Below are 115343 nucleotides of genomic sequence, written 5' to 3' on the forward strand. Positions count from 1 at the left end.
AGACTCTGGTGATTGAACACATAGATCACGGGCCCGGACTGCCGCAGGTGTTCCGGACCGTTGATGTCCAGCTCCAGACCCGCGAAACCGCAGCCGAGATCCCCCAGCAACTGGGTGATGCGATTGGCATTGCTTCGTGGCGATCCCCCCAGTCGCGCGCCAAGCATGCCCAGCAGCGAGGTGGCGGCAACGGCCTGGCCAGTGAGTACTGTACGCAATACTGATTCAAGATCCGGCAGGGTGGGATAGTCTGCGGGGTGCCTCTGCTGTTCTTCCAGGACCTGTGTCTGCATCATCCAGCATCTCCCGTGGTGAACCGATCGTTGCGGCTGGCGGAGGCCCGCCGGGTGTCCGGGTTTCTTGCAGCAATAACCCTGCCACCTGTGTGCAATCCTGCGCGTGCAGCGTGACAGCCGCGTGACAACAGCCCGCAGCAGTCCCGCCCACTGCCTCGGACGGCAAGTTCCGGTCCCCTGCAGGCCCCGGCTTGCACCAATGCTGTGCGTGGCTTCATCGCGGCGCACCAACATTGGCCCACCCCGCGCTCTCCGCTACCATGGCCGCATGCCGTCAGAGTTGCCCTCATTGCCCGTTACCGACGTACTGCCAGCGCTGCGTGAGGCGCTGGCCGCGGGTCGTGATGTGGTACTGGAGGCCCCTCCCGGTGCGGGGAAGACCACGCTGGTGCCGCTGGCACTCCTCGCCGAGGCATGGCTGGCGGGGCGATCGATTCTGCTGGTGCAGCCGCGCCGGGTAGCCACACGGGCGGCAGCGGCGCGCATGGCAGATCTGCTGGGAGAAGCAGTAGGCCTACAGGTGGGGTATCGCATGCGCCTCGAGAGTCGGGTCAGCGCCCGCACCCGTATCGAAGTGGTGACCGAGGGTGTGCTCGCCCGACGGTTACAGGGCGACCCGGGGCTGACCGGTGTGGGTCTGCTGATCTTCGATGAGTTTCATGAGCGTAATCTCGACGCGGAACTGGGCCTGGCCCTCGCGTTGCAGAGTCGCGAGCTGTTTCGCGAGGACGATCTGCTGCGAATCGCGGTGATGTCTGCCACCCTGCAAGGCGTGCCGGTGGCAGACTTGCTGCGGAATCCCTGTGTGTTGCAATCGCGGGGTCGACAGTATCCGGTCGAGATCGAATACGGGCCCGGTCTTTCCCTCGCCGAGCCGATCGACAACGCTGTGGCAAGCGCCGTACAGCACGCGCTGGCGAAGCGGGATGGCAGCGTGCTGGTGTTTCTCCCCGGGCAGGCGGAAATCCAGCGGGTGCACCGCCGGCTTGCGGACACCGCGGCGGATACGCGCATTCTGCCCCTCTACGGCAGTCTTTCGCTGGCGCAGCAGCAGGCCGCCATTGCACCTTGCGAGCGGGGGCAGCGCAAGGTGGTGCTGGCAACCAATATCGCAGAAACCAGCCTGACCATAGAGGGTGTCACGACTGTCATCGACACTGGCCTGGAACGCCAGGCGCTGTTCGATGCTGCCAGTGGCACCACCCGCCTGACCACGCGGCGCATTTCTCAGGCCTCCGCTGCGCAGCGAGCCGGACGGGCCGGGCGCCTGGCGCCGGGCTATTGCTATCGGCTGTACAGTCCGGCGCAGCACGCTGCCCTGCAGGAGCAGCGTGTGCCGGAGTTGCTGCAGTCGGATCTGGCACCGCTCGCGCTGCAACTGCTGGCCTGGGGGGTTGCATCTCCGGAGGAACTGGCCTGGCTTGAGGTGCCCCCCGCGGCACACTGGCAACAGGCGCTGGATGTGTTGCAGCGCTGCGAGGCGGCATTTCCCCGTACATCGGGTCAGTGGCAGCTGACCCAACACGGTGTGCAACTCGCCAGTCTGCCTCTGCACCCGCGGCTGGGACATATGTTGTTGCGTGGCCTGACGATGGGCGCGGGCGAGACAGCGGCGTTGCTTGCAGCGCTGCTCGCCGAACGCAACCCTTTCTCTGGTGACGGGGTGGATCTGGGGCCGGCGCTCGCCTGCCTGCAGGGTGAAACCCCGGGGCGGGGCCCACTGTGCGAGTGGCACCGGCGCACCTGGCAGCAGGCCCGGCGTTACAGCGACCTGGCAAACACGTTGCTGAAGGCGCCGCCTGGGGGCCTGTCAGCCGAAGGCGAGTGGCCGCTGCCCGTAGAGGAGCAGTTGGCGGTACTCATTGCGCTGGCCTGGCCGGAACGTGTGGCCTGTGCCCGTGAGGGCGTCGGCCCGGGGCGGTTTCAACTGGCCAACGGTCGCAGCGCCAGTCTGGCAGATGACGATCCACTGGCAGGTTCCCGGTGGCTGGCAGTGGCGGACCTCGGGGGTGTCAAGGGGCAGTCCGACGACCGTATTTACGCAGCGGCGGCACTCAATGCTGCGCGATTTGACGACGTGCTGGCCCCTCTGGCACGTGAGCTGGATCGCGCAGAATGGGATGAGCGTCGCGACCGGTTTGTCGCCGAGCGCAGGCGGCAAGTGGGTCGATTGCTGCTGTCGCGACAGCCGCTCGCCAGCGTGCCGCAGGGTGCTCGCAACGCGGCGCTGCTCGCGCTGCTGCGCAGGCGCGGGCTGGGCGTATTGCCCTGGACACCCTGGTTGCAACAATGGCGCGCCCGGATCAATCTGTTGCGACGGTTGCTGCCTCATGGCCCGGATGCGTCGTGGCCCGCCCTGGATGACGCTGCACTTCTGGCGACGCTGGAGACGTGGCTGCTGCCGCACCTGGGGAGCATCACGCGGGCAACCGATTTCGCCCGGCTCGACCTGCGCAGCATCCTCGCCGCGCTGTTGCCCTGGCCCCTGCCACGGGAACTGGAGCGTCTGGCACCTGAGCAGATCGAAGTGCCCTCGGGGTGCCACGTACGGATTGATTACACCGGCGACACCCCGGTGTTGGCCGTGAAATTGCAGGAGATGTTCGGCTGTGAGGAAACCCCCCGGATCGCCAATGGGCTGCAACCGCTGCAGCTGCAGCTGTTGTCGCCGGCCCGGCGCCCACTACAGGTGACTCAGGACCTCGCCACCTTCTGGCGCAATGTCTATCCGGAGGTGAGGAAAGAGATGAAGGGGCGCTATCCCAAGCACCCCTGGCCTGATGACCCATTGACCGCGGTTGCCACCCGGCAGACACGCAATCGCGCGCCGGGCGGGTAAATGCCGGCGGGTTCAGTGAACCGCGCTGCTCTCCAGGTCGGCGGTCAGGGAGTCGCGTATTACGCTGTCGATTTCAAAAGCCCCGACCGGGTAGGCAGGGTGATCAATGCCGGCCTGGATCGGTTCTCCCTGCTTGGCGGCTGTGATCATGTCCGGGGTCAACTCAAAGCGCATGAAATGCACCGAGGAGGTCTTTACCTCATTGCTGCGATCGAGGTCCTCATCGGCAATCGCATACACGCGTTCTCCGTTGCCCACCTGCAACCATACCTTGTCCTCAATCCCGATCATTTCGGCGAGACGCCGGGCTCGCTCCGCTGGGTCGCTGTATTCGATCATGAAGGTCGCTTTCCAGTTGTGCCCGTCGGGAATCAACGGATTATAGGCGTCCAGTTCTTCATTGATGCCTGCCGCCTCGAAGACTTTTTCGATGCGCAGCATTTCCTGGATCTGGTATTTGATGGTCAGTGCATCCTCGAAATAGAGGCGGGCGTGCTCTCCGAGTGCCAGCTGACGCTTTTTCTTGTGCTCCAGCACCTGGCTGCGAAAACGGGGGCGCTCCTCTGCGTACTGCTCCAGCGACCAGAGGTCGGCGCGGGTTAAATGGCTCATGGGGGGCTCCTTGTGATTACAGGCCGTAGGCCATGCGCAACAGCGTCATGGGGTGTTCCGCCCTGTCGACTTTTTCCGACAGGTTGGCAATGTGCGTGGCCGCCATCGGGCAATCGCTCATGAAGTGGTCGGGGTCCTGCTGGTCCACCTTGCGCACTACGGGCCGCGCAATTTTAACCGACTTGTCGCGGGTTTCCTGTTTGATGGCATAGGTGCCGTCATGACCGGAGCAGCGCTCCTGGGCGGTGACGGCGGTGCCGGGGACCAGCTGCAGGACATCGCGGGTTTTCAGGCCGATGTTCTGCACACGCTGGTGGCAGGCCACCTGGTAGGCGATATCACCCATTGCGTTGGGGAATTCAGTCTGCAGGGCGCCGCCTTTGTGGCGCAGCCAAAGGTATTCGAAGGGGTCGTAGAACGCCTCCCTGACCTTCTGCACATCGGGATCCTCGGGGAACAGCAGGGGTAGCTCCTGTTTGTACATCAGGACGCAGGAGGGAATCGGTGCGATCAGGTCGTAGCCTTCATCAACCAGTTTTGCCAACACCGGTATATTGGCCTTCTTCAGCGTCTCGACCGCATCCAGGTCGCCGAGCTCCAGCTTGGGCATGCCGCAGCACTTTTCCTTGGGCACGATATCGATGTGAATGCCATTGTGCTGGAAGACCTTGACGAAATCCTCGCCGATTTCCGGACTGTTGTAATTGCCGTAGCAGGTGGCGTAGAGCGCGACCTTGCCGGTGGTTTCCCCCACGGCTTTGGGCTCGAGGTTGCGCACCAGCGGCTTGACCCGCTTGCGCAGTGTATTGCTACTGAAGGTCGGTACCGGTGCCTCGTGGTGAATGCCAAAACCCGATTCAAGTGCCTTGCGGAAGGTACCGTTCCTGTTCAGCGCATTCACCGTGATGTCGACCAGCGGAATTGTCGCCAGGCCAAAGGTGCGGTCGGTACTGGTCAGAACCCGGTCCCGCAGACGCGCGCCCTCCTTGCGGAAATGCACCGCTTTCGCACGCAGCATGAGGTGCGGGAAGTCTACCGCCCACTCGTGCGGCGGCACGTAGGGGCACTTGGTCATGTAGCAGAGGTCACAGAGGTAACACTGCTCGACCACGTTGTGATAATCGGACTTCGCAACGCCGTCCACTTCCATGGTTTCCGATTCGTCGACAAGATCGAACAGGGTAGGGAAGCTGTCGCAGAGGCTGACACAGCGCCGGCAGCCGTGGCAAATGTCATACACACGCTCGAGTTCGGCGTCGAGTTTCTCCTGATCCCAGAAATCATCTGAGCGCCATTCAACCGGGTGTCGTGTTGGGGCTTCCAGGCTTCCTTCTCTCACGGCGAGTTCCTCATGTGCGGGCTATCAAAAAAAACGGGTTCGCAGGGGAGCCACGAACCCGTTTTCAGGTACAGCTACGGTGGTGCCGGCAGTAGCCGGCGACCGGTTCAGGCGTCCAGCGAATCCAGCGCTTTCTGGAAACGGTTGGCGTGGCTGCGTTCGGCCTTGGCCAGGGTTTCCATCCAGTCTGCAATTTCATCAAAGCCTTCATCACGCGCCGTTTTGGCCATGCCCGGGTACATATCGGTGTACTCGTGCGTTTCGCCGGCAATGGCTGCCTTGAGGTTGTCGGCGGTGGCGCCAATCGGCAGGCCAGTCGCCGGGTCACCGGTTTCTTCGAGGTACTCGAGGTGGCCGTGGGCGTGGCCGGTTTCACCCTCTGCGGTGGAGCGGAATACCGCAGCCACATCGTTGTAGCCTTCTACGTCCGCTTTGGCCGCAAAGTACAGATAACGGCGATTGGCCTGGGATTCACCTGCAAACGCATCTTTAAGGTTTTGTTCTGTTTGACTGCCTTTCAAGGACATGGTGTTTCTCCTGTTGACGATTATGTGCCGGCACAGAGGTGCGGTAGGGTTAAGCTAAGCGATCGGGTGCTATTCGTCTAGTTGAAAAAATGGTTAAATCTGATCGATAAAAACGATTGAGGAGTTATGAGCAGACAACCTACATTGAAGCAACTGCGCTATTTGTGTGCAGTTGCGGAACACGCCCATTTCGGCCATGCCGCCAAGGCCTGCCATGTCAGCCAGTCCACGCTCAGTGCCGGCATTCTCGAGCTGGAGGATACGCTGGGCGTCTCTCTGGTAGAGCGCAACAACAGGCAGGTGTTGCTGACTGCGCTGGGCGAAGACGTGGTGCGCCGCAGTCAGGATCTGCTGCGTGAAGTCGAGGACCTTGTCACCTTGTGCGATGCGGCGTCGGAGCCCTTCTCCGGCAAGATGCGCCTGGGGGTTATTCCCACGGTAGCGCCGTTTATCCTGCCTCGCCTGCTGAACCGGTTACGCGAGCAGTACCCGGCCTTTCAGCTGTTCATTCGTGAGGATCTCAGCCAGCACCTGCTGACGGCGCTGCACCACGGGGAGCTTGATGTACTGCTGTTGGCGTTGCCGTTTCCGGCAGACGGGGTGGAAACCATGACACTGTTCAGCGACGAGTTTCTGCTGGCCAGCCCGCCCAGCCACGAACTGGCCAGTCAGCCTGTCGTGCGCACCGCGCAATTAAAGGGGGAGGGCCTGTTGCTGCTGGAAGATGGCCACTGCCTGCGCGAGCATGCGCTGGAGGCCTGCAAGCTGCGCGATTCTGATGTGTCCGTGCCGTACCAGGCAACCAGCCTCAACACCATCGTGCAAATGGTCGCCAATGGCATCGGTATCACGCTGTTGCCGCGGATGGCGCTGGATGCGCACATCCTGTCGGGGACCAATGTGTGTATCAGTGAATTCAGCGAGCGCAACGTGGCGCGCAGCATTGGCCTCATGTGGCGGCGCAAGACGCCCCGACGGGCAGAGTTCAGGATGCTGGGGGATTTTGTACAGAGTTGCCATGCCGTCTAGCCGGCAGCCCTGCAGTCCCGCTCGTGCGGGTTGTCTCCTGGCAATCTGGCGCCAGCGCAATCTGTGCCGATTCCGGAGTGGTCAATGATGCCATTGCGAAAACATCGCTACCGGTTGTTGGCGTCATATGCAATCGCCTGCCTGTCTGTGTGCACCAGCCTGTCTGTGGCGAACGCTGCAGGGCCGCAACGCACGGAGGTCCGTGAACCCTGCCTGCATGTTGTGCCGGAACGGCAGGCACTGTTCGGCGACCTGCATGTGCACACCAGCTACTCCTTCGACTCCTATCTCTCCAGCCAGCGCCGTGATCCCTGGGACGCCTATGGCTACGCCAAGGGTGAACCGATCACGCTGCCCGACGCCGCGGGTGAACAGGCGGTGGTTGCCCGTATCGGACGGCCGCTGGACTTTGCAGCCGTCACGGACCACGCCGAATTTCTCGGGCAGATTGATGTGTGCACCATGGACGCGACGAAACCCGGTTACTGGTGGCCGCACTGTGTGATGACACGTGCACAGGGACTCTGGCCCCAGTTGCTGGCGGCACACTGGTGGACCCGGCTTGGCGGGCAGTTGGACGTACCACCGCAACAGTCCTTTGCCTGCAGGCTGTCTGACTGCGACGCCGCAGAACTCAATGCCTGGGGCAGTATCCAGCAGGCCGCGGAGGCGCACTACGACCGCAGTGCGGAGTGTGCCTTCACCACCTTTGTCGGCTACGAGTACACCGAGGCCTTTGACCAGAAAAACATGCACCGCAACGTGATTTTTCGCAATGACAAGGTTCCCGAGCGGCCGGTTTCGGTCTACGACACCTTCGAAAAAGGATTCCCCGACCTCTGGCAGAAATTGCGCGAGGGCTGCATCAACGCAGGCACCGGCTGTGACGTACTGTCCATTCCACACAATCCAAACCTCTCGGGAGGATTGATGTTTCGCGACCCACGCACGGTGCAGGAGTTGGAGGACCGATTGTTTTTCGAGCCGGTTGTTGAGCTGATACAGCACAAAGGCGCTTCGGAATGCCGCTTTGACAGGCTAAGGGGGCTGGGTCTTGATACGGTGGATGAGGCCTGCGATTTCGAGCAGATTCCCGCGGACAACCTGAACATGATGGGCACGATTCAGGGTGAGGTCCTGACCGAGAGAGCACGGGAGGTGCCGCTGGAGGTTTTCGCGCCCCGCAATATGGTGCGCAATGCATTGAAAGCCGGTCTCCAACTGGAGGATACCCTGGGCAGCAACCCGTTCAGGCTGGGCTTTATTGGCAGTACAGACACTCACAGTGCCGCTCCGGGCGGCGCGGAGGAAAACAACTACCCCGGTCACCTCGGACGTCGCGACGCCGAGTACGCCAACGTGCAGGACCATTTCTATTCCAACCCCGGCGGTCTGGCCGTGGTGTGGGCCGAGGAGAACTCCCGGGACAGTGTGTTCGAGGCAATACGGCGCAGGGAAACCTACGCAACCAGCGGCACGCGCCCACTGTTGCGCTTCTTTGCCGGCAATTACCCGGCCGATATGTGTGAAGACCCGGACATGCTGCGCAATGCATACGCGGAGGGTGTTCCCATGGGTGGCCAGTTGCAGCCGTCCGCCGGGGGTTTGCGCTTTCTGGTGGTCGCTGGCAAGGACACCGGGACCGATCGTTATCCCGGAACTGACCTGCAAAGGGTGCAGGTGGTGAAGGGCTGGGTTGACCGCGATGGTGCGGCGCGCGAACGCGTGTTCGACATTGCCGGCAGTGCCGACAACGGCGCCACGGTGGATCCACACAGCTGCGCGCCGATTGGCGAGGGTCTCAAACAGAGTTGTGTGGTCTGGCAGGATCCCGATTTCAATCCCGATGAGGACGCCTTCTACTACGTGCGCGTGCTGGAGAATCCCACTTGCCGTTGGAGCACGCTACAGTGCCAGGCGGCGGGGGTGAACCCGCTGTCAACGGCTTGTGCTGTACAGGCCGAGGTCGCCACGGCGCGGGCGCAGGCGCAGGGCGCGTCGGGTGATGTCTATGGTCGATGTTGCCTGGCGGCGGAGGAGGAGCCGTTCTATTCACCGGTCATTCAGGAACGTGCCTGGTCCTCGCCGATCTGGGTGTCGCGGCGTTCCGGGTTCTAGGGCTGCACGCGCAGGATGCGCGCGCGGAAGTTGCGGCCCTTCATCCTGCCCTGCTGGAGGGTGTGCAGTGCATCACCGGCCAGGGCGCGACGTACGGCCACAAAAGCACAGCGGTCCTGAACGCTGATCTTGCCGACTGCAGAACCCTCGATGCCGCCGTCGCCGGTGAGTGCGCCGAGAATATCCCCGGGGCGCAGTTTCTGCTTTTTACCACCGTCGATTTGCAGTGTGACCATCGGTGGCTTGTATCCCGGCGTTTGCAGCAGCGTGGCGGGGGGCAGGGCTGAGGCTTCAATATGGCCGTCAAGCAGGGTCTCCAGACGCGCCAGCTTGTGACGTTCCTGCTGGCTGAACAGGGTGCAGGCCAGGCCACTGCCTCCAGCACGTCCGGTGCGGCCGATGCGATGGACATACACATCGAGATCTCGCGGAATCTGAAAGTTGATCACGGCGTCCAGCGCGTCGATATCCAGACCCCGTGCAGCGACATCGGTGGCGACCAGCACAGAGAGGCTCTTGTTGGCAAACTGTATCAGCGTGTGCTCTCGCTCGCGCTGTTCCAACTCGCCGTGCAGGGCTGCCACACTGAAACCTTCGCGCCCCAATGCGCTGGCGACCCGCGCGCAGTCCTCCCGCGTATTGCAGAAAACCACGGCCGACTCGGGACGCTGCTCCAGCAGCAACAGGCGCAGGGCGGTCATGCGCTCGGTATCATCGACAGGGTAAAACAGCTGGGTGATGGTATCGCTGTCGTGGGTGGCGGCCACCTGTACCTGTTGCGGTTCGCGCATGACGCGTTGAGCCATCGCCGCAATACCGGGTGGAAAAGTGGCGCTGAACAGCAGGGTCTGCCGCTCTCCGGGCACGTGTTCCAGGATGGCATCCAGCGCCGGTTGAAACCCCATATCGAGCATACGGTCGGCCTCGTCCAGCACCAGGGTGCGCAGCTGGTCCAGTTTCAGCGTGCCTTTGCGCAGGTGTTCTTCGACGCGGCCCGGTGTACCCACGATGACATGTGCGCCGTGAGCCAGTGAGCCTATTTGCGGGCCGATCGGCGTGCCGCCGCAGAGGGTGAGCACCTTGACGTTGTCGATGGCGCGGGCGAGCCGGCGCAGTTCCCCTGCCACCTGGTCTGCGAGTTCGCGGGTCGGGCAAAGCACCAGTGCCTGCACGGTGTAGTGCTTTTCGGCCAGTGTATGCAGCAGGCCAAGGCCGAAGGCGGCGGTTTTCCCCGACCCCGTCTTGCCCTGGCCGATGACGTCTCGTCCCGCAAGTATCGGTGGCAGGCTGCCTGCCTGGATGGGCGTCATCGACAGGTAATTCAGTGACGCCAGATTGGCGAGCAGAGCCGGGCGCAGGGCCAGCGATGCAAAGGATTCAGTGTTCAAGGCGTGTCCTTCTGGGGCGTCTGGCGCCGTCGGTTGCAGCGTGCGCGGCTAGCGCTGGCGCTTGCGTGCGGGGTTGCGTGGCAGCCCATTGTGTTGGGTGGCGAACGTCCGGGTGCCGGCCGGTACTTTGGCATGGCGTTTGGCAGGCTGCCGCGGGGGAACCAGATGCAGCTTGCCGTTGCCGATCAGGTCAGCGCGTCCCATTTTTTTCAGTGCCGTGCGCAGCTCCGGCCAGTTTTCCGGGTCATGGTAGCGCAGGAACGCTTTGTGCAGGCGTCGCTGCGACAGTTTGCGCACCGTGGGCATGGTGTCGCTGTGGCGGGTGACGCGCTTCAGCGGGTTCTTGCCGCTGTGGTACATGGCCGTGGCCGTGGCCATGGGCGACGGGTAAAAGGTTTGTACCTGGTCGGCGCGAAACTTGTTGCGTTTCAGCCACAGTGCCAGGTTCATCATGTCCTCATCGCGGGTGCCGGGGTGGGCGGCAATAAAGTAGGGAATGAGGTACTGCTGCTTGCCGGCTTCCTGTGAGTACTTTTCGAACATGGCCTTGAACCGGTCGTAAGTGCCCATGCCGGGTTTCATCATTTTCGACAGCGGACCCTCTTCCGTGTGTTCCGGAGCGATTTTCAAGTAGCCGCCCACATGATGTTTCACCAGTTCCTCGACGTATGCCGGCGTTTCCACGGCGAGGTCGTAGCGCAGTCCCGAAGCAATCAGCACTTTTTTCACGCCACTCACCGCGCGGGCCCGGCGATAGAGGCTGATCAACGGTGTCTGGTCGGTATTCAGGTTTTTGCAGATGCCAGGGTACACGCAGCTCGGTTTGCGGCAGGCTGCTTCGATAGTCTTGCTCTTGCAGGCTACGCGCCACATGTTGGCGGTCGGGCCGCCGAGATCGGAGATCACACCGGTAAAGGCCTTGGAAGTATCCCGGATACGCTCCACCTCGCGGATGATCGAGTCCTCCGAACGGTTCTGGATAATGCGCCCTTCGTGCTCGGTGATTGAGCAGAAGGTACAGCCACCGAAACAGCCGCGCATGATGTTGACGGAATGCCGGATCATCTCGTAGGCCGGGATGCGCGCGTCGCCATAGCTGGAGTGGGGCAGGCGTGTGTAGGGCTGCTCGAACACCAGGTCCAGTTCGTCGGTTTCCAGGGGAATCGGCGGAGGATTCAGCCATACATCCCGATCGCCGTGTGCCTGAACCAGCGGGCGCGCATTGTAGGGATTGGTCTCCTTGTGCAGGATGCGCGAGGCGTGGGCGTACAGGGCGGGGTCGTCGCGCACCTGCTCGTAGGCGGGCAGGCGGATCACACCTGGCTGGTCGCTCTCGGGTCGGTCGAGGAGGCGCACGGCAGCCACCTCCTGAACAGCGCCGGCGGCGGCCTCGGAGGTTTCTGCACAGGCGGGGCCGCTGGTGTCAATATAGGGATTGATGGGCGGGTCGACAGGGCCCACGACATCGATATGGGTAGAGTCTATGACGCGGTATTCTGCCGGCAGTCTCTTGCAGACGAACGCTGTGCCGCGTACATCGCGGATCTGCTGCACCGGCTCGCCGGCGGCGAGCCGGTGCGCCACTTCGACCAATGCCCGCTCGGCATTGCCGTAGAGCAGCAGGTCGGCCTGGGCGTCGAGCAGGATGGAGCGGCGCACCTTGTCGCTCCAGTAGTCGTAATGGGCGATCCGCCGCAGGCTCGCCTCGATACTGCCGATGACCAGTGGCACATCCCTGTAGGCTTCACGCACACGCTGGCTGTAAACAATGACCGCACGATCAGGGCGCTTGCCACCGACGTTGCCGGGCGTGTAGGCATCGTCATTGCGTCGTTTTCGATCCGCCGTATAGCGGTTGATCATGGAGTCCATGTTGCCCGCGGAGACGCCGAAGAACAGATTGGGACGGCCCAGAGCCTTGAACGCGTCGGCGCTGGTCCAGTCGGGCTGGGCGATGATGCCCACGCGGAAGCCCTGGGCCTCCAGCGTGCGACCGACCACAGCCATGCCGAAGCTTGGGTGATCCACGTAGGCGTCGCCGGTGACGATAATGATGTCGCAGCTATCCCAGCCCAGTGCGTCCATTTCCGCGCGGGACATGGGCAGCTCAGGCGCGGGGCCGAAGCATTCCGCCCAGTACTTGCGGTAGGAAAACAGGTGCTTGACGTCAGGGTTATTGGACATGGGTGCGAGGCGGACATCGGTGGCAGGGTGATAGCGTATTATACGTGATTGGGGCGGGTTCTGCCGCGCAGCGACGGCGGACCGGCGGTATTATTCCGCAACTCCGCCATGGCGCGGCCGTCTCTGGTAGAATTCCGCGCTTGTTTTCCCAGCCAGATGTTGCCGCTATGTCCACTGACCTTACGCCGCCGCCAGTCCCCAGCTCCCAGCCCCTGGTGGCCTTTGCCAACTGTGAGCTTGTTCGCATGAGTGACACGGCGGTGCTGGTGATCAATCGCGACAACAATCGCCAGCAGATGATGGCGCCTCAGGTAGTGCAGGGGCTTACCGGCTGTACCACGTTCCGTGCGATCGCCGAGCATGCCAACCTGCTGGCGGCGAGCCGGCCCGAGCTGCAGGGGCGTCCCGAGCTTGCTGTGCAGGCACTTGAGGGCCTGCTCGCCAACGGCATGCTGTTGCGTGCCAGCGACGCGGCGGAACGGCTCTCGGGCGACACAGGTCCGGAGCCGGCAGCCACCCGCGTTTTTCTCATTACCTGTGATCGTCCCGCCGCCGTGGAGCGCCTGCTGGAGTCCCTGCTGCGCAATGGCAAGCTGTCACGGCACGAAGCGCTCTATCTCATCGACGACTCGCGCCAGGCAGAATCGCGGGCCGCCAATCGCGAGCTGGTGGCGGGCTTCAACACCCGCAGTCCCGTCGACATGCGTTACATCGGCGAGGCTGCGCAGCAGGCGCTGCTTGAGGGACTGATCGCCAGCGCGCCGGATGCTGAGGCAGGTCTGCGCTTCCTGCTCGACCCTGCCCGGTGGTCCGGGCAGAAAACCTACGGCCGCGCCCGCACGCTGTGCCTGCTGCTATCGGTCGGTTGCCGCGCTATCGTCATGGACGATGATGTGCTGTGTCAGGCACTGCTGCCGCCCGTGACCGAGCCAGGTCTCGCCATCGCCGGTTCGGCGTCGCGCCAGGCGGCTTTTTTCGCCGACCGCGACGCACTGATGCAGGCCGCGGTGCCAGCTGACTTCGACCCGTTGAGCGGTCACGCCAGCCTGCTGGGGCGCACAGTCGGCGCAACAGTGGCGGCGGCCTGTCCCGATGGGCTTTCCGAGCAGCAGCTCCATGGTGTGAATGCTTCCCTTGTCAGCGTACTGGAGGCGTCGGCGCCCATTCTGGTTACCCAGTCAGGTTCCTGGGGGGATCCGGGCACGGCATCAGTGCACTGGGTATTGTCCCTGCAGGACGCTTCCCTGACTCGCCTCCTCGGCCAGGAGGCATCGCTGGTTGATATTATCGAGAACCGCTGCACCTGGTTGGGAAGCCCGCGACTGTCGCTGATCAAGATGGCCTCCATGTCCCAGGTGACGGGGCTGGACAACACAGCCTTGCTGCCGCCGTATTTTCCCGCGTTCCGGGGTGAGGACCGCCTGTTCGGTGCCATGGTCGAAGCCATTCATCCCCGCGCTTCAGCCCTGGAATATCCGTGGTGTGTCCCCCACCTGCCCGTCGAGGGGCGGCATTTCAGCATCCGCGAGCCCATCGCTGCTACTGGCGGCGTGTCCCTGTTCGCCCGTTATCTCACAGACCATATCGATTACAAGGATGCCTCGGGTCCGCTGCTGCGCCTGCGGCACGTCGCCGAGGATGCGCGGCGCCTGGCGGCGCGCTCGGATCGCGACCTGCTGCTGGATTTTCGCACAGAGGTGGCCCGGGGCCACGCCAACCAGTTGGGCATGGTGATCGATCAGCGCCAGAAGGCTGCGAAAATCGGCTCCGAAGCCTGGTTGGCCTACCTGCAGCGCGCGCTGGACGAAACCCAGGCGCTGATTGCGCAGCCGCAGTCGCCGGCCATGCTGCACGGTGTCCCCGAGGGCAGCCGTGAAGACCAGTTACTGGAGAAGTTTCGCCACTACGCCTGCGGCTTTGCGGATGCGCTGGACCACTGGGCTGCGGTACGGGAGGCCAGTGTCGGGGTCGCCGCCCGGCTGGATCAGGCTGGGGAGTTCATGGCCTGAGGGTCAGCTGGCCGCGCAGACTTCAGCGACGGTATCCACCATGGCTGTGGTGAGCGTGGCCAGGTCTGTCTCGTTCATGATGTACGGCGGCATGCAGTACACCAGACGACCGAAGGGGCGTACCCACACACCCCGCTGTACGAACAGCGGCTGTATCTGGCGCATATCCACCGGCTCGGCAAGCTCGATAACGCCGATCGCGCCGAGGGTACGCACATCGCTGACGCCGCGGATCTCCCGCGCCGGCGCCAGCCCTGCCTCGAGGCCGCTCTGTACACGCTGAACACAGCGCTGCCAGGGCTGTGAGAGCAGCAGCTCCACACTGGCTACCGCGGTCGCGCAGGCGAGTGGGTTGCCCATGAACGTTGGCCCGTGCATGAACGCACCGGCCTCGCCGTTGCTGATGCCATCGCTGATGCGCCGGGTGCAGAGGGTCGCCGCCAGCGTCATGTAACCTCCGGTCAGGGCCTTGCCCAGGCATAGTATGTCGGGTTCGACGCCGGCGTGCTCCAGTGCAAACAGCTTGCCCGTGCGGCCAAATCCGGTGGCGATTTCGTCATATACCAGCAGCACGTCGAAGGCATCGCAGAGCGCGCGCAGTCGCACCAGATAGTCGGCCGAATAGAAACGCATGCCACCCGCGCCCTGGACAATCGGCTCCACGATCACGGCGGCCAGTTCCCGGTGATGGCTGGCCAGCAGTTCTTCCATAGCCGCCATGGCACTGTCGTCGCAGGCCTCACCGAAAGGGGTTTCCGGGGCGGGCGCAAAATGGTGTTTCGGCAGTACGTCACCGAACAGGTGATGCATGCCGGTGACCGGGTCGCAGACCGACATCGCGCCGAAGGTGTCACCGTGATAACCGTTGCGCAGGGCGAGGAATTTCTGCTTGCCGGGTTGGCCTACTGAGTACCAGTACTGAATGGCCATTTTCAGTGCGACTTCAACGGCCACTGAGCCGGAATCGCTGAAAAAGACCCGCTCCAGTGCCGGCGGCGTGATGTCGGAAAGCAGCTGCGCAAGGCGCACTGCCGGTGCGTGTGTCAGGCCGCCGAACATCACGTGTGACATCGACTCCAGCTGTGCCTGCACAGCACGGTTGAGCACCGGGTGGTTGTAGCCGTGTATCGCGCACCACCAGGAGGCCATGCCGTCAATGAGTTCGCGACCGTCGCTCAACGTCAGCCGAACGCCGCGCGCACTGCGCACGGGATACACTTCCGGCGGGTTGGTGGCCGAGGCGTAAGGATGCCAGATATGCGCCGCGTCAGCGGTTTGCAGCTGAGTCCATTCGGGTGCGTTTGCTGTCACAGAATCTCCAGCAGACTGTCGATGATGTTGTCCAGCAGGCGCTGTTGCGCGGCTGCCGTGGGGTGGATGCCGTCATCCTGCATCAGACTCGCATCCGTGGCGATGCCGTCGAGGATAAACGGCCCCAGCTGCGCGCCGGTGCGGCCGGCCACGATGCGGAAACTGTCGCGGAAGGCATCGGTGTAGCGCGCGCCGTAGTTCGGCGGGATCTCCATGGGCAACAGCAGCACGCGGGCTCCGGCCCCCTGGGCCAGCTCCGTCATGCGCTGCAGGTTGCTGCGTATCTTCATGGGCGGGTGGCCGCGCAGGCCGTCATTGCCGCCCAGCTCCAGCAGCAACACCTCAGGGTTGTACTGCTCGAGCAGGCCCGGCAGCCGGCGCAGCCCGCCCCCGGTGGTTTCGCCGCTGATGCTGGCGTTGACCACGGTATAGTCGGGGTGACTGCTGCGCAGACGTTCTGCCAGCAGGCTCACCCAGCCCTGTTCGAGAGACATGCCGTAGGCAGCGCTGATACTATCCCCCAGCACCAGCAGGGTTCTGTCTGCCTGCGCCATGCCCGGCCATGCCAGGAACAGGCACAATCCGGCGGCGCGTGTGCTACGTATCAGTGCGAAAAGGAATCGCGACATGATCAAGGCTGAAAATCTCCAGAAGCGAGTGCCGATGGCCGGCAGCGAGCTGGAGATACTGAAAGGGATCACTCTGGAAATCAAGTCGGGGGAGTCTGTGGCTATCATTGGCGCCTCCGGATCAGGCAAATCCACCCTGCTCGGCCTGCTTGCGGGGCTGGATGAAGCGAGCGCCGGACGCGTGATCATCAACGGCACGGACATCAGCGCACTCGATGAAGACCAGCGCGCAGTGTTTCGTGGCCAGCATGTGGGCTTTGTGTTCCAGTCTTTCCAACTGCTGCCTGCGCTGACGGCGCTGGAAAACGTGATGCTGCCGCTGGAGCTGCAGGGGCAGGGCGATGCGCTGGCTCAGGCACAGGCGTTCCTGGAGCGCGTCGGCCTGGGGGGGCGCATCCAGCACTACCCGCGGCAGATGTCGGGCGGGGAGCAGCAGCGGGTGGCCATCGCCCGCGCCTTTGCCAACAACCCCTCGATTCTGTTTGCTGATGAGCCGACCGGCAATCTGGACACTGCAACGGGCGGCCACATCATAGATCTGCTGTTTGAGCTCAACCGGGAGCAGAACACCACACTGGTACTGGTGACCCACGACCTGAGCCTTGCTGAGCGCTGTCAGCATCGGTTCCGCCTGGCGGCCGGCGCACTCGTTGGCGGAGGCTAGGCCGTGTCCATGACCGCAACCCGTATGCTGGCACGGGACTGGCGCGGCGGCGAACTGGGTGTGCTGGTGGCGGCCCTGGTGTTGGCGGTGGCCGTCGTCTCCGGGATCAGTGCCTTCACCACGCGCCTGCAGAGCGCACTGGCGCAAGAGAGCCACCGTTTTCTAGCAGCTGACCGCGTCGTCCGTAGCGGCAGCGAGGCACCGGCGGCATGGCTGGAGGAGGCCAGGGGTCGTGGTCTGGGCACGGCGCAGGTACTGACGTTTCCCTCCATGTTGTATGCCGGGGAGGAGGGCATGGTACTGGCGTCGGTGAAGGCGGTGAGTAGCGGCTACCCGTTGCGGGGGGAGCTGCGCTACAGCGAGCAACCCTTCGGCGAGGTACAGGTTGCCACCGGTGGCCCGGCCGCAGGCACAGTGTGGCTGGACTCACGGCTGTTCCCGCTACTCGGCGTCTCCATCGGGGATACAGTCAGCGTCGGTGAAGCGTCGTTCCGGATTGCGGCTGCGGCGCGCACAGAACCGGATCAGGGCGGCTCCTTTCTCGGCCTGGGGCCGCGTGTGTTGATGCACTACGACGACATCGCAGCGACCGCTGTGGTGCAGCCCGGTAGCCGGGTAGAGTATCGGCAGCTGTTCGCCGGCGAGCCCTCGGCGATGGAGCGCTTCGAGCGCTGGCTGGCCCCGCAGCTGGAAGAGGGGCAGCGCTTACTGGACGTCAACGAGGGGCAGCCCGGGCTGGGTCAGGCCTTGCAACGTGCCGAAAGTTTTCTGCTGCTTGCCGGCAGCCTGGGTGTCGTGCTCGCGGGCGTGGCGATAGCGCTTGCCGCGCGGCGTTTCAGTGAGCGTCACAACGACTACGTGGCGATCATGAAAAGCCTGGGGGCGACGTCTGCAAACATCACGCGTCTGTACGGGCGCAGCCTGTTGCTGTTGGGCGTGGGTGCCACTTTGTTGGGTTGTGGCTTGGGTTGGGCCCTGCAGTCCGCTTTTTTCACCCTGTTCGGGGAGCAGTTGCCGGTGACCCCGGGCCCCGCGGGCGTGCGCCCCTACGCCATTGGCGCGGCGACCGCGCTGGTATGCCTGCTGTGCTTTGCGTGGCCGCCCTTGCGCCGGCTGAGCCAGGCGAGTCCGCTGCGCGTGCTGCGGCGTGATATGCCCCAGGAACAGCGCCGCACACTTCTGGATTACGCCGTGGGGCTCAGCGCGGTGTCGGGCCTCATGTGGTGGTACAGCGGCGACTGGAAAATCACCCTGGCGGTCCTGAGCGGCCTGGCGGTTACCGTGCTGCTTGGCCTCGGTCTGGCGCTGACCCTGCTGCGGGGCGGACGGCTGGTTGGAATGAGCGCTGGCAGCATCTGGCGCCTGGCGCTGGCGGGTCTGCAGCGACGCGGCACCGCCAATGCGCTGCAGGTGGTCATCTTCGCCATGGCGATCATGTTGCTGCTGGTGCTCCTGTTGGTGCGCACCTCCCTGATCGACGCCTGGCAGACCCAACTGCCAGAGAATACCCCCAACCACTTTGCCCTGAACATCGCGCCGGAAGATGTGCAGGGTGTGGAGCAAATGCTGCGCAGCCGGGAGATACCCGGCGCGCCGCTGTACCCTATGATTCGTGGTCGTATCCTCAGCGTCAACGGCGAAGACCTGCCGCAGACCGACGACCGCGAGGAAGGGCGCCGGCAGCGCGAAGCAAACTTTACCTGGGCCGATACGCTGCCCCCTGACAACCGCCTGCTTGAGGGGCGTTGGTGGGCGCCCCACAGCGACGCTGCCGAGGTGTCGCTGGAGGTTGAATTTGCCGAGCGTTTCGCTGTGGGGCTGGGCGATCGGATCGGCTTCCAGGTGGGCTCCGAGGCCTTCGAGGCCACCGTCACCAGTATTCGCGAGCTGGACTGGCAATCCTTCAATCCCAACTTCTGGCTGGTGTTTCCGCCGCGCCTGCTGGCGCCGTATCCAGCCACCTTCATGACCAGTTTCTACCTGCAGCCGGAGCAGAAGCCTTTCCTCAATGGCTTCATTCGCCAGTTCCCTACGGTCACCGTGGTGGAAATGGATGTGGTGGTGGAGCAGGTGCGCGGGATCGTCAGCCAGGTGTCCGCAGCGGTGGAACTGGTGTTGGCAGTGATTATGGCCGCCGGTGCCCTGGTGCTGGTCGCAGGGGTTCAGGCCAGCGTAGACGCCCGCATGCATGAGAGTTCCATACTGCGTGCGCTGGGGGCCCGTCGCCGGCTGGTGCTGGGCGGGCTCTGGATCGAATTTGCTGCGCTCGGCGTGTTCGCGGGTCTGCTTGCCACGGTTGGCGCGGAGCTTTCGGTCTACATACTGCAGGCACAGGTCATGGGCATGGCCTATGCGCCCTCGCCCTGGATGTGGCCTCTGGGCATCGGTGGTGGCGCAGCGCTGATTGCAGGGCTGGGCGTGTTCAGTTGTCGGCGGGTTGTGTCCAGCCCGCCGCTGGCGGTGCTGCGCGAGCTCTGACCGGAGCGACGGGTCAGCGCGTACTGATACCGTCGATGAAGGTTTGCACGCTGAGCTGGATCTGGCGAGGCAGGTCAATGTGCCGCTGGAACAGCTGGGGTGCGTCGACCAGCAGTGTGGCAAGGCCGTGAATGCCTGCCCAGGCAGCGTTGGTGAGGTAGGCGATGTCGAGCTCGCGAAACCTGCCGCGGGCAATACCGTGATGAAGGATGGAGCGCACCTGCTGGAAGGTGTCGCGGCTAGCTTCACGCAACTCGGGATAGGCGTCCGCCGGTTGCACAGCAGGGCCGAACATGAGCTTGAACATCTGAGGGTAGCGCTCGGCGTAGGCGATGTAGCTGCGCGCCAGGGCGTGCAATTGTTCTTCGGGGCAGTCGCCGGTGTCCTCCGCCGCTTTGCGCAGGTCGTTCAGCAGACGCCGATAGCCGACTGCTGCAAGCGCCGCCAGTAGATCGCCCTTGTCGTTGAAGTGCCGGTAGGGCGCGGTTTGCGAGACGCCGACGCCGCGGGCCAGGGCCCGCAGGCTCAACGCATCAGCGCCCGCAGCCTCAAGCTGCTCCAACGCTGAGTCCAGCAGCTCTGCCCGCAGGTTGCCATGGTGGTAGCTCCGCTGGCGGGCAGAGGGTGTTCCAGTCGCTGCCATTCAGGGCAGCAGATGCTTAACGGCGTCTCGCTCTTCGGCCAGTTCCTGCTCCGTGGCCTGCATCTTGCCGCGGCTGAACTCGCCGACGTCAACGCCCTGCACGATTTCCCAGTCGCCGTTGCTGCAGCGGCAGGGGAACGAGTAGATCAGACCCTCGGCAATGCCGTAGGAGCCATCGGAATACACGCCCATGGAAACCCAGTCGTCACCGTCCGTGCCCAGTGCCCAGCTGCGCATGTGGTCGATGGCAGCGTTGGCTGCGGAGGCTGCAGAGGAGGCGCCGCGCGCCTTGATGATGGCCGCTCCGCGCTGCTGCACCGTGGGAATGAAGTCGTTCTCGTACCAGGCCTGGTCGATCAGGGAGATGGCCTTCTCGCCCGCCACTTCGGCATTGAACAGGTCGGGATACTGGGTGGCCGAGTGATTGCCCCAGATGGTCATTTTCTTTACATCATTGACCGTCTTGCCGGTTTTCTGTGCGATCTGCGTCATCGCGCGGTTGTGGTCCAGGCGGGTCATCGCGGTGAAGTTGCGCGGGTTGATGTCCGGCGCATTGCGCTGGGTGATCAGCGCGTTGGTGTTTGCCGGGTTGCCCACGACCAGTACTTTGATGTTGCGGCTGGCATGGGCATCAATCGCTTTGCCCTGCACGGAGAAGATGGCCGCATTGGCTTCCAGCAGGTCCTTGCGCTCCATGCCGGGGCCGCGCGGACGGGCGCCGACCAGCAGGGCGTAGTCGGTATCCTTGAAGGCCACGGCAGGGTCGTCGGTGCAAATGATATTGGTCAGCAGCGGAAACGCGCAATCGTCGAGTTCCATGCGCACGCCGTTAAGGGCTTCCATGGCCGGCGTGATATCCAGGAGCTGCAGAATCACGGGCTGATCGTCGCCCAGCATGGCGCCGGAGGCGATACGGAACAGCAGCGCGTAGCCAATCTGGCCAGCGGCGCCGGTAACGGTCACTCGAACGGGTGCTTTCATGGGAAGAGAGTCCTCAAGGGTCGGGTGGTTGGCAAACAAGGGGGCGTCATTGTCGAGTGAAACGGGTGAAAAAACAAGCCACTGCCTGTAAAATGGCGCCCCTCTCAGGCATTGGCGGCAGGCGGTTGTGCGCGAGCTCAGCAGAAAAGAACGAACAGAATTCAACAAGTTGCAGAAGCGTTTGCGGCGCAATGTCGGCAATGCAATTGCCGACTACGGCATGATTGAAGCGGGCGACCGTGTGATGGTGTGCCTGTCTGGCGGCAAGGATTCCTATGCCATGCTCGACGTGCTGTTGGCCTTGCGCAGCAGTGCGCCGGTGGACTTCGAGCTGATAGCCGTAAACCTTGACCAGAAACAGCCCGGCTTTCCCGAGCACGTATTGCCAGCGTACCTCGATCAGTTGGATGTACCGTATTACATTCTCGAAAAGGACACTTACAGCATCGTGCGCTCGGTGATACCTGAGGGCAAGACCACCTGTGGCCTGTGTTCGCGTTTGCGTCGCGGCAGCCTCTACGGTTTCGCCGCGGATATCGGTGCCACCAAGATTGCGCTGGGACATCACCGCGATGATATTGTCGAAACCCTGTTCCTGAACCTGTTCTTCGGCGGCAGCCTGAAGGCCATGCCGCCGAAACTGCTCAGCGATGACCGCCGCAATGTGGTGATACGCCCCATGGCCTACTGCAAGGAGAAGGATCTCGCCGCCTACGCGGATTACAAGGCCTTCCCCATCATTCCCTGCAACCTCTGTGGCTCCCAGGAGAACCTGCAGCGGGTCCAGATCAAACAGATGCTGGCGGACTGGGAGCGACAGTATCCCGGGCGCACCGAAACCATCTTCCGGGGTATCTGTAACGTGGCACCCTCGCAGCTGGCAGATACGGCGCTGTTCGATTTCACCAGCCTGCGCGCGGAGGTCGACCGCGACCTGCACCTGCCCGCGATCCGCGTCGTCAACCTCTAGGTGGCGAGCGAGAGCGCGGCAGGGGGCGTGTTGCTCAGGGCCCGGGAGCTGGGTCTGGAGCGGGGCGGGCGGCAACTGTTCAGTGGTATTGAGCTGGAGCTGGAACGCGGCCAGCTGGTGCAGGTGGAAGGTGCCAACGGTGCCGGCAAGACCAGCCTGCTGCGTATTCTTGCGGGGCTCTCCCGCTACGGTTTCAGCGGCAGCGTGGAGCGGTTTACGCCCCAGCTATTCCTCGGCCACCAGAGTGCAGTCAAGGGTTTGCTGACGCCGCGCGAAAACCTGGCCTGGCACGTAGCGGGGGAGGCGGGCTTCAGCGCAGAGGCCATCGACGCAGCGCTGGCAGCGGTGAATCTGTATGGTTACGAGGATGTACCCAGTCATGCGCTGTCGGCGGGTCAGCACCGGCGCGTCAATCTGGCGCGGCTGTTCCTGACCCGGGCGCCGCTGTGGTTGTTGGACGAGCCTTTTACCGCCATAGATCGCACAGGTGTCGCCGTACTCGAAGCGCGGCTGCTGGCGCATCTGCAGCAGGGGGGTGGCGTGTTGCTGACCTCACACCAGCCGGTTGCCGTGGCGTACCCGCTGCTGCGCCTGGACCTTGCGACGGGAGCCCTGCAGTGACGTCTGCCTCTGCCGCCGGGTTCTGTTTCCGTTTAGTGCGTCGGCAACTGGTGCTCGGGTTGCGGCGCCCGGTAGACCTTGGCAACCCGCTGCTCTTTTTTGCCATGGTGGTGGCCCTGTTCCCACTCGGCTTGGGGCCCGCACCCGACACGCTGGCGGACTTTGCCCCCGGCATTCTGTGGATCGTGGCGCTGCTCTCGAATCTGCTGACCTCGGACGCGGTATTTCGCAGTGACCTCGAGGACGGCAGTCTGGAACAACTGCTGTTGGCACCGCAGCCACTGTATTTTTCCGCCCTGGCCTATGTGCTGGCGCACTGGTTGCTGACCGGGCTGCTGCTCGGGCTGGCGTCGCCGGTGTTTGCGCTGATGCTTGGCCTGGCGCCGGCGGCCATTCCCGCGCTGGCTTTCAGCCTGTTGCTCGGCACTGCGGTGCTCAGCCTGATTGGCGGCATTGGCGGTGCGCTCACCGTGGGGTTGAAGCGAGGCGGTATGCTGATTTCCCTGCTGATCCTGCCGTTTTACATGCCGGTGCTGATCTTTGGCAGCAGCGCGGTGCAGGCCGCCCTGAACGGCACCCCGGCGGGACCGTACCTGGCGATTCTGGGTGCGTTGCTGTGCATCTCCATCGCGCTGGCCCCGATGGCCATCGCCGCGGGTCTGCGCATCAGCGTCGATACCTGAGTAATTTCCTCTGATTTGGATTGTTCGCCGCCTTGGTCACTGTATAATCCCGCGCCATGTGGACGCTCTTCCATAAATTCGGTTCCCCGCCCTGGCTGTATCGCCTCTCCGGGTCCATTCTTCGCTGGTTGCTGCCGATCACGGTGGTGGCGCTGGTGGCCGGGTCTGTTTGGGGGCTGCTGTTCACAGCGCCGGACTTCCGGCAGGGCAACAGCTACCGCATCATCTACATCCACGTACCTGCTGCAGTGGTGGCACTGGCCGGTTACTATGTGATGGCCATCGCCGGTGCGGTGAGCCTGATCTGGCGCATGAAAATGGCCGATATCGCGATGCGCGCCTGCGCCCCGATCGGCGCGGCACTGACCTTCATCGCCCTGGTCACCGGCAGCATATGGGGCAAGCCCACCTGGGGTACCTGGTGGGTGTGGGACGCCCGTATCACCTCCATGCTCATACTGCTGTTCCTGTACCTGGGCGTCGTGGCGCTGTACGAGGCCTACGAGAACAAGGCACTGGCTGCCAAGGCCTGTGCCGTACTGAGTCTGGTGGGTACCGTTAACATCCCGATCATCTACAAGTCGGTGGATTGGTGGTACAGCCTGCACCAGCCTGCGTCGATCAAGTTCACCGGCGGCAGCACCATCGATCCCAGCATGCTGTATCCGCTGCTGTTCATGATCCTCGCATTCTACGCGCTGTTTACCTGCGCACTGCTGCTCAATATGCGTGTGGAGATACTGCAGCGCGAGCAACGGACCGCGTGGGTCAGGGCGCTGGCCGGCGAGCGGGAGGGCAGCTGATGTATTTCGAGTCGCTGGCAGCGGTTGTGCAGATGGAGGGCCATGGTGCGTTTGTCTGGTCCGCCTACTTCATTACAATTGGGGTGATCGTATTCATGGTCTACGCGCCCCGGCGGCGGGAAAAGCGTTTCCTGCGGCAGCTTGAGGGGCAAATCCGGCGCGCGGGGGGCGGTAGCCCGCCCAGCGCCAGCAAGGAGGTGTGATGCACCCGGTTCGCAAGCAACGTTTGTGGTTGGTGTTGTTTCTCGTTGTCTTCTCCAGCTCCGCGATAGGCCTGATGGCCTATGCCCTGCGTGGCAATATCAATCTGTTTTACCCACCGGTTGACGTGGCAGCTGGCCTGGCGCCGGTGGGTCAGAATATCCGGGTGGGTGGCATGGTGGTCGACGGCAGCGTGCAGCGCAGCGACAACAGCCTGGAAGTGCGCTTTGCGGTCACCGATTACGAGGCCGTGGTACCCGTGGTCTACACGGGTATCCTGCCGGACCTGTTTGACGAGGGGCAGGGAGCGGTTGCCGCCGGCAAGCTGGATGAAAACGGCGTGCTGCAGGCATCGGAAGTGCTGGCGAAGCACGACGAGAACTACATGCCGCCAGAGGTGGCCGAGGCGCTGGAGGCGTCAAAGTCGCGCATGGCTGAACAGGCTGCCGGGCAGGGGTACGGACAATGATCCCCGAGCTGGGTCACTTTGCGCTGATCCTGGCCCTGTGTCTGTCGGTGTTGCTTTGCACCGTCCCCCTGTGGGGCAGCTGGCGCCGCAACGTTACCGCCATGGCACTGGCGCCGAACCTGGCGATTGGCGTGCTGGTGTTTACGTCGCTGAGTTTTGCCTGCCTGACCTGGGCATTCCTGCAGGATGACTTCTCGGTAGAAGTCGTTGCCAACAACAGCAACAGCCTGCTGCCCTGGTACTACAAGTTCTCCGCCGTGTGGGGCAATCATGAAGGTTCTCTTCTCCTGTGGGTGTGGATCCTCGCCCTCTGGACCTTCGCCGTGGCCGTGTTCAGCCCCCAGCTGCCGCTGGTGATGCTGTCCCGGGTGCTCGCGGTCATGGGCTTTGTCGGTGTTGGTTTTCTGGCGTTCTCGCTACTGACGTCCAACCCCTTTGCGCGCCTGCTACCCGGCACGCCCGCCGATGGCCAGGATCTGAATCCGCTGCTGCAGGACTTCGGGCTGATTATTCACCCACCGCTGCTGTACATGGGCTACGTGGGCTTCTCGGTTGCTTTCGCGTTTGCCATTGCCGCGCTGCTCGGCGGCCGGCTGGACGCCGCATGGGCGCGCTGGTCGCGGCCCTGGACCAATGTCGCCTGGGCCTTTCTCACGCTGGGCATCATGCTCGGCAGCTGGTGGGCTTATTACGAACTGGGTTGGGGCGGCTGGTGGTTCTGGGATCCGGTTGAAAATGCCTCGTTCATGCCCTGGCTGGCGGGTACCGCGCTGGTGCATTCGCTGGCGGCCACCGAGAAACGCGGCCTGTTCAAGAGCTGGACAGTGTTGCTCGCCATTTTTGCCTTCTCACTGAGCCTGTTGGGGACCTTCCTGGTGCGTTCGGGTGTGTTGACCTCGGTGCACGCCTTCGCCACGGATCCCGCACGTGGCATGTTCATTCTGGTTTTTCTGGGCATCGTCACCGGCGGTTCGCTGGTGCTCTACGCTCTGCGCGCCCCGGCCGTGGCGAGCCGGGTGAGTTTCGCCTGGATTTCCCGTGAATCCCTGCTGCTGGTGAACAACGTGGTGTTTCTGGTGGCCACGCTGACCGTCCTCTTCGGCACGCTGTTTCCGCTGCTCATGGACGCCCTCGGGCAGGGTAAGTACTCCGTCGGCCCGCCGTACTTCAATGCCGTATTCATTCCCTTGATGGCCTTGCTGGTACCCTTCATGACGGTTGGGCCGTTATCGCGCTGGAAGCGTGACAGTACCCGTCGCTGGAAGGCGGAGCTGCTGGTGCCCGCGCTGGTCACCCTGGGTTGCGCGCTCACGCTGCCGCTTCTGCACGCGGGTGATTACAACGTCTGGGTGGCTCTGGCGGTGCTGTTTGCCGGCTGGCTGGTGGTGGGCCTGCTCCGCGATATCGCCAACCGGGTGCGCCACAGTGCCTCCCTCGCGGCAGGTCTGGCCCGTCTTACGCCCAGTTACTGGGGTATGGTGGTGGCGCACGTTGGCTTCGCCGCCACGATTATCGGTGTCGTACTCACCAGCCAGTACAACATCGAACACGACCTCAAGATGAGTCCTGGCGATAGCGATACCCTGGCCGGTTACGAATTCCGCTTTATCGATGTGCGCACGGTACAGGGACCCAATTTCGTCGCTGATGAGGCGCGCTTTGTGGTGTATCGGGATGGCCGCGAGGTGGTTCGCCTGGCCCCGCAGAAACGTCGTTATCTGGCCAGTGGCAGTGTCATGACGGAGGCCTCGATCGACGCCGGTATATTCCGTGACCTGTTTGTCGCCATGGGCGAACCGGTGGGTACGGCGGGCGCGTGGGCGATCCGCCTGCACTACAAGCCTTTTGTGCGCTGGATGTGGGCCGGGGCCCTGTTGATGGCCGTGGGCGGCTTCCTGACGGTTGCCGACAAGCGCTATCGTCGCCAGCGCAGCGCGGCGCGAGACAGTCTGCGGCAAGGGGGTGTGCGTGGCGCCCAGGCTTAAGCTGTTCCTGCCCCTGTTGATTTTTGTTGTGCTTGCAGGCTTCCTGTACCGCGGGCTGTCGCTGGATCCGATGGCGCTACCCTCCGCGCTTATCGACAAGCCCCTGCCCGCGTTTACCCTCACCGCTCTGGCGGACGGTCGCGAGCTCTCCCGCGAGGACGTGATTGGTGAGCCCGCGCTGTTCAACGTCTGGGCGACCTGGTGTATTTCCTGTCGCGCCGAGCACCCCTATCTACAGCGGTTGGCCGACAGCGGCGTGCCGATATACGGTATCAACTACAAGGACGAGGACGAGGCCGCACGCCGCTGGCTGCGTGAGCTGGGCGACCCCTACCGAGCCAATATTGTCGATCGCGAGGGCACGCTGGGGGTGGATCTTGGCGTCTATGGCGCACCCGAGACCTATCTGGTCGATGCCGCCGGTGTGATTCGCTACCGCCATGTTGGCGTGGTAGATGACCGGGTCTGGCGCGACACCCTCGAGCCGATCTGGCGCGAAGTGCTGGCCATGGGGCAGCAGCCGTGAAGGTGAGATTGCTGTCACTGTGCGCCCTGTTGCTACTGACTGTACACTCAGGCGCGGTCATTGAGACCTACGAGTTCAGCACCCCGGCGCTGGAGGCGCGCTATCAGCTGCTCAGTGAGGAGTTGCGTTGTCCCAAGTGCCAGAACCAGAATATTGCCGACTCCAATGCGCCGATCTCCCAGGACCTGCGTCGCCTGCTGCACCAGCAACTGGAGGCCGGCGCCAGCGATGAAGAAATCCTTGAGTTCATGGTCGCGCGCTATGGCGAATTCGTGCGTTACCGGCCCGCTTTCAATGCCGCTACCGCGGTGCTGTGGCTGGCACCGCTGATCCTGCTGCTCGCGGGGGTGGCTGGCCTGCTGTTGATTCTGCGCGGTCGGCGCGACGGCGCGGCCTCACTGACCGAGGATGATCAGGCACAGCTCGCCGCCTTGCTGCAGACACCGGAGAAAGACGCTTGACAACATTCCTGTTCGCCTGCGCCGGCCTGGTCGTGCTCAGTGGCCTGTTTCTGCTGTTCCCGGGTTGGGCGGCGAAGCGACCGATCGACGATGGTGCACAGGCCAATCTCGACTGGTACCGGCTGCGCCGCGCCGAACTGGCAGAGGCCGGTGAGACCGACCTGGAAACCGACACGCAACTGCGGTTGCTGGAAGACCAGCAGGGACAGGAGGGAGCGGCGCCAGCGCAGCCTGCGCGCCATGCCTTTCCACTGTGGGCGCTGCTGCCGCTGGTCGGGTTGATGTCGGCGTGGCTCTACCATGAACTGGGGGCCGTCACCGATGTCCAGATTGCCCGCCAACTCGGCGCCCTGGGTGAGGCGCCCAGCGAGGCGCAGCTGCTGCAGCTGATGGACGCGATCGAAGCGCGCGCCGTACAGCGTCCGGACAATCTGCACTACCTTGCGCTGCTGGGGCGTTACCAGATGGGGCAGGGGGAGTTCGCGCTTGCCGCGGAAACCTACGACAGGATGGTGCAGGCGGCACCGGAGGACCCGCAGGGACTCGCCTACGCCGCCCAGGCGCGTTATCTGGCGGATGGTCGTACCCTGAATGCCACTGCACAGGCCCGTGCCGAGCAGGCTCTGGCCATCGACCCGCAGCAGCGGACTGCGCTGGGTTTGCTGGGTATGGCGGCGTTTGAGCGAGGGCAGTTCCGCGCCGCCATTCAGTACTGGGAGCGTCTCATCGTGATGGAAGCACCCGGTAGTGAGGGGCAGCAGCTGATCGCCGGCGTAATCGCCGAGGCACGCCAGCGTCTGGGCGAGGAACCGGTCGAGTCGCCCACGGACATCAGTCCCGGCGTCACGGTGCGGGTCGCCTTGCCTGAAGGCGCTGAGCTGGCCGAGTCCGACACGGTATTCGTGCTTGCCCGTGCCGCCGCCAGCGAAAGCCGGATGCCGATCGCGGTGCAGCGGCTGGCGGCCAGCCAGCTCCCGGCGACCCTGCGTCTGGACGACAGCAGCTCCATGGCCGGCCAGAAGCTGTCGGAGGCGGGCGAGATTCTGGTCCTGGTGCAGGTGTCGCCCGCGGGCACCCCCGGCGAGGAAAACGCCACCTGGCTGGGGCGCATCGGCCCCTTGCAGCCTTCATTGTCAGATGAGCCCCGTCTGATCACGCTCGCACCCCGGCAGGGGTGATGTCACATTCGCCCCCCTCAGGCATAGTGTTGCCGGAGGAAGTTGGGTACACTACATCTAGTATTCGCGGGGTGGCAGAGAAGCCGGCTTTTTGGGTTTAAATGCTATATAAAACAGAAAGTTACAAAACAAACTTAAAGTGATATGCGACTAAAATCCATCAAGCTGGCCGGCTTCAAGTCGTTTGTCGATCCCACCACTGTCAACTTCCCCAGTAACATGTGTGCCGTGGTAGGCCCCAATGGCTGCGGCAAATCCAACGTTATCGATGCCGTGCGCTGGGTGATGGGTGAGAGTTCCGCCAAGAACCTGCGCGGGGAATCGATGACCGATGTCATTTTCAATGGCTCGATCAATCGCCAGCCGGTGGGACAGGCCTCTATCGAGCTGGTATTCGACAACAGCGACGGCGGTGTCGGCGGTGAGTACGCCAGTTACGCTGAAATCTCCATCAAGCGTCTGGTCACTCGGGAGGCGCAGTCTGAATATTTCCTGAATGGCGCACGCTGTCGACGCCGGGACATTACCGACATCTTCCTGGGTACCGGGCTCGGCCCGCGCAGCTATGCGATCATCGAGCAGGGCATGATCTCGCGCCTCATCGAATCGCGTCCCGAAGACCTGCGCGTGTTTATCGAGGAGGCGGCGGGTATCTCCAAGTACAAGGAGCGGCGCAAGGAAACCGAGAACCGCATGCGTCGCACCATGGAAAACCTGGAGCGTCTCACCGACCTGCGCGACGAGTTGCAGCGCCAGTTGCAGCATCTGCAGCGGCAGGCCCAGGCGGCTGAGAAATACAGCGAACTCAAGGCGGAAGAGCGCACCCTGAAAGCCCAGCTTTACGCGCTGCAGTGGCAGCAGCTGGATGGCCAGGCGCGTCAGTGTGGCCAGGCGATCGGTGAACTGGAGGTGCGGCTGGAGGCGGTGAACGCCGAGCACCAGCAGGTGGATACCGGCATCGAGCAGCATCGCCAGGATTACACCGAGCGCACAGACAGCTTCAATGCGGTGCAGGCGACCTACTACGCGCTGGGTGCCGAGGTGGCGCGGCTGGAGCAGGCCATCAAGTTCCAGAAAGAGCGCGCGCAGCAACTGCATGCCGATCTTCGTCAGGCGCTGAGCAGTCTCGACGAGGCGCAGGCACATCTGCAGCAGGATCAGGACAAGCTGAGAGCCTGGGAGCAGGAGCTGGAGACGCTGGAGCCGGAGCTGGAGCTGCTGCAGGCGGCGGAGGAAGAGTCCGCCAATGCGCTGCAGGAAGCCGAAGAGGCCATGCTGCACTGGCAGCAACAGTGGGATGAATTCAATCACCAGGCAGCGGCGCCACGACAGCAGGCGGAGGTGCAGCAGTCGCGTATCCAGCACCTGGAACAGGCTCAGCAGCGTTTGCAGCGACGGGTACAGCAGCTGGAGGAAGAGCGTGCTGGTCTGGTGGTCGGTGACGATGACGCCGATCTGGAGGCGGTGGCCGAAGACATCGCCCTGCTGGAGGAGCAGATGGCTGCCGCCGAGCTGCGCAGCGATGAGCGGGTCGAGGCGCTGGCGGCGGCGCGCGAGGAAGAGACTCACCTGTCCGCGCAGCTGAACGAGAGTCGCTCACGCCTGCAGCAGCTGCGCGGCCGGCAGGCCTCGCTGGAGGCATTGCAGCAGGCGGCGACGGAAGATCGAGACCAGGGTGTCAGCCAGTGGCTGGCGGCGCAGGGGCTGCAGGCGCAGCCTCGACTGTTGGAACAGCTGCAGGTTGAGGACGGCTGGCAACAGGCGGTTGAAACAGCGCTGGGTGATTATCTGCAGGCGGTCTGCGTAGAGCAATTGGGAGACCTGGCCGATTCCCTGCAGGCGCTGGAGCAGGGACAGGTCAGCCTGGTCCAGCGCGGCGTCGCAGAGGCTCCGTCGAGCTCCGACCATCTTGCATCTCGCGTGCAGGGGCCTGCGGCGGTCGCAAGCCTGCTGGCGGGTGTCCGTGTGGCACCCGACCTGCCCTCCGCGCTGCAGCTGCGCAACCAGCTGGCGGCCGGTGAATCGGTGATTACCGCGGACGGTATCTGGCTGGGTCGCGATTGGCTGCGGGTGGCCCGTCCCGGTCAGCAGGCGGGGGGCGTCATCCAGCGCCAGCAGGAGCTGGAGCGTCTGGTGCAGGAGGTCGATGTCACTGCGCAGCAGGTCTCTGAGCTCGAGGAATCCCAGGCCGAGCTTCGCGAACGGCAACAGGGCCTGGAGAACCAGCGCCAGGACAGCCAGCGTGAGCAGCAGCAGCTGGCGCGGCAGCATGCTGAGCTGCGGGCTGCCCTGTCGGCGCAGCAGGCGCGTATGGAGCAAATCGGTGCTCGTCGCGAGCGCCTGGCCTCGGATATCGCCGATACCCGCGGTCAGTTTACGCAGGAGCAGGAGTCAGTTGCGGAAGCCCGGCTGCTGCTTGCGGAGGCCATCGAGCGGATGGAGACTGACTCCCGCCAGCGCGAGGAACTGCTGGCACGTCGGGATGCAGCGCGCAACCAGCTCGATACTGTGCGGCAGAAGGCGCGTCACGACAAGGATGCGGCGCACCAGTCCGCAATGCGTCACCAGTCACTGCAAACACAGCTGCGTGGCGTGACGGAAACCATGGAACGTGCGCGCTCCCAGGTGACCCAACTGGAGGAGCGGCGGGAGTCCCTGCAGGGCAGCCTGATGGAGAGTGACGATCCGGTGGTCGCTTTACAGCAGGAGCTCGAGGAACAGCTGGCGCTGCGGCTCGCCTCTGAAGCAGAGCTGACCCAGGCGCGGCAGGCGGTGGCGGAGGTGGAGCACGCGCTGCGCCAGGCAGAACAGCAGCGGGCGGCGATTGAGCAGCGCGCCCAGTCGGTGCGCGCCGACCTGGAGCAACAGCGTTTGCAACAGCAGGGCCTGCAGGTGCAGCGAGATAACGTGCTGCGCCAGCTGCGGGAGCTGGACCAAGAGGTCGACACCGTGCTGGCCGGGATGCCCGAGGGCGCCAACGAGGCGGAGTGGCAGAGTGCTCTCGAGCGGGTGGCGGCCCGTGTGGCCAGGCTGGGCCCCATCAACCTCGCGGCGATAGACGAATATGCCCTGCAGTCTGAGCGCAAGCAGTACCTGGATGCCCAGAACGAGGATCTGGAAACCGCGCTGGAAACCCTCGCCTCGGCGATCCGCAAGATCGACAAGGAGACACGCAGCCGATTCCGCGACACCTTCGACAAGGTGAACTCAGGGCTGCAGGACCTGTTTCCGCGCGTGTTCGGTGGCGGCAACGCGTATCTGGAGATGACCGGCGACGACCTCCTGGATACGGGCATCACCATCATGGCCCGCCCCCCCGGCAAGAAGAACAGCACTATCCACCTGCTGTCGGGTGGCGAGAAGGCGCTGACCGCGATCGCCCTGGTGTTTTCGATTTTCCAGCTTAATCCCGCCCCGTTCTGTATGCTTGACGAAGTGGACGCGCCGCTGGACGATGCCAACGTGGGCAGGTATGCACGCATGGTCAAGGAAATGTCCGAGAAAGTGCAGTTCATCTACATTACCCACAACAAGATATCCATGGAATTGGCGGACCAGTTGATGGGTGTCACCATGCACGAACCCGGTGTGTCCCGTCTGGTGACGGTGGACGTCGAAGAGGCAGCGGAACTGGCGGCGAGTTAGGACAAGCGGAGGAAGCGGGCGCAGCTGTGATGGACTTGACGATACGCGATTGGATGGTAATTGCCGGTGTACTGCTGATTCTGGCGGTTTTGCTGGATGCCTGGCGCCGGGTACGTAACGATCGGCGCGCTGCTGTGCGCATCAAACTGGTGGGCGAGGAGGGCAGTGAAGGCGGAGACCTCGACATTGCCGTGTACCGGGAGTTGCCCAATGGGGGGGCACGGGTGGTGCACCGCGGCGACCTGCTTGACGCCCGAGCCCAGCACAAGGCCGATGGCGCTGAAGCCGCAGCGGCGAAAGGTCGTGACAGCGAGGCGACGGAGCGTCCTGCGGCGACCGCGGCGCAGCAGGACGACAACGATGCCGCACGTGCCGGCAAGAGCCGCGCTTCCCGCAAACGCGCAGCCAAAACCGGCCCCGCTGATGATGACCTGGTCAGTGGGTTGAGTACCCGTGACGAGCCTGAGAACCTCGACTGGCTGGACGCGCTGGAAGCCGAAGAGCGGCAGGTCGATGAACCCGGCCTCCTGCCTCGTGACGTAGAGCCTGAGGTTTTCATGTTGAATGTGGTGGCACGCGATGCCGAGGGCTTCCGCGGGGACGACATCCTGCACATCCTGCTCGCCTGCGATCTCCGTTTTGGCGACATGAGTTTTTTTCACCGTCATGAGCAAGAAGCCGGGCGCGGCCCGATACAGTTCAGCGTAGCCAACATGATGCAGCCCGGTGTGTTCGACATCGATAACATGTCCGATTTCAGTACACCGGGGCTGGTGTTTTTTGTCACCTTGCCCGGGCCCGCCGACATGATGCAGGCCTTCGACTACATGTTGGAAACAGCGCAGACCGTGGCGCGTAACCTGAAGGGCGACGTCCTCGACGAGACCCGCAGCGCGCTGACCCGCCAGACCCTGGAGCATTCGCGGCAGCAGATCCGCGATCTCGAGCGGCGCATGCTCGCCCGGTCGCATTAGGGCGTAGACACATGGCGAACGCCCTGGCAGCGGCAGACGAGGCGGCCCGCTTGCGTGAGCAACTCGACAGCTGGAATTATCAGTACCATGTGCTGGACAACCCCAGTGTGCCGGATGCTGAATACGACCGCTGCATGCAGCGCCTGCGTGCGCTTGAGGCGCAGTATCCCGCCTTGTGTACACCGGATTCACCCACCCAGCGGGTAGGTGCAACGCCCGTTTCCCAGTTTGCCCAGGTGCAGCATGAAATGCCCATGCTGTCGCTGGACAATGCGTTCAGTGCTGAGGACCTGCGCGACTTCAACCGACGCCTCCTGGACCGGCTTGGCTGGGCGCCCGATGATGCGCTGGAGTTCGCCTGTGAGCCGAAACTCGACGGTATAGCGGTCAGCCTGCTGTACCGCGACGGGCAACTGCAGCGGGGTGCGACCCGCGGTGACGGCACAACCGGTGAGGACATCACGCACAATGTGCGCACTGTGGCGTCCGTGCCACTGCGACTTCGCGGCGGCGGCTTTCCTCACCTGCTCGAAGTGCGCGGCGAAATCTACCTGCCGCGTGCGGGCTTTGAGCAGTTGAACGAGGAAGCGCGTGAGCGCGGCGAAAAAACCTTTGTGAACCCGCGCAATGCCGCGGCCGGCAGCCTGCGTCAGCTGGATGCGCGCATCACCGCGCGGCGCCCGCTGCAGATGTGCTGCTACAGCGTCGGTCTGTACGAGGGCGGAGAGATGCCCGCCCGTCACTCAGACATCCTGCAGCGGTTGCATACCTGGGGTCTGAGGATCAATGCCGAATCCCGGGTGGTCAAGGGTATTGATGCCTGCGAGGACTACTATGAGGCGCTGGCAGAGCGCCGGGCGACGCTCCCCTATGACATTGACGGCATTGTGTACAAGGTCAACGATCTGCAGCTGCAGCAGCGCCTCGGCTTCGTCTCCCGCGCCCCGCGCTGGGCCATTGCGCGCAAGTTTCCGGCACAGGAGGAGATGACGCGGTTGTTGGCCGTGGAATTCCAGGTGGGGCGCACCGGAGCCATTACCCCGGTGGCACGTCTTGAGCCTGTGTTTGTCGGCGGGGTGACGGTCAGCAATGCGACACTGCACAATGCCGATGAGGTGGAGCGACTGGATGTGCGCATCGGTGACACGGTGATCGTGCGCCGCGCGGGCGATGTGATTCCGCAGGTGGTGGCTGTTGTACCGGAGCAACGTCCGGAGAACGCGCAGCCGGTGTGTTTTCCCGACAGCTGCCCGGTTTGCGGTTCCGTTGTGGAGCGTGCCGCGGACGAGGCAGTCTTGCGCTGCATGGGAGGACTGGTGTGTCAGGCGCAACAGAAAGCGGCGATTCGCCATTTTGTGTCGCGCCGGGCAATGGATGTGGAAGGCCTGGGCGACAAGCTGGTTGACCAGCTGGTCGATCAGGGTCTGGTGCGTACCGTCGCCGACCTCTACACCCTGCCGCGCGAGGCCTGGTTGGGGCTGGAGCGCATGGGAGCGAAGTCGGTCGATAATGTGCTCGCAGCGCTGGAGAAAAGCAAGGCGACGACGCTGCAGCGGTTCATCTACGCGCTGGGTATTCGCGAAGTGGGTGAATCCACGGCGGGAAATCTCGCGCGCCACTTCGGCTCCTGGGAGGCGCTTGCCGCAGCCAGTGAAGAAGCCCTGCTGGCGGTTCCCGATGTGGGGCCCGTTGTAGCCGACCACCTGCGACAGTTCCTGGATTCTGCCGACAGCCTGTCGGTGGTGCAGGCGCTGCGCGACGCCGGCGTGCATTGGCCGGACCTGGAAGTGCGTCCGGCAGAGGCGTTACCGCTGGCGGGCGAAACCTGGGTGGTTACCGGCAAGCTGGAGTCCCTGGGGCGCAGCGAGGCCAAAACCCTGCTGGAGTCTCTCGGTGCACGTGTGGCAGGCAGTGTTTCGGCAAAAACCACGATGGTGGTGGCGGGGCCGGGTGCCGGTTCCAAGTTGGGTAAGGCAACGGAACTGAATGTTCCCGTGATGGATGAGGCAGCATTGCTCACCCTGCTGCGCAGGCACGGTGCAATGTCATGAGGGGCTTGCTGCCGGCGCTACTGATCCTGCTGCTGTCTGCCTGTGCGACGACGCCACCGAGCAATGTGGACAACGCCTGCAATATCTTCCGCGAGAAGGACGACTGGTACGGTGACGCGCTGGACGCGGAGAAAGCCTGGGGTAGTCCGGTGCCGGTCATGCTGGCCATCATGCACCAGGAGTCGCGCTTCGTAGCGCAGGCCAAACCGCCGCGTACGCGTATCTTCGGCATCATACCCGGCTTGCGACCCTCCAACTCTTACGGCTACAGCCAGGCGATCAAATCCACCTGGAAAGCCTATCAGCGCAGCACAGGGAACTACGGGGCGGATCGCGATGACTTTGGCGACTCGATGGATTTCATCGGCTGGTATAACAACGAGTCACTGCACCGCAGCGGTATTGCAAAGAACGACGCCTACCGCCTTTACCTCGCCTACCACGAGGGACATGGCGGCTATAACCGTGGCAGCTATCGCAACAAGGCGTGGTTGCTGAATGTTGCCGCCAAAGTGCGTGATCGCGCTGCGCTGTATACGGTGCAACTCAACGGCTGCGCGGACTCCCTGCCCCGTGGCGGCGGACTGTTCGGCTGGTTCTAGGGTGGTTCAATAATCCTGCCAGCGCCGCAGTAAACAGCTCCTGGTGCACGTCGGGAGCGCGAATTGGCCCTGCGTGTAGATGCAAACCACCGGGCTTTGTGACACACTTTCAAGGTGTGCCATCATGGTCGCGAGCCCGCTACATAACGTTCAAAACAGGTCTTCGCTGTGAACCCAACTGATATCAAGAACCCCGAGTACTTCCACAAAGTCGTGGACTGCCAGTATGCCTGCCCGGCGCATACACCGGTCCCGGAATACATTCGGCTGATTGCCGCAGGCCGCTACGACGATGCCTACATGGTGAACTGGGAATCCAACGTGTTCCCGGGCATTCTCGGTCGCACCTGCGACCGGCCCTGCGAGCCCGCCTGTCGGCGCGGCCGCATCGCCAAGGGTGAGGAGCCGGTGGCCATCTGTCGCCTGAAGCGTGTTGCGGCCGACAACAAGACCGATATCAGCGAGCGGCTGCCGCGCATCCCGGAGCAGAAGAACGGCAAGCGTATCGCACTCATCGGTGCCGGGCCGGCATCGCTGACGGTAGCGCGTGACCTCATGCCACTGGGGTACGACATCGACATCTACGACAACCAGTTTGCCGGTGGCGGTATGATGCGCAGCCAGATTCCGTCCTTCCGGCTGCCGGCCTCGGTGCTGGATGAGGAGGTCGGATACATCCTCGACATGGGCGTGGTGACACATTTCAATACCGAAGTTACCAGCCTGAAAAGCGTACTCGAAAAGGACTACGATGCGGTGTTTGTGGGCACCGGTGCGCCCCGCGGACGGGGCCTGAATCTGCCCGGTCTCGAGGAGGCCGGGAAGCGCGTGCACATCGGTATCGACTGGCTGGCCAGCGTTGCGTTCGAGCACACCAGCAGTATCGGCAAGCGCGTACTGGTACTGGGTGGCGGGAATACCGCGATGGACTGCTGCCGCACCTCGCGCCGTCTCGGCGGTGAAGATGTGCGGGTTGTGGTGCGCAGCCCGTTTGCCGACATGAAGGCGTCGCCGTGGGAAAAAGAGGATGCCATGCACGAGGGCATTCCGATTTACGACAACCACGTGCCCAAGGAATTCGTGGTCGAGAATGGCGAGCTGAAAGGTATGCTCTTCGAGAAAGTCGAGGCGCAGTACGACGAGAACGGCAAGCGCAGCCTGGTGCCCACGGGTGAGGACCTTGTGTTCATGGAAGCCGACGATGTGCTGATGGCCATCGGCCAGGATAACGCCTTTCCCTGGGTGGAGCGCGATCTCGGCATTGAGTTTGACAACTGGGACATGCCGGTCGTCGACAAGGTGACTTTCCAGTCGACCAACCCGCGGGTGTTCTTCGGCGGTGATGCCGCATTCGGGCCAGAAAACGTCATCACCGCGGTGGCCCACGGTCACCAGGCCGCCATCAGTATCGACCTGTTCTGTCGTGCCGAGCCCGTCACCAACCGCCCGGCGCCGATGACCAACCTGGTCAGCCAGAAAATGGGTATCCACGAGTGGAGCTACGACAACCAGGTGGAGAACGACAAGCGTTTCGTGGTGCCCATGGCGCCGCTCGAGGAAACGCTGCGCAACCGCAAGCTCGAGGTGGAACTCGGCTTCGACCTGAGCACGGGGTTCAAGGAGGCCGAGCGCTGTCTCAATTGCGACGTGCAAACCGTGTTCGACACCCCGCGCTGCATCGAATGTGATGCCTGCGTCGATATCTGTCCGACGGACTGCATTTCCTTTGTCGAGAATGCGGAGGAATCGGAACTGCGCACGCGCCTCAGCGCAGCGGCGGGCAATCTGGCACAGGACCTCTACGTCTCCACGGAGCTGCCCACGCAGCGCGTGATGGTCAAGGACGAGAACGTCTGCCTGCACTGCGGGCTCTGTGCCGAGCGCTGCCCCACATCAGCCTGGGACATGCAGAAATTTCTCTACAGCGTTACCAAAGCGGGGCAATAAACCATGCAAGCGCTGCAATCCGTCAATGAGTTCGTCATCAAGTTCGCCAACGTCAATGGCACTGGCAGCGCCAGTGCCAACAACCTGTTCGCCAAGGCAATCTTCCGCATGGGACTGCCCGTGTGCCCGAAAAACATATTCCCGTCCAATATCCAGGGGCTGCCCACCTGGTACGAGGTGCGCGTCAGCGAGCGCGGTTACCTGGGCCGTCGCGGTGGCGTGGATATTATGCTCTCGGTCAATCCACAGAGCATGCCGCAGGACATCAGGGAAGTGGAGCCGGGCGGCTACTTCATTTATGACAATACCAAGCCGCTGGACCTGCGCCTGATGCGCAACGACGTCAATATCTTTGGTATTCCACTGACGCGCATTTGCAATGAGGAATACCAGGATCCAAGGCAACGCCAGCTGTTCCGCAACGTCATCTATGTGGGGGCACTGGCGGCGCTGCTGGACATCGATTTCGCTGTGCTCACCGGTTTGGTGGAAGACCAGTTCAAGGGCAAGGACAAACTCATCCTGCCCAACATTCATGCGCTGGAGCTCGGGTATCAATACGCCCAGGAGCACTTCGAGTGCCCGATTGGTATTCGCGTTCGCGCTTCCGACAAGGTCGGTGACAACATCCTGCTGGATGGCAACACGGCGCTGGGCCTGGGAGCAATTTACGGCGGCGCTACGGTAGCGGCCTGGTATCCCATTACCCCGTCTACCTCCGTCGTCGATGCCTTCGAGCGCTATGCCAAGCGGCTGCGCATTGACCCGGGTACCGGGCGCAAGAACTACGCGATTCTGCAAGCGGAAGACGAGCTTGCAGCGATCGGCATGGTGGTCGGCGCGAGCTGGAACGGCGCCCGGGCATTCACCGCGACCAGCGGCCCGGGCCTGTCGCTCATGAGTGAGTTTCTGGGCCTGGCCTACTTCGCTGAAATACCCACGGTGCTGTTCGATGTGCAGCGTGCTGGCCCGTCCACGGGCATGCCGACCCGTACCCAGCAGTCCGATGTGCTGTCGGCGGCCTACGCCTCCCACGGCGACACCAAGCAGGTCCTGCTGTTCCCGTCCACGCCGAAAGAGTGCTTTGACTTTGGCGCACTGTCCTTCGATCTGGCGGAGCGCTTACAGACCCCCATTATCCTGATGACCGACCTCGACCTGGGGATGAACGACAACATGTCGCCGCCACTGACCTGGGATGACGCGCGCCGCTACGACCGCGGCAAGGTCCTGAACGCGGAGCAACTGGAGCAGATGGAACGCTACGGACGTTATCTCGACGTCGATGGCGACGGCATCTGTTACCGCACCATACCTGGCACGCACCCGGAAAAAGGAGCGTTCTTCACACGCGGAACCTCGCGTGACGAATATGCCGTGTACACGGAAAAGGGCGAAGAGTACGAGAAGAACATGCACCGCCTGATGGCCAAATGGGAAACCATCAAGGCGTGGGTGCCGCGCCCGCTGGAAACGCAGAGCGAGCAGGAAACAGATACCGCCATTCTCTTTTATGGCACCAGCGAAGAGTCCTCCATGGAGGCCCGCGACTACCTCGCGGAGGACGGTGTGCCGCTGAATGCCATGCGCGTTCGCGCCTTTCCGTTCAATCAGGAGGTGGCGGATTTTATCGCCCGGCACGAGCGGGTGTTTGTGATCGAGCAGAACCGCGATGCCCAGCTGCGTACGCTGCTCATGGCTGAATTCGAACTGGGCCCGGATAAACTGAAGTCGGTACTCTGTTTTGATGGTACCCCGATCAGTGCCCGGAACATCCGCAAACAGATTCTGCAGCAGATGCCCGGCTACAACGTCACCCCCTTGCGTCGCGAACGTATGGTCGCCGGCGCGGAGAACAGGTCATGAGTTATCAGCTTCCCAAATTCCGTCATCCCGACCTCCCGGTCAACGCGCTGGGCTACACCCGTACCGACTACGAAGGTTCGATCTCCACGCTGTGTGCGGGCTGCGGTCACGACTCCATTTCCGGTGCCATTGTGCGCGCCTGCCATGAGTTGGCCCTGGAGCCACACAAGATCGCGAAGCTGTCAGGTATCGGCTGTTCCTCGAAGTCGCCGACCTATTTCCTCGGCAAATCCCACGGTTTCAACTCGGTGCACGGGCGCATGCCCTCGGTCGTCAGCGGCGCCAATATGGCCAACCGAGACCTGTTATACCTCGGCGTCTCGGGTGATGGTGATACAGCGTCCATCGGTATGGGGCAGTTTGCCCACGCGGTGCGGCGCAACCTCAATATGGTCTATATCGTCATGAACAATGGCTGCTATGGCCTGACCAAAGGGCAGGATTCGGCGACGGCGGACGCCGGGTCGGCAAGCAAGAAGGGTGACCCGAACCCCTTTTCTGCGATTGATCTTCCCGGCCTTGCCCTGCAGCTCGGTGCGACCTTCGTGGCGCGCAGCTTTTCCGGTGACAAGGGCCAGCTGGTGCCATTGATCAAGGCGGCCATTTCCCATCGCGGATTCGCGCTGATTGACGTCATCTCCCCCTGCGTCACCTTCAATAACAACCCGGGGTCTACCAAGAGCTATGATTTCGTGCGTGAGCACGCCGAGGCCACCGGGACCGTGGACTTCGTGCCCATGCGCGAGGAAATCACCACCAGTTACCCGGCGGGCCGCAGCCAGGAAGTGACCCTGCACGACGGCTCCGTGCTCCACCTGGAAAAACTCGCGCCCGACCTGGACCCTTTCGACAGGGTTTCGGCCATGGTGGCATTGCAGAGGCACAGCGCCGAGGGGCAGATCCTGACCGGACTCATCTACATGGACAAGGACTCCCGGGACCTGCATGACATTATGGAGACCTCGCGTCGCCCGCTGAACAGCCTGGTCGAGGAAGATCTGTGCCCGGGCGACAAGGTGCTGGCCAACATCAACGCCAGTCTGCGTTAGGCCCGGAGGGCCTCTTCCATGCAGTCACACCCTGTCGCTGTGGCAGAAATGCAGCAGCGCAGGGTGGCTTGTCATTTAATTGTCACAATTTCCTCATCTAATACGTGGATACAGCGCGAAAAAGAGGACAATGTGACCAATGAATGAACGTCAGGTATTGATTGTTGATGATGAGTTTGCCATCCGCGATATGTTGCGCATGGCGCTGGAGATTGCGGGCTTCCGTTGCCTTGAGGCGGAGAACATCCAGGATGCCTTTACTCTGATCGTTGACGAACGCCCGGACATGGTTCTGTTGGACTGGATGCTGCCCGGCGGCAGTGGCCTCGAGCTGCTGCGCCGGCTCAAGCGCACTGATACCACCCGTGACGTGCCCGTCATCATGCTCACAGCGAAGACCGCGGAGGACAACGTGATCCAGGGGCTGGATGTGGGCGCTGACGATTACATCACGAAACCGTTTGCGCCGCGCGAGCTGATCGCCCGCATCAAGGCGCTGCTGCGACGCTCCGCTGGCGGGGATGAACAGGACCGTATCCAGGTTGCCCAGCTGGTCCTGGATGGCGAGAGTCGGCGCATCTTCCTCTGCGACGAGCCGGTTGAAATGGGGCCCACCGAATTCAACCTGCTGCAATTTTTCATGTCGCACCCGGAGCGGGCCTATACACGCAGCCAGCTACTGGACCAGGTCTGGGGGGCCAACGTGTACGTGGAGGAGCGCACGGTGGACGTGCATATTCGGCGCCTGCGTAAGGCGCTGCAGACCCCACAGGCTGACTACAGCGACCTCGTGCAGACGGTGCGCGGTACCGGCTACCGGTTCTCTGCCCGCGGAGTTCCCGCGCGGTGAGTCCACAGGCCGCTTGGCTGGCGGAACTGCGCCGGCTGCTGGCACTGGTAGCGGTAGCGCTCACCGCCGGTTGGCTCATCGGCTGGCCCTGGCTGTTGCTCTCGGCGGCGCTGCTGGCGCTGACGGTGCGCTGGGCGTGGCAGATGCGCCGCCTTCTGCGCTGGCTTCAGGACCCGTCCCTAGAGCCACCGGAAGCCCTGGGCTTCTGGGGCGAACTGTATGACCGCCTTTACCAGCTGCAGCGCAAGGCCAGCATGCGTGAGATGGAACTGCGCTCGCGACTCGATTACCTGCAGGACTCGCTTTCCTCCATGCACGACGGCGCTGTCATGGTCAGCGCCGGTGGCGCCATCGAGTGGAGTAATGACGCGGCGCAGCGGCTGCTGGGGCTGCGCTATCCTGCTGACCGCGGCCAGGCGCTGCTCAACCTGGTGCGCTTGCCGGCCTTCCATCGCTACTACATCGCAGGCGCCTTTGAAGACCCCCTCCAGCTGCGCATGCAGGGCGATCGGGAGCAGACGCTGCAGTTTGCCATCACCCTGTTTGGCAACGGCGATCGTCTGGTGTTCGTGCGTGATATCACCAAGGAAGCTCATCTTGAGCAGATGCGGCGCGACTTTGTGGGCAACGTGTCCCATGAACTACGCACTCCGCTCACGGTGATCAAGGGCTATCTGGAGATGATTCTGGCGAATGCGGAGCAACTGGAGCCGCGGTTTCAACGGCCGTTGGAGCAGATGTCCCAGCAGACCGACCGCATGGAGAATCTGCTGAAGGACCTGCTCTGGCTGTCGCGTCTGGAAAGCGTTCGCACCCAGACCCGCCGCGAGCAGGTTGATATCGCGGCATTGCTCCAGGAGCTTGTCGACGAATTGCACACGCTGTATCCCGAACGCGCGTTGACCCTGCAGTCAGACACCCGGGTAAAGATACCCGGTGACTACCGGGAGTTGCACAGCGCGGTGTCCAATCTGATCCTGAATGCGTTCAAATACAGCAAAGATGACAGTTTGGTGACAGTTTCGTGGCGGCAGCAGGGGGGTGAGCTGTTGCTGTCGGTGCAGGACCAGGGTATCGGTATTGATGCGGTGCATATACCCCGCCTGACGGAGCGTTTTTACCGCGTGGATGACAGCCGCTCGTCGGCCACGGGGGGGACCGGCCTCGGCCTTGCCATCGTCAAGCATGTGGCAGCAGGCCACCGCGCAGAGCTGCGGATAGCGAGCCTGCCGGGCAAGGGCAGCACGTTTACCCTGGCGTTCCGGTGCTGATGCCCCGGGGAGACACAGGCTTGTCATAATACTGTCATATATTGGCGCTAGTGTAGGCGCGTTACTGATATCCGCTGGAAACTGGAGTGCTCTATGTCGATCAAGCAATGGTTGAGAAAAACGGTAGCGGCTGCGGGTGCAGGCGCATTTGCGGTGGGCATGGCGCCGATGTCCTGGGCGGAACTCGACCCCGGGCTCAAGGATTATGAGGTGTCCAGCGGCGTGTCGGGAAACCTTTCCAGCATTGGCTCCGATACGCTGGCGAACCTGATGACGCTGTGGGCTGAGGATTTCAAACGTGCCTACCCCAATGTCAACATCCAGATCCAGGCGGCGGGTTCCTCTACGGCACCGCCTGCACTGACTGAAGGCACTGCCAACATCGGCCCGATGAGCCGCGATATGCGTGACAAGGAGATCGAGGCCTTCGAAACACGCTACGGCTACAAGCCCACCGCTGTGCCGGTGGCGATCGACGCCCTCGCCGTGTATGTGCACAAGGACAACCCCATCGAGGGCATGTCCATTGCCGAACTGGATGCCATTTTCTCCTCAACGCGCAAGTGCGGCGCACCACAGGACATCGGCCAGTGGGGACAGCTTGGGCTCACCGGTGCCTGGGAGGGCCGTGACATGCAGCTGTTCGGGCGCAACTCGGTGTCCGGTACCTACGGCTTCTTCAAGACCGTTGGCCTGTGCAAAGGCGACTTCAAAAACAGCGTCAATGAGCAGCCCGGGTCCGCCTCGGTAGTGCAGTCGGTCTCCACCTCTATCAACGGCATTGGCTACTCGGGGATTGGCTATCGCACCTCCAGCGTGCGCACCGTACCGATCAGCAAGGGTGAAGGCCTTCCCTACGTGGAGGCGGACGCTGAAAACTCCATCAACGGCCGCTACCCGCTGGCTCGCTTCCTCTACGTCTACGTGAACAAGGATCCGAACAAGCCGTTGTCACCGCTGGAACGGGAATTCTTCAAGCTGGTGTTTTCCCGCCAGGGCCAGGATGTCGTGCTCAAGGATGGCTACATTCCCCTTCCCGCAGCGGTGGTGGAGCGCTACAGTCGCCAGCTCGGCCTGTAAGGTCTGATGATAATCGCCGGGTCGGTTCCTTGTGGCCTGCCCGGTGCCGGCAATCGCTGACCGAGTGATTCTGTCTTGACGAAAATGAGTGAACACGTGTCTCCCTTCACGCCCCGCTGGAGGCACTTCAAGGATCGCGCTGCCACGGTGTCCGTCACCGCCGGCGGTGCCGGCGTACTGGTCGCCATCCTGCTGATATTTTTCTATCTGCTGTATGAGGTCCTGCCGCTGTTTGGCAATGCCTCAATCGAACCCCGCGCTGAGGTCGCTTCGCCCTTTGCAGCGGCTCCGCTCTATCTGGCGGTGGAGGAACAGACGGAAATCGGCTTTGCGGTCTTTGCCGACGCCCGCGGCAGTTTTTTTCAGCTGGACAGCGGTGCCATCGTGCTCGAATCCGAGCTTGCAGCCGATCTGGGCCCGGTCTCTGCGGTCGCCGAGGAGAGTGCGGGCAAGCGCCTGCTGGCACTGGCCCATGAGTCCGGTGCAGTGTCCCTGCACACCCACGAGTATCGTCTGAGCTACCCCGACGGTAACCGCGTGATAACGCCGCGTGTCGAGCGACGCTACCCTGAACTCGACATTCGCGTTGCTGAAGGTCCTGTGCAGAAGCTGGCACTGGGCGATAACGACGATGGCATGGTGATCATTGCCCTGGATGCCGCGGGTACGCTGCGGGCCCAGCGTTACAACTGGTCAGAAAACTTCCTCACGGGCGAGATCAGTTTTGACCGGGAAGCGCTGTCACTGCCAGCGCTGGCGGGGGAGACGGCGGATTTCCATATCGATGAAAATCTCCAGTGGCTGTACCACATCGACAGTAAAGGCGGCTACGCAGTGATCAATCTGCGGCAGCGCGATGCTGCTGGCAAATTGCTGGTGGCGAGCCGGGGTGAGCTGTTTACCCGGGGCGGCCAGTTGACTGAAAGCGCGATGCTGCTGGGTGGTATCTCATTGCTGGCGGCGTCCGATCGCGGCGAGCTGGTGCAGTATTTCATGGTGCGGGACGGCGAGGGTGGTCATCGCCTGCAGCGTATCCGAGAATTTGACACCGACGGCATCAACGTCACGACGCTGCTGCCGGAGCATCGCCGCAAGGGTTTCGTCGCCCTTGGCAGGCAGGGTGAAGTGCAGATTTACCACACAACGTCGCACCGCCGGTTGTTGAGCGAGGCCGCGTTGCCCCTGGGAGCCGGGGCGGCCGCCATATCCCCGCGTGCGGATGCGTTGTTGCTGGTGGATGCGGACGGCAGTCTGCGCAGTTGGCACATCGATAACGAACACCCGGATGTATCCTGGTCGGCGCTGTGGAGTGAAGTCTGGTACGAGAGCTACGATGAGCCTGAGCACGTCTGGCAATCGTCCGCATCCGACAACGATTTTGAGCCCAAATACAGTTTTGCGCCGCTCGCTTTCGGCACCTTGAAGGCTGCGTTCTACACCATGATGATCGCCGCGCCGCTGGCGATCTGCGGCGCCATCTACACCGCCTATTTCATGGCGCCATCGCTGCGGCGCAAGGTCAAACCAATGATCGAGCTGATGGAGGCCCTGCCCACGGTGATCCTCGGCTTTCTCGCCGGACTGTGGTTGGCGCCGCTGATCGAAGATCAGTTGACCGCGGTAGTCACGTTGATGCTGACGCTGCCCGTTGGCGTCATCCTGTTCGCCTTTCTCTGGTCGCGCCTGCCGCTCGCCATTCGCGCCCGCCTGCCCGAGGGCTGGCACGCGGCAGTGCTGATTCCTGTGGTGCTGTTCATCGGCTACGCCAGCTTTGCCAGCGGCGATACGCTGGAGCTGGTGTTCTTCTCGGGCGACATGCGCGGCTGGATCACGACCGAACTGGGTATCTCCTTCGATCAGCGCAATGCGCTGGTGGTGGGCATCGCCATGGGCATGGCGGTCATCCCCACCATCTTCTCCATCGCCGAGGATGCCATTTTCTCTGTGCCCAAACATTTGAGCTACGGCAGCCTCGCGCTGGGCGCAACCCCGTGGCAGACGCTGGTCGGTGTGGTGATTCCCACGGCAAGCCCGGGCATCTTCTCCGGCTTGATGATCGGGCTGGGCCGCGCGGTGGGCGAGACCATGATCGTTCTGATGGCAACGGGCAATACACCGATCATGGACGTCAATATCTTTGAGGGCATGCGTACGCTGTCGGCCAACATCGCGGTGGAAGTGCCCGAAGCGGAAGTCGACAGTACACACTACCGTGTGCTGTTCCTCGCTGCCTTTGTGCTCTTCATGTTTACCTTCATGGTCAACACCGTCGCCGAGCTGGTGCGGCAGCGGTTGCGCATCAAGTACGGGTCACTGTGATGAACAAGATGATCAACGAACAGGATCTGCACAACGAGCGGGCACCCGCGGTGGGTGCCTGGATACGCAGCGGTGACCCACTGATCTGGCTCAATGGCGCCGCCGTGAGCGTGAGTGTGATTGCCGTGGTCGGTTTGCTGTTGCTGCTCGCGGTGCGTGGCCTGAGCCATTTCTGGCCCTCGGATGTGCTGTCGGTCTCGGTAACCTACCAGGGACAGACGCGTGAGCTGCTGGGCGAGGTGGTGGAACAGGTTGAGGTACCCGGCGCCCAGTTGCGTGAAGCGGGGTTCGAGCTGCAGGGTCCTGGCCCGTTTTACCAGCGGACGCTGCTGAAGCAGGGCAACCGCGATTTCCTGGGTACAGACTTTACCTGGCTGATCGATGAGCAATTCGGAGAGCGTCGCTATCCGCTGGACCTGCTGGTGGTGGAACGCCTTGAATGGGGCAATTTCTACGGCTACCTGCGCGCGGTGAGCCGCTTTGGTGCTGAACCGGTCACGGTTGCCGACCACGGAGAAGCAGCGGCGCTGGAGGCTCTGCAGGCGCTGATCGTGGATACCGTCGCTGTACGCAGGGAGATCCACCGCATCGAGCAGGGTGATATCGGTGCCATCAACTATGAGCTGGAACGTCTGCGTCTGCGCGAGCGGGAACTGGAGCTGGAAGGCCGTCTTGACGCGTCAGCTCAAGCCGACCTGGCCAGTCAGCGTGCCGAGCAGGAAGCGCTGTTCCGCGCTCTGCAGGAGCAGCTGTATGTGCTGTACGAAAGCATAAAGGATCACAGCTATAGTGCGGAGCTCGCTGACGGGCGCGTGGTTACTCTACCCATCGCCAAGGTGGTGCGAGCGTACCAACCCAACGCGATGAATGTGTTCGCCAAGATGCAGATGTACGTCGAGCGCCTGTGGGAGTTCCTCTCTGAGCCGCCGCGCGAGGCGAACACCGAAGGCGGCGTGTTCCCGGCCATGTTCGGCACGGTGCTGATGGTGATCCTCATGTCGATCATCGTTACTCCCTTTGGCGTGGTCGCTGCGGTCTATCTGCGTGAGTACGCCAGCCAGGGCTTTGTCACGCGAACCATACGCGTTGCAGTGAACAACCTCGCCGGCGTGCCCTCTATCGTCTACGGTGTTTTTGGCCTGGGGTTCTTTGTCTATTTTGTGGGAGGTGAGCTGGATCAGCTGTTCTTCCCTGCCTCACTGCCGCGGCCCACCTTTGGCACGCCGGGGCTGATGTGGGCATCGCTCACGTTGGCGCTGCTGACTCTGCCAGTGGTGATTGTTGCAACCGAGGAAGGTCTGGCGCGTATTCCATCGGCGGTACGTGAAGGTTCACTCGCGCTGGGCGCCACGCGAGCAGAAACCCTCTGGCGGGTGGTTCTGCCCATGGCCAGCCCGGCGATGATGACCGGACTGATCCTCGCCGTGGCCAGGGCAGCTGGGGAAGTCGCCCCGTTGATGCTGGTTGGGGTGGTGAAACTTGCGCCTACGCTGCCGCTGGACGGCAACTATCCCTACCTGCACCTGGACCAGAAGTTCATGCACCTCGGTTTCCATATTTATGACGTCGGCTTCCAGAGCCCTAACGTCGAGGCAGCCCGGCCACTGGTTTACGCCACCGCCCTGTTGCTGGTACTGATTATCGCGCTGCTCAATCTGGCTGCGGTCAGCTTGCGTAACCGGTTGCGCGAACGTTACAAATCACTCGAACACTAACAGGACCCTGTCATGCAAAGCCACGCATTGGATATCCAGGCACTGAAACGCGACAAGGTGCCCGCCGCCAGCCCGGCAGGACCTGTAGAAACCAGCCTGCGCATGGAAAACCTCAACCTGTTCTACAACCAGAATGCGCAGGCGCTGTTCGATATCAATCTCGAAATTCCGAAGCAACGGGTCACCGCATTCATTGGTCCCAGCGGCTGCGGCAAGTCCAGCCTCCTGCGCTGTATCAATCGCATGAATGATCTTGTGGATGGCTGTCGGGTGCAGGGGCGTCTTTTACTGGATAACGAGGATGTCTACGACCGCCGAGTGGACGTCGCGGCCCTCAGGCGCCGGGTGGGCATGGTGTTCCAGAAGCCCAACCCGTTTCCGAAGAGCATTTACGAGAATGTCGCCTACGGTCTGCGCATTCAGGGTATCAACAAGAAGCGCGTGCTCGACGAGGTGGTGGAGAAATCCCTGCGCGCCGCGGCGCTTTGGGACGAAGTGAAGGACCGTCTGCACGAGAGCGCTCTCGGTATGTCCGGCGGCCAGCAGCAGCGTCTGGTCATTGCGCGCACGATTGCCGTTGAGCCTGAGGTTCTGCTGCTGGACGAACCCGCATCGGCGCTGGACCCCATTTCGACCCTGAAAATCGAGGAGCTGATCTACGAGCTCAAGTCGCGTTACACCATCGTCATTGTCACGCACAATATGCAGCAGGCCGCCCGTGTTTCAGACATGACCGCCTTCATGTACATGGGCAAATTGATTGAGTACGACGATACGGATACTCTGTTTACCAACCCGGAACAGAAGCAGACCGAGGATTACATCACCGGCCGCTACGGCTGAGGACAACGCCATGCTCCACAAGGACAGCTACAAACAACATATCTCTGCCCAGTTCAACGCCGAGTTGGAATCGGTCAAGAACCACCTGCTGGAGATGGGTGGTCTGGTCGAACAGCAGATTGGCAAGGCCGTTGAATCGCTGCTCAGCCGCGATAGCGGGCTCGCGGAAGAGGTGATCGCGGGCGACGAGCAGGTCAATGAACTGGAAATCAATATCGACGAGGAGTGCTCTCGCATCCTCGCCCGGCGACAGCCCGCGGCCAGCGATCTGCGGCTGGTATTGGCAATATCCAAAGTCACCACCGATCTCGAACGTATCGGTGACGAGGCCAGCAAGATTGCCCGTCAGGCCGTGAAGTCTGTGGAAGAGGGCGGTTCCAGTGCGGGTAGCAGCTTTGTTGAAATACGCCATATCGGCAATCACGTAAGCGATATGCTGCGCCGCTCGCTGGATGCGTTTGCACGTCTGGATGTGGATATGGCGGTGCAGACTGTCATCGCGGACCGGGAAGTGGATTCCGAGTACGCGAGTGCCATGCGCAGCCTGGTCACGTTCATGATGGAGGACCCGCGCACTATCGGACCGGTGCTGGGCCAGATGTGGTCATTGCGCAGTCTGGAGCGGGTCGGCGATCATGCGAGCAACATCGCGGAGCATGTCATCTATCTCGTACGAGGGCTTGACGTGCGTCACGTAGAGCCGGATGACCTGGTCGCACAGGTGGAAGAGCACCCTTAGCCGGCGCAACGCGCTCCCTCTGTCATGAAAGTGTCATGAAAATAGCATAAAATTGACATTTTAGTGTCATGCGCGGCGGCGCGTGTACAGGCAGATGAGGAAAATCCATGAACAGACTCTCCCTGGGGGTGGCAGTCGCCGCCGCATCCATCACCCTATATTCACCTGTCAGTGCGCTGGCAGCCGTCAGCGAAGCCGAGTTCGCGCAACTGCAGGCGCAGATGGCCGGCCTGATGGCGCGCGTTGCGGCGCTGGAAGAAGAGAATGCCACACTGCGCGAGAACACCGCCAACGCCGTGTCGGAAATACGTCTCACCCGTGAGGCAGTCGCCGCTGCGCCATCGCGCGCAGCAACAGGGTTGAACTCGGAGACCTTTAAATTCTCCGGAGATTTCCGCTACCGGTACGAGGAAATTGACATCGGCCAGCGCGTGGTGCGAACACGGCATCGCGTGCGTGCGCGGGCCGGTTTCGTCGCCCAACTGCCCCGGGACGTGCAGGTGGGGTTGAAAGTGGCGGCCGGTAACGATTCACCGGTCTCCGGCAATGCCACGTTGGGCGGCGGCGGGACCAGTAAAGAACTGTATCTTGACCAGGCCTGGGCTACCTGGCAGCCGTTTGATGGCGCTTATGCCACCATCGGCAAGATGAAGAACCCGATGTACCGTCCCGAGGGCTCCGGTCTGCTTTGGGACTCGGATTACACCCCTGAGGGCATAGCCCTCGGCTGGGCCAACGAGCACCTGTTTGTGAACGCCGTGGCGCACGCATTGGAGAGCGACAGCGCACGTGCCAACAACGTTTTTTACTACGGCGTACAGTCGGGCTTCACGCTGGCTCTTGGTGACAACCTGGGGCTGACCGCCGGCGGTGGCTACATCGATATGCCGGTGAAGGGCAAGAATACCTATTTCGGTGCCTTCGACGTCTTCTTTGGCAACAGCTTCAGCTGTGACACCATCCTGTTGACCTTCTGCACCTACGACAATAACTACGAGGAGCTCGAGCTCTTCGCCACGCTGGACATTGACGGTCTGGGGCTGCCGGCGGCGGTGTACGGCCACTTCGCACAAAACCTGGATGCCGACGACGAGGACACCGCCTGGTCCGCTGGCGCCCGGCTCGGCAAGGCCAGCGGTGCGGGAAGCTGGCAGGTCAGCTATGAATTTGCCTCCATCGAGGCCGACTCGCTGCTGGCCCTCCTCAGCGACTCCAACATCGGCGGTGGTGGCACAGACGTGCGTGGCCACAAACTCGGCGCAGTGTTTGCCGTCGACAAGCAATGGCACGTTGGTCTGACGTTGTTTGTCGACAACGAAACGCTGGGCAGCCGATTTGATGACCCGATTGATTATGACCGGGTGATCTTCGATACCTCCTTCAAGTACTGACCCTGACTGCGAGGATGGGGCAGCCCGCTTCCCGGCGGGGCCTGCCCTGATGACCGCCGCGAGTAACGCGGTGCGAGTCGCTTTCCGCGTGTAGCCCGTCATCTGTACCCCACCGCGTTGCTTTGTGTGGTGTGGCTTGAGTACAATATGCGGCTCGGCATTTCGGCCGATGCGTCTGTGTCCCCTTCGTCTAGTGGTCCAGGACACCGCCCTTTCACGGCGGGAACAGGGGTTCGAACCCCCTAGGGGACGCCATTTATCGGAACTGCTCATGAGTCGTTACTGGAGTGACGTGGTGCGGCGTCTCACGCCCTATGTGCCCGGTGAACAACCGCGGCACCCCCGTCTGGTCAAGCTCAACACCAACGAAAGCCCCTATCCGCCGTCACCGCGCGTGCTGGACGCTATTCACCGTATCGACGGTGACGACCTGCGCCGCTATCCGGATCCCGAGTCCACTGCGCTGCGCCTGGCATTTGCGGAAAGGGCGGGGCTGTTGCCCGAGCAGGTTTTCCTTGGCAACGGCTCTGATGAGGTGCTGGCGCACGTGTTCATGGGGCTGCTGCGACAGGCTGCCCCGCTACTGTTCCCGGACATCAGTTACAGTTTTTACCCGGTCTGGTGTGATCTCTACGGCATTGTTGGCGAGCCGGTGGCGCTGCGGGAGAATTTCAGCATTGATGTCGCCGACTATGCGCGCCCCAATGGCGGCATTATCCTGCCCAATCCCAACGCGCCTACGGGGATGTTGCTGGCCCTCGAGGATATTCGCCGTCTGCTGGAGACGAACCGGGACAGCGTGGTGGTGATTGATGAGGCCTATATCGATTTCGGTGGAGCATCAGCGGTTACCCTGGTGAACACCTATGACAACCTGCTGGTGGTGCAAACCCTGTCAAAATCCCGTGCCCTGGCGGGGCTCCGCGTGGGGGTGGCCTACGGCCACGTTGATCTGATTGACGGCCTGCAGCGCGTGAAAAACTCCTTCAACTCCTATCCACTGGATGCCGTGGCCCAGCACGCGGTGCTCGCGTCGCTGGAGGATGAGGCCTGGTTTGAAGCATCCTGCGCCAAGGTGATTGCCAGCCGGTCGCGGCTCACACAGGGCCTGCAGATGCTCGGTTTCACCGTATTGCCGTCCAGCGCCAATTTTGTGTTTGCCTCACCCGGCGCGGGACGCGACGCCCGGGCGCTGTTTCTGGCCCTGCGCGAGCGCGGCATCATCGTGCGGCACTTCAATAAAGCGCGTATCGCCGATTTTCTGCGAATCAGCGTGGGGACCGATGAGCAGTGTGAGGCATTGCTGACCGCGCTGTCGGACCTGATGGCGGCCGGCACGGGCGCCGCTGGGCACTGAGGCGGATAGCCCGGCGGTGCAGCCCCTTCAGCGCCGCTGTAGAATGACGCTGCCGATGCTGTAGCCGGCACCGAAGGAGCAGAGCACGCCGAGGTCGCCGCTGGCAAAATCGGCGCGATGCTTGTGAAAGGCGATGATGGAACCGGCGGAACTTGTGTTGGCGTACTCGTCCAGAATGGTCGGGGCCTCATCGGCGGTGGCATCACGGCCCAGGACCTTGCGCGAGATCAGCTGGTTCATGCTCAGGTTTGCCTGGTGCAGCCACAGGCGTTTGAGCTGCTCGGGAGCAATGTCCTGTCCCTGCAGTTGATCGCTGATCTGTTTGGCAACGGCGGGACAGACTTCCTTGAATACCTTGCGTCCTTCCTGCACAAACAGTTTGTCGGGCTTGCCGACGCCTTCCTCGGCGGCCCTGTTGAGGAAGCCGAAGTTATTGCGGATGTTGTTGGAAAACAGGGTTTGCAGCCTGCTGTCCACGATCCGGTAGGTGTCGCTCGCAGTGGCGTCCTCGCCCCGCTCGACGATAATTGCGGTGCAGACATCGCCGAAAATGAAGTGTGAGTCGCGGTCGCGGAAGTTCAGGTGCCCACTGCAGATTTCCGGATTGAGTATCAGCACGCAGCGCGCGCTGCCCGAGCGAATGCTGTCCCGCGCCTGTTGGATGCCGAAGGTGGCTGATGAGCAGGCGACATTCATGTCAAAGCCAAAACCCTCGATCCCCAAGGCGTCCTGTACTTCCACCGCAATGGCCGGGTAGGCACGCTGCAGGTTGGAGCAGGCCACGATTACGGCGTGGATGTCAGAGGCCTGCTTGCCGGCCTGCGCCATGGCCTCACGGGCCGCCGCAACGGCAATTTCACACTGGATGGAGGGGCTGCTGTCGGGGCGTTCGGGAATCCGCGGCACCATGCGCTGTGGGTCGAGGATACCGGTCTTGTCGATAACATAGCGAGACTTGATACCCGACGCCTTCTCGACAAACTCGGCGGATGACGGCTGCAGGGCGGCGATATCACCGGCGGCAATCGCGGCGGCATTTTCCGCGTTGAACTGCTCCACCCAGGTGTTGAATGACTCGACCAGTTCTGCGTTGCTGATGGACTGTGCGGGTGTGAACAACCCGGTGCCGCTGATGACAACCTCGCTCATGACGTACGGATTTCCTGTGGCGTAGAATTAATGGGGAGTGTAACCAAAAAAGGCCGCGGCAGGGCGGCCTTTTTCGGGCGGCGGGACAGGCTAGCCGCGCTTGTCCAGCGCGACAAAATCCCGCTGGGTGTGGCCGGTATAGAGCTGGCGCGGCCGTCCGATGCGGTAGCTGCCGCTGATCATCTCGTGCCAGTGCGCAATCCAGCCTACCGTGCGGCCCACCGCAAAGATCACCGTGAACATGCTCGTGGGGATACCGATGGCCTTGAGGATGATGCCTGAATAGAAGTCTACGTTGGGGTACAGCTTGCGCTCGATGAAGTAGGGGTCCTCCAGGGCGATCTGCTCCAGTCGCTTGGCGATGGCGAGCAACGGATCGTTTTCGATGCCCAGCTCCGCCAGCACGTCATCGGCGGCCTCCTTCATCACCTTCGCCCGTGGGTCGAAGTTCTTGTAAACACGGTGCCCGAAGCCCATCAGGCGGAAGGGATCGTCCTTGTCCTTGGCGCGGGAGACGAACTCGTCGATGCGCGATACGTCGCCGATTTCCTCGAGCATTTCCAGTACGGCCTCATTGGCGCCCCCGTGCGAGGGCCCCCAGAGTGCCGCGATGCCTGCCGCGATGCAGGCAAACGGGTTGGCCCCGGATGAACCCGCCAGGCGCACTGTCGAGGTGGAGGCGTTTTGCTCATGGTCCGCGTGGAGCAGGAAGATGCGATCCATGGCGCGAGCCAGTACGGGGCTCACATTGCTGGGCTCGCAGGGGTTGCCGAACATCATGTGCAGGAAGTTTTCGGCGTAACCCATGTTGTTGTCGGGGTACATGAAGGGTTGCCCGATGGAGAACTTGTAGCTCATAGCCGCCAGCGTAGGCATTTTGGCGATCAGTCGGAACGCGGCGACCTGGCGGTGATGTTCATCGGAGATATCCAGCGAGTCGTGATAAAATGCGGACAAAGCGCCGACAACACCGCACATGACTGCCATTGGGTGCGCGTCGCGCCGGAAGCCGTTGAAGAACGTACGGATCTGCTCGTGGACCATGGTGTGGCGCTTGACGGTGCTGACGAAGGTCTCTTTCTGTTCAGCGGTGGGCAGCTCTCCGTACAGCAGCAGGTAGCAGGTTTCGAGGTAATCACTGTGCTCGGCCAGCTGGTCGATGGGGTAGCCGCGGTGCAGCAGAATGCCCTTGCCGCCGTCGATATAGGTGATTTTCGACTCGCAGGCCGCAGTAGAGACGAACCCCGGATCGTAGGTGAACATGTCCCTGGAGGTGAGGGCACCCACGTCGATCACGTCCGGACCGAGTGTGCCGGAGTACACGGGAAGTTCGATGGTTTCGTCCAGCCCGTCTACTTTCAGGGTTGCTTTTTTGTCGCTCATGAAAGGTCCTGCGATGTGGTTCCGTGGGGTGCCCAACTATAAAGTCTCGGCAGCTTTTGTCAATTGATCTGGCTCTATTTGCCAGCATCCTGAGCCTTTTGGCGGCGAAAGTCCCGGATCGCGAACGCCGACGTTCGGCGACGTTCGCGACATCATGGGTGCCCGCCCCCCGCGCAGGTGGAGGTTTGTAATTAGAAGCGCATCCCCCTATAATTCTGCGCGCTTTCTCTGCACGATCTTTGCGAAAAGCGACAGCGCCTGGCCACGTGGCCGGCCCCCTTTAATCGCCTTTGTGGCGTCCTTAACGGTGGAAACTGAACTGTGAAAGACAAACGTCCCGTGAACCTGGACATCGGCAGCATGCGGCTCCCCATAACCGCATGGGCATCGATCACCCATCGCGCCTCCGGTGTTTTTCTCTTTTTCGCTATGGTCTTCCTGGTGTGGGCGCTCGACATGAGCCTGCGCAGCCCCGAGGACTTCGCCATGCTGCAGGAGGCCCTCACCGGCCCGCTGGCCAAGTTGATCCTCTGGGCGATATCCGCAGGGCTGATCTATCACGCCCTGGCGGGCATCAAGCACATCATCATGGATTTCGGTATCGGTGAAAGCTTCGAGGGCGGCGCCCTGGGCGCGCGCCTGGTGATCGGTCTGTCCGTGGTCCTGATTCTGCTGGCGGGGGTTTTGATATGGTAACTGCAGTCACAAGTTTCGGCCGTTCTGGCACATCCGACTGGCTGGTACAGCGCGTCAGTGGTGTGATTCTGCTGGCCTATTTCCTGTTCATCGCCTGGGTCGTACTCAGTGGCGTGGACTATGTGAGCTGGAAAGCCCTGTTTGCCCAGACCTGGGTGCGCGTGTTCAGCCTGATGGCGCTGCTGTCGCTGGCAGCACACGCCTGGATCGGTCTGTGGGCGGTGGTGACCGACTACCTCACCGAACGCATGATGGGGACAACGGGCAATGTCTTGCGTATATCGTCACAGCTGGCGATTGCGCTGGTGCTTTTTGTGTATGTGGTCTGGGGCGTGCAAGTCCTCTGGGGATATTGAGATATGACAGCATTGCGAACGATTTCTTTTGATGGCGTGATTGTCGGCGGTGGCGGAGCAGGCATGCGCGCAGCGCTGCAGCTGGCGCAGTCCGGTTACAAGACGGCGGTAATTTCCAAAGTCTTCCCCACGCGCTCACACACCGTGTCTGCGCAGGGCGGCATCACCTGCGCCATTGCCAGCGCAGACCCCAATGATGATTGGCGCTGGCATATGTATGACACGGTCAAGGGCTCCGATTATATCGGCGACCAGGACGCCATTGAGTACATGTGCAGCGTCGGCCCGGAAGCGGTGTTCGAGCTGGAGCATATGGGTCTGCCGTTTTCCCGCACCGAGGAGGGGCGTATCTACCAGCGTCCGTTCGGCGGCCAGTCCAAGGGTCCCGACGACCCCACACAGGCCGCCCGGACCTGTGCAGCGGCGGACCGCACGGGGCATGCCCTGCTGCACACCCTGTACCAGGGCAACATCAAGAACAACACCGTCTTCTTCAACGAGTGGTACGCCACCGACCTGGTCAAGAACCAGGATGGCGCGGTGGTGGGCGTGATCGCCATCTGCATGGAAACCGGTGAAACCGTCTACGTGAAGTCCAAGGCCACTGTGTTCGCCACGGGCGGAGCAGGGCGGATCTACGCTTCGACCACCAACGCCCACATCAACACCGGTGACGGTATCGGCATGGCGCTGCGTGCCGGATTCCCGGTGCAGGACATCGAAATGTGGCAGTTCCACCCGACCGGCATCTACGGTGCCGGCACCCTGGTCACCGAGGGTTGCCGCGGCGAGGGTGGCTACCTCATCAACAAGGACGGTGAGCGTTTCATGGAGCGCTACGCGCCCAACGCCAAGGACCTCGCTGGTCGCGACGTGGTCGCGCGCTCGATGATCCTGGAAATCATCGAAGGCCGTGGCTGCGGTCCCGAGGGTGACCACGTGTTCCTGAAGTTGGATCACCTTGGCGAGGAAGTGCTGGAATCACGCCTGCCGGGTATCTGTGAGCTGTCGCGGACCTTCGCCCATGTAGACCCGGTCAAGGCCCCGATTCCCGTTGTGCCGACCTGCCACTACATGATGGGCGGAATCCCGACCAACGTGCATGGCCAGGCGCTGACCGTGGACGCCCAGGGCAACGACCAGATCATTCCCGGTCTTTATGCCTGCGGTGAGGTTGCCTGCGTCTCGGTGCACGGTGCCAACCGGCTCGGCGGCAACTCGCTCCTCGACCTCGTTGTGTTCGGACGCGCCTCGGGTCTGTTTATCGAGAACGCGCTGCGCGAGGGTATCGACATGCGCGATGCCTCACAGACCGATATCGAGCAGGGCATGTCCCGCCTGCGCCGGCTGGATGAGGCCAAGGGTACGGAGAAGTTCCCCGACCTGCGCAAGGAGCTGCAAAACGTCATGCAGAACCACTTTGGCGTGTTCCGCAAGGGCGAGTTCATGCAGGAAGGCATCCGCAAGCTGGCGGACCTGCGCGGCCGCATCGAGGGCGCGGCGCTGACCGATCGCAGCAACACCTTCAACACGGCGCGCATTGAGGCGCTGGAATTGCAGAACCTGCTTGAAGTCGCGGAAGCGACGGCCATCACTGCCGAGGAGCGCAAGGAGAGTCGCGGTGCCCATGCCCGTGATGATTTCCAGGAGCGCGACGACGAGAACTGGCTGTGCCATTCCATGTACTACCCGGAAGGCAAGCGGGTCGGCAAGCGTGCGGTCAATTTCAAGCCGCGCACGGTACCCACCTTCGAGCCGAAAGCCCGTACGTATTAAGACTGTGTAGCTACCCAGAGGTCACCAAACATGCTGCAAGTAAGCATTTATCGTTACAACCCGGAAACCGACCAGCAGCCCTACATGCAGGAGTTTCAGTTCGACACCGAGGGCAAGGACCTGATGGTGCTGGACGTGTTGGAGCAGATCAAGGCACAGGACAGCTCCGTCACCTACCGGCGCTCCTGCCGCGAGGGTGTCTGTGGCTCCGACGGTCTCAACATCAACGGCAAGAATGGCCTCGCCTGCATCACGCCGCTGTCTGCCACTGTGAAGAACAACAAGCTGGTCGTGCGCCCGTTGCCCGGTCTGCCAGTGATCCGCGACCTGGTGGTGGATATGAGCATGTTCTACGCCCAGTACGAGAAGATTCAGCCCTACCTGCAGAACAACACGCCGGCACCGGCCATTGAGCGCCTGCAGTCGCCGGAGGACCGCGCCAAGCTGGACGGCCTTTACGAGTGCATCCTCTGCGCGTGCTGCTCAACCAGCTGCCCCTCTTTCTGGTGGAACCCGGATCGCTTTATCGGCCCGGCCGGGCTGTTGCAGGCCTACCGGTTCCTGGCTGACAGCCGGGATACGGCAACCGATGAGCGGCTGTCCCGACTCGACGACCCGTTCAGCGTTTTCCGTTGTCATGGTATCCAGAACTGTGTCAATGTGTGCCCCAAGGGCTTGAACCCGACGCGGGCAATTGGCCACATTCGTACTATGCTGTTGACTCGGGCAACCTGATTACGAAAACGGTGTTACCCGCCGGAACACCACCGGCATCATCCAATCCCGGAAGGGCATAATGCAAGAGAGTCCGATGGAGCTCCTGAGAAGGAGCTCACATATTGCCGGCGGCAACGCCACCTATGTCGAGGATTTGTACGAATCCTACCTCCGGGATCCCAACGGGGTGCCGGAACAGTGGCGGGATTATTTCGACAAGCTGCCCCGCGTGTCCTCGTCTGCCGTGCAGATGAACGATATTCCGCATTCGACCATCCGCGACCGGTTCGCGCAGATCAGCAAGATGCGTGTGCGCACCGAGGCCACGGTCGCCCACGACTCCCAGGCAACTGAATACGAGCGCAAGCAGGTCAAGGTCGTCCAGCTGGTGTCCGCCTACCGGCAGCGCGGCCACCAGAAGGCGAGCCTTGACCCGCTCGCCCTGCATGTGCGGGAACCGGTCCCCGATCTGGATCTGGCCTTCCACCAGCTCTCTGCAGCAGACCTCGATACCGTGTTCCAGACCGGGAGCATGTACATCGGCAAGGCAGACGCGACGTTGGGCGAGATTGTCGACTCCCTCGAGGCCACCTATTGCAACACCATTGGCGCCGAGTTCATGCATATCGTGGACACCGAGCAGCGCCACTGGATCATGAAACGTATGGAGTCGGTGCGGTCGGCCCCAGTCTTCTCCGACGATGTACGCAAGCAGATTCTGCGCCGTCTGATCAAGGCCGAAGGCCTCGAGAAGTCGCTGGGCTCCAAGTATCCCGGTACCAAGCGCTTTGGCCTCGAAGGTGGTGAGTCGCTTATTCCCATGCTGTCGGAAATGGTGCAGCGCATCGGGTCTTACGGTGCCAAGGAAATTGTTATCGGCATGGCGCACCGCGGCCGACTCAACGTACTGATCAATATCTTCGGCAAGAAGCCCTCGGACCTGTTTGCAGAGTTTGAGGGGCGGGTGGTGTACGACAAGTCCGGTGACGTGAAGTATCACCAGGGCTTTTCCTCAAACCTGATGACCTCAGGGGGTGAGGTGCACCTGGCGCTGGCGTTCAACCCCTCCCACCTGGAAATTGTTTCACCGGTGGTCGAGGGCTCTGTGCGCGCCCGGCAGGATCGTCGCAAGGATCCTTCGGGGGATACGGTCGTGCCGGTGGTCATTCACGGCGATGCCGCCTTCGCCGGGCAGGGCGTGGTGATGGAGACATTCCAGATGTCCCAGACACGGGCCTACAAGACGGGCGGTACGCTGCATATCGTGCTCAACAACCAGGTGGGTTTCACCACCAGCGACCGAGAGGATGCCCGCTCAACGGAATACTGCACTGATGTAGCCAAAATGGTGCAGGCCCCCATCTTTCACGTCAATGCGGATGACCCCGAGGCGGTGCACTTTGTCACCCAGCTGGCGGTCGACTTCCGTAACACCTTCAAGCGGGACGTGGTCGTTGACCTCGTCTGCTACCGGCGTCGCGGCCACAACGAAGCCGATGAGCCCTCGGTGACCCAGCCCCGCATGTACGAGCGCATTCGCAAGCAGCCCACGACGCGCGACCTGTACGCGGCCAAGCTGGTGGAGCAGGGTGTTCTGACGGCCGAGGAAGACGAGTTTCTGGTCAATGAGTACCGCGAGTCCCTCGACCGCGGTGAGCCACTGGTCAGCGGTCTGGTCTCCGAGCCCAACGCCAGCCTGTTCGTCGACTGGACGCCGTACCTCGGGCACGAGTGGACACTGCACTGCGACACCCGTATCGACATGCAGGCGCTGCAGCATCTCGCCCAGGTGACCAACACGCCGCCGCCGAGCTTCCCGCTGCAGCGTCAGGTCAGCAAGATTCTCGAGGATCGTCGGAAGATGGCAGCCGGGGCCATGCCGCTGAACTGGGGGGCCGCAGAGACCCTGGCCTATGCGAGTCTGCTGGATGCCGGCTACCCGGTGCGCCTGACCGGGCAGGACGTGGGGCGCGGCACGTTCTCGCACCGCCACGCCGTGTTGCATAACCAGAAAGACGGCTCCCGCTACATACCCTTGCAGCACATCGATGAGAACCAGGCCCCCTTCGCCATTTACGATTCCCTGCTCTCGGAGGAGGCGGTGCTGGCCTTTGAATACGGCTACGCCACGACCTCGCCGACGGGTCTGGTGATCTGGGAGGCGCAGTTTGGTGACTTCGCCAACGGAGCCCAGGTCGTCATCGACCAGTTCATCACCAGCGGTGAACATAAATGGTCGCGGCTCTGCGGCCTGACCATGCTGCTGCCCCACGGGTACGAGGGGCAGGGCCCCGAGCACTCCTCGGCGCGCCTTGAGCGATTCCTGCAACTCTGTGCAGAGCACAATATCCAGGTGTGCGTGCCGACCACGCCCGCCCAGGTGTTCCACATGCTGCGGCGGCAGGCGATCCGACCTCTGCGCAAGCCGCTGGTAGTGATGTCTCCGAAGAGCCTGCTGCGCCACAAGGAAGCGGTGTCGTCGCTGGAAGATCTCGCCAATGGGCATTTCCACAACGTGCTGGATGATTCCGACGAGCTCGATAAAGCGGCGGTGACCCGCCTTATCCTCTGCAGCGGCAAGGTCTACTACGACCTGCTGGCGGCCCGTCGTGAGCGTGGCCTGAACAACGTGGCGCTGATCCGCCTCGAACAGCTGTATCCCTTCCCCGAAGCGGAGCTCTTGCAGGTCCTGGGGAACTACCCGAACGTCACCGATGCCGCCTGGTGTCAGGAGGAGCCCCAGAACCAGGGCGCCTGGTACTCCAGCCAGCATCACATGCGGCGCGTCATGTATGCCCACAACCCCGACGTGTATCTGCGATACGCTGGTCGGGAACCTTCTGCCGCGCCCGCCGCGGGCTATATGGCCCTGCACCTGGCGCAGCTGGAGACGTTTATTAACGATGCCCTGGAACCGACTTGGTTCGGCCAGAACTAGCACTTTCCAAAGGAACCGAAATGGCTATCGAAATCAAGGCCCCATCTTTTCCCGAGTCCGTTGCCGACGGGGAAATCGCGACCTGGCACAAGCAGGAGGGGGAGTCAGTCTCTCGCGATGAGCTCATCGTTGAAATCGAGACCGACAAGGTGGTGATGGAGGTGGTGGCGCCCGAGGACGGGGTGATCAGCAAAATCCACGCTGCTGAGGGCGAAACCATCCAGAGCGAGCAGCTGCTCGCGCTGCTTGAGCCCGGTGCTGCAGCCAGTGTTCAACCGGCGTCCGAGCCGGCGCCTGCCCAGGGCGCTGACACGGCAGGCGCGAAAGACGCTGAGGATGCGGAAGGCCTGATGGGCCCTGCGGCGCGCCAGCTGGTCGAGGAGCACAAGCTGGACGCAGCGAGTATCAGCGGGACCGGCAAGGGGGGGCGCATCACCAAGGAAGATGTGCTCGCGCATCTCAAGAACAAGCCCGCGGCAGCCCCTGCAGCCGCTCCGGCGGCCCCGGCCAAGCCCAGCGTCAGCGAAGACACGATGCCGCAGGTGCCTGCCGGCCCCACCGGCGAGCGCATCGAAAAGCGCGTCCCCATGACACGTATGCGCGCCCGGATCGCCGAGCGTCTGCTTGAGGCGACGCATGGCACGGCTATGTTGACGACCTTTAACGAGGTCAACATGGCGCCGGTGATGGCGCTGCGCGAGAAGTACAAGGAACAGTTCGAGAAGGTGCACAACGGCACCCGTCTCGGCTTCATGGGCTTTTTTGTCAAAGCCTGCTGCGAGGCGCTGAAGCGCTTCCCCGAAGTGAATGCCTCCATCGACGGCACTGATGTGGTCTACCACGGCTACCAGGATATCGGCGTTGCCGTGTCCGCACCGGGTGGGCTGGTGGTGCCGGTGCTGCGCGACGCCGATTTCATGAGCCTCGCGGATGTGGAAGCAGCCATACGCGATCTCAGCCTGCGCGCGCGTGACAGCAAGCTGACCATCGACGACATGACCGGTGGCACCTTCACGGTGACCAACGGCGGCGTCTTTGGGTCACTCATGTCGACTCCCATCCTGAACCCGCCACAGACCGGCATCCTGGGCATGCACAAGATCCAGGAGCGACCGATGGCGGTCGATGGCGAAGTGGTCATCCTCCCCATGATGTACCTTGCGCTGTCCTACGATCACCGCCTTATTGATGGCAAGACGGCGGTGCAGTTCCTGGTGGCAGTAAAAGACCTGATCGAAGATCCGGCGCGCATTCTGCTGCAGTTGTAAGCACTCGACGGGAATAGGGAAGACAATGGCTGACAAATACGATGTAGTGGTGATTGGTGCGGGCCCCGGTGGCTACGTAGCCGCAATCAAGGCGGCCCAGCTGGGCCTGTCGACGGCCTGTGTGGAGCAGTGGGTGGACGCCGAGGGTAAAACGCGCCTTGGTGGTACCTGTCTCAACGTAGGGTGTATCCCTTCCAAGGCACTGCTCGACAGCAGCCAGAAATTCGTCGAGGCGCGGGACCATTTCAGCCTGCACGGCATCTCCATTGACACGCCTCGTATGGATATCGCGGCGATGATGGCCCGCAAGAACAAGATCGTCGACCAGCTCACCGGCGGCATCACCGGGCTGTTCAAGCACAATGGCGTGACCAGCATCCAGGGTCGGGGCAAGGTGCTGGCCGGCTGCAAGGTAGAGGTCACTGACAAGGATGGCAAGGTCAGCGTCATCGAAGCCGGCAACATTATTATCGCCGCAGGTTCCAGCCCCATCGCCATCCCGCCGGCGCCCGTGGACAATGAATACATCGTCGACTCCACCGGTGCCCTGGAGTTCAGCGAGGTGCCGCAGCGACTCGGCGTCATCGGCGCCGGCGTCATCGGCCTGGAACTTGGCAGTGTCTGGGCGCGTCTGGGCGCCGAGGTGGTGATGCTGGAGGCGCTGGATGAACTGCTGCCGATGATGGATACGCAGATCGCCAAGGAGGCTGGCAAGATTTTCCGCAAGCAGGGCCTGGATATCCGCCTCAGCACCCGGGTAACCGGCGCTGTCGTGAAGGATGGCAAGGTGGAGGTGACCTTCACCAATGCCGACGGCGAACACCGTGAAGTCTTCGACAAGCTGATTGTTTCGGTGGGGCGACGCCCGCGCACCGAGGACCTGCTGGCCACCGATTGCGGCGTGAACCTCGACGAGCGCGGCTTCATCTACGTCAACGACCACTGTGCCACCGAGGCGCCGCACGTTTTTGCTGTGGGTGATGTGGTGCGTGGCCCGATGCTCGCGCACAAGGGTTCGGAAGAGGGCGTGATGGTGGCAGAGCGCATTGCCGGCAAGAAGGTGCAGCTGAATTACGATTGCATCCCCTCGGTAATCTATACCCACCCCGAAGTTGCTGCGGTCGGTCGCACAGAGCAGGAGTTGAAGTCCGACGGCGTAGACTACAAGGTGGGCGTATTCCCGTTCGCGGCCAGCGGCCGCGCTTTGGCGGCGAATGATACCGATGGCATGGTCAAGATTATTGCCGACGCAGAGACCGATCGCGTGCTCGGCTGTCATATTGTGGGCCCGTCTGCTGCCGATCTTGTGCAGCAGGTGGTGATCGCAATGGAGTTCGGTTCCAGTTCGGAAGATCTGGCACTGACCGTTTTTGGACATCCGACCCTGTCGGAAGCAGTACACGAGGCCGCTCTGGCCGTGCATGGCCATGCCATTCACATTGCCAATCGCAAGCCTCGGAAATGAACTTTGCCCGGTCGCGCGCGCATAAAACCTATTCTGGCGCAGACGAGGCACTGGGGGGTATGGGCCGTTAGGGCGCATTCCAGGACACTACGTAACACACAGGACAAAGCATGAACCTTCACGAGTATCAGGGCAAACAGCTGTTTGCTGAGTACGGCTTGCCCGTATCCAAGGGCTATGCTGTCGACTCGCCGGAAGAGGCGGTCAAGGCAGCGGAGACCATCGGTGGTGACATGTGGGTCGTCAAGGCTCAGGTGCACGCGGGCGGCCGCGGTAAAGCGGGTGGCGTCAAGCTGGTGAAAACCACCGACGAAGTACGCGATTTCGCTGCCAAGTGGCTGGGCCAGAACCTGGTGACCTACCAGACTGACGAAAATGGCCAGCCGGTCAGCAAGATTCTGGTCGAGACCTGCACCGATATCGCCGAGGAGCTTTACCTCGGCGCGGTGGTTGACCGCGCAACCCGCCGCATCGTTTTTATGGCCTCTACCGAGGGCGGTGTGGAAATCGAGAAGGTCGCCGAGGAAACCCCGGAGAAAATCCTGCGCGCGGTTATCGACCCGCTGGTCGGTGCACAGCCGTACCAGGGCCGTGAGCTGGCGTTCCAGCTGGGTCTGGAAGGCGACCAGATCAAGCAGTTTGTGAAAATCTTCATGGGGCTGGCGCAGCTGTTCAAGGAAAAGGACCTGGCGCTGATTGAGGTCAACCCGCTGGTGATTACCGACCAGGGCAACCTGCACTGCCTGGATGCCAAGCTGGGTGTGGACGGCAACGCGCTGTATCGCCAACCGGCCTTGCGTGAGATGCACGATCCCTCCCAGGAAGATGCCCGTGAGGCGCACGCCGCCAAGTGGGAGCTGAACTACGTGGCCCTGGACGGCAATATCGGCTGCATGGTGAATGGCGCTGGTCTGGCCATGGGCACCATGGATATCGTCAAGCTGCACGGTGGTGCCCCGGCGAACTTCCTGGACGTCGGCGGTGGTGCAACCAAGGAGCGCGTATCCGAAGCGTTCAAGATCATCCTCTCCGACGATAAGGTCAAGGCGGTCCTGATCAACATCTTCGGCGGTATCGTGCGCTGTGACCTCATTGCAGAAGGCGTGATCGGCGCTGTGCAGGAAATCGGTGTACAGGTGCCGGTTGTTGTGCGTCTTGAAGGCAACAACGCGGAGCTGGGCCGTCAGGTCCTGGCCGACAGTGGCCTGAACATCATTGCCGCAACCAGCCTCACCGATGCTGCCCAACAGGCAGTCAAAGCAGCTGAAGGAGCCGCCTGAAATGAGTATTCTGATCGACAAGAACACCAAGGTGATCTGCCAGGGCTTCACCGGCTCCCAGGGCACCTTCCACTCCGAGCAGGCGATTGCCTATGGCACCCAGATGGTGGGTGGTGTGACGCCCGGCAAGGGCGGCCAGACCCATCTTGGACTGCCCGTGTTCAACACTGTGGCGGAAGCCGTAGCAGCCACCGGCGCCGATGCGTCAGTGATCTACGTGCCTGCGCCGTTCTGCAAGGACTCCATCCTCGAAGCGGCCAACGGTGGCGTCAAGCTCATCGTATGCATCACCGAGGGTATCCCGACCCTCGACATGCTGGACTGCAAGGTCAAGTGTGATGAGCTCGGTGTGCGCCTGATTGGCCCCAACTGCCCTGGCGTGATCACGCCCGGCGAGTGCAAGATCGGCATTATGCCGGGTCACATTCACCTGCCCGGTAAAGTCGGGATCGTTTCGCGCTCCGGCACCCTGACCTATGAAGCGGTCAAGCAGACCACGGATGCGGGCTTTGGCCAATCGACCTGCGTCGGCATCGGCGGCGACCCGATTCCGGGGTCCAACTTTATCGACATCCTGGCGATGTTTGAAAAAGATCCGGCGACCGAAGCCATTGTCATGATCGGTGAAATTGGTGGCACCGCCGAAGAAGAGGCTGCGGCCTTTATCAAGGCCAACGTCACCAAGCCTGTGGTTTCCTATATTGCCGGCGTGACTGCGCCGAAGGGCAAGCGGATGGGCCACGCCGGTGCCATCATCTCCGGCGGCAAAGGCACGGCGGACGAAAAGTTTGCTGCGTTGGAAGATGCCGGTGTGAAAACCGTGCGCAGCCTTGCTGACATCGGCAAGGCGCTGGCGGAAGTCACTGGCTGGAAGTAAGCAGTCAGGGTCGCGGCAGGCAGTGCACGTGCTGCCTGTTCCCGTCACAAAAAAAGCCCGCTTGATGCGGGCTTTTTTTGTGGCTGAATACCTGCCGGCCTATTCGCCGGGCACCTGTGATTGCCACTGCAGGGGAGCGACGGCGCGGATGCGCTCCGCATCCTCTGGCAGCAGGAAGCCTCCCTCCAGCGCGCGGTCCAATGCGTCCGCGACGGCGGCTTCGTAACCAGCCTGGTCTACGTACAGGGACGCCATTTGCGCGGCGTCGAACAGTACCGTGGTGCCAAACAGGAAGCACAGACGGTCACCTTCCTGGCCCTCTCCGGAGAGAACGGCGACGGGCGCATCCACCCAGGGCGTGCGTACACCACCCAGCACATTGCCCTGGGTGTCCTTCAGGAACGCTGTGCCGCTATCGTCCACGCTCAGCAGTTCTGCCGTCGGGGGTGCGGTGCCGTCGCGCACCCAGGTGTCCAGCGCGCGCAGGGCTGCTCCGAAGACCCAGGCCATGGGCCCCGCGTTCACGGGCCGCGCGCAGTTCAGAAAGCCGGGTATGCCGTTGGCTTCCTCTACCAGCAGAAAGCGCGGGTCGACCCCGGTGTCCTGACGGCCGATGATGAAAGAGTAATAATCACCGTGCGCCGTTCCCGCAACCTCCCAGAGGCGGAAGCGGTCGGTGTCCGGCTGGCGGTCATTGATGGACCCCAGGAGCAGAACATCGGTTTCCGTCTGGAAGTTGAACACGGGCACGTTCAGGTCCTCGCGAAAGAGGACACTTTCCGGTGTCGGTATCTCGGTTTCAGGCTCCTGTGACAGGGGCGAGCTGCCATCGCCCCTGCTGTGCACCATGTAACCATCGAAGGTGTTGTACAGCGGATGAATGGCGTTGATATAGGTCGCCAGACGGCCGGCCGACTGTGACTCCCCAAGGGCGATCATCTGCTCCACCTGCAGGCCTTCCAGGAGGTCGACGTCGGCGGGCTCACGCAGGGCCTGTGCTGCCTGCGAGAACATGTCGTACGAGTAACTGTCACCCGGATGCTCCAAGGTGCCGTAGCGGGCCGGGTTCACCGCTTTCAGGTGCAACGGTGCCACCGGTGTTCCGGAGCCTTCGATACCCACGCGCTGTGCCGAGACACCTACCCACACATGGCCCTGGCGCAGCATTTCCACATGCCCCGAGCCATAGGATGGGCCGGTATCGAAACCGGCGGTCACGTTCAGCCACTCCACGAGCACCGTCCCACTGAAGTCACTGTCGTCGATAGGGCGGTAGACCACAACGCGCGTACGGTAACTGGCGGTGCCTGCGGGTTCCGCCTCCCAGGCGCCATCACTGCCGAGTTCGTTCAGGTTGCTGAAGGCGGTTGCCTCGCCAGAGAGGAAATACTCACGCTGGCGGTAGCCGACATCGGCGAGGTCAAATGTCGTGGAGAGCAGGAACAGATCTCCCTCGTCCGGCGGGTCGGCGACTTCAGGCTGTGCAATGGGCAGGTAGTCGGGTTCTACGGGTGGCGGCGGCTCCGGCGGCGCAGGCACACCGTCGCTGCCATCGCTGCAGCCGGTGAGAAGGACAATGGAAAGCCCGAGTGCAAGCGGCCAACGGTGGGTGAGCATGTTCATGCGCTATCTCCGGATTGTTATGAGGCTAATATGCATTAGCCTGACTTGAAATGCCAGCAGTTAGCCCCCACCTCTGCAGTTGCCCCGGCATTACATTCATTCACCTGTCACTACTCGCGAGGGACCCATGACTGCGGATGTGAAAAAAGAAACGCTTGGTTTTCAAACCGAGGCCCGCCAGCTGCTGCACCTGATGATCCATTCCCTGTACAGCAACAAGGAGATTTTCCTGCGTGAGCTGATTTCCAATGCCTCGGACGCAATCGACAAGCTCCGGTTTGCGGCGCTTGCGGACGACAGCCTGCTGGAAGGGCAGGGCGATTACGCGATCCGTGTCGACGTCGACAAGGACGCCAACACTATCACGATCAGCGACAACGGCATTGGCATGAACCGGGATGAGGTGGTCGAGAACCTCGGCACCATCGCCAAATCGGGCACGGCGGCCTTTCTGGAGAGCCTGAGTGGCGACCAGAAAAAGGATTCGCAACTGATTGGCCAGTTCGGTGTGGGCTTCTACTCGGCGTTTATCGTCGCCGATCGTGTCGAGGTGCACACGCGCAAGGCAGGTGCTGATGCGCAGAGCGGTGTGCTCTGGGAGTCCCACGGTGAAGCGGAATTCACCATTGAGCCCCGCGAAAAAGACACCCGTGGCACCACGATCACGCTTTTCCTGAAGCCGGCCTGCAGTGAATTCGCCGATGACTGGCGGGTGCGCAGCGTGATCAAGAAGTACTCCGACCACATTTCCGTACCGGTGATGATGCTGGAAGCGCCAACTGCCAGCGGTGATGATGACGACGCAGCGGAAGAAGCCGAAGCGCCACAGTACAAGCCGGTCAATGAGGCGACAGCGCTGTGGACACGTGCGCGTGCCGACATCAGTGACGAGGAGTACACGGCCTTCTATCGCCATGTGTCGCATGATTTCGAGGAGCCCCTAAGTTGGAGTCACAACAAGGTCGAGGGCAAGCAGGAATATACCAGCCTGCTCTATATCCCTCGCCGCGCTCCCTTTGACCTGTGGAACAGGGACATGAATCGCGGCCTAAAGCTGTACGTGCAGCGCACGTTTATCATGGACGACGCCGAACAGTTCCTGCCCCTGTACCTGCGCTTTGTGAAAGGGGTGGTCGATTCCAATGACCTGCCCCTGAACGTGTCGCGCGAGATTCTGCAGCAGGACAGCGCTGTTGACGCCATGCGCAGTGCGCTGACCAAGCGTGTCCTCGACATGCTGGGCAAACTGGCGAAAAAGGAAGGCGATGACTATGCGACTTTCTGGAAAGAATTTGGCCAGGTACTGAAAGAGGGGCCTGCGGAAGACTTTGGCAACCGGGAGAAAATTGCCGGCCTGCTGCGCTTCAGTACCACCCACACTGACCAGCCGGTTCAGGACCAGTCGCTGGCAGACTATGTTGGACGCATGCAGGAAGGGCAGGACAAGATCTACTACGTGGTGGCCGAAAACTTCAACACGGCGCGCAAGAGCCCGCACCTTGAAGTATTCCGCAAGAAAGGTATTGAGGTCTTGCTGCTCAGTGATCGTGTCGACGACTGGTTGATGAACCAGCTGCAGGAGTTCGACGGCAAGAAATTCCAGGACGTGGCGCGGGGTGCGCTGGACCTCGAGGAGGACTCCGAGGAGGCGAAAGCCGAAAAGGAAAAACTCAAGCAGAACAGCGAAGCGCTGGTGGAACGCCTCAGCGGCGCACTGGGCGATGCGGTTTCTGAAGTGCGCGCGTCATCGCGGCTCACCGAATCGCCAGCCTGTCTGGTGGTGGGTGAATTCGACATGGGTGCGCAGATGAAGCGCATTCTTGAAGCAGCGGGTCAGCCGGTGCCAGACAGCAAACCTATACTTGAAATCAATCCCGGGCACCCGCTGCTGCAGATGCTCGACGCAGAACAGGATGAGGCGCGGTTCAGTGATCTCGCGCATGTGGTACTTGACCAGGCGACGCTGGCAGAGGGTGGGCAGTTGGAAGACCCAGCTACCTTCGTCAGCCGTCTCAACAGCCTGCTGCTGCAAATGAGCAAGCGCTGAGTTCTACCCTGCGGGCCTGGTGCTTGTCACGCCCGCAGCGCGGTGCCAAGCTGCAATCGCGTCCGCGACGGTAGAACGATATGCGGCGCCATCAGGTCCAGGTCACAGTAACAGGGAGCACGCCATGCCTCGTTCGCACCGGGTCGCCGTTCTCGGCGGGGGCAGTTTCGGCACCGTTATCGCCAATCTTATCGCGGTGAATGGCCATCGCGTCGCCCTCTGGGGGCGCAATGCCGGGCGCGTCGATCTCATCAACAACCTGCGTGAAAACAGTGAGTATCTGCCCGGTTATCAGCTGGATGACCGTCTGCGTGCCACGACATCATTGGTCGACGCTGTCAGCGACACCGATAGCGTACTTGTGGCCGTGCCCAGCGCATCCTTTCGCCAGATAGTGCGCGACGTGGCACCCCTGGTGGCTTCGCAGACCTGTCTGGTGAGCCTGACCAAGGGGATAGAGCCCGGTGGCTTTCGCTTGATGAGCGAGATTCTGCGGGAGGAACTGCCCGACAACCCGCGTGCAGTGCTCAGCGGGCCCAATCTGGCGACTGAAATCGCGGCGGGCCAGGTAACCGGCACGGTGGTCGCCAGTGACAGCGATGCACTGAACCGGTCCCTGCACGACCTGCTGCACAGCGAGCGCTTCCTGGTCTACGCATCCCGGGATATGTTCGGCGTGGAACTGGGTGGTGCATTGAAGAATGTCTACGCCATCCTCGCTGGTCTCGGCGCTGCCTTGTCCTTCGGCGAAAATACCGTCGGCATGCTGCTGACGCGTGCGCTGGCGGAAATGTCCCGTTTTGCCGTGTGCCTGGGGGCGAACCCGCTCACCTTTCTCGGCCTTGCTGGCGTAGGGGACCTCTTTGTGACCTGTTCGTCGCCGCTGTCGCGCAACTACCGCATTGGTTTTGCAGTGGGCAAGGGCGAGCCGCTGGACGCGGTGCTGGACGCGATGGACCAGGTCGCCGAAGGCATCAACACGCTGGCACTGCTGAAGGCAGAGGCGGATCGACGCGGAGTGCACATGCCGCTAGTCAATGGTTTGTACGGAATTCTGTACGAGCAGCGCCCGGTCACGGAGATCTTCAGTGCTATGATGTCGCGCGAGCAGGCGCATGATGTGGAGTTTGCCGTGGGTGATTTTCACCTGACACACAGCACAAGGAGAGAGGGTTGAAGGTTTCCGTACAACATTGCCGGGCAGCGTGTTTGCTGCTGGCCTGGGCTGTGGTAGCCGGCGCGGGTGCTGCAAGCGCCTCTGGCTACACTCCGCAGGTACTGGTGGATGAGCTCGAGGCGTTTCCCCATGCGCTGTCGATCGCACGCAAACAGAACGTGGTACGGGATCACGAGATAGGTCTTGGACCCATTCAGAAATCCATGGGCGCCTGGGTGTTTCGCGACAGCGTGCGTATGGATGGTGAATTGCAGCGTCTGACCTGGCAGATTGTCGACGGTTTTACCTCGCGCGAGGTACTGCAGCGGCTGGAGCAGAGCCTGTCTGCGCAGGAGCAGGCAACGCGCCTGTTCGCCTGTGATGGCCGCGCCTGTGGCTCAGGCTCGCAATGGGCCAACAGGGTGTTTGGGCAGCGACTGCTGTACGGTCGCGCCGATGACCAGAGTTACCGCGTTTATGCCGTGCAGAGTGCAGAGGCAGCTTACCGCGTGTTGCTATACAGCGGCGCCCGCTCCTCGGACCGCCAGTATCTGCATCTGGATATCCTCACGGTCACCCCCGAGATTGACGAGGGCCCGCTTTAGCGGCCCAGTTGCAGCAGCGACAGAAACTCGTCGCGCGTCTTCTGCTCGGTGCGGAATGAGCCGAGCATTGCTGAGGTCTTCATCACCGAGTTCTGCTTTTCCACGCCGCGCATCATCATGCACATGTGTTGTGCCTCGATAATAACGCCGACGCCCTCAGCCTCGGTCACGTCCATAATGGTTTGCGCGATCTGTGTGGTCAGGGACTCCTGTATTTGCAGGCGCCGCGCGAAAACATCGACGATGCGGGCGACCTTTGACAAACCCAGTACCTTGCCGGTAGGAATGTAGGCCACGTGGCACTTGCCGATAAAGGGCAATACGTGATGCTCGCAGAGCGAATACAGCTCAACATCCTGCACCAGCACCATCTCGCTGGAGTCGGAGGGGAACAGGGCATTGTTGACCACATCCTCCACTGACTGGTGATAGCCGCGCGTGAGGAACTCGAAAGCCTTCGCGGCGCGCTTTGGCGTGTCAGCGAGACCCGGCCGGGACAAGTCCTCGCCGATCGCCGCAATGATTTTCGCCCACTCTTGTTCCATGAATCGTTTCCCTGGTGACCACCCCGGTGGCGGGCCGAGGATAGTAGCAACCGCCCCGGATGAAGGCAAACCTGCTGCCGCCCGGCCAGGATTCACGCTACTGGCACATCGAGGCTACTGTCGCCGCAGCGGATCCATTACACTCGCCGCATGCAAAGCAAACACATAACTTCGGTCGCCGCCGCGACAACCATCGGCGAAGCGCTGGAGCGGGTCAATGCCGCGCTGGAGGCATCCCCGGTTTATTATGGCCATGGTACGGACAACGCCTGGGACGAGGCGGTGCAACTGGTGCTGTGGTGTGCCGGGCTGCCCGCTGACAGTGACGACCGCGTGCTGGGGTTGCCGCTGACCGCAGCCCAGTCGGCCAGGGCTGCCGAACTGCTGCAGCGACGGATTCAGGACCGCGTTCCCTTGCCCTACCTGACCGGCGAGGCGTGGTTTGCCGGGCTTCGCTGGCGGTGTGATACGCGCGCCATTATTCCGCGATCCCCAATTGCAGAGCTGCTGCGTGCCGGCTACCAGCCCTGGTATCAGGGACCCGGGCCTGCGCGGGTGCTGGACCTCTGCTGCGGCGGTGGTTGTATCGGCCTCGCGACGGCGTGGTATCTGCCGGATGCCGAGGTTGATCTGCTCGACCTGGATGCGGATGCCCTTGCGCTGGCGGCAGTAAATGCGCGGGAGCTGGGCGTGGAGGGCCGCGTGCGTATTCTACAGTCCGATCTGTTTACGGCAGTGCAGGGCGAGCGCTACGACATCATCGTCACCAATCCGCCCTATGTCGATGCGACAGACCTGGCAGCCATGCCGGCGGAGTACGCCCATGAGCCGGCACTGGCACTCGGCTCCGGTGCGGATGGCCTGGATCTGACGCGGCGGATCCTTGCGCAGGCGGCGGGGCACCTGCAACCCCATGGACTGCTGGTGCTGGAAGTGGGCAACAGCTGGGAGGCGCTGGAGGAGGCGTTTCCGCAGCTGCCTTTTACCTGGGTGGAGTTTGCCCACGGTGGTCACGGTGTCTGCGTCCTGACCGCTGCGGAGCTGCGTGAAAGTCGGCCAGCTGCGGGCTTATAGCGTATACTTGCACGTTTCTGGCGGAGACCCCTTAACCATGTCTGGCAATACTCTCGGCAAGCTGTTCACGGTGACCAGCTTCGGTGAAAGCCATGGCCCTGCCCTGGGCTGTATCGTCGACGGCTGCCCGCCCGGGCTGAGCCTGAGCACGGCGGACCTGCAGCGCGACCTGGATCGGCGCAAGCCCGGTACCTCCCGATACACCACACAGCGGCGCGAGGCGGACGAAGTGCAGATCCTGTCCGGCGTGTTCGAAGGCCGCACCACCGGTACCTCAATCGGCCTGTTGATTGCGAACACGGATCAGCGCTCGAAAGACTACTCGAATATTGCCAACACCTTCCGCCCGGCGCACGCGGATTATACCTACCAGCAGAAGTACGGGTTTCGCGACTATCGGGGCGGCGGCCGCTCGTCAGCCCGGGAAACCGCGATGCGCGTGGCGGCGGGGGCGATTGCCCGCAAGTTTCTGCACGAGCGCTACGGCATTCTCATTCGCGGCTATCTGGCACAGCTGGGTCCGATCCGCGCCGACACCGTGCAGTGGGACAGCATCGACAGCAATCCGTTTTTCTGCCCGGATCCAGCGAAGGTGGCTGAGATGGAAGCGTATATGTCGGCGCTCAACAAACGTGGTGATTCCATTGGCGCGCGGATCAACGTCGTTGCGAGCGGTGTCATGCCGGGCCTGGGCGAACCAGTTTTTGATCGCCTGGACGCGGATATTGCCCACGCCATGATGGGTATCAACGCGGTGAAGGGCGTGGAAATCGGTGCTGGCTTCGCGGTCGTCGAGCAGCAGGGCAGTGAACATCGCGACCTGCTCACGCCGGAAGGCTTTGTCGGCAATAATGCCGGCGGTGTACTGGGGGGGATCTCCAGCGGGCAGGACATCACGGTCAGCCTGGCACTGAAACCGACCTCCAGCATCCGCCAGCCGGGTGCCACGATCGACACCTCGGGCGCGGCTATGGAAATGGCCACCCACGGCCGCCACGACCCCTGTGTCGGCATTCGGGCCACCCCGATTGCTGAGGCCATGCTGGCGATTGTGCTTATGGACCATGTGCTGCGCCACCGCGGGCAGAACATGGACGTCACCTGCGCGACGCCGGTCTTGCCGGCGTCGGCGCGCTAGCGACGCTCGTGGCGCGCTCCCGCCGGCGTTACCTGCGCACCCTCATTCTCGGGCTGCTGGCCATGGCGGCACTGGTGTGGGGCGCAGTCGACAGCTTTGACATTCCTCCGGAGCGCATCTGGGATATGTTTCTGATGACGCTGGTGGTCGTGGCGGCACTGGTGCTTGCCGCGGCCGCGACGGCCGCGCTGTGGATTGGTATTCGGCGCCTCTCAGCGCGCGACTGAGCTGTCGCCGAGGTCAATCTCCAGCGTCATCTGCTCCGCAATGCCGTCGAGGGCGTCGGTCAGGGCTTCACGTGACGCGCCCTGCGGGATTTCAGCAAGAATGTCGGCGCGGAACAGCAGTTCACCGCTCATCGGCGCGCTGCTGACCTCGCTCTCCATATCGATGACGTTCACCTGCTCCGCGGCCAGTGCCCGGGATATTTCGCGGACGATACCGGGCCGGTCCGGCCCGAGTACCGCAAGTGAAATGCGCTGTCCTGCGGCGGGTGCGGTACCGGCGGTGGCCGGCGTGACACGCACACTGATGCCGCTGCTCGCAAGACCCTTCAGCGTCTGCTCCAGGGTGTCACCGGCGTCTTCCGGCAGTGAAACCAGTACCAGCCCGGCAAATTTTCCGCCCAGTTGGGAAAGGCGGCTCTCCTGCCAGTTGCCACCACAGCGCTCGATCGCGCTGGACAATTGTTCGACGAGGCCGGGACGGTCGTCGCCAATGAAGGTTACGATAAAAGAAGATTGCACGATCAGGCTCCACATTCATTGCGACAGCCCGTATATTAACCCGCAACCCCATGTGGCAGAAGGAAGCAACCATGAAATATGTACTGGCATTGTTATTGGCCGTGGCCCTGGCTCCGGCACAGGCGGCCCTCGACTGGGAGACCGCACTGAATGGCGATCAGCGCAGCGCCGAAAACAAGGCGCGTGACAGCTCACGCCATCCCCGGCAGACACTGGAGTTTTTCGGCATTGAAGAAGGCATGACGGTCGTTGAGCTGTCGCCGGGCGGTGGCTGGTACACCGAGGTGCTGGCCCCACTGGTGGCGCCGAACGGGCAGCTCTACGCGGCGCACTTCGGCATGAACCTGTCCTCCAACGCTTACTTTCGCAATGCACTCGGCGGGTTCCTGCAGAAGCTTGCCAGCAACAATGATCTGTACGGCCCGGTGAAAGTCACCCAGTTGGCACCGCCAGAGGAAGTCGCGGTGGCACCCGCTGGCTCCGCCGACCTCATCGTGGCGTTCCGGAATATTCACAGCTGGATGCGCATGGGCAGCCTCGATGCGACGCTGGCGGCTGCGTTTACTGCGCTCAAGCCCGGTGGCGTGCTGGGCATCGTGCAGCATCGCGCACCCTCTGGCGATGATCCTGCCGAAATGGCACGCAGCGGCTACGTGACTGAAGCCTACGTCATTGCCGCAGCGGAGAAAGCCGGCTTCAAGCTGGATGCGCGCAGCGAGATCAATGCCAATCCCCGCGATACTGCAGATCACGCCAACGGTGTCTGGTCGCTGCCGCCTGCCCTGCGCGGCGGTGATGAGGACCGCGCGAAGTTCGAGGCCATTGGCGAAAGCGACCGCATGACGCTGCGGTTCGTGAAGCCGGCGTAAGCCTTGGCAGATCTGCTGGAAATACCGCCAGCCCGCCTCTCTGCTGAGGCGCTGGCGGCCCTGCTGGAGGAGTTTGCCAGCCGCGATGGCACCGACTACGGCGACCGGGAGCTTAGCATCGCCGCCAAGGTGCAGCAGCTTCGCGCCCAGCTCGACTCTGGCGCGCTGGCGCTGTTGTATGACGGTGATAGTGAAACCTGGGATCTGCTGCCGCGCGACAGTGCGAGCGTGTTGCTGTCAGGTGGCGTCCTGTCGTGACGCGGCCAGCCAGTGACCACACGCTGGATGTGACCGGTTTGTATTGCCCGGAACCGGTCATGCTGCTGCACAATCGCATTCGCGATATGCAGGTGGGTGAGACCGTGTGCGTAGTGGCCACGGACCCGACCACGCAACGCGACATACCCAAATTCTGCGCCTTTCTTGGCCACGAGCTGCTCACCGAAACGGAGGAGGGCGGCGAGTTTCTCTTCCTGTTGCGCAAAGGCGGCTGAATGACCCCCGCTGGAGAGCCGATGCCATATCATCAGCCGGTATTCTGCGCCGGCCGCGTAGAGCGGGTTTTCGCCGAGTGCTTCTTTCACAGCGAAAATACCTTGCTCTGTGGCGGCGCGGAAGAACCACTGTACGCGCCTGCCGTGCACCCGGGTGAGCCGCATCGACTGTGGTTTCGCGAAGACTTCTTTGCCAGTGCGCTGCACGAGAGCGCGCACTGGTGTATCGCCGGCAGCGCACGTCGGCAGCAGGTTGACTTCGGCTATTGGTACGCCCCCGAGGGGCGCGATCCCGAGGCGCAGGCGGCCTTCGAGGCGGTGGAGGTTCGCCCACAGGCTCTGGAGTGGTGTTTTTCCGTGGCCTGCGGTTATCCGTTTCGTGTCAGCACCGACAACCTCGCGGCGGAGGGCGGCGTCGCCGCCGACCACAGTGCGTTCCGTGCTGCTGTGCGTCGCGAAGCGCTGCGTCTGTCTGGCGCCCCCCTGCCGCGCCGCGCGGCGGTGTTTTATCGGGCCCTGCAGGCGGAGTTCGGCAGAAGTGGACCACTCACGCCGGCCCTGATCAGGGCGACGGCGGCCCAGCCCGATTGATGCGCATTCTCGCCGACCAGAACATTCCTGGCCTGGACGCATACTTCCACGCCCTCGGCGAGGTGCGTGTGATGGCAGGGCGGGACATTGCGGCTCACGACCTGCGGGATGTGGATGTGCTGCTGGTGCGCTCGGTGACGCGTGTGGATAACGCCCTGCTTCAGGGCAGCCGGGTGCGTTTTGTGGGGAGCGCGACGGCAGGGCTGGACCATGTGGATATCCACGGGCTTAGAGCAGCGGGAGTCGGCTTTGCCGCGGCGCCCGGTGCCAATGCCAACGCGGTGGTCGAGTACGTGCTGGCCGCTATCTCCGTACAGCCGGACATGCTGGAGCGGCTGCTTGACGGCGGACGCGTTGGCATTATTGGCTACGGCCACGTCGGCCGCTTGCTGCGGGAGCGTCTTGCGGCGCTGGGTATTGCCAGCCTGCAGTATGACCCGTGGCTGGCGCCAGGCCAGGTGCCGGATCCCGTCTCTCTGGACACCGTGCTGGCCTGTGATGTGGTGTCGTTGCATACGTCGCTGACTCACGACGCTCCCTGGCCCAGTTTTCACCTGCTGACCGCACCGCAGCTCGCCAGGCTGGGCCCGCAGAACCTGCTGATAAACGCGAGTCGCGGAGCAGTTGTGGATCAGGCCGCATTGCTGGCGCGGCTGCAGGCGCCGAACCCGCCACAGTGCGTGCTGGATGTGTGGGAGTTCGAGCCAGAGGTGTCGGTTCCGTTGCTGCGGCAGGTGAGCGTTGGCACAGCGCATATTGCCGGCTACAGCCACGATGCCAAACTGGCCGCCACGCGGCAGCTGGCACTGGCGGTGCAGAATGCTTTCGGCCTTGCGCAACATCCCGTCGCGACAGCGACAGCGGCCGCGGCCGATCCCCTGGTGCCCCCGGCGGGGCTGCGCGGCGTTGCCGTGCTACGCTGGCTGTGTGGGGCGCGCTACGATATCCGTGCAGACGACCGGGCCCTGCGCGAGGCAGTCTTTGGCATCGATGCAGTGCGGGCTCGCAAGGCCTTCGATGAGCTGCGCAGGGCCTACCCCATGCGGCGTGAGCTGGCGGGCAGCCGTGTACAGGCCAGCAATGTAGAGCAGCGCAGGTGGGTCGTGGCGTTGGGTGGAAGCGTGCAGGGCTCTTCATCATTAAAGGGGGACACCGGGGTTCATTAAACTGATTTTGCGGAATCATTTAATGGAGAACCCCCGATGTCCCACGCAGGATTAATACTAGGTCTTCCAGAGCTGGAGGTCGAACGCGTTGATCGCAATGATGCGATTTCTGTCTATGCCAAACCCAGGAAGCGGCCCTGCTGCCTGCACTGCCAGCATCCGAAAATCCGGATCAAGGCGACCTACCAGCGAACCCTGAAGCACACACGTCAGGGGAATCAGCTGATCACCCTGTATCTCAAAGCACCGAAGTATCACTGCCCCCGCTGTGGTCGCTACTTCCGCCACCGATTCAAGGGCGTGCGGCCGCGCTATAGGGCTTCGGAAGCTTTCCGGCTTGAGGTCTTCGAGACCCACGACGGCGGCGTCACCCAGGCCAAACTGACGCGCACGCATGGCATCAGCGCGGCGACCACCGAACGCTGGTATCACGCACACTGTCAACGACGGGTATCCGAGATGTCGAATCGGCCCTGCCCTAAGGTCCTGGGCATCGACGAGCACTTCTTCACCCGCAAACGGGGCTTTGCCACAACCCTCGTGGATCTGCGCCGCAACAAAGTCTTTGATGTGCGCCTGGGGCGCTCCGAGGCCAGCTTGGACGGTTATTTGCGGCGATTGCCGGGTAAGGACAACGTGAAACTCATCGTCATGGACCTGTCGGAAACCTACCGCAACATCGCTCGTCAGTACTTCCCAGGGGCCACGATCGTCGCCGATCGGTTCCACGTTATTCGCCTGGTCAACCAGCACTTCCTGAACGTCTGGAAGGACGTGCACCCGGAGGGTCGCCGGAACCGGGGACTACTGAGCCTCATGCGACGCCATGCCCGGCGCCTGAAACCAGAACAGCGCGAGAACCTGCAGCGCTACCTGAGCGACTATCCGGTCCTGGCAGCGCTCTACGGGGCCAGACAGCGCCTCAACACGCTGCTGCTACTCAAAAACCTCAAGAAGAAAACGGCGCAGAAGAAGTTGCCTGAGCTACTGGAGCTGATCGACCAGCTGCGTCAAAGCCCGCTGAGAAGGTTGGCCAAAACGCTGACGTCATGGCTTGAGCCGATCGTCATGATGTGGCGATTCAGCAAGAGCAATGGCCCCACAGAGGGCTTTCACAACAAAATGGAGATGATGACCCGACGGGCCTATGGGTTCAGGAATTTTGAGAATTATCGACTGCGCGTCTTAACCCATTGCGGGTGGGATGGCATCATTAACCGGGTTTAGTGAATATCGGTGCATCCCCCCTTAAGTGGGGAGAGCCGCGTGCAGTAGCGGACTTGGGATGGAGCGGGAAACCGGGTTCGAACCGGCGACCTCAACCTTGGCAAGGTTGCGCTCTACCAACTGAGCTATTCCCGCGGCGCTTGAGTGAGAGAGTGGCGTCCCCTAGGGGGTTCGAACCCCTGTTACCGCCGTGAAAGGGCAGTGTCCTAGGCCACTAGACGAAGGGGACGCAGAGCCTCTCGGTCAAGAGGCGGCATTGTAGGTAGAGAGCCGGAGGACGTCAAGACCTCGGGGAGCACTTTTTGCCTTCCTGTAGCCGCGGCGGCGCCATCAGGTGAGTTGCAGGCGCGCGGCGGCCTGCGCCCGATAATCGTACAGCTCGCCACGTTCAGCGGCCTCCAGGCGCGCCTCGTCCAGCGCCTGGAAGGTAGCGATCTCCTGGTCGGTCAGAACGTGCAGGCAGTCGCCGCCGAGAAACCACAGCAGGCTGCGGGGAAATGTGGGGGCAAATTCGGGCTGGTGGCTGAACAGCCGCATGGCCAGTTTGGGGCCCACGGTGTACAGCTCCTCATCGGGCAGGCGGTTGCAGGCATCAGCCAGTTCGCGCAGCGGGTTTTCCTCGTCCAGCCCCGCGGTGCGTTTGCCAAGCGTACTGGCGAACTCGCGCCAAAGGCTGCGGCAGTACTGTAAATATTGCGTATCGTCCATTGGCTCGTTCGGTGCGCCGATTGCGGGTACAATGCAGCGCTTGAATTCTCCGGTGGTTTTACTGAGGCGGCATGATACCAGCACTGACGATCGAAAATCTCACCAAGCAATATGCCGGGGGCTTCCAGGCCCTGAAAGGCATCAGTCTCGAGGTGCAGCACGGCGATTTTTTTGCACTCCTGGGCCCCAATGGCGCCGGCAAATCGACCACTATCGGGGTTATTTGCTCACTGGTGTCGAAAACGGCGGGCAAGGTGGCTGTCTACGGCACCGATATTGATGAGGATTTCGCTGCCGCCAAAAAGAACATCGGCATCGTGCCGCAGGAATTCAACTTCAACATGTTCGAGCAGCCCTTCGATATTGTGGTCAACCAGGCTGGTTACTACGGCATGCCGAAGACCCTGGCCAGCCAGCGGGCCGAGCAGTACCTGCGTGAGCTAGGTCTGTGGGAGAAGCGCCACGTGCCATCGCGCATGCTCTCTGGCGGCATGAAGCGCCGTCTGATGATTGCCCGTGCCCTGGTGCACAACCCGCGCCTGCTGATTCTCGACGAGCCCACCGCGGGGGTCGATATCGAGATGCGCCGGTCCATGTGGGATTTTCTGCAGAAACTCAATCGCGAGGGCACAACGATTATCCTGACAACACACTATCTCGAAGAGGCGGAGGCCCTGTGCCGCAATATTGCCATCATCAACCACGGTGAGATTGTCGAGAACAGTTCCATGCGCGATTTACTGCGCCGCCTGCACCGCGAGGTGTTCATCTTCGATGCCGTGGACGATCTGCCTGACGCGGTGGCAATCCCGGATTTTGGCGTGCGTCGCATCGATGAGCGCACACTGGAGGTCGAGGTGGAGAAAGGCCAGCATATCAACGAGGTTTTCGCAGCCCTCAGCCAGTCCGGCATTCGCATCAGCAGTATGCGGAACCGCGCAAACCGGCTCGAAGAGATGTTTGTGCGGCTGGTGGAGGGCGCGAAATGAGTTTGCAGGAACAGTGGGTGGCTCTGGTGACCATTCTGCGCAAGGAGGTCAAGCGCTATCTGCGCATCTGGACCCAGACCTTGCTGCCGTCGGCGATCACCATGTCGTTGTACTTCGTGATTTTCGGGTCCCTGATCGGCTCGCGTATCGGCGATATGGGCGGGTTCACCTACATGCAGTTTGTGGTGCCGGGGCTGATCATGATGGCGATTGTGACCAACTCCTACTCCAACGTGGTGTCCTCTTTCTTCGGCTCCAAATTCAACCACAGCGTCGAGGAACTTCTGGTATCGCCCACACCGAATTACATCATTCTGCTGGGTTATGTCATTGGCGGCGTGAGTCGCGGCCTGTTGGTCGCCGTGATCGTCACCCTGGTGTCGCTGTTCTTTACGGACCTGCATATCCACAGCTTTACGGTGGTGGTGGTGATCGTGTTGATGACCTCCATCCTGTTTGCCCTGGCCGGCTTCATCAATGCTGTGTATGCGAATAACTTCGACGACATCTCGATCATCCCCACCTTCGTGCTCACACCGCTGATTTACCTGGGCGGCGTGTTCTACTCCATGGACCTGCTGCCGGATTTCTGGGCCGCGGTGTCCAAGCTCAATCCGCTGGTGTACGTGGTCAATGCGTTCCGTTATGGGGTGCTCGGCGTCTCCGATGTCAGTCTGGCGGTGGCCTTTGGCATGATTGCCGTGTTCACGGTTGTCGCCTGGTGCTACAGCATGCATCTCTTGAACACCGGCAAGCGCTTGCGCCAGTAAGTCGTGGCGATTGATTCTGAGTCATTGCTGCTGGGCAAGCAGGTGCCCGCAGCAACCCGTTACGCTCCGGAGCTGCTGTTTCCCATTCCTCGACGCGAGGCGCGCGATGCGCTGGGTTACGGGGGCGAAGTGCCCTTCGAGGGTGTGGATATCTGGCACGCCTACGAACTGTCCTGGCTGGATAGCTCGGACAGGGCACAGGCCAGAATAGGGCGCTTCACCATTCCCGCGACGACGCCGAACCTGGTGGAGTCCAAGTCCTTCAAGCTGTACCTGAACTCCCTGAACAACACGGTGTTCGATGACGAGGCGGCGGCACTTGCCTGTATCGTGCGAGACATCAGTGCGGCGGCCGGCGGCGATGTGGCGCTGGCGGTATTTGCCCCCGACGATCCGGCACTGGCTGGCGCGCAACCCAGCGGGCAGTGCATTGACACGGCTGCCGGTCGCTGGCCGCGGCGGGAGCCGGAGGCCGAGATGCTGCAGTGCTCTCGGGCGAGGGTGGTCGAGGAGCAGCTCTACAGCCATCTCCTGCGCTCCCTGTGCCCAGTGACCGGTCAGCCGGACTGGGCAACGCTGTGGTTGCACTATCGCGGCCCTGCTCTGGACCACGCGGCACTGCTCAGCTATATCCTCGCCTACCGGGAGCACCAGGAATTCCACGAGCAGTGTGTGGAGCGTATCTACCGCGATCTCCAGCAGGCCTGCCAACCCGAGTTTCTGCACCTGCAGGCGTTCTACACCCGTCGCGGGGGACTGGATATCAACCCGTTTCGCAGCAGTGGCGGTGGTGAACCGCCATGGTTACGCCTCGCGCGGCAGTAGCGCGTTGCGCCTGCCTTGACATCCGCTGCGTGCTGCGCAAGAGTGGGGGCAAGAACGATAATAACGCTGCGGAGGCCTTTATGGCTGAAATACCGATTCATGTCCTCGCCGTACTCGCGGCCACGCTCGTGGCGTTCATCATTGGCGGATTGTGGTATTCCCCCCTGCTGTTTGGCAGCGCCTGGATGCGCGCTGCCGGTCTTACCGAAGCCCAGGTCAACGCGGGCAACAAGGCCAGGATATTTGGTTTTTCCTTCGTGTTCCTGTTGGTCATGGCGCTGTGCCTGGAACGCTTTCTCGCGGCCCCGGAGGTGACGCTGGCCACGGGCTCGCTGTACGGTTTCCTGACCGGTTTCGGCTGGCTGTTTTTTGCGACCGGTGTCATCACGCTGTTCGAGCAGCGGCCCTGGTCCTATCTGCTGGTGAACGGCGGGTACTGGGTGGTAGCGCTGACCGCCATGGGCGCCATATTGGGCGGCTGGCGTTAACACGCGCGAAAACTCCCGGTAAAACGCTGGCAAGCCGCAGCGGTTGTGGTATGATCCGCGCCCTCACGGTGAGGTGGCCGAGTGGTCGAAGGCGCACGCCTGGAAAGTGTGTAACGGGCAACCGTTCGAGAGTTCGAATCTCTCCCTCACCGCCATTTATCCGCATCGTATCCCCGCACGCCCCCCGTAGACACCGTAGGGTGTTTTTCTTATGCTCCAACCCGGTCGCAGCGTCTTCGTACGGTGACCCGCGCAGAATAATCGTGTTCTCAGTATAAGAATGGCCGGGAGAGGTGATGCGAAGAATCCGTGCTTGCGTGCTTCGGGGAATCATCGCGGTTTTGCCGCTGCAGACAGCCTTCGCGGCCGACGACTATGTATTCGCAAAACTCGTCACACGTGATGCCATAGAGTATCCAAACATCGCTCGGGTACACAACAACGATGGATGGGCCTACTACACCTTTAACATTGGCACCGACGGACGCGCACATGATTTCTCGATTCTGGAATCCAACGGCCTCACCTCATTGAACGAGGCGCTCCGCGAGAGCATCGAATCAAGTGTGTATGAACCTGCGAGGTACAACGGCGTCGCGGTGACTGAGCAGAGTCTTGTAGGGCGCGCCGTTTTCATGCTGGAAGGAAAACCCGGCGCCGCCAGAAAACCCTTCATGCGGAACTACCGTAAAATCCAGTCCGCGCTGCAGGATGGCGAGCTGGACGCAGCCTGGCTACAGCTTGAGGAACTCTCAGCAAAGACTGGCCTGAGTCTGTACGAGGAACTCTACCGGCAGTCGTTGTATGTCATGTATTACGGCCTGACGGGCGACAAGGATCGTGAGTACCTGCATGCCACCCGCGTGCTGGATTTCTACGCAGAGGAAGGGGACAAGTCGCTCCTTGAGGAGGCCGACTATTTCGTGCCTTTTCTGGTGCTGGTTTATCAATACGAAATGGCGGCGATGATGCTCGGCCATGCCTCCCTGTCCGCGCAATGGCTGGAGCAAATGGCGCCCGGAACTGATCTCGCAGCAGAAATGCGCGCACACAGTGAAAGGGTCAGCGCCCGGGTTGAAAACCAGGAGTTCTGGACACGGGGAAAATTGCTCACCCCGATTTACGGCGGAGACCGGTCAACATGGACGACACGGCTGCTGAGGCGCGAGATCGAGTTACGTGATGTCTCTGGGCAGATAGAGGACGTCTTGCTGTACTGCGAGCGAGGTGTCAAGCGGCTTTCTTACACGGTGGGTCAGGGGTGGATCGTTCCCGCATCCTGGGGGCATTGCAATCTCTACGTAACGGGCGTGAGTGGGGCTACGTTTGTGATCGCTGAACTGGTGGATGGCACGCTGGCCCCGGGCGGGTGAGCCGGCTGCGGAGGGGCAGGCCGCTGGCGGTCCAGAACAGTGGCACTGACATCGCGGGCTGGCCGGTGAGATTGCCCCGTTGGGCAAAGGGCATTTTTCCAGACGACACCCAGAGGAATAGTCAGCGAGGTCTGGTACCATGTCCGGGCGACGCCGGTGTGGAGGCGCCAATTAGAACTCCGAAAAAAAACAGCTTCAACTGAACCGGGAACTCTTGGTGGAAAATCGCGTACCTCGACGATATAGCCGCAATTATAGAAAAGCGGTCAAGTACATGCTTGTCTCCATCGTGCTTGGGGCACTGTTGGTAGTGACCAGCATCGGCTGGATGGTGACTGCCTACAAGCTCTATTCGACGAACGAGTTGCTGCTTGGCCGCGAGGTTGCCATGCGGGGAGAAGACGCAAGTGCTGGCAACCTGCGCAACACGGTCACGGCTCTGGAACAGCAGGTAGCGCAACTGCGGGAAGCGAATGCGAGTCTGGTGCAGAATCGGATTCCGGATCTCAATCCCCTGTCCTTTGACGCGATCGTTCCCATCGGCGAGCGCTACCTGAAGAGTATTAGCTTCACACGGACAGGCACGGAGCAGAAAAAGCGGTTTGGGTACCTCGCCGTGCTACAGAACGATCGTCAGCGGGGTATCGCCCCTGATGTCACCATAATCCTGTTCGACGCACTGGGCGTTCAGGTTGGAATGGCGAAGCTTGCTCAAGACGATACGTCCCTGGAAGCGGAGAACCCTGAGCTGAACGCGGGTGAATCACGCTCCTACTATGGTCAGATCAAGTTGACTCGTGACCGCGATCCCGCGTATTTTCATGTCGAAGTACAGTAACTAAACGCAGGCCCTTGTGTAGTCCGCCTATGCTGGCCCCGGGCGTAGGGTTATGGATCACGGCGTGGCTGCGGAGGCATCGCCAGCAACCTATCGGCACAGGGTGCCGCCGTCCACCACCAGGGAATGACCGTTGACATAGCTTGCCTGTGCGCTGCAGAGCCACACGGCGGCTGCGGCAATTTCATCGGCTGTACCCATGCGCCCGCAGGGTATGCTGGCGAGAATCATGTTTTTCAACTCCGGACCCTGTTGCAGTGATGCTTCCAGCATGGGCGTTTGCGTCGAGCCCGGTAACACGGCATTGACCCGCACACCTGCCGTGGCCGATTCCATGGCGGCGGTGCGTGTCAGCCCGAGCACGCCGTGTTTGCTGGCGCAGTAGGGCGACAGCTGCGGCGTGGCGATCAAGCCGGCGCCTGAGGCGATGTTCACGATAGCACCGGCGCCGACGGCATGCATCGCCCGCAGCTGGTGTTTCAGGCACAGGAACACTCCGGTGAGGTTGATGTCGATCACCTCCCGCCAGGCGTCGAGCGAGGTTTCCGCGATCGCAGCGGGTTGCCCGGCGATCCCGGCGCTGTTCACGGCGTAATCCAGCCGGCCGTAACGGGATTCGCAGAGCTCGACCGCTGCCATGACGGCGGCCTCATCGACCACGCTTCCCGTGCGGCCCACGCATTCCAGGGCTTCGCTCAGGACGCGCAGCCGCTGCTCGTCCCGGTCCAGCAGGATCAGATGACAGCCCTGGGCTGCCAGCTGCCGGGCGCAGGCTTCGCCAATGCCGGAGGCTGCCCCGGTTACCAGTGCGACTTTGCCACGCATATCGGGATACTCTACAGCGCTCATCACTTGCCTCCTTTGCCAGCGCACTATCATAGCCTGCATCGTGCAGGCTGCCACCCGCAACGCGGGGGGGACGCCAGCGCTGATCTTCGCTAGAATGCACGCCCTTTGCAGCTCCGTTACCCATGTCCCGCGCCTCAAGCACCCGTTCCCACCGTCCGCCGATCAGTTCACGTTTGCAGCGAGCCCTGTCTGCGGTCGTGGCTGCGGACGCGATGGTACCCAGTGGGGAACTGCTGGCCTGGCTGGGACAGCCGTTGGACCTGCACAGTGCGAGTAAACTCGCCGGGGTGCTGGCCGCGGGCGCTCCCACCACGCGCGCACACGGTGAGGCGGCGGAGGGCTGTGAAGGTTGCGAGGCGGCCCTGCTGACGGTTCACAGGGCGCTACTGCGGGATATCGCGGGCAGTTTTGCCGCCGCCGAGGGCGTGCGGATACCCCTGCCGAGGCTTGATGCACCCAGTGTCCTCGACGGACCAGACGCTGCCGAGCGGCTGCGCAGATTTCACGCCGCGTGGCAGCGGGAAATGGAGCTGCGCATTGTTGCGCTGCGTCGTGACCTGCGCACTCACCTGCGGCAGCGGGCGCCGGCGTTGGCTGCGCTCGCCGCACTGGACGAGGCGCTCGAGCAACAGGTACTGCGGGCAGGGGAGGCGGCGCTGGTCAGCCTCCCGGGCCTGCTGGTGCCACGGTGGGAGACACTGGCGGCGGACACAACAGACGCCGCGGCAGGTGAACAACGGGTGAGCGAACTCAGGGAATTGCTGTTGGCTGAATTGGAGCAGCGTCTGCAACCGGCTCTGGGGCTGGTGGAGGCCTGTTTGGCGTATGGGGATAGGGATTGATCATGCGGTTTTTCGCAGCTTGTATTTTTTTGCTTGGAGCGGGGTTGATTGCCTGGCTCGCGCTGGGATTTGCCGCAAGCAGCAGTCTGGCGCTACTGGTCACGTTGGTCATCGCGGCGGCCTATGCTGTGGGTGCGCTGGAACTCTGGGGTTTCCAGCGTGACACCGGGCGGCTACAGCAGGCCCTGCAAACCGAGCAGTCCGAGTTCGAACACTGGCTGGGACAGCTGCCCAAGACGCTTCGCAGCCCGGTGGCGAGGCGTATCCAGGGTGAGCCGGTCGCGCTGCCGGGGCCGTTGCTGACGCCATACCTCAGCGGATTACTGGTGATGCTCGGATTGCTGGGGACTTTCATCGGTATGATGATCGCCCTGCAGGGAGCAGTGAGCGCGCTGGAGGGCAGCACCGAGCTTGCGGCCATTCGCGCCGGCCTCACCGCCCCGATCAAGGGCCTGAGCATGGCCTTCGGAACCTCGGTTGGGGGAGTCGCGGCCTCTGCCGTGCTGGGCCTGCTCTCCACCATGGCGAGACGCCAGCGGCTGGCGGTGGCCCGTGACCTGGATGTGCGCGGTGTCCAACTGTTCCCCGATCGCGGTCCGCGCCACCATAACGAGCAGATGTTGCAGGAGGCTCGAGCGCAAACCGCTCAGTTGCCTGCACTGGCGGCGCAGGTGGAAGCACTGGTGACGCGTGTCGATACCGCAACCGACAGCCTGCATTCCCGTATGCTCGAGGGGCAGCAGGGGCTGCAACATCAGTTGCTTGAATTGCATAGCGGCCTGCTGGCGCATGTTGGCCAGTCGCTGCGCGAGAGTTTTGCCGACAGCGGGCGGCAGGCGGGAGAGAGCATGGCGCCGCTGCTGCGGGAAGCCCTGCAGGCGATGGCGGCGCAAACCGATGCAACGCAGTCGGCGCTGCGCGGCGCCGTCGCAGACCAGCTGAATGCGCTGCAGGCAGTGCGCGAGCAGGTCGCCCAGACTGTGGCGTCTACCCGGTCGCTGGTCAGCGCCCAGGCCTCGGCAGTAACCGCGCAGGACAGCCTGCGCGAGGCATTACAGGCCACCGTGACGGACTCCCGTACCCTCCTTGAGGCACAGTCCACCAGCGCCGCGACCTTGCTGCAGCAACTGGGAGAGCAGTTGACTGATCATCGGCAGCGCCTGCAGCAGGAGTGGTTGGCTGAACGCAGGCGCTTCGACGAACAGCTGCTGGCACGCATCGAGACACAGGCGACAACCGTGGAGGACGCCCTGACCCGGGCTCTGGCGGCAAATGCGCAACTCACGGTGGATACCCTGCAACCGCTGATTGCCTCGAGCATGGCGGGCCTGGACCGCGCCGTCGCCAGTGTTCGGGAGGAGTCCGGTGCCGCCCTGCAACGCGATCAGGCGCTGCTCGACGCGCAGCGGGGGCTGGTTGCGGAATTGCACACGGCGGCTCGCGCACTGGCAGAGGACGCCGCCCAGTATCGCAGCACGCTGGAAGCCTTTTCTGAGCACACCCGCGCCGCCCTCGCATCCACCAGTGCCGAGTTTGTCTCCACGGTGGAAGCGCAGACCGGCAAGCTGGCCGAGGTGAGTGGCCAGTTTGGCAGTGGTGCGCAGGAGCTGGTGGCGCTGGGTGACGCCCTGGGGAGCGCGGTGGCGCAGTTTGACAGCGTGGCGCAGCGCCTCGCCGATACCCTGCAGCACACAGCCCAGGGTATGGAAGAGGCGGCCGGGCGCAGCGACGAGCAGCTCGCCTACTATGTTGCGCAGGCGAGAGAGGTGATTGATCACAGCGCGTTGGCCCAGCAGAAGCTGCTCGACCAGTTACGGGAGATCAGTCGCAGTGTGTAGGTTCGCAGGGTCTGTCCATGGCTGAGTACGACTATGACGAGGTGGCACAGGACACGCCAGTGTGGGCCGTGTTTGGTGACCTCATGGCGGCGCTGGTGGGCATTTTCGTGTTGCTGCTGGTGTGGACTCTGGGCTTGCAGGTAGAGTTATCGCGGTCACTGGAGGATGAAGTCGCGCTGCGCGAGGCTGAACAGCAGCGACGTATGGAATTGGAGCAGGCTCTGGCTGACCCCCTGACCAGTAATCGTATTACCTTGCAGGATGGTCGTATTGGCATCAGCGGCCAGCTGCTGTTTGAGCTCAATTCCGCTGCGCTGCAGCCCGAAGGGCGCGCGCTGATTGCCAGCCTGGCCGCACCGCTGGCCCGCTACCTGAGCCAGAGCGACCACCTGCTGATGGTCAGCGGTTTTACGGATGACCTGCCCGTTCACGCAGACAACCTGGTGTTCGCGGACAACTGGGAGCTGTCGGCCCAGCGTGCGCTGACGGTGACCCGAGCGCTGGTGGAAGCAGGCTTGTCCAGGGAACTGGTCTTTGCTTCGGCCTTCGCCGAGCAGCAGCCCATTGCGCCCAACACCAGTGCCGATAACCGCGCACTCAACCGGCGCGTGGAGATCGCACCGGTACCACGGACACCGCGTGGAGAAGACGCTGAGTGAGTAGTCAATCGCCCCAGAGCGACCAGGGTCGTGCGTCCCCAGTGCGCCCTGGCAGAAAGGCCTTGCGTGAGCTGCCAACACTGCTGCAGCGGGGTCTGCAGGCCATGTCGCCGCCGTCTCCGCGTCGGGCGCTGGAGGCCAGGCTGCAGGCACAGGAGTTCGCGGCACTGGGTAACGCCGACGGCCCGCTTACCGAGGCGCACAGCGCAGATGGACTGGTAGCGGCCCGCCGCTACCACGAAGCGCAGGCGGGGCAGGTGGTTGACCAGCTGCTCACTGGCTTTCGCGCGGCACTGCCGGAGGCGCCGGGTCCGCTGAACCCAGAGGCCCTGGTGATTCGTGCGCTAACCCGCGCTCAGGCAGTATCCCCGGCCTATGTGGAGCGACTCATGCGCCACGCAGAGGTGCTGTGTGCCCTGCAGCGGGTCACGGCAGCCGAGCCCGCAAACAGCCGACCGGCTCGTACACGACGCCGCAAACCGGTCAAAGCATAGCGACCAGCATCATGCCGAGCCCGGCCACGCCGACACCCCAGATGGCACTGCGCACGTAGGTGATGCCGGCGAGATAGACAGGCAGGTAGGCGACACGCGCCCAGAAAAACACCTGTGCCCCGAGCAGGGCTTCAGCACCATGGCCGCTGACATGGGCAACCAGCGCCAGGGGCACAAAGAGGAGAAAGCCTTCCTGGGTGTTCCCGGCCGCGCGTTCGGCACGCCCGCCAAGGGCCGTCGGCTCGGGCAACTGGTCGCGGTTGCTGAGCCCGGCCTTGAGCCCCTCGGCGGTCCACTCCCGATTGCGCAGGATGGCGCCCAGCATAATGGCGACGAAGGTGAGAAGTGTCATGTAGAGAACCAGCTGCAGCAGGGTGGTCATGGTCGTGCTCCTGTTTATTATCGGGGTGTCGGTCAGATCATGCACTGCACTGGGTGTCCAGTCCAGCGCCCGCTGAAGCGAGCATTCCGGCAGTGGTTTGCCCCGGCGTCATTCCCAGAAACCGCCGCAACACGTATCCTCATGAGATGAGAGATGACATGACATACCGCCTGCGTGATTTCCTGGTACTCCTCGCTTGCCTTGTGGCGCTGACGCGGCCGGTGCAGGCGGGTGTTGATATTCGTGTGGCGGTTGCGGCGAATTTCACGGCGACCCTGGAGGCCCTGGCGGCGGTCTACGAGCCGGCATCGGGTAATCGGCTGGTAGTCAGCCCTGGTGCCACCGGAGCCCTCTACAGCCAGATCGCCAATGCCGCTCCGTTTGATGTCCTGCTGGCGGCGGACGAACTACGGCCGCGTAAGCTGATCGATCAGGGCATGGCCGTGGCGGGGACGGAGTTTGTCTACGCCCAGGGCATTCCCGTCCTCTGGAGCCCGCAGGCGGGCCTGATCGATGAAGAGGCCTCTGTGCTGCGCAGCGGGCGTTTCCGTTATCTGGCCATCGCCGAGCCGCGCACGGCGCCGTATGGCGCGGCTGCACGTAGCGTGCTGGAAGCGTTGGCCCTGTGGGATACGCTCGAACGGCGCCAGCAACTGGTGCGCGGCAGCTCTGTCGCCCAGACCCACAGTCAGGTGGCAGGCGGCGCCGCCGATCTGGGGTTCGTAGCGCTGGCACAGGTGCAAACCGTGCAGGGTATCCCGGGCTCCTACTGGATACCACCGCCTGAGCTGTACGCCCCCCTGACGCAGGGCGCGGTACTGTTGAGTAGTGCGCGTGCACGGTCGGCGGCGCGTCACTTTTTACGCTGGCTGCAAACGGATGCGGAGGCGGCGGCCATCATCGAGGCTGCGGGGTATCGCCGTGACTGACGGTGGCAACGTCTGATGCTGTCTCCGGATGACCTGACCGCACTGTGGGTGACCCTCAAACTGGCGGCTGTGAGCACGGTGCTGCTGATTTTCCTGGCGACGCCGCTCGCATGGTGGCTGTCGCAGACCCGCGCGCGGGGGCGGGTGCTGGTGGAAGCGGTGGTGACGCTGCCGCTGGTGTTACCGCCCACGGTGCTGGGGTTTTACCTGTTACTGTTGCTGGGGCCCAAAGGCCTCGTAGGCGGTGTGCTGGAAGATATCGGTATTGGCCACCTGGCGTTCAGCTTCAGCGGGCTGGTGGTGGGTTCGATGATCTACTCGCTGCCCTTTGTCGTGCAACCACTGCAAAACGCCTTTGCCGCAACCGGGACGCGCCTGCTGGAGGTGGCGGCCACGCTGCGCGCTTCACCGCTGGATCGTTTCCTGACCGTTGCGCTGCCCCTCGCGCGACGTGGTTACTTCACCGCCGCAGTACTGGCCTTCGCCCACACGCTGGGGGAGTTCGGGGTCATCATCATGCTCGGCGGCAATATTCCCGGTGAAACCCGGGTCGCGTCCATTGCCATCTACAACCATGTGGAAGCGCTGGATTACGGCTCGGCTCATGCCCTCGCCCTGACGCTGGTGGTGTTTTCCCTGGTGTTGCTGTCGCTGGTGTATGCGCTCAACCGGCGCGGGCAGTCGGTCGGGGTTCCGGGATGAGCATCGATGCACGTTTTTGCCTGCAACGGGGTGAGTTTCATCTGGACGTGGACGTGACATTGCCCGGTGAGGGCGTCACGGCTGTTTTCGGCGCCTCGGGCGCTGGTAAAAGCACCCTGCTGCGTTGTGTGGCGGGACTGGAGCGAGCGGCTCAGGGGGTGTTGTCGGTGAACGGCCAGGTTTGGCAGCGCGAGGGTTTGTTTTTGCCGGTACATCGGCGCCCGCTGGGTGTCGTGTTTCAGGAGTCCAGCCTGTTCCCGCATTTGACCGGGGCGGGGAACCTGCGCTTCGGCTTGCAGCGCACCCCCGCCGGAGAGCGCAGCGTCGATTGGGATGAAGTGGTGCAGCTGTTGGGGATCGCGCCTCTGTTGTCACGCTATCCGGACTCCCTGTCCGGCGGTGAGCGACAGCGTATCGCCCTGGCCAGGGCCCTGCTGGCGAGCCCGCAGCTCCTGCTGCTGGACGAACCACTCGCCGCGCTGGATGAGGCACGCAAGGCAGAAATTCTGCCGTTTCTGGAGCGGCTTCGCACGCGGTTTGCGCTGCCCATGCTCTACGTCACGCACAGCATGCGGGAGGTGGCGCGACTGGCCGATTACCTGGTGCTGCTTGAAGAAGGGCGTGTACGTGCCCAGGGCCCCCTGCAGGACATGCTGAGTCGCCTCGATCTTTCGTTGGCTGCGGCGGACGACGCCGGCGTAGTCATCGATGCGGTTGTGGCAGAGCACGAGGCACAGTGGCACCTGTCGCGCCTGGAGTTTCCGGGGGGGAGCCTGTGGGTGTCGCGGTGCGCGGAACCGCCGGGCGCGCGGCTGCGCTGCCGGGTGCTGGCGCGTGACGTCAGCCTGACCCGTGAGCGTAATGAACAGAGCAGTATCGTCAATCTGGTGGCCGCGGAGGTGGTGGAACTGGCCCCGGCCGGGTCACCCGCGCACGTGATGGTCAGGCTTGATGCACAGGGGACGCCCCTGTTGGCACGGATCACCCGTCAGTCGCAAGCGCGTATCGCTGTGCAGCCGGGAGAGTGCTTCTGGCTGCAGATCAAATCGGTCGCGCTGCTGCGCTAGTCAGCGCGAAAAGGCTTCCTCGACGTCGCCTGTGAACACCGCCTCCAGCCGCAGGACGATCTCCGCGCTGCCGTTGCGCTCTTCTTCAACGGTGTCACGACGCCAGAAATAACCGGGCTGCACTTCGAGGAACAGCCACTTGCGATTGAGATTCTGCCGGTAGCGCATACCGAATCCGTAGGCCTGGGTCAGCTGGGTGGGCTGCGTTCTGCCATTCAGCGTGCCGTAGACGCCGATGACGCGGTTGTTGCTCAGCCGCTGATTCACAGTCACGCCAGTGTTCCAGCCAAAGCCCTCTTCTTTCTCATCCCAGCGTGCACGGTTGTACCACTGCAGGAGTCGATCACTGCTGACCGCCACGTCAACGTCGAAGCGGGTGTCGGTGCCAAACCGGTCGTCTGTGCGGTAGAGCAGTTCCTGTCGGAAGCGCCCGGATACCTGTTCCGTAAAGGGCATCTGGTAGCGGTAGCGCGCGGCGAGTTTGGGGTTAAGGCCCGAGTTGAAACCCAGACGGAAATCGATACGGTCACGCGCGCCCTCGCGGCCCACCACCTGGAGGGCGACATCATCGGAGAGGTTCTGCTGGTCGCGCAGCAGCTCGTCTCCCAGGCTGCCACTGTCCTCATCGGAAAACAGTAGGCTGACACGCTCGTTGAGGTTAGGCAGGTTGACTTTGCCGCGCAGGCTGAGCCCGGTATCCCAGCCATATTGCTCGCTCCATTCCAGGGAAGGGCGCAGCCGCAGTGTCGAATAGGCCGCTTCGTTGTCGACCCGTCGCACACCGAAAAAACTGTCCATCCAGGTGGCGAGGTCATCGGCGCGGGTGGAGACATAGCGATGTCCCTGATCAAGCCAGGGCGACTCGTCCTCAGGCCTTTCCTCCTCGGCACTGAGAACGACTGGTGTCAGACACAGTGCCATCAGGAGGAGGCAGAGCTGCAGTAGCGGGGGGTTCGGCATGGGCATAGGTCCTGAGGGTGGGCCCCTCGATAACCGTTGACTTTAGCAGTTGCTCTTAACGCCTGCCTGAACTAATTCTGTAAATTTGGCCATGAATCGGGCGCTACAAAACACCGGCTGCGTTCGTTGCCGGCTTCGTCCAGCGCCGCCAGCAATTGTGGTCTGCCACCACTCCCGAAGCGTCGCTCCAGCTGCTCGGCCAGCTGCTGAGCAGCGTGTCCCGTGGGCGCCGTCCGCACCGGTGCCAACCATTCGAGACGTGGAATAATCATCCAGTGGCCGCTGCTGGTGCTGCGCCACTGACTCAGCGGCAGCCACTGGCCTTGTGGCAGGGTGTGATTATAGCCAGCGGGTGGCTGCAGTGGCGCTGCTAGCAGCCTGTCGGACTTACCCAAACAATACCAAGATGGGATAATCCTATCCACGCAAGCGGTGACCGGACACAATAATGGGTAACTTTGTAATCGCTGATCGGGAAACGGACTATCTCTTCCCTCCGTCCATGCAGGACTGGCTGCCTGAGGATCACCTCGCACGATTTGTCGTCGAGGTTGTTGACCAGCTCGATCTGTCTGAGCTGACGCGGCAATATGCTGGGCGAGGCTCCCAGGCACATCATCCCGCCGTGTTGCTCAGTCTGCTGATATACGGCTATGCGACCGGGGTGTTCTCCAGCCGCAAGATCGAACGCGCCACCTACGACTCGATTGCGTTTCGCTACCTGGCGGCTAACACGCACCCGGATCACGACACGATCGCCACATTCCGCCGCCGTTTCCTGCCCCAGTTCGAGGCCCTGTTTTTACAGGTTTTGCTGCTGGCGCGGGAAATGAAGCTGATCAAGCTGGGTCGGATCGCCTTGGATGGCACCAAGGTGAAGGCCAACGCCAGCAAGCGCAAGGCGCTGTCTTATGCGCATGCGAAAAAGATCGAAGCACAGCTCCAGGCCGAAGTCAGCGCACTGGCGGCACAGGCCGAGGCGGCAGACCAGACCCCGGCGGTTGAAGGCCTGGACGTTCCCGCGGAGATCGCCCGGCGCGAAACCCGGCTGGCAGCACTGGCGGATGCGAAACGGAAAATTGAGGCGCGAGCACAGGAGCGCTTCGAGCAAGAGCAGGCGGAGTACGAGCAAAAACAGGCCAGGCGTCAGGCTCAGAGGGACTCGGGAAAAAAGCCCCGGGGCCGGGAGCCTAAAGCACCGCTACCCGGCCCTCGGGAGACCGATCAGGTCAACCTGACCGACGAAGAGTCGCGCATCATGCCGGTATCCGGCGGCAGTTTTGAGCAGTGTTACAACGCGCAGGCTGGTGTGGACACCGAGACAATGCTGATCGTCAGCGCCCACACGACGCAGGCCACGAACGACAAACAGGAGGTTGCTCCGACACTGGCCAGGCTGGGCGCACTACCCGATGATCTGGGCACCGCAACCGACCTGCTGGCCGATACCGGCTACTTCAGCAGGGCCAATGTTCAGGCATGCCTCGGGAGCGATATCCGTCCATCACTGGCAGTGGCCAGGGATCAGCATCATCCTTGCGTCTTTGACCTGATTGCGACCGACGAGCCGGTGCCTGTGACGGATGATCCGGTCGCGCTGATGAAGCATCAGCTGGCGACCCAATCGGGACGCGCGCTATACGCCCTTCGCAAACAGACCGTGGAGCCGGTGTTTGGGATTATCAAACACATCATGGGGCTACGGCAGTTCTCACTGCGGGGTTTGGATAAGGTCTCGGGTGAATGGACATTGGCCACGCTGGCGTGGAATGTGAAGCGCATGAACGTGTTGAGGGCGCCGGTATGAGGGGTTTTTACCGCCTAAAACCCCTGTGTAACGCCATTGATTGCGCCATTGAGGCCGACTGGTCCGACCTGAGACGAATCAGAGGGCCAGAAAAAAATCTGGCCCGTCTCAATTACCATAAACGCCGGCTGCCGGACTCAAGTCCGACAGGCTGCTAGCGGGGCAAAAAGCTGGCCCGACAGCAGGATCTCTCGTAACGGCTCTGCGGCGTGCAGGGCGTCCAGCACCGGCTGTGCGGCGGGCTGGCGGCTGAGCTGAATCTGGTGCTGCGTCAGGCGTTGCAGTTTGCGGTCCAGTCGGTCGATGGTGTTGGGGCCCAGCCAGCTGTACGCCGTTGGGGGATCAGCATCAACGCACGGTGCGTGGCAGCCAAGATAGAATTTCGCGGCGAGCTCGAGATGCACCGGACGCTCGCGCCGTCGGCACCAGTACAGGCAGTCGAACTCCCCAAGCGTTCTGCCGGCGTCACGGACGGGCACATTGTTGGCGATGAGCATTGTCTCGCTATCCTGCTGGAGGAAGAACTGCCAGAGCTGCTCAAAATACAGCCCCAGCCGGGTCGCGGGCCGGGCACTCAACCAATGCATCAGAGAGGATGGATCGCGATCCAGTGCCTGCAACCACGCGACGCGAGCTGCGGTCAGTGGGAAGCTGGCGGTGGTAATCCCCGCCTGCTCCACATGCATCATCGGGGGCGCGAAGCAGGCCCAGGCAAGATCTCTCACCTTGCCGTGCTGCAGGCCGAGTGCTGCAGGTGTTTTGCGGGTGCGGTATTCCTGCATGGGGGCTCTCCTGGATGGGGGGGTGGGCGGGGCGGTACTTTGGCCCGCGCTGCGTCCCGGGGGTCTGCAGAGTTTAACCGGATAGCGCTTTATCCGGGTGAGAGCGGCGCCGTGCCCCGTGAACGGTTAGTATCACGCAAGGCCTGACACTTGGCACGGGCGCGGTGAGCGCCTGCCCGGTGAGGATCGGAACAACAGAGGAGACGAGTTTGTGACGGCGAGTTTTTCTGCGGCAACACCCTGTCGGCTGGACCAGGTTCCCGGCTGGGACCTGGAAACGGATGTCATGGTCGTGGGCTTCGGTATCTCCGGGTCCTGCGTGGCGATTGAGGCCGCCAGTGCCGGTGCGTCGGTAACGGTACTTGAAGTGGCAGGCACCTACGGCGGCAGCGCGGCACTGTCCGGTGGCGAGTTTTACCTGGGGGGCGGCACACCGGTGCAACAGGCGGCGGGCTTCGAGGACAGCAGCGAAGAGCTGTTCAAGTACCTGCTGCAAAGCGGTGGCCCCGGCGCGGATGAGGACAGGGTCCGGCTCTATGCGAAGCAGGCCGTGGCGCATTACGAGTGGCTGGTGCAACAGGGCATTCCCTTCAAGGGCACCTACCTGCCCGGCAAATGGCTGGAGCCGGTGACCGACGATACCCTGATCTGGTCGGGCAGTGAACGCGCCTGGCCGTTTTCTGCGGTGGCAAGCCCGGCACCCCGTGCCCACGCCGCGCAGATGGAGGGCATGGGTGCGGGTCGACTGGTGATGGACAAGCTGGCAGAGCGCGCCCTGGCCTGCGGTGCAGAGGCGTACTTCAATGCCCGCACCCTGTGCCTGGTGGCCGATGCGAACGACGCCGTGCATGGGGTGGTAGCGCGCATCGACGGCAAGATTACCTATGTGCGGGCCCGCAAGGGGGTGGTGCTCTGCGCCGGTGGATTCATCTGCAACAAGGATATGGTGCGTCGGTTCGCGCCGGAGGCGCTGGTGGCGGCGGATATTCCCACCAGCGGCGGTAACGACGACGGCTCAGGCATCCGCATGGGCATGTCCGTGGGCGGCGCGGTGAGCCACATGAACGAGTTCTTTGCCACGAAGCCATCGTTCCCGCCAGATAATATGGTGTTCGGGATATTCGTCAACGAGCGTGGCCAGCGTTTCATCAATGAGGACGCCTACCATGGACGCGCAACGCATTACATTCTGCGCCAACCCAATGGCCGTGCCTGGTTGTTGATGGACAACGGGATATTCGCGCGACCCGATTTCAATCCGGATATCAACATCGCCGCTGTGGGCGAGACCTGGGCGGAAGTGGAGGCTGAACTGGGCATACCGGCCGGCGAACTGGTGCACACAGTGGAGAGTTACAACCGCTATGCCGCCGCCGGTGAAGACCCGGTATTGCACAAGCATGCAGACTGGATGCGACCGTTGGTGGAGCCGCCCTTTGCCGCACTCAGCTTTACCGGCGAGGATTACCCGGCCACCGGCTTCACCCTGGGTGGCTTGACGACTGCGGTGACCGGAGAAGTCCTCAATGCAGATGGCGGGGTGGTACCCGGGCTGTACGCCGCCGGTCGCACCAGCTGCGGTTTGCCGCGCTGGGGCGAGGCTTACTGCTCCGGTATTTCCCTCGGTGACGGCAGTTTCTTCGGTCGACTGGCCGGCCGCGAAGTGGCCAGCCGCGAACCGCAGTAGACGATCGGCCAGGCTCTGCAACAACCTGCACCCGCCCGAGCGGGTGCAGGTTGTTGGGTTCAGGGCAGGCGGAAGGCCACGATCGCGTCACCCATTCTGGAGCCCAGCATGCGGTTGCCGCCTGCGGCAATCACCACATACTGTGCGCCGTCCTCACCCGTGTAGCTCATCGGCGTGGCATGCCCCCCGGCGGGAAGGCGCGCTTTCCACAATTCCTCACCGGTGTCGGTTGCGAAGGCCCGCAGGTAACTGTCGGTGGCCGCGGCGATGAATGTCAGGCCGCTGGCAGTGACCAGAGAGCCGCCGCTATTGGGTACACCGAGGTTGAGCCACAGTGGAAAGGGCGCCAGGTCACGCGTGCCGCCCAGTGGCACTTCCCAGGCTTTCCGGCCGGTGGTCATGTCGATGGCGGTGAGCACCCCCCAGGGTGGCCGGGTGCAGGGGGCGCCAAGCGGCGACAGCATGGGCCCCCGCTTGACCGCATACGGCGTGTCCAGCTGCAGTTCGACCCGCTCGCTGAAGCCGGGCGCTTCGACCACGGCGCGGGGAATCAATTCAATGACGGCGGGCACCCGCGAGGTGTTGGCCAGCAACAGCTTGCGCTGCGGGTCCCAGCTCACGCTACCCCAGTTGCTGCCGCCCATGAAGCCGGGGTAGACCAGCGTGGGTTCTGTGCTGATGGGGGTGTAGAGCCCCGCGTAATTCAGGCTGCGAAACTGTTTGATGCAGGCCTGGCGGTCGAACCAGAGGAAGCCGAACATGTCGTCCTCGGTGAGCTCCGTCGGGTGCAGGGGCTCGGGCAGCACTGGCCAGGGCTGGGTGGGTGAAAGCGCCTCGGGCGCGGGTCCGCCGCGCGGTGCGGGCCGCTCTTCAATGGGCAGCAGGGGCTCTCCAGTCTCCCGGTTGAGGACGAACAGGAAACCCATCTTGGTGGCCTGTACCAGTGCCGGCACTGGCCCCTCGGGGCCGGGATAGTCAATCAGCACCGGCTGGGAGGGCACATCATAGTCCCAGATATCATGGTGTACGGTCTGGTAGGACCAGCGACGCTCGCCGGTCAGGGCGTCCAGCGCGACCACCGAGCTGCCAAAGGTGTCGCGACCGTTGCGCTCGCCGCCGTAGTAGTCCCCGGCCGGGTTGCCGGTGGGAATGAATACCAGGCCGCGCTCGCTGTCGGCAGAGAAGGGCGCCCAGGCATTGGGCGTGCCCGGGACGTAACTGCCTGCCACGCGCTGCTCGGGAGGCAGCGCCTCCCAGCCCCAAACCTGTTTGCCGCTGCGCACATCAAACGCGCGCACCACGCCGCTGGGTACACCACCGCGCCGCAGGTCAGCGACATGGGCCCCTACCACCACGCGGTCGCCGACCACGGTCGGCGCCGAGGTCAGTGCGTACTCGGCGGGCCGCACATCACCGAGATCCGCGGTCAGGTCGATTTCGCCCGAGTCACCGAAGTCCCTACAGGGTTGGCCACTGTCGGCATCCAGCGCCAGCAGGCGGCCGTCCAGGGTTCCGGCCAGAATGCGCGCTGCACAGGCCTGGCCGGATGGTGCATCGGGGCTTTCATGGTAGGCCACACCGCGGCAGGTGACGCTGTAGAGGCCCACCAGTGCCGGGTCTGCATCGTAGTGCCAGCGCTCTTCCCCGGTGACCGGGTCCAGTGCGATGACCCGATTGCGCGGCGAGCACAGGTAGAGGGTGTTGCGGGCGAGAATCGGCGTGACCTGCAGGGCGGGGCTGTTGAAGGCGTCGGGAAAGGTCCCCGGTGCCAGGTCCCCGGTGTGGTAGGTCCAGGCCGGCTGCAGGGTGGCAACGTTGTCCGGCGTGATCTGGGCGTGGCTGACAAACCGGGCGCCACCTTCGTCGCCGCCGTAGTGACGCCAGTCCGCATGGCGCTCGGCCAACACCGGGGGCAAGGCCTGGCGCTGGACCGGCGTGGCATCGCCCGCGCCGCAGCCTGCGAGCAAAATGCCGGCCACTGCCAGGGCAGGGGCGAGGCTGGGGAACCGAATCTGCATGGGTTGTGTTCTCCTGGGTGTGGGCGGTCGCTATCCCGCATGGCAGGGCATGAAAACGGGCTAACTGTCTGGACCAGCACGGAATTCCGCTGGTAGTTGAACGGGCCTGCTTTCACCCTCACGGGCAATCCAGTAGTCTGTTCGACAGAAAAACGATAAGCAAATACCGGAGGATAGACCTTTGTACGATCTGCTCATTTGTGACGGAAAGATTGTTGACGGCACGGGTCAGCCTGCCTACGTAGGCAACGTCGCAGTGCGCGATGGGCGCATCGTTGCCGTGGGCGACGTGCGCGGTGCAGCCCGGCGCGTGATAGACGCCAGTGGCCTTGTGGTGGCACCGGGGTGGGTGGACACCCATTCCCACATGGATGGCCAGGCAACCTGGGATCCCTACTGCAGTCCGGCGTCCAACCACGGTATCACCACGCTGGTCATGGGCAACTGCGGGGTGGGCTTTGCGCCCTGTAAACCGGACGAGGCTGAGCGGCAGCGCATGATAGAAGTCATGGAAGATGTCGAGGACATTCCCGGCGCTGCACTCGCCGAAGGGATCACCTGGGAGTGGGAGAGCTTCCCGGAGTACCTTGACGCCCTGGATCGCATGCCGCGCGCCATCGATATTGGTGCGCAGGTGCCGCATTGCGCGGTGCGCACCTATGTGATGGGCGAGCGTGGCGTGCGCAACGAGCCCGCGACCCCCGAGGATGTGCAGCGCATGGCCAGCATTGTCCGCGAAGGCCTCGCTGCCGGCGCCGTGGGTTTCACGACGTCGCGCACCGCACTACATACCACCCGCAACGGCGATGTCATGCCGGGCACCTATGCGGATGCCGATGAGCTGCTCGGCATCGGCCGCGTGATTGGCGAGACGGGGCAGGGGATCTACGGGCTGGTGTCGGACTTCGACCAGTGGGAGGAGGAGATGGCGTGGATGAAACGCCTGTCGATCGAAAACGACTGCCAGGTCAACTTTGTCCTCTTCTACCGCTCTGAAGCCGACTGGCCGCGTGTGCAGCAGCAACTGCAATACGTCAAGCAGGCGAGCGCTGAGGGCGCACGGCTGATTCCGCATGTCGGGGCGCGACCGGTGAATATCCTCATGGGGTGGGAAGGCACGGTAAACCCCTTCATGTTTCACCAGAGTTATGCGCCGCTCGCGGGCCTAACACCGGAGGAACGCCTGGCGCGGCTGCGGGACCCCGCAGTGCGACGCGCCATCGTCGAGGAAACACCGCCGCATATGGGCCATGACATAATGGACAAAATCGTCGACGGCTTCGACAACCTGTACGTCCTGGATGAGAACCCCGACTACGAGCCCGCCGCCGAGGACAGTATCCAGCAGCGGGCACAGCGTGCCGGCGTGACGCCGGCCGAGTATGCCTACGATGCGCTGCTCGAGAATGACGGCAAGCGCATGCTGTACTGCCCGCTGTTCGGCTATGACAAGCGCAATCTGGATCGGCAGCTGGAGATGCTCGCGGACAAGAGCTCAGTCATCAGCCTTGCGGATACCGGCGCCCACTGCGGGGTGCTTTCGGATGCCAGTATTCCCACCTGGCTGCTCAGCTACCTGGTGCGCGACCGCCAGCGCGGCCAGCGTTTCAGCCTGGAGCAGGCCGTGCGCATGCACACGCTGGAAACCGCCCGCTGCATGGGGCTCACCGACCGCGGGACCCTGGAAGCGGGCATGAAAGCGGATATCAACATCATCGACCTCGATCACCTGGCGATTGCGTCGCCGCAGGTGGTTTACGACCTCCCGGCCGGTGGCCGGCGCGTCTACCAGGGTGCATCGGGCTACCGGTACACCCTGGTGTCCGGCGAAATCATTATGCAGGACGGTGAAGCGACCGGTGCATTGCCCGGTCGCCTCGTGCGCGCCGGCCAGCACGGTGATCGCCGCACCCCCAACCCCCCACATACCCACAGCAAAGAGGAAGCAGCCTGATGATCAAGGTGAAGGTAGAACGTGAACTGAATGCGCCTGTCGATAAAGTCTGGGCACTGCTGGAAGATTTCGGCAACCTGAACTGGTACCCGGGTTGGACGGATCTCGAGGCAATCGGCGATGGCCCCGGGATGATTCGTCGCATTCACATGGAAGGTATGGACCCCATCGACGAGATTCTCGAGGCGATGGATGCCGCCAGTCGCTCCTTCAGCTATACCATCCCGAAAATGCCCATGCCGGTCAGCGAGTACCGGGCAGAGGTTTCACTGGAACCCCTGGACGATGGAAAACGTACCCTGGCGCGCTGGCAGTGCTCGGCGAAGCCGGAGGGTATTTCCGAGAGTGAAGGCCAGGCGATGCTGGAAGGTATCTACTCTGACATGCTGGCCAAACTGGAAGCGGCTGCCAGCGCCTGACTGGCAGGCGCGCAGTGCGCGGGTGCCACGGCACCCGCGGCAACGCTCAGTCCAGCACGGCCCAGCGCCGGTTGGGGTAGAGAGCCGCCGCTGGCTGATAGAGCCACTCCTCGCGATAGGCTTTGCGCGCCAGTAACTGGATGAGCGGTTCGTCGGCAAGCTGTCCCTCATGAATGGCTGTCAGCAGCCGGGTTAGTGCCTGTGCATAGTGTTTTGGCCGTGTGCCCAGCAGGCGCCCAATGTCCTCACAGCAGGCGGCGCGCACGGCATCCGCATAGCGCTGCTCGCGCTCGGCGCAGGCGACCAGGACGCACGCGTCTGCCACGCGGGAGCGCGCGAAGGGAGTTGTGACGGCAGGAAGTACGTCCCGCTGCAGCGTCGATGACGCTGCGGACAGCAGCACCGATGTATCGGCCGCGGTATCCGGCATTGCCGGTGGTTCCACCGCAATGCCCATGGCGTCTGCAAGCGCCTCGCAGGTTGAGCGGTCCCCGACGTAGCGATAGCTCAGGTACCAGGCCAGTGACTCGCGCAGGCCGGGCTGGTGGCAGGCGGCGTGAATCGGGATCATACCGCGGACATTCTGCTGAATGCGGTAGTACTGCGCCGCTGCCCGTGTGTAGGGAATGCCCGAGAGGCTTTCGTAGCGCTCGAACAGCCCCGTCAGGCCGCCGCTGGGGTTCCAGAATTCACGCACACAGATATTGCCGAGATCTTCCATCGGGTCGCCCCAGTGCCCCCACTCCCAATCGACCACGGCGCTGACGCGGTTGCCGCTGAACAGGAAATTCACCGGCCCGGTATCGCCCTGTACCAGGGAGATCCGCGCGACGCTGGCGGGCGCGAAGCGGCGCAGCCATGCCGCGCCGTAACTGAGGAGCGGATCCTGATAATCCTGCAGGAACGCGGCGAAATTGTGCAGCTGCGCATCGAGGTCGCCGAGTGCAGCCTGCTGCGGTGTGGTGGGTCGCGGACCCAGGTCAGCGTCCAGCGCGAGTGCGTCAATGTCCAGGCAATGCAGGCGGGCGATCGCCGCGATAAAGTCCTCCATGATTTGCCGCTGGCGCTGGGGATCGGTCACGCCCGGCAGGTCCGCGCTGCCGGGAACCCGGCTGAACAGGGCGGCATGGTAGGTTTCGCTCCAGCCCAGCAGGGCCGGCACCGGCACGTCCGTGGCGGTCAATGCCCGACAGATGGCAGCCTCTCTACGCAGAGAGACATTGCTGGCGGCCGCGGGTTGACGATCCAGGCGCAGAAAGCCCTCGAGAATGCCACCATCGCTGCGCGTGACGTCGACGACCCAGGCTTCGCGCCGGGCCACGTGGCGCTCCAGTCGAGAGATCTGCCCTGGTCCGAGGTCAGCCACCCAGCTCAGCAGACCCTCGGGCAGGTCGTGGACCGTCTCTGTCATGGCTGCGCTGACCCTGCCGGCTGGTACCAGATAGGCGAGGTATAGGCTCGTTCCTGATGGGTCAGCTCAGTATTCGTCGGCAGGTTTGCGGCCAGTTTCACCCGGTCGTACACCGGCCAGCGCGGAGTAGGGATTTCCAGAACGCGCAGGTAGTAGACGGCAGCGAGGCTCGGGTCGAAGTCAGGGTCGGTCCACACGGCGCTTAGCTCGGCGCTGCCGATGGTGTTGGCATAGTGGCCGGATTCTGTGTCCACCGTGTTTCCCACGGGCGGCAGTTTTCCGTTTACATCGGGCTCGCGGTCGTCGGACCACGCCACGTCGTAGACCTTTTCGCGGCTTTCTCCCCAGCTATCCACCCAGCCCTTGACGATCTGCAGTCTGTCCAGGTGCGCGCCTTCGGGTTCCTTGAGTGCCAGTGCCATGAACACCGGTGCCCGTAGGACGCTGCCGGGCGGCGGCAGGATGCCGCCCATGGGCACGCCCTTCTTATAGCCCCGCAGGGCTGAATCGGGTGACTGCAGGTCCTCCGGGGTGAAGTTCCAGCCACCGAAAAAACGCACCCGCATGCGCGGCCCTGTGGTGGCGTAGACCTCGCGCCGCCGCATGGCGTCGAACAGGGCCTCGCGGGTGTTTTCGGTAGCCCAGACCGCGGCATAGCCCGCTGCCAGAAGTCCGGCGCTACTCATCTCTGCCTCGGGGATGCCCCACAGGCGGCTGGCCCGATCGGCGGAGGGCTCATGGCTGGACATCTTGCCCCAGAAGTTGTCTTCCTCCACCGCTGCCAGTGCGGTATGGGCGTCGGTGCTGCCGATCATCCCGAACTGGAACGGGTTGACGCCAATGCGCTGCGCGACGCGCAATCCGGTCTGCAGAGCGGGGCGAACGTATTGGAAACGCTGCATCCAGTCTTCCTGCGCGGTGCTCATATCGATGTTGTACTGGTCCCAGGTGCCGTAATCGGCAAATTCGTCATCCGGCGACAGCAGTGGGTGTGCCTCGCCATCCCCTTTCATTTGCGTGACTTCGACCAGCGGTTCCCAACGCAGCCGCTCGCGCGCATAGGCCACACTAATGGCTTCGCCGTTGGCGCGGGTGTCGGCAAACATGAGTCCGCCGCTGAGGTTACCGTTGTGCGGAATCGCCAGTGCCTGCCCCCCGGTGTTCTTTTCGTAGTCCGCGAGGTAGCGCCAGAGCGCCTCCGGGTCCTCGCTGTCGAAGGCGGAAAACGGCGTGACCTGATTGGCGCGCGTCGCACCATCCCGCAACACCACAACACGGTGCAGGTTGTTGCCATTGGGCATGGCAGACCATTCAAAGCCAATCAAAGCGGTAAAGACGCCGGGCTCGTTGGCAGCATCCGCCATGCGAGTATTGGCCTCCCAGGGGGAAGGCAGGGTCGTGGGCAGCGTCACCAGTGGTGTTCCCGATGCATAGGAGGCGCCGATATCCAGCATCATCCGACCGAAGCCGACGGGGTCCCCGCTGGCAAGCACGTCGCGCCAGCGGCGGGCTGTGTCGTTTTGCATCAGTGTGGGGTCGCCGGCACGCAGCGGCGGCATGATACCCATGTATTCCGCGTGGTCGGCGACGACAAGGAAATCCAGGGGCTGGTTCATGCGCGCGCGCAATCCAGTACTGGTCGTGACCGTGTCGCCGCGGGCGAAGCGATAGGCGTCGGCGGCGGTGAGGTTGTGCACTCCGAACAGGTTGGCATCGAGGGACGTTGACGTGTGCAGGTGTGTATCGCCCCAGTACACCTGTTGCGGGTAGTCGCGATCCGCCCAGGGCGAGTAGGGCTCTGCGTAGCCCTGGCTGGCAACGCAGAGCAGCAGTGCGTAGCGGAAAACAGTCCTGGTCAGTGAAAAGTTTGTCATGGTGAGGGCGTTCCTTGTCTGTAGTGAGCCGTGGTTACGCGACGCTGAAGGTTTCAGCGCTGCGACGTCGCTTGGCCAGATCGGCGGGCAGTTGCCTGGCAGCGAAGTAGAACAGCCCGATGGCAACCAGGCCGAACAGCGAGGCAAGTACCATCGCGTAGCGCAGCCCGTCGGTGCCGAAACGCGGGGTCAACAGGTCGCTGGTCAGGCCGGTCAGGAAGGGCCCGAGTCCGAGACCGATCATGTTCAGCACGAAGAACAGAATGGCCGAGGTGAGCGCGCGCATGTTCGGTGGTACGAGGGCATGTGACAGGGCAATGCAGGGCCCCAGATACATCGCCGTGAGGATGTTGGTGAACACCAGAATCACCAGCAGGTGCAGGGTGTTGTCAGTCAGCAGCACGTACAGGTAGGGCACGAAGGCCGCCAGCCCACCGAGCATGGGCACCCAGAGGTACCAGCGAGGATCCTGGGCACCGAAGCGGTCACCCAGATAGCCGCCCAGGTAGGTGCCCAGAGCGCCGCCGATGCCGGAGACCAGGGCCAGCACCACGCCGACCTGTGCGACGGTCAGTCCGTGGCTGCGAATCAGGAACGAGGGAAAGAAGTTCCCCACGCCGTAACTGACGAACGCGGTGAGCGCGCAGCCGATGGCGATCAGCCAGAAGGAGGGCAGTTGCCGCAGCAAGGTCAGCGTTTGCTTCAGGGATGGCTTTGCCGCGGCGTTGTCGGCCGCCGTCTCCCAGCGCCCGCGTAGGGGTTCCTGCACGGTCAGGCGCAGCACGACGGCGAACAGCACGCCGGGAACGCCAACCACCAGAAACGCAACGCGCCAGCCGAAGGCTTCAGCGATCATGCCGCCGAACAGGAAGCCGAACAGGATGCCCACGTAAATACCCATGGAGTAGAACGAGAGCGCCCGGCCCCGCTGCTGTGGCGGAAAGTAGTCGCTGATCATGGAGTGGGAGGGAGGGCTGCCGCCCGCTTCGCCCAGGCCAACGCCGATACGTGCTGCAAGCAGCTGTGCGTAGTTCTGGACAAACCCGGACAGCGCCGTCATGCCACTCCATACGGCGAGGGATATCGACACAATGTTGCGACGGTTGCCGCGGTCTGCCCAGTAGGCGATGGGAATGCCTGCGGTCACGTAGATCAGCGCGAAGCTGAAGCCGCTGAGCAGGCCGAGCTGGGTGTCGGAAAGGCCCATGTCTGCCTTGATCGGCTCCTGCAGAATCACCAGGATCTGTCGGTCGATAAAGTTGAAGGCGTAGACGATGGTCAACATGACCAGCACGAAACGCTTGTAGGCTGGAGAGTAATCCTGCTGGCCGGTGTGCACGGTGCTGGCGTTCCTGTCGTTTTTATAATCCACCCAATATAGCGGTTGCCGCCCTGAGGTCAATTCACCAATTTGCCAGCCGTGTTCAACCGGAGCCGGGCGGCGGCAGGCGCGAGCAGCGCCAGAGTGTGATCCGCCCTGCGGCGGTGTTATTCTGGTCGGCCATTGGATACACTTCGGCGGCAGCGTGAATCGGGAAAAGGTATGACATTATGGCTCAGCTGACGCACCTGGATGCGGCGGGTACGGCGCGCATGGTTGATGTCGGGGACAAGCCCGAGACGCGGCGTGAAGCGGTTGCCAGCGCAAGGGTGACCATGCAGCCAGAAACCCTGCGCCTGTTGCGTCAGGGCGCGCACGCCAAGGGCGACGTGCTGACGGTGGCGAGGGTCGCCGGCATTCAGGGCGCGAAGAAGTGCGCGGATCTCATTCCCCTCTGTCATCCGCTGATGCTCAGTAGTATCGACCTCGACTTCACGCTGGATGAGGGTGCCGGTTGTGTACACGTGACCGCGCGCTGCGCAGTGGCGGGCAAGACCGGTGTTGAGATGGAAGCCCTGACCGCTGCGTCCGTAGCGGCCCTGACCATCTACGATATGTGTAAGGCCGTGGACCGCGGCATGCAGATCCAGGACCTCGGTTTGCAGGCGAAGCACGGTGGTCGTTCGGGCAGCTGGGAGCGCAACGCAGGCGATGACGCATGATGCTGACAGTGCGTTTCTTCGCCAGGCTGCGTGAACAGTTGGCGTGCGAGGTCCTCGAGCTGCCCTGCGAGCCGGGCCTTGACACCGTTGCGGCATTGCGCGCCTCGCTTGCAGCGCGGGGGCCAGTCTGGAAACAGGCTCTGGAAGACCAGAATGTGCTGATGGCGGTAAATCAGTCGCTTGCCGAGCCTGCGACGCCGCTGTCAGCGGGGGATGAGGTTGCGTTTTTTCCTCCGGTAACCGGAGGGTGACGATGTCGACTGAGGGTTGCCGGGTGCAGGTGCAGGAAGCGGCGTTCAACCCCGCTCAACTGCAGGACCTGCTTCCCGCCTCCGGTGCGGTGGTCACCTTCACCGGCAACGTGCGCGATATGAGCGCGGCAGGATCGGTGCATGCGTTGCAACTGGAGCACTATCCCGGGATGACCGAACGCAGCCTGCAGGCAATTGCCTCTGAGGCCACTGTGCGCTGGTCGCTACGCGCGGTGCATATCCTGCACCGGGTAGGGCGCATTGAAGCGGGCGAGTCCATCGTCTGGGTGGGGGTGTGTGCCGATCATCGTGGCGAGGCGTTCGCGGCCTGCGAATTCATCATGGACGCCCTGAAGACCCGGGCACCGTTCTGGAAGAAGGAGCATGGCGCGCAGGATGCACGCTGGGTGGAGGCCCGGGACAGTGATATTTCGCGCGCCGAACGCTGGCAGTTAACCCGAACAGGGGATGCCGGCATGGGGCCGTGCGGGTGAACCTGTAGCGTCCACAAACAGTATTAACACAACACTAGACAGGAGCAGGATATGGAATTGGACGGACGGGAGTTGCGCAACGCCCTGGGACGGTTTGCCACAGGCGTGTGCCTCATAACCGCGGTCAACGAGGAGGGTGAGGCACTCGCGCTGACGGCCAACTCGTTCAGCTCCGTGTCGCTGGATCCGCCGCTTGTCCTGTGGAGCCTGCAGAACAACTCGGATGTGTTTTCCCTCTACTCCAGCGCCAAACACTATGCGATCAACGTACTGGCGGGCAATCAGCAGGAGCTTTCCTCGCGCTATGCCCGCAAAGGCGATCACCTGCTTGATCCCGAGCATTTCACACCCGGTGAGCAGGGTGGCGCGCCGTTGATCAACGGCGCCCTGGTACAGTTCGAATGCAGCCTGGAGGCGACGCACCCGGGTGGCGACCACCTGATTATTGTTGGCCGGGTGCAGGCCATGCATGCGCAGGCCGAAGGCGAACCGCTGGTGTTCTACAGCGGTGCCTACCGGGCTCTGGCCTGAGACTGCGCCGGGCGGGATGACCGAATGAATTTCTGTACGAGTTGCGGCGCGGCGGTCGCCCTGAGAATTCCCGACGGGGATGATCGCGAGCGCTTCGTCTGCACCGTCTGTGAGGTGATTCACTACGTGAACCCGCGGGTTATCGTCGGCTGTGTGCCGGTTTACGAAGGCCGCATACTGCTCTGCAAGCGGGCCATCGAGCCGCGCTCAGGTTACTGGACCTTGCCGGCGGGTTTTATGGAGAATGGCGAAACCACCGTGCAGGGTGCGGCGCGCGAAACCTGGGAGGAGGCGCGAGCCCGCGTTACCGGGCTGGAGCTTTACCGCGTGTTTGATGTGCCGCATATCAACCAGGTGTACATGTTCTACCGCTGCCAGGTGGTGAACGGTGAGTTCGGCGTTGGCCCGGAGAGCACCGAAACCGCTCTTTACCGGCAGGAGGACATTCCCTGGGGCGAGATTGCGTTTCCCGTCGTGCAGGAAACGCTCAGGGAGTATTTTGCCGATCGCGAGTCGGGGCATTTCCCGGTGCGCGTGTCGGCGATCGAGCGCCGTCGACCCTCGAGTCGGTAATCGGGGTGTGGCGCCGGAGACGAATCGTACCTACAAGGAGAACAACCCATGGCATTCCCCAAAGTTGGCAACCTGGCTCCCGCATTTTCCCTGCCTGATCAGGACGGGAAAACCGTCACCCTGAAACAGTTCCGCGACAAGAAAAACGTGGTGCTGTATTTCTATCCGAAAGCGATGACGCCGGGTTGTACTGTGCAGGCCTGTGGTATCCGCGACAGCAAGAAAGCGCTGGACAAGGCCGATACCGTGGTGCTCGGTGTCAGCCCCGACCCGGTGGCGCGGCTGGGCAAGTTCATTGAAAAGCAGGACCTCAATTTCACCCTGCTGTCCGATGAGGACCACGCCGTTGCCGAAAAGTACGGGGCCTGGGGCCTGAAAAAATTTATGGGGCGTGAGTTTATGGGGATACTGCGCAGCAGTTTCATCATCGGCAAGGATGGGCGTCTCAAGCACGTGATGGACAAGGTGGCGACCAAGAGTCACCACGACGATGTGCTCGCCCTGATCAAAGAGCTCGGTTTGTAGCGCATGGTCACTTTCAGCCTTAACGGGCGCGAGGTCGAACTCGACGTAGATCCCGAGACACCGTTGTTGTGGGTGCTGCGCGATCATTTGCAACTCACGGGCACGCGCTTCGGCTGCGGCATGGGCCTCTGTGGCGCCTGCACCGTGCATCTGGACGGCGCTGCCATTCGCAGCTGCTCGACGCCGTTGGCGATGGCGGCCGGCCGCAGCGTCACCACCATTGAGGGGCTGGGAGGTAACCACCCGCTGCAACACGCCTGGGTTGAGCACAACGTGCCGCAGTGCGGGTACTGCCAGTCCGGACAGATCATGTCGGCCGCGGCCCTGCTCGCAGCCAACCCGCAGCCTGACGAGGAGAGCATACGCCAGGCGATGTCCGGCAATCTGTGCCGCTGTGGTACTTACCATAAAGTGCAGCAGGCGATCCTCAGTGCGGCCGCAGTCGCGCACTGGCAGCCTGCTGCGGAGGATGCATCATGAGCCTGACCCGGCGCCAGTTTATCCGCAATGTGTCCGTGGCCGGAGGTGCACTCACCCTGGGTTTCCAGCTGACGGGATGCTCGGGAAAGCCTCTGCAACTCGGTAGCGACGCAGATTTTCAGCCGAATGCTTTCCTGCGTATCGAGCCGGATGGCACTGTGATTCTGCAGATTCCCAAAGCCGAGATGGGGCAGGGCGTGATCACCGGTATGGTCACGCTTGTCGCCGAAGAGCTGGAAGTGCATCCCTCGCGCATTGACTACGCCATGGCGCCGGTGCACAGCGCCTTCGGCGATCCGGAGATGCGACTGCAGATTACCGGCGGCAGCGCCTCCATCCGCGTCTACCATGAAATCCTCCGGCAGGTTGGCGCCAGCGCCAGAGAAACCCTGGTGGCCGCCGCCATGCAGCAGAGCGGTCTCGATAGAGCCAGTCTTGAAGCCCGGGACGGGCGTGTGCGCAGCGCCGATGGCAATGTGGATCTCGGCTACGCGGAGCTGGTTCCGGTGGCACGAGCGCTGGCAGTGGTCAGCGATGTTGCCCTGAAGCCAGCAGACCAGTGGCGCTGGATTGGCCGCTACGACCAGCGCGTGGACGCGGTGGCAAAGACAGACGGCAGCGCCCGCTTCGGTATGGATGCCAGTCCCGAGGGCTGTCTGACGGCGGTGCTGCTGCGCTGCCCCTGGTTTGATGGTGCGGTCGAATCCTTTGAGGCCGCAGAGGCCCTGGCGCTACCCGGGGTGGTTGCGGTGTTTGCCACCGATTTCGGCGTCGCCGTGGTTGCGGAGGGTTACTGGCCGGCGCGCCAGGCTGCGGGTAAGGTTCGGGTGAACTTCACGCCGCCCGGCGGCGGGCTGCGCGACAGCGCGGCGATCAGCGCAGCGCTTGAGGCGGCGCTGGATGGCGAGGACTTTGCCAGTGTGCGGGACGACCCCGCGACTGCGGCGGCGGAACAGGGCGAGCGGGTCAGCGCCCGCTATGCGGTGCCGTTCCTGGCCCACGCGGCCATGGAACCGCTCAACGCGACCTGTCGCCTCACCGCCGACGGCTGCGAGGTATGGGTGGGTTCCCAGGCGCCGGATCTGGCACGGGACGTGGCCTCGCGCGTGCTCGGCGTACCCCGTGAAGCAGTGGTGATTCACAACCAGTTTCTCGGCGGCGGTTTCGGGCGGCGGGCAGCCGCGGACAATGTCGCGGAGGTGGTCGCCATCGCGCGCGAATTGAAGCAGCCGGTGAAGCTGGTGTGGAGTCGGGAAGACGACATGCGCCACGACTGGTACAGGCCTGCCATGGCCGGCGCCATAGAAGCCCGCGTACACCCGGATGGCCGGGTGAGCCACTGGCAGCACCGGATTGCCGGTCCGAGTATCAACCAGCAGGTTTTGCCGGTGATGATGGGCGCCATGTTGCCCCAGTGGGTTCCCGGCGGGCCACGGCAATGGGTGGGTGACTTCGTCGGCAAGAAAGACTTCGCGTCGGTAGAGGGTTCCAAGGAGCTGCCCTACGCTTTCGACGGCGTCAGCGTCAGCTATCGCAATGTGCCGGTGCCGATACCGTTGGGCTACTGGCGGTCGGTGGGGCACAGTCACAATGCTTTCGTGGTCGAGAGTTTTGTCGACGAGCTGGCGCATGCCGCGGGTATCGACCCGTTGGCCTTCCGTCGGCAGCATCTCCCCGAGTCGGCACGTCAGCGGCGCGTGCTCGATGCGGTGGCCAGGGCCGCCAACTGGGGCAATGTGCCTGCAGGCCGTTTCCAGGGCATCGCCGTGCACGACTCTTTCCACTCTTGCGTCGCTGAAGTGGTTGAGGTGTCGCGCGTCGACGGCAAGGTGCGACTGGAGCATGTCTACTGCGCAATTGACTGTGGCCAGGTGATCAACCCGGATATTGTCAAGGATCAGATGATTGGCGGCATCGTGTTTGCGTTGAGTGCGGCGCTGCACGGCGAGATCACGCTCAAGGATGGCGCGGTGGAACAGAGCAATTATCATGACTATCCGCTGCTGCGGCAGACCGACACGCCACCCATGACGGTGGTGTTGGTCGAGAGCAGCGCGCCGCCTACCGGCGTTGGTGAGCCGGGTACGCCGCCCGCGGCACCTGCGTTGGCCAACGCGCTGTTTGCCGCGACCGGAGAGCGACAGCGACGTCTGCCGTTGCGCCTGGGCTGAAGCGCGGGGCCGCCGCTGGGCGGCGCTGCAGGGCGCATCCCCGTGGCGGCGTCTCACTGTGGGTAGGCAGGTCGCTGTCGCGAGGGGAGGCGCTTGACGGCGGGCGGCGCCGGGTGCAGACTAACACGCATTAGTCTGTACCCGACCCACATCGCAGGAGTGCCCCATGAACCGCTGTCCCCATATTGATCTCAACGACCCCGAGAGCTACCGGGGCGGGTTGCCTCGCGAAGCCTTCACCTACCTGCGGCAGGAGGAGCCCGTGTACTGGCACGCGCCCAGCCACGGGAGCCCGGGGTACTGGGCGGTCACGCGCCAGGCGGAAATCGACGAGGTGTCCAAAAACCCCCAGCTGTTCTCCTCCGCTGAACGCACGTGCATGCTGAAGGATCCCACGCCCGAGGAAGTGGAGATGATGCGTGCGTTGATGATCAATATGGATCCACCCAAACACCTGAAGTATCGCCGCCTGGTGCGCTCTGCCTTTACCCCGCGCAAAGTGGACAGCTATGAACCCCGGTTCCGCGAGATTGCCCGCGAAATACTCGATCGGGCCCTGCCGTCAGGGCGCTGTGACTTCGTCGAGGATATCGCGATGGAGTTGCCCCTGATAGCGATCTGCGAGCTGATGGGGGTGCCGCTGGAGAAGCGCCAGCGCCTGTTCGAACTGACCAACATCATGCTTGGCATGGATGATCCTGACCTGACCACCTCGGAAGAGGACGGCATGAACGCCATGATTGAAATGTTCATGCTCGGCATGGAACTGGCAACCGCGCATCGGGAAAACGGCTCTGAGGGCATCGTGGCTACGCTGCTGGACGGCACAGTGGAAGACGAACCGCTCACGGATGAGGAATTCTGCAACTTCTTCATGCTGCTGATTGTGGCCGGCAATGAAACAACACGCACGGTCACCAGCCAGGGCATGCGCATGTTGCTGGAAAACCCCGACCAGTATCAGGCGCTTGTCGACAACCCCGGCCTGGTGCCCGACGCCATCGAGGAGTTTCTGCGCTACAACCCGGCAGTGATCGCGTTTCGGCGTACGGCGATGGAAGACACGATGCTCGGCGGTCAACAGATTCGCAAGGGCGATCTGGTCCAGCTGTTCTACGGCGCTGCCAGTGCCGATGAAACGGTGTTCGATGACCCGGAGCGCTTTGATATCCTGCGCAACCAGCGCGAAGACGTACGCAATGGTCACCGCGCCTTCGGCGTTGGTCAGCATTTCTGCCTGGGCTCGCACCTGGCGCGGCTGGAGCTTACCGTTATTTTCGAGGAAATTGTGCAGCGTATGCGCAACCCGCGACTTGACGGTGAAATTCAGTGGTTGCGCTCCAGCTTTATTCACGGCATCAAGCACATGCCCATTGTGTTTGATGTGGCCTGAGCACACCTTCTCTTGGCGGTGGGCGGCCGCGAGGGTGCCACCGCGCTTCCCCTCGGTTCATGCTATTGTGCCCAACGCTGAATTCTGGCCGCCGCGCCGGCGCTGATCTTGGTGTCGGCCCGCGCTGGCAGCACAATGGCCGGCCTGTCACTGAAGGAGAACCGCACCATGCCCATGCCTACCAATATCGGCGTTATCGACTTGATGCTGGCTGTACCCGGCGAGGATAACAGCAACTTCTACGAGTGGATAAAGCCGATGCTCATGGATAAACAAAGCCATGAGATGTTCAAAATGCCTGCGCAGTACATGTTCAAGGATATCCCGCAGATCGATGGCCAGGATGACTACGTTGCCTACACCGTAGCGCAAATGGACAAGCACAACA

Annotated in this window: 105 protein-coding genes and 4 tRNA genes (2 of these 109 cut by a window edge); 82 read left to right on the forward strand and 27 right to left on the reverse strand. The window is 62.7% G+C overall.

The genetic code is table 11. The features are described from left to right. On the reverse strand, positions 1–296 hold the 5' end (the start) of the coding sequence (locus tag R3E49_RS08825; RefSeq protein ID WP_371294704.1) for a lysophospholipid acyltransferase family protein. Its footprint begins 493 nt before the window's first position; only the first 296 of its 789 coding nucleotides appear in the window; its start codon is at positions 294–296; its stop codon lies beyond the left edge, outside the window. Between the two features lie 268 nt (positions 297–564). Here R3E49_RS08825 and hrpB point away from each other — a divergent pair, with 268 nt between their 5' ends. Continuing rightward, entirely contained in the window at positions 565–3135 is a 2571-nt protein-coding gene (gene hrpB, locus R3E49_RS08830; protein WP_371294705.1) for an ATP-dependent helicase HrpB, read from the forward strand. Positions 3136–3147: 12 nt separating this feature from the next. On the opposite strand, the gene R3E49_RS08835 is transcribed toward hrpB, so the two are convergent. The 3 genes from R3E49_RS08835 to R3E49_RS08845 all read right to left on the reverse strand — a co-directional run bounded on the left by R3E49_RS08835 (position 3148) and on the right by R3E49_RS08845 (position 5613). Further along, on the reverse strand, positions 3148–3747 hold the full coding sequence (locus tag R3E49_RS08835) for a DUF3501 family protein (RefSeq protein WP_371294706.1): 600 nt from the start codon (positions 3745–3747) through the stop codon (positions 3148–3150). A gap of 16 nt (positions 3748–3763) precedes the next feature. Further along, positions 3764–5086: a heterodisulfide reductase-related iron-sulfur binding cluster gene (locus R3E49_RS08840; RefSeq protein ID WP_371294707.1), complete on the reverse strand. Its 1323-nt coding sequence runs from the start codon at positions 5084–5086 to the stop codon at positions 3764–3766. Positions 5087–5193: 107 nt separating this feature from the next. After that, on the reverse strand, positions 5194–5613 hold the full coding sequence (locus tag R3E49_RS08845; protein WP_290743769.1) for a rubrerythrin family protein: 420 nt from the start codon (positions 5611–5613) through the stop codon (positions 5194–5196). 126 nt (positions 5614–5739) lie between these two features. Between R3E49_RS08845 and R3E49_RS08850 the strand changes: the two genes are divergently transcribed. Next, positions 5740–6642: a hydrogen peroxide-inducible genes activator gene (locus R3E49_RS08850; protein ID WP_371294708.1), complete on the forward strand. Its 903-nt coding sequence runs from the start codon at positions 5740–5742 to the stop codon at positions 6640–6642. Between the two features lie 84 nt (positions 6643–6726). After that, positions 6727–8760 carry a DUF3604 domain-containing protein gene (locus R3E49_RS08855; protein ID WP_371294709.1) on the forward strand — a complete coding sequence of 678 codons (2034 nt, stop codon included), beginning with the start codon at positions 6727–6729 and terminating at the stop codon, positions 8758–8760. Here the strand turns inward: R3E49_RS08855 and dbpA are convergent. Then, positions 8757–10148 carry an ATP-dependent RNA helicase DbpA gene (gene dbpA, locus R3E49_RS08860; protein WP_371294710.1) on the reverse strand — a complete coding sequence of 464 codons (1392 nt, stop codon included), beginning with the start codon at positions 10146–10148 and terminating at the stop codon, positions 8757–8759. The genes R3E49_RS08855 and dbpA overlap by 4 nt on opposite strands. A gap of 48 nt (positions 10149–10196) precedes the next feature. Next, positions 10197–12332, reverse strand: coding sequence for a YgiQ family radical SAM protein (locus R3E49_RS08865; protein ID WP_371294711.1), 2136 nt, complete (start codon positions 12330–12332; stop codon positions 10197–10199). A gap of 167 nt (positions 12333–12499) precedes the next feature. On the opposite strand from R3E49_RS08865, the gene R3E49_RS08870 reads away from it, so the two are divergent. Further along, positions 12500–14341 (forward strand): hypothetical protein, encoded by a 1842-nt coding sequence (locus tag R3E49_RS08870; RefSeq protein WP_371294712.1) that lies wholly within the window; start codon positions 12500–12502, stop codon positions 14339–14341. Positions 14342–14344: 3 nt separating this feature from the next. Here R3E49_RS08870 and bioA read toward each other — a convergent pair whose 3' ends face one another. Continuing rightward, positions 14345–15652 (reverse strand): adenosylmethionine--8-amino-7-oxononanoate transaminase, encoded by a 1308-nt coding sequence (bioA, locus tag R3E49_RS08875; RefSeq protein ID WP_371294713.1) that lies wholly within the window; start codon positions 15650–15652, stop codon positions 14345–14347. Further along, entirely contained in the window at positions 15649–16281 is a 633-nt protein-coding gene (locus R3E49_RS08880) for an arylesterase (protein WP_371294714.1), read from the reverse strand. Before R3E49_RS08880 ends, bioA begins: the two co-directional genes overlap by 4 nt. Here R3E49_RS08880 and R3E49_RS08885 point away from each other — a divergent pair. Next, positions 16280–16945 carry an ABC transporter ATP-binding protein gene (locus R3E49_RS08885; RefSeq protein ID WP_371294715.1) on the forward strand — a complete coding sequence of 222 codons (666 nt, stop codon included), beginning with the start codon at positions 16280–16282 and terminating at the stop codon, positions 16943–16945. The two genes, R3E49_RS08880 and R3E49_RS08885, sit on opposite strands and share 2 nt — an antisense overlap. 9 nt (positions 16946–16954) lie before the next feature. After that, positions 16955–19423 carry an ABC transporter permease gene (locus tag R3E49_RS08890; protein ID WP_371294953.1) on the forward strand — a complete coding sequence of 823 codons (2469 nt, stop codon included), beginning with the start codon at positions 16955–16957 and terminating at the stop codon, positions 19421–19423. A 13-nt stretch (positions 19424–19436) separates the two neighbouring features. On the opposite strand, the gene R3E49_RS08895 is transcribed toward R3E49_RS08890, so the two are convergent. After that, positions 19437–20066, reverse strand: a complete 630-nt coding sequence (locus tag R3E49_RS08895; protein ID WP_371294716.1) for a TetR/AcrR family transcriptional regulator — start codon at positions 20064–20066, stop codon at positions 19437–19439. Then, positions 20067–21047, reverse strand: a complete 981-nt coding sequence (locus R3E49_RS08900) for a malate dehydrogenase (RefSeq protein WP_371294717.1) — start codon at positions 21045–21047, stop codon at positions 20067–20069. A 127-nt stretch (positions 21048–21174) separates the two neighbouring features. On the opposite strand from R3E49_RS08900, the gene ttcA reads away from it, so the two are divergent. From ttcA to hisC, 27 genes are all read left to right on the forward strand, one after another. Beyond that, complete coding sequence (gene ttcA / locus R3E49_RS08905; protein ID WP_371294718.1) at positions 21175–22017, forward strand: tRNA 2-thiocytidine(32) synthetase TtcA; 843 nt, start codon at positions 21175–21177, stop codon at positions 22015–22017. A 27-nt stretch (positions 22018–22044) separates the two neighbouring features. After that, positions 22045–22638: a cytochrome c biogenesis heme-transporting ATPase CcmA gene (gene ccmA / locus R3E49_RS08910; protein ID WP_371294719.1), complete on the forward strand. Its 594-nt coding sequence runs from the start codon at positions 22045–22047 to the stop codon at positions 22636–22638. Beyond that, positions 22635–23321 (forward strand): heme exporter protein CcmB, encoded by a 687-nt coding sequence (gene ccmB / locus R3E49_RS08915; protein WP_371294720.1) that lies wholly within the window; start codon positions 22635–22637, stop codon positions 23319–23321. Before ccmA ends, ccmB begins: the two co-directional genes overlap by 4 nt. 56 nt (positions 23322–23377) lie before the next feature. Continuing rightward, positions 23378–24124: a heme ABC transporter permease gene (locus tag R3E49_RS08920; RefSeq protein WP_371294721.1), complete on the forward strand. Its 747-nt coding sequence runs from the start codon at positions 23378–23380 to the stop codon at positions 24122–24124. Then, positions 24124–24327, forward strand: coding sequence for a heme exporter protein CcmD (gene ccmD / locus R3E49_RS08925; protein WP_371294722.1), 204 nt, complete (start codon positions 24124–24126; stop codon positions 24325–24327). The genes R3E49_RS08920 and ccmD overlap by 1 nt, the downstream gene beginning before the upstream one ends. Further along, positions 24327–24794: a cytochrome c maturation protein CcmE gene (gene ccmE / locus R3E49_RS08930; protein ID WP_290743723.1), complete on the forward strand. Its 468-nt coding sequence runs from the start codon at positions 24327–24329 to the stop codon at positions 24792–24794. Before ccmD ends, ccmE begins: the two co-directional genes overlap by 1 nt. Then, the gene (locus R3E49_RS08935; protein ID WP_371294723.1) at positions 24791–26779 is read left to right on the forward strand and encodes a heme lyase CcmF/NrfE family subunit; all 1989 of its coding nucleotides are present in this window, start codon (positions 24791–24793) and stop codon (positions 26777–26779) included. Before ccmE ends, R3E49_RS08935 begins: the two co-directional genes overlap by 4 nt. Then, a complete protein-coding gene (locus tag R3E49_RS08940) occupies positions 26763–27305 on the forward strand; it encodes a DsbE family thiol:disulfide interchange protein (RefSeq protein ID WP_371294724.1) in 543 nt (180 codons plus the stop codon). Before R3E49_RS08935 ends, R3E49_RS08940 begins: the two co-directional genes overlap by 17 nt. Continuing rightward, positions 27302–27766, forward strand: coding sequence for a cytochrome c-type biogenesis protein (locus R3E49_RS08945; protein WP_371294725.1), 465 nt, complete (start codon positions 27302–27304; stop codon positions 27764–27766). Before R3E49_RS08940 ends, R3E49_RS08945 begins: the two co-directional genes overlap by 4 nt. Next, a complete protein-coding gene (gene ccmI, locus R3E49_RS08950; protein WP_371294726.1) occupies positions 27763–28944 on the forward strand; it encodes a c-type cytochrome biogenesis protein CcmI in 1182 nt (393 codons plus the stop codon). The genes R3E49_RS08945 and ccmI overlap by 4 nt, the downstream gene beginning before the upstream one ends. Positions 28945–29088: 144 nt before the next feature. Next, positions 29089–32589: a chromosome segregation protein SMC gene (gene smc / locus R3E49_RS08955; protein WP_371294727.1), complete on the forward strand. Its 3501-nt coding sequence runs from the start codon at positions 29089–29091 to the stop codon at positions 32587–32589. 29 nt (positions 32590–32618) lie between these two features. Beyond that, complete coding sequence (gene zipA, locus R3E49_RS08960; protein ID WP_371294954.1) at positions 32619–33563, forward strand: cell division protein ZipA; 945 nt, start codon at positions 32619–32621, stop codon at positions 33561–33563. Between the two features lie 11 nt (positions 33564–33574). Continuing rightward, positions 33575–35614, forward strand: coding sequence for an NAD-dependent DNA ligase LigA (gene ligA / locus R3E49_RS08965; RefSeq protein WP_371294728.1), 2040 nt, complete (start codon positions 33575–33577; stop codon positions 35612–35614). Further along, the gene (locus R3E49_RS08970; protein ID WP_371294729.1) at positions 35611–36216 is read left to right on the forward strand and encodes a transglycosylase SLT domain-containing protein; all 606 of its coding nucleotides are present in this window, start codon (positions 35611–35613) and stop codon (positions 36214–36216) included. Before ligA ends, R3E49_RS08970 begins: the two co-directional genes overlap by 4 nt. A 168-nt stretch (positions 36217–36384) precedes the next feature. Then, positions 36385–38163 (forward strand): FAD-dependent oxidoreductase, encoded by a 1779-nt coding sequence (locus tag R3E49_RS08975; protein WP_371294730.1) that lies wholly within the window; start codon positions 36385–36387, stop codon positions 38161–38163. Positions 38164–38166: 3 nt separating this feature from the next. After that, the gene (locus tag R3E49_RS08980) at positions 38167–40029 is read left to right on the forward strand and encodes a 2-oxoacid:acceptor oxidoreductase subunit alpha (protein ID WP_371294731.1); all 1863 of its coding nucleotides are present in this window, start codon (positions 38167–38169) and stop codon (positions 40027–40029) included. Further along, on the forward strand, positions 40026–41078 hold the full coding sequence (locus tag R3E49_RS08985; protein ID WP_371294732.1) for a 2-oxoacid:ferredoxin oxidoreductase subunit beta: 1053 nt from the start codon (positions 40026–40028) through the stop codon (positions 41076–41078). Before R3E49_RS08980 ends, R3E49_RS08985 begins: the two co-directional genes overlap by 4 nt. Before the next feature lie 139 nt (positions 41079–41217). Beyond that, a complete protein-coding gene (gene phoB / locus R3E49_RS08990) occupies positions 41218–41928 on the forward strand; it encodes a phosphate regulon transcriptional regulator PhoB (protein WP_371294733.1) in 711 nt (236 codons plus the stop codon). Beyond that, positions 41925–43199: a phosphate regulon sensor histidine kinase PhoR gene (gene phoR, locus R3E49_RS08995; RefSeq protein ID WP_371294734.1), complete on the forward strand. Its 1275-nt coding sequence runs from the start codon at positions 41925–41927 to the stop codon at positions 43197–43199. The genes phoB and phoR overlap by 4 nt, the downstream gene beginning before the upstream one ends. 93 nt (positions 43200–43292) lie before the next feature. After that, on the forward strand, positions 43293–44279 hold the full coding sequence (locus tag R3E49_RS09000) for a PstS family phosphate ABC transporter substrate-binding protein (RefSeq protein WP_371294735.1): 987 nt from the start codon (positions 43293–43295) through the stop codon (positions 44277–44279). A 96-nt stretch (positions 44280–44375) separates the two neighbouring features. Then, positions 44376–46598 (forward strand): ABC transporter permease subunit, encoded by a 2223-nt coding sequence (locus tag R3E49_RS09005; protein WP_371294736.1) that lies wholly within the window; start codon positions 44376–44378, stop codon positions 46596–46598. Then, positions 46598–48313, forward strand: a complete 1716-nt coding sequence (gene pstA / locus R3E49_RS09010; protein WP_371294737.1) for a phosphate ABC transporter permease PstA — start codon at positions 46598–46600, stop codon at positions 48311–48313. Before R3E49_RS09005 ends, pstA begins: the two co-directional genes overlap by 1 nt. A gap of 102 nt (positions 48314–48415) precedes the next feature. Beyond that, positions 48416–49156, forward strand: coding sequence for a phosphate ABC transporter ATP-binding protein PstB (pstB, locus tag R3E49_RS09015; RefSeq protein WP_290744821.1), 741 nt, complete (start codon positions 48416–48418; stop codon positions 49154–49156). A gap of 10 nt (positions 49157–49166) precedes the next feature. Continuing rightward, complete coding sequence (gene phoU / locus R3E49_RS09020) at positions 49167–49895, forward strand: phosphate signaling complex protein PhoU (protein ID WP_371294738.1); 729 nt, start codon at positions 49167–49169, stop codon at positions 49893–49895. Between the two features lie 107 nt (positions 49896–50002). Then, the gene (locus R3E49_RS09025; RefSeq protein WP_371294739.1) at positions 50003–51286 is read left to right on the forward strand and encodes a putative porin; all 1284 of its coding nucleotides are present in this window, start codon (positions 50003–50005) and stop codon (positions 51284–51286) included. Positions 51287–51465: 179 nt separating this feature from the next. Continuing rightward, a tRNA-Glu gene (locus tag R3E49_RS09030) sits at positions 51466–51541 on the forward strand. A 16-nt stretch (positions 51542–51557) separates the two neighbouring features. Further along, a complete protein-coding gene (gene hisC, locus R3E49_RS09035) occupies positions 51558–52643 on the forward strand; it encodes a histidinol-phosphate transaminase (protein ID WP_371294740.1) in 1086 nt (361 codons plus the stop codon). 27 nt (positions 52644–52670) lie between these two features. Here hisC and R3E49_RS09040 read toward each other — a convergent pair whose 3' ends face one another. Then, complete coding sequence (locus tag R3E49_RS09040; RefSeq protein ID WP_371294741.1) at positions 52671–53792, reverse strand: beta-ketoacyl-ACP synthase III; 1122 nt, start codon at positions 53790–53792, stop codon at positions 52671–52673. 90 nt (positions 53793–53882) lie between these two features. Further along, positions 53883–55175, reverse strand: coding sequence for a citrate synthase (gene gltA, locus R3E49_RS09045; RefSeq protein ID WP_371294742.1), 1293 nt, complete (start codon positions 55173–55175; stop codon positions 53883–53885). 321 nt (positions 55176–55496) lie between these two features. Between gltA and sdhC the strand changes: the two genes are divergently transcribed. The 9 genes from sdhC to sucD all read left to right on the forward strand — a co-directional run bounded on the left by sdhC (position 55497) and on the right by sucD (position 66548). Beyond that, a complete protein-coding gene (gene sdhC / locus R3E49_RS09050; RefSeq protein WP_371294743.1) occupies positions 55497–55871 on the forward strand; it encodes a succinate dehydrogenase, cytochrome b556 subunit in 375 nt (124 codons plus the stop codon). Next, positions 55865–56227 carry a succinate dehydrogenase, hydrophobic membrane anchor protein gene (sdhD, locus tag R3E49_RS09055; RefSeq protein ID WP_371294744.1) on the forward strand — a complete coding sequence of 121 codons (363 nt, stop codon included), beginning with the start codon at positions 55865–55867 and terminating at the stop codon, positions 56225–56227. The genes sdhC and sdhD overlap by 7 nt, the downstream gene beginning before the upstream one ends. Before the next feature lie 3 nt (positions 56228–56230). Continuing rightward, a complete protein-coding gene (sdhA, locus tag R3E49_RS09060; RefSeq protein WP_290743626.1) occupies positions 56231–58003 on the forward strand; it encodes a succinate dehydrogenase flavoprotein subunit in 1773 nt (590 codons plus the stop codon). Between the two features lie 30 nt (positions 58004–58033). After that, on the forward strand, positions 58034–58738 hold the full coding sequence (locus R3E49_RS09065; protein ID WP_371294745.1) for a succinate dehydrogenase iron-sulfur subunit: 705 nt from the start codon (positions 58034–58036) through the stop codon (positions 58736–58738). Positions 58739–58799: 61 nt separating this feature from the next. Beyond that, positions 58800–61658: a 2-oxoglutarate dehydrogenase E1 component gene (locus R3E49_RS09070; protein ID WP_371294746.1), complete on the forward strand. Its 2859-nt coding sequence runs from the start codon at positions 58800–58802 to the stop codon at positions 61656–61658. Between the two features lie 20 nt (positions 61659–61678). Then, a complete protein-coding gene (gene odhB / locus R3E49_RS09075) occupies positions 61679–62926 on the forward strand; it encodes a 2-oxoglutarate dehydrogenase complex dihydrolipoyllysine-residue succinyltransferase (protein WP_371294747.1) in 1248 nt (415 codons plus the stop codon). Positions 62927–62951: 25 nt separating this feature from the next. After that, positions 62952–64391, forward strand: a complete 1440-nt coding sequence (lpdA, locus tag R3E49_RS09080; RefSeq protein WP_371294748.1) for a dihydrolipoyl dehydrogenase — start codon at positions 62952–62954, stop codon at positions 64389–64391. A gap of 110 nt (positions 64392–64501) precedes the next feature. Then, complete coding sequence (gene sucC, locus R3E49_RS09085; RefSeq protein ID WP_290743583.1) at positions 64502–65671, forward strand: ADP-forming succinate--CoA ligase subunit beta; 1170 nt, start codon at positions 64502–64504, stop codon at positions 65669–65671. 1 nt (position 65672) lies between these two features. Next, positions 65673–66548 carry a succinate--CoA ligase subunit alpha gene (sucD, locus tag R3E49_RS09090; protein WP_290743581.1) on the forward strand — a complete coding sequence of 292 codons (876 nt, stop codon included), beginning with the start codon at positions 65673–65675 and terminating at the stop codon, positions 66546–66548. Positions 66549–66647: 99 nt separating this feature from the next. Here sucD and R3E49_RS09095 read toward each other — a convergent pair whose 3' ends face one another. Beyond that, the gene (locus R3E49_RS09095) at positions 66648–68171 is read right to left on the reverse strand and encodes an alpha/beta hydrolase domain-containing protein (protein WP_371294749.1); all 1524 of its coding nucleotides are present in this window, start codon (positions 68169–68171) and stop codon (positions 66648–66650) included. A 127-nt stretch (positions 68172–68298) separates the two neighbouring features. On the opposite strand from R3E49_RS09095, the gene htpG reads away from it, so the two are divergent. The 3 genes from htpG (at position 68299) to R3E49_RS09110 (ending at position 71979) form a co-directional block, all read left to right on the forward strand. Continuing rightward, the gene (htpG, locus tag R3E49_RS09100) at positions 68299–70218 is read left to right on the forward strand and encodes a molecular chaperone HtpG (protein ID WP_371294750.1); all 1920 of its coding nucleotides are present in this window, start codon (positions 68299–68301) and stop codon (positions 70216–70218) included. Between the two features lie 124 nt (positions 70219–70342). Then, the gene (locus R3E49_RS09105) at positions 70343–71395 is read left to right on the forward strand and encodes an NAD(P)H-dependent glycerol-3-phosphate dehydrogenase (RefSeq protein WP_371294751.1); all 1053 of its coding nucleotides are present in this window, start codon (positions 70343–70345) and stop codon (positions 71393–71395) included. Next, the gene (locus tag R3E49_RS09110) at positions 71392–71979 is read left to right on the forward strand and encodes a DUF4892 domain-containing protein (protein ID WP_371294752.1); all 588 of its coding nucleotides are present in this window, start codon (positions 71392–71394) and stop codon (positions 71977–71979) included. The genes R3E49_RS09105 and R3E49_RS09110 overlap by 4 nt, the downstream gene beginning before the upstream one ends. Here R3E49_RS09110 and folE read toward each other — a convergent pair. Continuing rightward, a complete protein-coding gene (gene folE / locus R3E49_RS09115; protein WP_371294753.1) occupies positions 71976–72524 on the reverse strand; it encodes a GTP cyclohydrolase I FolE in 549 nt (182 codons plus the stop codon). The two genes, R3E49_RS09110 and folE, sit on opposite strands and share 4 nt — an antisense overlap. Positions 72525–72674: 150 nt before the next feature. Here folE and prmB point away from each other — a divergent pair, with 150 nt between their 5' ends. From prmB to R3E49_RS09130, 3 genes are read left to right on the forward strand one after another with little or no spacing between them, the layout of a single operon-like run. Beyond that, entirely contained in the window at positions 72675–73598 is a 924-nt protein-coding gene (gene prmB / locus R3E49_RS09120; protein WP_371294754.1) for a 50S ribosomal protein L3 N(5)-glutamine methyltransferase, read from the forward strand. A gap of 37 nt (positions 73599–73635) precedes the next feature. Next, positions 73636–74736, forward strand: a complete 1101-nt coding sequence (gene aroC / locus R3E49_RS09125) for a chorismate synthase (RefSeq protein WP_371294755.1) — start codon at positions 73636–73638, stop codon at positions 74734–74736. Between the two features lie 8 nt (positions 74737–74744). Further along, positions 74745–74963, forward strand: a complete 219-nt coding sequence (locus R3E49_RS09130; RefSeq protein WP_371294756.1) for a hypothetical protein — start codon at positions 74745–74747, stop codon at positions 74961–74963. Here R3E49_RS09130 and R3E49_RS09135 read toward each other — a convergent pair. After that, the gene (locus R3E49_RS09135) at positions 74949–75482 is read right to left on the reverse strand and encodes a glycine cleavage system protein R (RefSeq protein ID WP_371294757.1); all 534 of its coding nucleotides are present in this window, start codon (positions 75480–75482) and stop codon (positions 74949–74951) included. The two genes, R3E49_RS09130 and R3E49_RS09135, sit on opposite strands and share 15 nt — an antisense overlap. Positions 75483–75553: 71 nt before the next feature. Here R3E49_RS09135 and R3E49_RS09140 point away from each other — a divergent pair, with 71 nt between their 5' ends. The 6 genes from R3E49_RS09140 to R3E49_RS09165 are packed head-to-tail and all read left to right on the forward strand — an operon-like array spanning position 75554 to position 79829. Beyond that, positions 75554–76351, forward strand: coding sequence for a class I SAM-dependent methyltransferase (locus R3E49_RS09140; protein WP_371294758.1), 798 nt, complete (start codon positions 75554–75556; stop codon positions 76349–76351). Between the two features lie 3 nt (positions 76352–76354). Further along, entirely contained in the window at positions 76355–76609 is a 255-nt protein-coding gene (locus R3E49_RS09145; RefSeq protein WP_371294759.1) for a YheU family protein, read from the forward strand. Then, positions 76606–76845: a sulfurtransferase TusA gene (gene tusA / locus R3E49_RS09150; protein WP_371294760.1), complete on the forward strand. Its 240-nt coding sequence runs from the start codon at positions 76606–76608 to the stop codon at positions 76843–76845. Before R3E49_RS09145 ends, tusA begins: the two co-directional genes overlap by 4 nt. 21 nt (positions 76846–76866) lie before the next feature. Further along, complete coding sequence (locus R3E49_RS09155; protein WP_371294761.1) at positions 76867–77436, forward strand: elongation factor P hydroxylase; 570 nt, start codon at positions 76867–76869, stop codon at positions 77434–77436. After that, positions 77436–78602 (forward strand): 4-phosphoerythronate dehydrogenase, encoded by a 1167-nt coding sequence (locus tag R3E49_RS09160; protein WP_371294762.1) that lies wholly within the window; start codon positions 77436–77438, stop codon positions 78600–78602. The genes R3E49_RS09155 and R3E49_RS09160 overlap by 1 nt, the downstream gene beginning before the upstream one ends. Positions 78603–78638: 36 nt before the next feature. Then, a complete protein-coding gene (locus R3E49_RS09165; RefSeq protein WP_371294763.1) occupies positions 78639–79829 on the forward strand; it encodes an ISL3 family transposase in 1191 nt (396 codons plus the stop codon). A gap of 59 nt (positions 79830–79888) precedes the next feature. Here R3E49_RS09165 and R3E49_RS09170 read toward each other — a convergent pair. The 3 genes from R3E49_RS09170 to R3E49_RS09180 form a co-directional block, all read right to left on the reverse strand. Then, positions 79889–79964: transfer RNA gene (locus tag R3E49_RS09170), tRNA-Gly, on the reverse strand. Between the two features lie 18 nt (positions 79965–79982). Then, positions 79983–80058, reverse strand: a tRNA-Glu gene (locus R3E49_RS09175). Between the two features lie 101 nt (positions 80059–80159). Beyond that, positions 80160–80537, reverse strand: coding sequence for a PA2817 family protein (locus R3E49_RS09180; protein ID WP_371294764.1), 378 nt, complete (start codon positions 80535–80537; stop codon positions 80160–80162). Positions 80538–80608: 71 nt separating this feature from the next. Here R3E49_RS09180 and R3E49_RS09185 point away from each other — a divergent pair, with 71 nt between their 5' ends. From R3E49_RS09185 to R3E49_RS09215, 7 genes are all read left to right on the forward strand, one after another. Further along, complete coding sequence (locus tag R3E49_RS09185; protein WP_371294765.1) at positions 80609–81526, forward strand: ATP-binding cassette domain-containing protein; 918 nt, start codon at positions 80609–80611, stop codon at positions 81524–81526. Continuing rightward, positions 81523–82296, forward strand: coding sequence for an ABC transporter permease (locus tag R3E49_RS09190; protein WP_371294766.1), 774 nt, complete (start codon positions 81523–81525; stop codon positions 82294–82296). The genes R3E49_RS09185 and R3E49_RS09190 overlap by 4 nt, the downstream gene beginning before the upstream one ends. A 3-nt stretch (positions 82297–82299) precedes the next feature. Next, positions 82300–83121, forward strand: coding sequence for an NADPH-dependent 7-cyano-7-deazaguanine reductase QueF (queF, locus tag R3E49_RS09195; RefSeq protein WP_371294767.1), 822 nt, complete (start codon positions 82300–82302; stop codon positions 83119–83121). 80 nt (positions 83122–83201) lie between these two features. Beyond that, positions 83202–83609 carry a DUF1761 domain-containing protein gene (locus tag R3E49_RS09200; protein WP_371294768.1) on the forward strand — a complete coding sequence of 136 codons (408 nt, stop codon included), beginning with the start codon at positions 83202–83204 and terminating at the stop codon, positions 83607–83609. A gap of 67 nt (positions 83610–83676) precedes the next feature. Next, positions 83677–83764 (forward strand) — tRNA-Ser (locus R3E49_RS09205). A gap of 141 nt (positions 83765–83905) precedes the next feature. Next, on the forward strand, positions 83906–84982 hold the full coding sequence (locus tag R3E49_RS09210) for an energy transducer TonB (protein ID WP_371294769.1): 1077 nt from the start codon (positions 83906–83908) through the stop codon (positions 84980–84982). Positions 84983–85256: 274 nt separating this feature from the next. Continuing rightward, the gene (locus tag R3E49_RS09215) at positions 85257–85820 is read left to right on the forward strand and encodes a hypothetical protein (RefSeq protein ID WP_371294770.1); all 564 of its coding nucleotides are present in this window, start codon (positions 85257–85259) and stop codon (positions 85818–85820) included. 90 nt (positions 85821–85910) lie between these two features. Here R3E49_RS09215 and R3E49_RS09220 read toward each other — a convergent pair whose 3' ends face one another. Further along, positions 85911–86669, reverse strand: a complete 759-nt coding sequence (locus R3E49_RS09220; RefSeq protein ID WP_371294771.1) for an SDR family NAD(P)-dependent oxidoreductase — start codon at positions 86667–86669, stop codon at positions 85911–85913. Between the two features lie 122 nt (positions 86670–86791). Between R3E49_RS09220 and R3E49_RS09225 the strand changes: the two genes are divergently transcribed. From R3E49_RS09225 to R3E49_RS09240, 4 genes are all read left to right on the forward strand, one after another. After that, positions 86792–87511: a DUF3348 family protein gene (locus tag R3E49_RS09225; protein WP_371294772.1), complete on the forward strand. Its 720-nt coding sequence runs from the start codon at positions 86792–86794 to the stop codon at positions 87509–87511. 44 nt (positions 87512–87555) lie between these two features. Further along, a complete protein-coding gene (locus R3E49_RS09230; protein WP_371294773.1) occupies positions 87556–89349 on the forward strand; it encodes a hypothetical protein in 1794 nt (597 codons plus the stop codon). A 17-nt stretch (positions 89350–89366) separates the two neighbouring features. Next, entirely contained in the window at positions 89367–90008 is a 642-nt protein-coding gene (locus R3E49_RS09235; RefSeq protein ID WP_371294774.1) for an OmpA family protein, read from the forward strand. A 62-nt stretch (positions 90009–90070) separates the two neighbouring features. Beyond that, complete coding sequence (locus R3E49_RS09240) at positions 90071–90502, forward strand: DUF2894 domain-containing protein (RefSeq protein WP_371294775.1); 432 nt, start codon at positions 90071–90073, stop codon at positions 90500–90502. On the opposite strand, the gene R3E49_RS09245 is transcribed toward R3E49_RS09240, so the two are convergent. Further along, positions 90492–90884 (reverse strand): MAPEG family protein, encoded by a 393-nt coding sequence (locus tag R3E49_RS09245; protein WP_371294776.1) that lies wholly within the window; start codon positions 90882–90884, stop codon positions 90492–90494. The two genes, R3E49_RS09240 and R3E49_RS09245, sit on opposite strands and share 11 nt — an antisense overlap. Positions 90885–91042: 158 nt before the next feature. Between R3E49_RS09245 and modA the strand changes: the two genes are divergently transcribed. From modA to modC, 3 genes are read left to right on the forward strand one after another with little or no spacing between them, the layout of a single operon-like run. Next, positions 91043–91813: a molybdate ABC transporter substrate-binding protein gene (gene modA / locus R3E49_RS09250; RefSeq protein ID WP_371294777.1), complete on the forward strand. Its 771-nt coding sequence runs from the start codon at positions 91043–91045 to the stop codon at positions 91811–91813. Positions 91814–91828: 15 nt separating this feature from the next. Further along, complete coding sequence (gene modB / locus R3E49_RS09255; RefSeq protein ID WP_371294778.1) at positions 91829–92515, forward strand: molybdate ABC transporter permease subunit; 687 nt, start codon at positions 91829–91831, stop codon at positions 92513–92515. Next, entirely contained in the window at positions 92512–93582 is a 1071-nt protein-coding gene (gene modC / locus R3E49_RS09260; RefSeq protein ID WP_371294779.1) for a molybdenum ABC transporter ATP-binding protein, read from the forward strand. Before modB ends, modC begins: the two co-directional genes overlap by 4 nt. Here the strand turns inward: modC and R3E49_RS09265 are convergent, their stop codons facing one another. Beyond that, on the reverse strand, positions 93583–94542 hold the full coding sequence (locus tag R3E49_RS09265; RefSeq protein WP_371294780.1) for a hypothetical protein: 960 nt from the start codon (positions 94540–94542) through the stop codon (positions 93583–93585). It lies immediately after the preceding gene. A 71-nt stretch (positions 94543–94613) separates the two neighbouring features. Next, positions 94614–95078 (reverse strand): DUF1853 family protein, encoded by a 465-nt coding sequence (locus tag R3E49_RS09270; RefSeq protein ID WP_371294781.1) that lies wholly within the window; start codon positions 95076–95078, stop codon positions 94614–94616. Between R3E49_RS09270 and R3E49_RS09275 the strand changes: the two genes are divergently transcribed. Continuing rightward, on the forward strand, positions 94991–96349 hold the full coding sequence (locus tag R3E49_RS09275) for an IS1182 family transposase (RefSeq protein ID WP_371294782.1): 1359 nt from the start codon (positions 94991–94993) through the stop codon (positions 96347–96349). The genes R3E49_RS09270 and R3E49_RS09275 overlap by 88 nt on opposite strands. Positions 96350–96486: 137 nt before the next feature. On the opposite strand, the gene R3E49_RS09280 is transcribed toward R3E49_RS09275, so the two are convergent. Further along, positions 96487–97131, reverse strand: coding sequence for a DUF1853 family protein (locus R3E49_RS09280; RefSeq protein WP_371294783.1), 645 nt, complete (start codon positions 97129–97131; stop codon positions 96487–96489). 211 nt (positions 97132–97342) lie between these two features. Between R3E49_RS09280 and R3E49_RS09285 the strand changes: the two genes are divergently transcribed. Next, complete coding sequence (locus R3E49_RS09285; RefSeq protein WP_371294784.1) at positions 97343–98818, forward strand: FAD-dependent oxidoreductase; 1476 nt, start codon at positions 97343–97345, stop codon at positions 98816–98818. 59 nt (positions 98819–98877) lie between these two features. Here R3E49_RS09285 and R3E49_RS09290 read toward each other — a convergent pair whose 3' ends face one another. Further along, positions 98878–100836 carry a pyrroloquinoline quinone-dependent dehydrogenase gene (locus R3E49_RS09290; protein ID WP_371294785.1) on the reverse strand — a complete coding sequence of 653 codons (1959 nt, stop codon included), beginning with the start codon at positions 100834–100836 and terminating at the stop codon, positions 98878–98880. A gap of 181 nt (positions 100837–101017) precedes the next feature. Between R3E49_RS09290 and R3E49_RS09295 the strand changes: the two genes are divergently transcribed. Then, positions 101018–102790, forward strand: a complete 1773-nt coding sequence (locus tag R3E49_RS09295) for an amidohydrolase family protein (protein WP_371294786.1) — start codon at positions 101018–101020, stop codon at positions 102788–102790. Next, complete coding sequence (locus R3E49_RS09300) at positions 102790–103209, forward strand: SRPBCC family protein (protein WP_371294787.1); 420 nt, start codon at positions 102790–102792, stop codon at positions 103207–103209. The genes R3E49_RS09295 and R3E49_RS09300 overlap by 1 nt, the downstream gene beginning before the upstream one ends. Positions 103210–103255: 46 nt before the next feature. Here the strand turns inward: R3E49_RS09300 and R3E49_RS09305 are convergent, their stop codons facing one another. Genes R3E49_RS09305 through R3E49_RS09315 form a run of 3 tightly spaced genes read right to left on the reverse strand, consistent with a single transcriptional unit; the run spans position 103256 to position 107833 of the window. Further along, complete coding sequence (locus R3E49_RS09305; protein WP_371294788.1) at positions 103256–104620, reverse strand: phosphotransferase family protein; 1365 nt, start codon at positions 104618–104620, stop codon at positions 103256–103258. Then, entirely contained in the window at positions 104617–106494 is a 1878-nt protein-coding gene (locus tag R3E49_RS09310; protein WP_371294789.1) for a DUF3604 domain-containing protein, read from the reverse strand. Before R3E49_RS09310 ends, R3E49_RS09305 begins: the two co-directional genes overlap by 4 nt. 34 nt (positions 106495–106528) lie before the next feature. Beyond that, entirely contained in the window at positions 106529–107833 is a 1305-nt protein-coding gene (locus tag R3E49_RS09315) for a spinster family MFS transporter (RefSeq protein WP_371294790.1), read from the reverse strand. A 212-nt stretch (positions 107834–108045) separates the two neighbouring features. Here R3E49_RS09315 and moaC point away from each other — a divergent pair, with 212 nt between their 5' ends. The 10 genes from moaC to R3E49_RS09365 form a co-directional block, all read left to right on the forward strand. Next, positions 108046–108537 (forward strand): cyclic pyranopterin monophosphate synthase MoaC, encoded by a 492-nt coding sequence (moaC, locus tag R3E49_RS09320; protein WP_371294791.1) that lies wholly within the window; start codon positions 108046–108048, stop codon positions 108535–108537. Then, on the forward strand, positions 108534–108788 hold the full coding sequence (gene moaD, locus R3E49_RS09325; protein ID WP_371294792.1) for a molybdopterin converting factor subunit 1: 255 nt from the start codon (positions 108534–108536) through the stop codon (positions 108786–108788). The genes moaC and moaD overlap by 4 nt, the downstream gene beginning before the upstream one ends. 2 nt (positions 108789–108790) lie before the next feature. Continuing rightward, positions 108791–109282, forward strand: a complete 492-nt coding sequence (locus R3E49_RS09330; protein ID WP_371294793.1) for a molybdenum cofactor biosynthesis protein MoaE — start codon at positions 108791–108793, stop codon at positions 109280–109282. Between the two features lie 51 nt (positions 109283–109333). Continuing rightward, the gene (locus tag R3E49_RS09335) at positions 109334–109813 is read left to right on the forward strand and encodes a flavin reductase family protein (RefSeq protein WP_371294794.1); all 480 of its coding nucleotides are present in this window, start codon (positions 109334–109336) and stop codon (positions 109811–109813) included. Between the two features lie 24 nt (positions 109814–109837). After that, on the forward strand, positions 109838–110386 hold the full coding sequence (locus R3E49_RS09340) for an NUDIX hydrolase (RefSeq protein ID WP_371294795.1): 549 nt from the start codon (positions 109838–109840) through the stop codon (positions 110384–110386). Between the two features lie 48 nt (positions 110387–110434). After that, positions 110435–110911, forward strand: a complete 477-nt coding sequence (gene bcp, locus R3E49_RS09345) for a thioredoxin-dependent thiol peroxidase (protein WP_371294796.1) — start codon at positions 110435–110437, stop codon at positions 110909–110911. Between the two features lie 3 nt (positions 110912–110914). Continuing rightward, positions 110915–111391, forward strand: coding sequence for a (2Fe-2S)-binding protein (locus R3E49_RS09350; protein WP_371294797.1), 477 nt, complete (start codon positions 110915–110917; stop codon positions 111389–111391). Further along, on the forward strand, positions 111388–113562 hold the full coding sequence (locus tag R3E49_RS09355; protein ID WP_371294798.1) for a molybdopterin cofactor-binding domain-containing protein: 2175 nt from the start codon (positions 111388–111390) through the stop codon (positions 113560–113562). The genes R3E49_RS09350 and R3E49_RS09355 overlap by 4 nt, the downstream gene beginning before the upstream one ends. A 166-nt stretch (positions 113563–113728) precedes the next feature. After that, positions 113729–114955 carry a cytochrome P450 gene (locus R3E49_RS09360; protein ID WP_371294799.1) on the forward strand — a complete coding sequence of 409 codons (1227 nt, stop codon included), beginning with the start codon at positions 113729–113731 and terminating at the stop codon, positions 114953–114955. A 168-nt stretch (positions 114956–115123) separates the two neighbouring features. Further along, positions 115124–115343, forward strand: partial view of an amidohydrolase family protein gene (locus R3E49_RS09365; protein WP_290746833.1) — the 5' portion only. The gene runs 653 nt beyond the window's last position; only the first 220 of its 873 coding nucleotides appear in the window; its start codon is at positions 115124–115126; its stop codon lies beyond the right edge, outside the window.

The sequence above is a fragment of the Haliea sp. genome, from assembly GCF_041395985.1.
Classification (GTDB): Bacteria; Pseudomonadota; Gammaproteobacteria; order Pseudomonadales; family Halieaceae; genus Haliea.

Excerpts from the sequence above, each read along its gene's own strand:
- odhB (WP_371294747.1), top strand. The coding sequence starts at position 61,679 with ATGGCTATCGAAATCAAGGCCCCATCTTTTCCCGAGTCCGTTGCCGAC.
- R3E49_RS08855 (WP_371294709.1), top strand. The coding sequence starts at position 6,727 with ATGATGCCATTGCGAAAACATCGCTACCGGTTGTTGGCGTCATATGCA.
- R3E49_RS09265 (WP_371294780.1), bottom strand. The coding sequence starts at position 94,542 with ATGCCGAACCCCCCGCTACTGCAGCTCTGCCTCCTCCTGATGGCACTG.
- ccmE (WP_290743723.1), top strand. The coding sequence starts at position 24,327 with ATGCACCCGGTTCGCAAGCAACGTTTGTGGTTGGTGTTGTTTCTCGTT.
- R3E49_RS09210 (WP_371294769.1), top strand. The coding sequence starts at position 83,906 with ATGCGAAGAATCCGTGCTTGCGTGCTTCGGGGAATCATCGCGGTTTTG.
- R3E49_RS09040 (WP_371294741.1), bottom strand. The coding sequence starts at position 53,792 with ATGAGCGAGGTTGTCATCAGCGGCACCGGGTTGTTCACACCCGCACAG.
- aroC (WP_371294755.1), top strand. The coding sequence starts at position 73,636 with ATGTCTGGCAATACTCTCGGCAAGCTGTTCACGGTGACCAGCTTCGGT.
- R3E49_RS09140 (WP_371294758.1), top strand. The coding sequence starts at position 75,554 with ATGAAATATGTACTGGCATTGTTATTGGCCGTGGCCCTGGCTCCGGCA.
- htpG (WP_371294750.1), top strand. The coding sequence starts at position 68,299 with ATGACTGCGGATGTGAAAAAAGAAACGCTTGGTTTTCAAACCGAGGCC.
- phoB (WP_371294733.1), top strand. The coding sequence starts at position 41,218 with ATGAATGAACGTCAGGTATTGATTGTTGATGATGAGTTTGCCATCCGC.
- ccmD (WP_371294722.1), top strand. The coding sequence starts at position 24,124 with ATGTATTTCGAGTCGCTGGCAGCGGTTGTGCAGATGGAGGGCCATGGT.
- R3E49_RS09355 (WP_371294798.1), top strand. The coding sequence starts at position 111,388 with ATGAGCCTGACCCGGCGCCAGTTTATCCGCAATGTGTCCGTGGCCGGA.
- modB (WP_371294778.1), top strand. The coding sequence starts at position 91,829 with ATGCTGTCTCCGGATGACCTGACCGCACTGTGGGTGACCCTCAAACTG.
- R3E49_RS09335 (WP_371294794.1), top strand. The coding sequence starts at position 109,334 with ATGGAATTGGACGGACGGGAGTTGCGCAACGCCCTGGGACGGTTTGCC.
- hisC (WP_371294740.1), top strand. The coding sequence starts at position 51,558 with ATGAGTCGTTACTGGAGTGACGTGGTGCGGCGTCTCACGCCCTATGTG.
- zipA (WP_371294954.1), top strand. The coding sequence starts at position 32,619 with ATGGACTTGACGATACGCGATTGGATGGTAATTGCCGGTGTACTGCTG.
- R3E49_RS09235 (WP_371294774.1), top strand. The coding sequence starts at position 89,367 with ATGGCTGAGTACGACTATGACGAGGTGGCACAGGACACGCCAGTGTGG.
- R3E49_RS09095 (WP_371294749.1), bottom strand. The coding sequence starts at position 68,171 with ATGAACATGCTCACCCACCGTTGGCCGCTTGCACTCGGGCTTTCCATT.
- R3E49_RS09200 (WP_371294768.1), top strand. The coding sequence starts at position 83,202 with ATGGCTGAAATACCGATTCATGTCCTCGCCGTACTCGCGGCCACGCTC.
- lpdA (WP_371294748.1), top strand. The coding sequence starts at position 62,952 with ATGGCTGACAAATACGATGTAGTGGTGATTGGTGCGGGCCCCGGTGGC.
- R3E49_RS09000 (WP_371294735.1), top strand. The coding sequence starts at position 43,293 with ATGTCGATCAAGCAATGGTTGAGAAAAACGGTAGCGGCTGCGGGTGCA.
- moaD (WP_371294792.1), top strand. The coding sequence starts at position 108,534 with ATGATGCTGACAGTGCGTTTCTTCGCCAGGCTGCGTGAACAGTTGGCG.
- pstA (WP_371294737.1), top strand. The coding sequence starts at position 46,598 with ATGAACAAGATGATCAACGAACAGGATCTGCACAACGAGCGGGCACCC.
- R3E49_RS08895 (WP_371294716.1), bottom strand. The coding sequence starts at position 20,066 with ATGGCAGCGACTGGAACACCCTCTGCCCGCCAGCGGAGCTACCACCAT.
- R3E49_RS08985 (WP_371294732.1), top strand. The coding sequence starts at position 40,026 with ATGAGTTATCAGCTTCCCAAATTCCGTCATCCCGACCTCCCGGTCAAC.
- R3E49_RS09180 (WP_371294764.1), bottom strand. The coding sequence starts at position 80,537 with ATGGACGATACGCAATATTTACAGTACTGCCGCAGCCTTTGGCGCGAG.
- R3E49_RS09215 (WP_371294770.1), top strand. The coding sequence starts at position 85,257 with ATGCTTGTCTCCATCGTGCTTGGGGCACTGTTGGTAGTGACCAGCATC.
- R3E49_RS09360 (WP_371294799.1), top strand. The coding sequence starts at position 113,729 with ATGAACCGCTGTCCCCATATTGATCTCAACGACCCCGAGAGCTACCGG.
- R3E49_RS09290 (WP_371294785.1), bottom strand. The coding sequence starts at position 100,836 with ATGCAGATTCGGTTCCCCAGCCTCGCCCCTGCCCTGGCAGTGGCCGGC.
- folE (WP_371294753.1), bottom strand. The coding sequence starts at position 72,524 with ATGGAACAAGAGTGGGCGAAAATCATTGCGGCGATCGGCGAGGACTTG.
- pstB (WP_290744821.1), top strand. The coding sequence starts at position 48,416 with ATGGAAAACCTCAACCTGTTCTACAACCAGAATGCGCAGGCGCTGTTC.
- modA (WP_371294777.1), top strand. The coding sequence starts at position 91,043 with ATGACATACCGCCTGCGTGATTTCCTGGTACTCCTCGCTTGCCTTGTG.
- R3E49_RS09300 (WP_371294787.1), top strand. The coding sequence starts at position 102,790 with ATGATCAAGGTGAAGGTAGAACGTGAACTGAATGCGCCTGTCGATAAA.
- R3E49_RS09190 (WP_371294766.1), top strand. The coding sequence starts at position 81,523 with ATGAGTTTGCAGGAACAGTGGGTGGCTCTGGTGACCATTCTGCGCAAG.
- R3E49_RS09065 (WP_371294745.1), top strand. The coding sequence starts at position 58,034 with ATGCTGCAAGTAAGCATTTATCGTTACAACCCGGAAACCGACCAGCAG.
- R3E49_RS09310 (WP_371294789.1), bottom strand. The coding sequence starts at position 106,494 with ATGACAAACTTTTCACTGACCAGGACTGTTTTCCGCTACGCACTGCTG.
- R3E49_RS09165 (WP_371294763.1), top strand. The coding sequence starts at position 78,639 with ATGTCCCACGCAGGATTAATACTAGGTCTTCCAGAGCTGGAGGTCGAA.
- R3E49_RS09305 (WP_371294788.1), bottom strand. The coding sequence starts at position 104,620 with ATGACAGAGACGGTCCACGACCTGCCCGAGGGTCTGCTGAGCTGGGTG.
- R3E49_RS08870 (WP_371294712.1), top strand. The coding sequence starts at position 12,500 with ATGTCCACTGACCTTACGCCGCCGCCAGTCCCCAGCTCCCAGCCCCTG.
- R3E49_RS09245 (WP_371294776.1), bottom strand. The coding sequence starts at position 90,884 with ATGACCACCCTGCTGCAGCTGGTTCTCTACATGACACTTCTCACCTTC.
- R3E49_RS09105 (WP_371294751.1), top strand. The coding sequence starts at position 70,343 with ATGCCTCGTTCGCACCGGGTCGCCGTTCTCGGCGGGGGCAGTTTCGGC.
- R3E49_RS09155 (WP_371294761.1), top strand. The coding sequence starts at position 76,867 with ATGCCATATCATCAGCCGGTATTCTGCGCCGGCCGCGTAGAGCGGGTT.
- modC (WP_371294779.1), top strand. The coding sequence starts at position 92,512 with ATGAGCATCGATGCACGTTTTTGCCTGCAACGGGGTGAGTTTCATCTG.
- R3E49_RS08980 (WP_371294731.1), top strand. The coding sequence starts at position 38,167 with ATGCAAGCGCTGCAATCCGTCAATGAGTTCGTCATCAAGTTCGCCAAC.
- prmB (WP_371294754.1), top strand. The coding sequence starts at position 72,675 with ATGCAAAGCAAACACATAACTTCGGTCGCCGCCGCGACAACCATCGGC.
- smc (WP_371294727.1), top strand. The coding sequence starts at position 29,089 with ATGCGACTAAAATCCATCAAGCTGGCCGGCTTCAAGTCGTTTGTCGAT.
- R3E49_RS09350 (WP_371294797.1), top strand. The coding sequence starts at position 110,915 with ATGGTCACTTTCAGCCTTAACGGGCGCGAGGTCGAACTCGACGTAGAT.
- R3E49_RS09340 (WP_371294795.1), top strand. The coding sequence starts at position 109,838 with ATGAATTTCTGTACGAGTTGCGGCGCGGCGGTCGCCCTGAGAATTCCC.
- R3E49_RS09025 (WP_371294739.1), top strand. The coding sequence starts at position 50,003 with ATGAACAGACTCTCCCTGGGGGTGGCAGTCGCCGCCGCATCCATCACC.
- R3E49_RS08890 (WP_371294953.1), top strand. The coding sequence starts at position 16,955 with ATGACCGCAACCCGTATGCTGGCACGGGACTGGCGCGGCGGCGAACTG.
- R3E49_RS08845 (WP_290743769.1), bottom strand. The coding sequence starts at position 5,613 with ATGTCCTTGAAAGGCAGTCAAACAGAACAAAACCTTAAAGATGCGTTT.
- phoU (WP_371294738.1), top strand. The coding sequence starts at position 49,167 with ATGCTCCACAAGGACAGCTACAAACAACATATCTCTGCCCAGTTCAAC.
- R3E49_RS08880 (WP_371294714.1), bottom strand. The coding sequence starts at position 16,281 with ATGTCGCGATTCCTTTTCGCACTGATACGTAGCACACGCGCCGCCGGA.
- sdhA (WP_290743626.1), top strand. The coding sequence starts at position 56,231 with ATGACAGCATTGCGAACGATTTCTTTTGATGGCGTGATTGTCGGCGGT.
- moaC (WP_371294791.1), top strand. The coding sequence starts at position 108,046 with ATGGCTCAGCTGACGCACCTGGATGCGGCGGGTACGGCGCGCATGGTT.
- R3E49_RS09185 (WP_371294765.1), top strand. The coding sequence starts at position 80,609 with ATGATACCAGCACTGACGATCGAAAATCTCACCAAGCAATATGCCGGG.
- R3E49_RS09280 (WP_371294783.1), bottom strand. The coding sequence starts at position 97,131 with ATGCAGGAATACCGCACCCGCAAAACACCTGCAGCACTCGGCCTGCAG.
- R3E49_RS09330 (WP_371294793.1), top strand. The coding sequence starts at position 108,791 with ATGTCGACTGAGGGTTGCCGGGTGCAGGTGCAGGAAGCGGCGTTCAAC.
- R3E49_RS08935 (WP_371294723.1), top strand. The coding sequence starts at position 24,791 with ATGATCCCCGAGCTGGGTCACTTTGCGCTGATCCTGGCCCTGTGTCTG.
- R3E49_RS08920 (WP_371294721.1), top strand. The coding sequence starts at position 23,378 with ATGTGGACGCTCTTCCATAAATTCGGTTCCCCGCCCTGGCTGTATCGC.
- R3E49_RS09275 (WP_371294782.1), top strand. The coding sequence starts at position 94,991 with ATGGGTAACTTTGTAATCGCTGATCGGGAAACGGACTATCTCTTCCCT.
- R3E49_RS08850 (WP_371294708.1), top strand. The coding sequence starts at position 5,740 with ATGAGCAGACAACCTACATTGAAGCAACTGCGCTATTTGTGTGCAGTT.
- ligA (WP_371294728.1), top strand. The coding sequence starts at position 33,575 with ATGGCGAACGCCCTGGCAGCGGCAGACGAGGCGGCCCGCTTGCGTGAG.
- R3E49_RS09220 (WP_371294771.1), bottom strand. The coding sequence starts at position 86,669 with ATGAGCGCTGTAGAGTATCCCGATATGCGTGGCAAAGTCGCACTGGTA.
- R3E49_RS08865 (WP_371294711.1), bottom strand. The coding sequence starts at position 12,332 with ATGTCCAATAACCCTGACGTCAAGCACCTGTTTTCCTACCGCAAGTAC.
- sucC (WP_290743583.1), top strand. The coding sequence starts at position 64,502 with ATGAACCTTCACGAGTATCAGGGCAAACAGCTGTTTGCTGAGTACGGC.
- bcp (WP_371294796.1), top strand. The coding sequence starts at position 110,435 with ATGGCATTCCCCAAAGTTGGCAACCTGGCTCCCGCATTTTCCCTGCCT.
- R3E49_RS08900 (WP_371294717.1), bottom strand. The coding sequence starts at position 21,047 with ATGAAAGCACCCGTTCGAGTGACCGTTACCGGCGCCGCTGGCCAGATT.
- R3E49_RS09225 (WP_371294772.1), top strand. The coding sequence starts at position 86,792 with ATGTCCCGCGCCTCAAGCACCCGTTCCCACCGTCCGCCGATCAGTTCA.
- sucD (WP_290743581.1), top strand. The coding sequence starts at position 65,673 with ATGAGTATTCTGATCGACAAGAACACCAAGGTGATCTGCCAGGGCTTC.
- gltA (WP_371294742.1), bottom strand. The coding sequence starts at position 55,175 with ATGAGCGACAAAAAAGCAACCCTGAAAGTAGACGGGCTGGACGAAACC.
- sdhD (WP_371294744.1), top strand. The coding sequence starts at position 55,865 with ATGGTAACTGCAGTCACAAGTTTCGGCCGTTCTGGCACATCCGACTGG.
- R3E49_RS08970 (WP_371294729.1), top strand. The coding sequence starts at position 35,611 with ATGAGGGGCTTGCTGCCGGCGCTACTGATCCTGCTGCTGTCTGCCTGT.
- R3E49_RS09070 (WP_371294746.1), top strand. The coding sequence starts at position 58,800 with ATGCAAGAGAGTCCGATGGAGCTCCTGAGAAGGAGCTCACATATTGCC.
- R3E49_RS09160 (WP_371294762.1), top strand. The coding sequence starts at position 77,436 with ATGCGCATTCTCGCCGACCAGAACATTCCTGGCCTGGACGCATACTTC.
- R3E49_RS08835 (WP_371294706.1), bottom strand. The coding sequence starts at position 3,747 with ATGAGCCATTTAACCCGCGCCGACCTCTGGTCGCTGGAGCAGTACGCA.
- R3E49_RS08885 (WP_371294715.1), top strand. The coding sequence starts at position 16,280 with ATGATCAAGGCTGAAAATCTCCAGAAGCGAGTGCCGATGGCCGGCAGC.
- hrpB (WP_371294705.1), top strand. The coding sequence starts at position 565 with ATGCCGTCAGAGTTGCCCTCATTGCCCGTTACCGACGTACTGCCAGCG.